The sequence below is a fragment of the Streptomyces sp. NPDC005898 genome, from assembly GCF_040629635.1.
Lineage (GTDB): Bacteria > Actinomycetota > Actinomycetes > Streptomycetales > Streptomycetaceae > Streptomyces.
In genome coordinates this window covers 1-112,891 of the sequence record NZ_JBEXWC010000003.1, presented here as the reverse complement: position 1 = coordinate 112,891, position 112,891 = coordinate 1, and the positions used below count along the sequence as shown (strand labels likewise).

The 112,891-nt window shown below is 72.4% G+C and carries 107 protein-coding genes, 2 pseudogenes and 2 riboswitches (1 of these 111 cut by a window edge); of the genes and pseudogenes, 57 read left to right on the top strand and 52 right to left on the bottom strand.

The features are described from left to right. The 3 genes from ABZ385_RS05735 to ABZ385_RS05725 all read right to left on the bottom strand — a co-directional run. A protein-coding gene (locus tag ABZ385_RS05735; protein WP_358588735.1) for a hypothetical protein crosses the window boundary here: on the bottom strand, positions 1–259 show its 5' portion. It extends 200 nt beyond the left edge of the window; only the first 259 of its 459 coding nucleotides appear in the window; the start codon lies at positions 257–259; its stop codon lies off the left edge, out of view. Positions 260–382: 123 nt separating this feature from the next. Further along, the gene (locus ABZ385_RS05730; protein WP_358588738.1) at positions 383–880 is read right to left on the bottom strand and encodes a hypothetical protein; all 498 of its coding nucleotides are present in this window, start codon (positions 878–880) and stop codon (positions 383–385) included. Between the two features lie 14 nt (positions 881–894). Next, a complete protein-coding gene (locus tag ABZ385_RS05725; RefSeq protein ID WP_358588740.1) occupies positions 895–1,326 on the bottom strand; it encodes a hypothetical protein in 432 nt (143 codons plus the stop codon). Between the two features lie 136 nt (positions 1,327–1,462). On the opposite strand from ABZ385_RS05725, the gene ABZ385_RS05720 reads away from it, so the two are divergent. The 5 genes from ABZ385_RS05720 (at position 1,463) to ABZ385_RS05700 (ending at position 7,065) form a co-directional block, all read left to right on the top strand. Beyond that, positions 1,463–2,767 (top strand): AAA family ATPase, encoded by a 1,305-nt coding sequence (locus tag ABZ385_RS05720; protein WP_358909861.1) that lies wholly within the window; start codon positions 1,463–1,465, stop codon positions 2,765–2,767. After that, positions 2,764–3,885 (top strand): hypothetical protein, encoded by a 1,122-nt coding sequence (locus ABZ385_RS05715; protein WP_358590630.1) that lies wholly within the window; start codon positions 2,764–2,766, stop codon positions 3,883–3,885. The genes ABZ385_RS05720 and ABZ385_RS05715 overlap by 4 nt, the downstream gene beginning before the upstream one ends. Positions 3,886–3,908: 23 nt before the next feature. Then, the gene (locus tag ABZ385_RS05710) at positions 3,909–5,192 is read left to right on the top strand and encodes an ROK family protein (protein ID WP_358909859.1); all 1,284 of its coding nucleotides are present in this window, start codon (positions 3,909–3,911) and stop codon (positions 5,190–5,192) included. A gap of 100 nt (positions 5,193–5,292) precedes the next feature. Continuing rightward, on the top strand, positions 5,293–6,168 hold the full coding sequence (locus ABZ385_RS05705) for an alpha/beta hydrolase (RefSeq protein WP_358909857.1): 876 nt from the start codon (positions 5,293–5,295) through the stop codon (positions 6,166–6,168). Positions 6,169–6,309: 141 nt separating this feature from the next. Then, on the top strand, positions 6,310–7,065 hold the full coding sequence (locus ABZ385_RS05700) for a calcium-binding protein (protein WP_358589710.1): 756 nt from the start codon (positions 6,310–6,312) through the stop codon (positions 7,063–7,065). 9 nt (positions 7,066–7,074) lie between these two features. Here ABZ385_RS05700 and ABZ385_RS05695 read toward each other — a convergent pair whose 3' ends face one another. The 3 genes from ABZ385_RS05695 to ABZ385_RS05685 form a co-directional block, all read right to left on the bottom strand. Beyond that, on the bottom strand, positions 7,075–8,901 hold the full coding sequence (locus ABZ385_RS05695; protein ID WP_358909855.1) for an RICIN domain-containing protein: 1,827 nt from the start codon (positions 8,899–8,901) through the stop codon (positions 7,075–7,077). A gap of 43 nt (positions 8,902–8,944) precedes the next feature. Continuing rightward, a complete protein-coding gene (locus tag ABZ385_RS05690) occupies positions 8,945–10,765 on the bottom strand; it encodes an RICIN domain-containing protein (protein WP_358909853.1) in 1,821 nt (606 codons plus the stop codon). A 90-nt stretch (positions 10,766–10,855) separates the two neighbouring features. Next, positions 10,856–11,686, bottom strand: a complete 831-nt coding sequence (locus ABZ385_RS05685) for an ANTAR domain-containing protein (protein WP_358909851.1) — start codon at positions 11,684–11,686, stop codon at positions 10,856–10,858. Positions 11,687–11,814: 128 nt separating this feature from the next. Here ABZ385_RS05685 and ABZ385_RS05680 point away from each other — a divergent pair, with 128 nt between their 5' ends. Next, entirely contained in the window at positions 11,815–12,165 is a 351-nt protein-coding gene (locus tag ABZ385_RS05680; RefSeq protein ID WP_358589719.1) for a helix-turn-helix domain-containing protein, read from the top strand. Positions 12,166–12,178: 13 nt separating this feature from the next. Here ABZ385_RS05680 and ABZ385_RS05675 read toward each other — a convergent pair whose 3' ends face one another. The 4 genes from ABZ385_RS05675 to ABZ385_RS05660 form a co-directional block, all read right to left on the bottom strand. Next, entirely contained in the window at positions 12,179–13,555 is a 1,377-nt protein-coding gene (locus ABZ385_RS05675) for an erythromycin esterase family protein (RefSeq protein ID WP_358909849.1), read from the bottom strand. A 138-nt stretch (positions 13,556–13,693) separates the two neighbouring features. Beyond that, positions 13,694–14,329: an RNA 2',3'-cyclic phosphodiesterase gene (thpR, locus tag ABZ385_RS05670; protein ID WP_358909848.1), complete on the bottom strand. Its 636-nt coding sequence runs from the start codon at positions 14,327–14,329 to the stop codon at positions 13,694–13,696. A 92-nt stretch (positions 14,330–14,421) separates the two neighbouring features. Continuing rightward, entirely contained in the window at positions 14,422–14,922 is a 501-nt protein-coding gene (locus tag ABZ385_RS05665; RefSeq protein ID WP_358909846.1) for a transglycosylase SLT domain-containing protein, read from the bottom strand. A 435-nt stretch (positions 14,923–15,357) separates the two neighbouring features. Continuing rightward, positions 15,358–16,338, bottom strand: a complete 981-nt coding sequence (locus ABZ385_RS05660; protein ID WP_358698379.1) for a TIGR03557 family F420-dependent LLM class oxidoreductase — start codon at positions 16,336–16,338, stop codon at positions 15,358–15,360. A 267-nt stretch (positions 16,339–16,605) separates the two neighbouring features. On the opposite strand from ABZ385_RS05660, the gene ABZ385_RS05655 reads away from it, so the two are divergent. Next, on the top strand, positions 16,606–17,304 hold the full coding sequence (locus tag ABZ385_RS05655; protein WP_358698377.1) for a TetR family transcriptional regulator: 699 nt from the start codon (positions 16,606–16,608) through the stop codon (positions 17,302–17,304). On the opposite strand, the gene ABZ385_RS05650 is transcribed toward ABZ385_RS05655, so the two are convergent. The 4 genes from ABZ385_RS05650 to ABZ385_RS05635 form a co-directional block, all read right to left on the bottom strand. Beyond that, positions 17,301–18,749, bottom strand: coding sequence for an APC family permease (locus ABZ385_RS05650; RefSeq protein ID WP_358584451.1), 1,449 nt, complete (start codon positions 18,747–18,749; stop codon positions 17,301–17,303). The two genes, ABZ385_RS05655 and ABZ385_RS05650, sit on opposite strands and share 4 nt — an antisense overlap. Further along, positions 18,746–20,314: a GMC oxidoreductase gene (locus ABZ385_RS05645; RefSeq protein ID WP_358584452.1), complete on the bottom strand. Its 1,569-nt coding sequence runs from the start codon at positions 20,312–20,314 to the stop codon at positions 18,746–18,748. Before ABZ385_RS05645 ends, ABZ385_RS05650 begins: the two co-directional genes overlap by 4 nt. Positions 20,315–20,344: 30 nt before the next feature. After that, positions 20,345–21,811 (bottom strand): aldehyde dehydrogenase family protein, encoded by a 1,467-nt coding sequence (locus ABZ385_RS05640; protein WP_358698373.1) that lies wholly within the window; start codon positions 21,809–21,811, stop codon positions 20,345–20,347. Positions 21,812–22,227: 416 nt separating this feature from the next. Next, complete coding sequence (locus ABZ385_RS05635) at positions 22,228–23,001, bottom strand: polysaccharide deacetylase family protein (protein WP_358909844.1); 774 nt, start codon at positions 22,999–23,001, stop codon at positions 22,228–22,230. 410 nt (positions 23,002–23,411) lie between these two features. On the opposite strand from ABZ385_RS05635, the gene ABZ385_RS05630 reads away from it, so the two are divergent. Next, positions 23,412–23,813, top strand: coding sequence for a hypothetical protein (locus ABZ385_RS05630; protein WP_358909842.1), 402 nt, complete (start codon positions 23,412–23,414; stop codon positions 23,811–23,813). Between the two features lie 431 nt (positions 23,814–24,244). On the opposite strand, the gene ABZ385_RS05625 is transcribed toward ABZ385_RS05630, so the two are convergent. Next, complete coding sequence (locus tag ABZ385_RS05625) at positions 24,245–24,997, bottom strand: LysM peptidoglycan-binding domain-containing protein (protein WP_358696958.1); 753 nt, start codon at positions 24,995–24,997, stop codon at positions 24,245–24,247. Between the two features lie 5 nt (positions 24,998–25,002). After that, positions 25,003–25,195, bottom strand: a riboswitch (cyclic di-AMP (ydaO/yuaA leader). 495 nt (positions 25,196–25,690) lie between these two features. Then, complete coding sequence (locus tag ABZ385_RS05620) at positions 25,691–26,086, bottom strand: RidA family protein (RefSeq protein WP_358910273.1); 396 nt, start codon at positions 26,084–26,086, stop codon at positions 25,691–25,693. A 135-nt stretch (positions 26,087–26,221) separates the two neighbouring features. Between ABZ385_RS05620 and ABZ385_RS05615 the strand changes: the two genes are divergently transcribed. The 4 genes from ABZ385_RS05615 to ABZ385_RS05600 all read left to right on the top strand — a co-directional run bounded on the left by ABZ385_RS05615 (position 26,222) and on the right by ABZ385_RS05600 (position 30,376). Further along, complete coding sequence (locus ABZ385_RS05615) at positions 26,222–27,211, top strand: WYL domain-containing protein (RefSeq protein ID WP_358909840.1); 990 nt, start codon at positions 26,222–26,224, stop codon at positions 27,209–27,211. Positions 27,212–27,516: 305 nt separating this feature from the next. After that, positions 27,517–27,978: a hypothetical protein gene (locus ABZ385_RS05610; protein WP_358584459.1), complete on the top strand. Its 462-nt coding sequence runs from the start codon at positions 27,517–27,519 to the stop codon at positions 27,976–27,978. A 221-nt stretch (positions 27,979–28,199) separates the two neighbouring features. Beyond that, complete coding sequence (locus ABZ385_RS05605; protein WP_358910271.1) at positions 28,200–29,261, top strand: hypothetical protein; 1,062 nt, start codon at positions 28,200–28,202, stop codon at positions 29,259–29,261. 2 nt (positions 29,262–29,263) lie between these two features. After that, entirely contained in the window at positions 29,264–30,376 is a 1,113-nt protein-coding gene (locus ABZ385_RS05600) for a hypothetical protein (protein ID WP_358696963.1), read from the top strand. Positions 30,377–30,424: 48 nt separating this feature from the next. Here the strand turns inward: ABZ385_RS05600 and ABZ385_RS05595 are convergent, their stop codons facing one another. After that, complete coding sequence (locus ABZ385_RS05595; protein WP_358910269.1) at positions 30,425–30,934, bottom strand: hypothetical protein; 510 nt, start codon at positions 30,932–30,934, stop codon at positions 30,425–30,427. Positions 30,935–31,202: 268 nt separating this feature from the next. Between ABZ385_RS05595 and ABZ385_RS05590 the strand changes: the two are divergent. Next, positions 31,203–31,409, top strand: a pseudogene (locus tag ABZ385_RS05590) (DUF6480 family protein); the annotation flags it as partial. A 202-nt stretch (positions 31,410–31,611) separates the two neighbouring features. Here the strand turns inward: ABZ385_RS05590 and ABZ385_RS05585 are convergent. From ABZ385_RS05585 to ABZ385_RS05575, 3 genes are all read right to left on the bottom strand, one after another. Continuing rightward, a complete protein-coding gene (locus tag ABZ385_RS05585) occupies positions 31,612–32,364 on the bottom strand; it encodes a ZIP family zinc transporter (protein ID WP_358584461.1) in 753 nt (250 codons plus the stop codon). A gap of 101 nt (positions 32,365–32,465) precedes the next feature. Further along, a complete protein-coding gene (locus tag ABZ385_RS05580) occupies positions 32,466–32,972 on the bottom strand; it encodes an EF-hand domain-containing protein (RefSeq protein ID WP_358584462.1) in 507 nt (168 codons plus the stop codon). A gap of 112 nt (positions 32,973–33,084) precedes the next feature. Then, entirely contained in the window at positions 33,085–34,380 is a 1,296-nt protein-coding gene (locus ABZ385_RS05575) for a PAS domain-containing protein (protein WP_358909838.1), read from the bottom strand. Positions 34,381–34,635: 255 nt separating this feature from the next. Here ABZ385_RS05575 and ABZ385_RS05570 point away from each other — a divergent pair, with 255 nt between their 5' ends. From ABZ385_RS05570 to ABZ385_RS05560, 3 genes are read left to right on the top strand one after another with little or no spacing between them, the layout of a single operon-like run. Next, positions 34,636–36,009 (top strand): ATP-grasp domain-containing protein, encoded by a 1,374-nt coding sequence (locus tag ABZ385_RS05570; protein WP_358909836.1) that lies wholly within the window; start codon positions 34,636–34,638, stop codon positions 36,007–36,009. Continuing rightward, positions 36,006–38,018, top strand: a complete 2,013-nt coding sequence (locus ABZ385_RS05565; RefSeq protein WP_358909834.1) for a PEP/pyruvate-binding domain-containing protein — start codon at positions 36,006–36,008, stop codon at positions 38,016–38,018. The genes ABZ385_RS05570 and ABZ385_RS05565 overlap by 4 nt, the downstream gene beginning before the upstream one ends. After that, on the top strand, positions 38,015–39,364 hold the full coding sequence (locus ABZ385_RS05560; protein WP_358584466.1) for an MFS transporter: 1,350 nt from the start codon (positions 38,015–38,017) through the stop codon (positions 39,362–39,364). The genes ABZ385_RS05565 and ABZ385_RS05560 overlap by 4 nt, the downstream gene beginning before the upstream one ends. Here the strand turns inward: ABZ385_RS05560 and ABZ385_RS05555 are convergent. Beyond that, positions 39,252–39,899 carry a hypothetical protein gene (locus ABZ385_RS05555; protein ID WP_358699116.1) on the bottom strand — a complete coding sequence of 216 codons (648 nt, stop codon included), beginning with the start codon at positions 39,897–39,899 and terminating at the stop codon, positions 39,252–39,254. The two genes, ABZ385_RS05560 and ABZ385_RS05555, sit on opposite strands and share 113 nt — an antisense overlap. 258 nt (positions 39,900–40,157) lie before the next feature. Between ABZ385_RS05555 and ABZ385_RS05550 the strand changes: the two genes are divergently transcribed. Beyond that, on the top strand, positions 40,158–41,324 hold the full coding sequence (locus ABZ385_RS05550) for an alkaline phosphatase PhoX (protein WP_358909832.1): 1,167 nt from the start codon (positions 40,158–40,160) through the stop codon (positions 41,322–41,324). Positions 41,325–41,383: 59 nt separating this feature from the next. Further along, positions 41,384–42,274: an NAD-dependent protein deacetylase gene (locus tag ABZ385_RS05545; protein ID WP_358909830.1), complete on the top strand. Its 891-nt coding sequence runs from the start codon at positions 41,384–41,386 to the stop codon at positions 42,272–42,274. Here the strand turns inward: ABZ385_RS05545 and gdhA are convergent. Then, positions 42,267–43,625 carry an NADP-specific glutamate dehydrogenase gene (gene gdhA / locus ABZ385_RS05540; RefSeq protein ID WP_358909828.1) on the bottom strand — a complete coding sequence of 453 codons (1,359 nt, stop codon included), beginning with the start codon at positions 43,623–43,625 and terminating at the stop codon, positions 42,267–42,269. The genes ABZ385_RS05545 and gdhA overlap by 8 nt on opposite strands. 358 nt (positions 43,626–43,983) lie before the next feature. After that, a complete protein-coding gene (locus ABZ385_RS05535) occupies positions 43,984–44,901 on the bottom strand; it encodes a 4-hydroxy-tetrahydrodipicolinate synthase (RefSeq protein ID WP_358584471.1) in 918 nt (305 codons plus the stop codon). 72 nt (positions 44,902–44,973) lie between these two features. Here ABZ385_RS05535 and ABZ385_RS05530 point away from each other — a divergent pair, with 72 nt between their 5' ends. Beyond that, on the top strand, positions 44,974–45,969 hold the full coding sequence (locus ABZ385_RS05530) for a LysR substrate-binding domain-containing protein (RefSeq protein WP_358909826.1): 996 nt from the start codon (positions 44,974–44,976) through the stop codon (positions 45,967–45,969). Positions 45,970–46,052: 83 nt separating this feature from the next. After that, on the top strand, positions 46,053–46,475 hold the full coding sequence (locus ABZ385_RS05525; RefSeq protein ID WP_358584473.1) for a DUF6003 family protein: 423 nt from the start codon (positions 46,053–46,055) through the stop codon (positions 46,473–46,475). A 130-nt stretch (positions 46,476–46,605) separates the two neighbouring features. Here the strand turns inward: ABZ385_RS05525 and ABZ385_RS05520 are convergent, their stop codons facing one another. Next, positions 46,606–47,658 (bottom strand): LacI family DNA-binding transcriptional regulator, encoded by a 1,053-nt coding sequence (locus ABZ385_RS05520; protein WP_358909824.1) that lies wholly within the window; start codon positions 47,656–47,658, stop codon positions 46,606–46,608. Positions 47,659–47,956: 298 nt separating this feature from the next. Here ABZ385_RS05520 and ABZ385_RS05515 point away from each other — a divergent pair, with 298 nt between their 5' ends. Continuing rightward, entirely contained in the window at positions 47,957–48,904 is a 948-nt protein-coding gene (locus ABZ385_RS05515) for a nucleoside hydrolase (RefSeq protein ID WP_358909822.1), read from the top strand. Continuing rightward, positions 48,901–50,352, top strand: a complete 1,452-nt coding sequence (locus ABZ385_RS05510) for an MFS transporter (protein WP_358589126.1) — start codon at positions 48,901–48,903, stop codon at positions 50,350–50,352. The genes ABZ385_RS05515 and ABZ385_RS05510 overlap by 4 nt, the downstream gene beginning before the upstream one ends. 97 nt (positions 50,353–50,449) lie before the next feature. Here the strand turns inward: ABZ385_RS05510 and ABZ385_RS05505 are convergent, their stop codons facing one another. The 3 genes from ABZ385_RS05505 to ABZ385_RS05495 form a co-directional block, all read right to left on the bottom strand. Next, on the bottom strand, positions 50,450–50,728 hold the full coding sequence (locus tag ABZ385_RS05505) for a hypothetical protein (protein ID WP_358589128.1): 279 nt from the start codon (positions 50,726–50,728) through the stop codon (positions 50,450–50,452). Between the two features lie 77 nt (positions 50,729–50,805). After that, complete coding sequence (locus tag ABZ385_RS05500; RefSeq protein ID WP_358589130.1) at positions 50,806–51,705, bottom strand: MBL fold metallo-hydrolase; 900 nt, start codon at positions 51,703–51,705, stop codon at positions 50,806–50,808. 212 nt (positions 51,706–51,917) lie between these two features. Then, a complete protein-coding gene (locus ABZ385_RS05495; RefSeq protein ID WP_358909820.1) occupies positions 51,918–52,826 on the bottom strand; it encodes a LysR family transcriptional regulator in 909 nt (302 codons plus the stop codon). Between the two features lie 111 nt (positions 52,827–52,937). Between ABZ385_RS05495 and ABZ385_RS05490 the strand changes: the two genes are divergently transcribed. From ABZ385_RS05490 to ABZ385_RS05480, 3 genes are read left to right on the top strand one after another with little or no spacing between them, the layout of a single operon-like run. After that, positions 52,938–53,978, top strand: coding sequence for a fumarylacetoacetate hydrolase family protein (locus tag ABZ385_RS05490; RefSeq protein ID WP_358910267.1), 1,041 nt, complete (start codon positions 52,938–52,940; stop codon positions 53,976–53,978). A gap of 44 nt (positions 53,979–54,022) precedes the next feature. Continuing rightward, positions 54,023–55,153, top strand: coding sequence for an FAD-dependent oxidoreductase (locus ABZ385_RS05485; RefSeq protein ID WP_358909819.1), 1,131 nt, complete (start codon positions 54,023–54,025; stop codon positions 55,151–55,153). Positions 55,154–55,188: 35 nt separating this feature from the next. Continuing rightward, entirely contained in the window at positions 55,189–56,127 is a 939-nt protein-coding gene (locus ABZ385_RS05480) for a VOC family protein (protein ID WP_358589137.1), read from the top strand. A gap of 27 nt (positions 56,128–56,154) precedes the next feature. Here ABZ385_RS05480 and thrS read toward each other — a convergent pair whose 3' ends face one another. Continuing rightward, positions 56,155–57,381: a threonine--tRNA ligase gene (gene thrS, locus ABZ385_RS05475; RefSeq protein ID WP_358910265.1), complete on the bottom strand. Its 1,227-nt coding sequence runs from the start codon at positions 57,379–57,381 to the stop codon at positions 56,155–56,157. Between the two features lie 371 nt (positions 57,382–57,752). Between thrS and ABZ385_RS05470 the strand changes: the two genes are divergently transcribed. Further along, a complete protein-coding gene (locus ABZ385_RS05470; protein ID WP_358589139.1) occupies positions 57,753–57,926 on the top strand; it encodes a hypothetical protein in 174 nt (57 codons plus the stop codon). 49 nt (positions 57,927–57,975) lie between these two features. Beyond that, a complete protein-coding gene (locus ABZ385_RS05465) occupies positions 57,976–58,242 on the top strand; it encodes a hypothetical protein (RefSeq protein WP_358589141.1) in 267 nt (88 codons plus the stop codon). Between the two features lie 125 nt (positions 58,243–58,367). Here the strand turns inward: ABZ385_RS05465 and ABZ385_RS05460 are convergent, their stop codons facing one another. Then, on the bottom strand, positions 58,368–61,166 hold the full coding sequence (locus ABZ385_RS05460; protein ID WP_358909817.1) for a BTAD domain-containing putative transcriptional regulator: 2,799 nt from the start codon (positions 61,164–61,166) through the stop codon (positions 58,368–58,370). Positions 61,167–61,563: 397 nt separating this feature from the next. Between ABZ385_RS05460 and ABZ385_RS05455 the strand changes: the two genes are divergently transcribed. The 6 genes from ABZ385_RS05455 to ABZ385_RS05430 all read left to right on the top strand — a co-directional run bounded on the left by ABZ385_RS05455 (position 61,564) and on the right by ABZ385_RS05430 (position 67,612). After that, positions 61,564–62,805, top strand: coding sequence for a cytochrome P450 (locus ABZ385_RS05455; protein WP_358584498.1), 1,242 nt, complete (start codon positions 61,564–61,566; stop codon positions 62,803–62,805). Between the two features lie 53 nt (positions 62,806–62,858). Next, positions 62,859–63,512: an HAD family hydrolase gene (locus ABZ385_RS05450; RefSeq protein ID WP_358584499.1), complete on the top strand. Its 654-nt coding sequence runs from the start codon at positions 62,859–62,861 to the stop codon at positions 63,510–63,512. 204 nt (positions 63,513–63,716) lie between these two features. Continuing rightward, on the top strand, positions 63,717–64,559 hold the full coding sequence (locus ABZ385_RS05445; RefSeq protein ID WP_358584500.1) for a SigB/SigF/SigG family RNA polymerase sigma factor: 843 nt from the start codon (positions 63,717–63,719) through the stop codon (positions 64,557–64,559). Positions 64,560–64,664: 105 nt separating this feature from the next. Further along, positions 64,665–66,167: an ornithine decarboxylase gene (locus ABZ385_RS05440; RefSeq protein WP_358909815.1), complete on the top strand. Its 1,503-nt coding sequence runs from the start codon at positions 64,665–64,667 to the stop codon at positions 66,165–66,167. Between the two features lie 61 nt (positions 66,168–66,228). Then, positions 66,229–66,483: a hypothetical protein gene (locus tag ABZ385_RS05435; RefSeq protein ID WP_358698161.1), complete on the top strand. Its 255-nt coding sequence runs from the start codon at positions 66,229–66,231 to the stop codon at positions 66,481–66,483. 106 nt (positions 66,484–66,589) lie between these two features. Beyond that, positions 66,590–67,612: a PHP domain-containing protein gene (locus tag ABZ385_RS05430; RefSeq protein ID WP_358909813.1), complete on the top strand. Its 1,023-nt coding sequence runs from the start codon at positions 66,590–66,592 to the stop codon at positions 67,610–67,612. 37 nt (positions 67,613–67,649) lie between these two features. Here the strand turns inward: ABZ385_RS05430 and ABZ385_RS05425 are convergent, their stop codons facing one another. The 4 genes from ABZ385_RS05425 to ABZ385_RS05410 form a co-directional block, all read right to left on the bottom strand. After that, positions 67,650–69,746 carry a xanthine dehydrogenase family protein molybdopterin-binding subunit gene (locus ABZ385_RS05425; protein ID WP_358909811.1) on the bottom strand — a complete coding sequence of 699 codons (2,097 nt, stop codon included), beginning with the start codon at positions 69,744–69,746 and terminating at the stop codon, positions 67,650–67,652. 42 nt (positions 69,747–69,788) lie between these two features. Then, on the bottom strand, positions 69,789–70,784 hold the full coding sequence (locus ABZ385_RS05420) for a xanthine dehydrogenase family protein subunit M (protein WP_358909809.1): 996 nt from the start codon (positions 70,782–70,784) through the stop codon (positions 69,789–69,791). Then, positions 70,781–71,314, bottom strand: a complete 534-nt coding sequence (locus tag ABZ385_RS05415; RefSeq protein WP_358584506.1) for a 2Fe-2S iron-sulfur cluster-binding protein — start codon at positions 71,312–71,314, stop codon at positions 70,781–70,783. The genes ABZ385_RS05420 and ABZ385_RS05415 overlap by 4 nt, the downstream gene beginning before the upstream one ends. Positions 71,315–71,508: 194 nt before the next feature. Then, positions 71,509–72,375, bottom strand: a complete 867-nt coding sequence (locus tag ABZ385_RS05410) for a LysR family transcriptional regulator (RefSeq protein WP_358909807.1) — start codon at positions 72,373–72,375, stop codon at positions 71,509–71,511. A gap of 117 nt (positions 72,376–72,492) precedes the next feature. On the opposite strand from ABZ385_RS05410, the gene ABZ385_RS05405 reads away from it, so the two are divergent. Next, positions 72,493–72,918, top strand: coding sequence for a pyridoxamine 5'-phosphate oxidase family protein (locus tag ABZ385_RS05405; RefSeq protein ID WP_358584508.1), 426 nt, complete (start codon positions 72,493–72,495; stop codon positions 72,916–72,918). A 109-nt stretch (positions 72,919–73,027) separates the two neighbouring features. Further along, a complete protein-coding gene (locus ABZ385_RS05400; protein ID WP_358584509.1) occupies positions 73,028–73,579 on the top strand; it encodes a TerB family tellurite resistance protein in 552 nt (183 codons plus the stop codon). Between the two features lie 91 nt (positions 73,580–73,670). On the opposite strand, the gene ABZ385_RS05395 is transcribed toward ABZ385_RS05400, so the two are convergent. Next, a complete protein-coding gene (locus ABZ385_RS05395) occupies positions 73,671–74,729 on the bottom strand; it encodes a vWA domain-containing protein (RefSeq protein ID WP_358909805.1) in 1,059 nt (352 codons plus the stop codon). A 354-nt stretch (positions 74,730–75,083) separates the two neighbouring features. On the opposite strand from ABZ385_RS05395, the gene ABZ385_RS05390 reads away from it, so the two are divergent. The 3 genes from ABZ385_RS05390 to ABZ385_RS05380 all read left to right on the top strand — a co-directional run bounded on the left by ABZ385_RS05390 (position 75,084) and on the right by ABZ385_RS05380 (position 78,740). Further along, positions 75,084–76,505: a family 2B encapsulin nanocompartment shell protein gene (locus ABZ385_RS05390; protein ID WP_358584511.1), complete on the top strand. Its 1,422-nt coding sequence runs from the start codon at positions 75,084–75,086 to the stop codon at positions 76,503–76,505. 81 nt (positions 76,506–76,586) lie between these two features. Further along, complete coding sequence (locus ABZ385_RS05385; RefSeq protein WP_358909803.1) at positions 76,587–77,843, top strand: family 2 encapsulin nanocompartment cargo protein terpene cyclase; 1,257 nt, start codon at positions 76,587–76,589, stop codon at positions 77,841–77,843. Positions 77,844–77,858: 15 nt separating this feature from the next. Beyond that, the gene (locus tag ABZ385_RS05380; protein WP_358909801.1) at positions 77,859–78,740 is read left to right on the top strand and encodes a geranyl diphosphate 2-C-methyltransferase; all 882 of its coding nucleotides are present in this window, start codon (positions 77,859–77,861) and stop codon (positions 78,738–78,740) included. Between the two features lie 78 nt (positions 78,741–78,818). On the opposite strand, the gene ABZ385_RS05375 is transcribed toward ABZ385_RS05380, so the two are convergent. From ABZ385_RS05375 to ABZ385_RS05335, 9 genes are all read right to left on the bottom strand, one after another. Continuing rightward, entirely contained in the window at positions 78,819–79,082 is a 264-nt protein-coding gene (locus ABZ385_RS05375) for a hypothetical protein (RefSeq protein WP_358584514.1), read from the bottom strand. A gap of 378 nt (positions 79,083–79,460) precedes the next feature. After that, the gene (locus ABZ385_RS05370) at positions 79,461–79,874 is read right to left on the bottom strand and encodes an ATP-binding protein (protein WP_358584515.1); all 414 of its coding nucleotides are present in this window, start codon (positions 79,872–79,874) and stop codon (positions 79,461–79,463) included. Positions 79,875–80,008: 134 nt separating this feature from the next. Next, positions 80,009–80,704, bottom strand: a complete 696-nt coding sequence (locus ABZ385_RS05365) for a ribonuclease H (RefSeq protein ID WP_358584516.1) — start codon at positions 80,702–80,704, stop codon at positions 80,009–80,011. A 43-nt stretch (positions 80,705–80,747) separates the two neighbouring features. Further along, positions 80,748–81,806 carry a serine hydrolase domain-containing protein gene (locus ABZ385_RS05360; RefSeq protein WP_358909799.1) on the bottom strand — a complete coding sequence of 353 codons (1,059 nt, stop codon included), beginning with the start codon at positions 81,804–81,806 and terminating at the stop codon, positions 80,748–80,750. A 41-nt stretch (positions 81,807–81,847) separates the two neighbouring features. Continuing rightward, positions 81,848–82,780: a hypothetical protein gene (locus tag ABZ385_RS05355; RefSeq protein WP_358909797.1), complete on the bottom strand. Its 933-nt coding sequence runs from the start codon at positions 82,778–82,780 to the stop codon at positions 81,848–81,850. Beyond that, positions 82,777–83,559 (bottom strand): hypothetical protein, encoded by a 783-nt coding sequence (locus ABZ385_RS05350; RefSeq protein WP_358584519.1) that lies wholly within the window; start codon positions 83,557–83,559, stop codon positions 82,777–82,779. The genes ABZ385_RS05355 and ABZ385_RS05350 overlap by 4 nt, the downstream gene beginning before the upstream one ends. After that, the gene (locus ABZ385_RS05345) at positions 83,556–83,738 is read right to left on the bottom strand and encodes a hypothetical protein (RefSeq protein WP_358584520.1); all 183 of its coding nucleotides are present in this window, start codon (positions 83,736–83,738) and stop codon (positions 83,556–83,558) included. Before ABZ385_RS05345 ends, ABZ385_RS05350 begins: the two co-directional genes overlap by 4 nt. A 568-nt stretch (positions 83,739–84,306) precedes the next feature. Then, complete coding sequence (locus ABZ385_RS05340; RefSeq protein ID WP_358584521.1) at positions 84,307–84,462, bottom strand: DUF6131 family protein; 156 nt, start codon at positions 84,460–84,462, stop codon at positions 84,307–84,309. A 135-nt stretch (positions 84,463–84,597) separates the two neighbouring features. Next, on the bottom strand, positions 84,598–84,726 hold the full coding sequence (locus ABZ385_RS05335) for an LPFR motif small protein (protein WP_358699524.1): 129 nt from the start codon (positions 84,724–84,726) through the stop codon (positions 84,598–84,600). A 285-nt stretch (positions 84,727–85,011) separates the two neighbouring features. Here ABZ385_RS05335 and ABZ385_RS05330 point away from each other — a divergent pair, with 285 nt between their 5' ends. Further along, positions 85,012–85,239, top strand: coding sequence for a DUF5133 domain-containing protein (locus ABZ385_RS05330; RefSeq protein WP_358584523.1), 228 nt, complete (start codon positions 85,012–85,014; stop codon positions 85,237–85,239). Between the two features lie 290 nt (positions 85,240–85,529). Next, the gene (locus ABZ385_RS05325; RefSeq protein ID WP_358584524.1) at positions 85,530–87,749 is read left to right on the top strand and encodes a catalase; all 2,220 of its coding nucleotides are present in this window, start codon (positions 85,530–85,532) and stop codon (positions 87,747–87,749) included. Between the two features lie 27 nt (positions 87,750–87,776). Here ABZ385_RS05325 and ABZ385_RS05320 read toward each other — a convergent pair whose 3' ends face one another. The 3 genes from ABZ385_RS05320 to ABZ385_RS05310 all read right to left on the bottom strand — a co-directional run bounded on the left by ABZ385_RS05320 (position 87,777) and on the right by ABZ385_RS05310 (position 89,829). Continuing rightward, the gene (locus tag ABZ385_RS05320; RefSeq protein ID WP_358909796.1) at positions 87,777–88,766 is read right to left on the bottom strand and encodes an SDR family oxidoreductase; all 990 of its coding nucleotides are present in this window, start codon (positions 88,764–88,766) and stop codon (positions 87,777–87,779) included. A gap of 94 nt (positions 88,767–88,860) precedes the next feature. Next, positions 88,861–89,589 (bottom strand): Sir2 family NAD-dependent protein deacetylase, encoded by a 729-nt coding sequence (locus ABZ385_RS05315; RefSeq protein WP_358584528.1) that lies wholly within the window; start codon positions 89,587–89,589, stop codon positions 88,861–88,863. A 105-nt stretch (positions 89,590–89,694) separates the two neighbouring features. After that, positions 89,695–89,829, bottom strand: coding sequence for a hypothetical protein (locus ABZ385_RS05310; protein WP_358584531.1), 135 nt, complete (start codon positions 89,827–89,829; stop codon positions 89,695–89,697). Between the two features lie 370 nt (positions 89,830–90,199). Here ABZ385_RS05310 and ABZ385_RS05305 point away from each other — a divergent pair, with 370 nt between their 5' ends. From ABZ385_RS05305 to ABZ385_RS05285, 5 genes are all read left to right on the top strand, one after another. Further along, positions 90,200–92,047 (top strand): ATP-binding protein, encoded by a 1,848-nt coding sequence (locus ABZ385_RS05305; protein WP_358909794.1) that lies wholly within the window; start codon positions 90,200–90,202, stop codon positions 92,045–92,047. Between the two features lie 122 nt (positions 92,048–92,169). Further along, the gene (locus ABZ385_RS05300; RefSeq protein ID WP_358589276.1) at positions 92,170–92,589 is read left to right on the top strand and encodes a roadblock/LC7 domain-containing protein; all 420 of its coding nucleotides are present in this window, start codon (positions 92,170–92,172) and stop codon (positions 92,587–92,589) included. Then, the gene (locus ABZ385_RS05295; protein WP_358589273.1) at positions 92,586–92,948 is read left to right on the top strand and encodes a DUF742 domain-containing protein; all 363 of its coding nucleotides are present in this window, start codon (positions 92,586–92,588) and stop codon (positions 92,946–92,948) included. Before ABZ385_RS05300 ends, ABZ385_RS05295 begins: the two co-directional genes overlap by 4 nt. Further along, positions 92,929–93,543, top strand: a complete 615-nt coding sequence (locus ABZ385_RS05290; protein WP_358909792.1) for an ATP/GTP-binding protein — start codon at positions 92,929–92,931, stop codon at positions 93,541–93,543. The genes ABZ385_RS05295 and ABZ385_RS05290 overlap by 20 nt, the downstream gene beginning before the upstream one ends. Then, the gene (locus ABZ385_RS05285; RefSeq protein ID WP_358909790.1) at positions 93,540–94,808 is read left to right on the top strand and encodes a cytochrome P450; all 1,269 of its coding nucleotides are present in this window, start codon (positions 93,540–93,542) and stop codon (positions 94,806–94,808) included. The genes ABZ385_RS05290 and ABZ385_RS05285 overlap by 4 nt, the downstream gene beginning before the upstream one ends. Positions 94,809–94,853: 45 nt before the next feature. Here ABZ385_RS05285 and ABZ385_RS05280 read toward each other — a convergent pair whose 3' ends face one another. Next, positions 94,854–96,080 carry a cytochrome P450 gene (locus ABZ385_RS05280; protein WP_358589266.1) on the bottom strand — a complete coding sequence of 409 codons (1,227 nt, stop codon included), beginning with the start codon at positions 96,078–96,080 and terminating at the stop codon, positions 94,854–94,856. 201 nt (positions 96,081–96,281) lie between these two features. On the opposite strand from ABZ385_RS05280, the gene ABZ385_RS05275 reads away from it, so the two are divergent. From ABZ385_RS05275 to ABZ385_RS05265, 3 genes are read left to right on the top strand one after another with little or no spacing between them, the layout of a single operon-like run. After that, entirely contained in the window at positions 96,282–97,085 is an 804-nt protein-coding gene (locus ABZ385_RS05275) for an alpha/beta hydrolase (RefSeq protein WP_358909788.1), read from the top strand. Next, positions 97,085–98,428, top strand: coding sequence for a SpoIIE family protein phosphatase (locus ABZ385_RS05270; protein ID WP_358697564.1), 1,344 nt, complete (start codon positions 97,085–97,087; stop codon positions 98,426–98,428). The genes ABZ385_RS05275 and ABZ385_RS05270 overlap by 1 nt, the downstream gene beginning before the upstream one ends. A gap of 1 nt (position 98,429) precedes the next feature. After that, positions 98,430–98,756 (top strand): STAS domain-containing protein, encoded by a 327-nt coding sequence (locus ABZ385_RS05265; RefSeq protein ID WP_358589259.1) that lies wholly within the window; start codon positions 98,430–98,432, stop codon positions 98,754–98,756. Between the two features lie 19 nt (positions 98,757–98,775). Here the strand turns inward: ABZ385_RS05265 and ABZ385_RS05260 are convergent, their stop codons facing one another. The 3 genes from ABZ385_RS05260 to ABZ385_RS05250 form a co-directional block, all read right to left on the bottom strand. After that, positions 98,776–99,936 carry an oxygenase MpaB family protein gene (locus ABZ385_RS05260; protein ID WP_358697565.1) on the bottom strand — a complete coding sequence of 387 codons (1,161 nt, stop codon included), beginning with the start codon at positions 99,934–99,936 and terminating at the stop codon, positions 98,776–98,778. A gap of 100 nt (positions 99,937–100,036) precedes the next feature. Next, complete coding sequence (locus tag ABZ385_RS05255) at positions 100,037–101,092, bottom strand: polyprenyl synthetase family protein (RefSeq protein WP_358909786.1); 1,056 nt, start codon at positions 101,090–101,092, stop codon at positions 100,037–100,039. Beyond that, positions 101,082–101,360: a polyprenyl synthetase gene (locus ABZ385_RS05250; protein WP_358589253.1), complete on the bottom strand. Its 279-nt coding sequence runs from the start codon at positions 101,358–101,360 to the stop codon at positions 101,082–101,084. The genes ABZ385_RS05255 and ABZ385_RS05250 overlap by 11 nt, the downstream gene beginning before the upstream one ends. Before the next feature lie 265 nt (positions 101,361–101,625). Continuing rightward, positions 101,626–101,810, top strand: a riboswitch (cobalamin riboswitch). Positions 101,811–101,839: 29 nt separating this feature from the next. Here ABZ385_RS05250 and ABZ385_RS05245 point away from each other — a divergent pair. The 6 genes from ABZ385_RS05245 (at position 101,840) to ABZ385_RS05220 (ending at position 106,005) form a co-directional block, all read left to right on the top strand. Continuing rightward, positions 101,840–102,604 (top strand): energy-coupling factor ABC transporter permease, encoded by a 765-nt coding sequence (locus tag ABZ385_RS05245; RefSeq protein ID WP_358909784.1) that lies wholly within the window; start codon positions 101,840–101,842, stop codon positions 102,602–102,604. Further along, a complete protein-coding gene (locus ABZ385_RS05240) occupies positions 102,604–102,978 on the top strand; it encodes an energy-coupling factor ABC transporter substrate-binding protein (RefSeq protein ID WP_358589250.1) in 375 nt (124 codons plus the stop codon). Before ABZ385_RS05245 ends, ABZ385_RS05240 begins: the two co-directional genes overlap by 1 nt. A 6-nt stretch (positions 102,979–102,984) precedes the next feature. After that, the gene (cbiQ, locus tag ABZ385_RS05235) at positions 102,985–103,734 is read left to right on the top strand and encodes a cobalt ECF transporter T component CbiQ (protein WP_358909782.1); all 750 of its coding nucleotides are present in this window, start codon (positions 102,985–102,987) and stop codon (positions 103,732–103,734) included. Further along, positions 103,731–104,555: an ATP-binding cassette domain-containing protein gene (locus ABZ385_RS05230; protein ID WP_358589654.1), complete on the top strand. Its 825-nt coding sequence runs from the start codon at positions 103,731–103,733 to the stop codon at positions 104,553–104,555. The genes cbiQ and ABZ385_RS05230 overlap by 4 nt, the downstream gene beginning before the upstream one ends. Before the next feature lie 128 nt (positions 104,556–104,683). Next, positions 104,684–105,232, top strand: a complete 549-nt coding sequence (locus ABZ385_RS05225; RefSeq protein ID WP_358909780.1) for an HPP family protein — start codon at positions 104,684–104,686, stop codon at positions 105,230–105,232. A gap of 83 nt (positions 105,233–105,315) precedes the next feature. Then, positions 105,316–106,005 (top strand): PepSY domain-containing protein, encoded by a 690-nt coding sequence (locus ABZ385_RS05220; RefSeq protein ID WP_358589658.1) that lies wholly within the window; start codon positions 105,316–105,318, stop codon positions 106,003–106,005. A gap of 84 nt (positions 106,006–106,089) precedes the next feature. Here the strand turns inward: ABZ385_RS05220 and ABZ385_RS05215 are convergent, their stop codons facing one another. Beyond that, entirely contained in the window at positions 106,090–107,988 is a 1,899-nt protein-coding gene (locus ABZ385_RS05215; RefSeq protein ID WP_358589660.1) for an NAD-binding lipoprotein, read from the bottom strand. Between the two features lie 300 nt (positions 107,989–108,288). Between ABZ385_RS05215 and ABZ385_RS05210 the strand changes: the two genes are divergently transcribed. Then, positions 108,289–110,283 carry an FAD-dependent oxidoreductase gene (locus tag ABZ385_RS05210; RefSeq protein WP_358909778.1) on the top strand — a complete coding sequence of 665 codons (1,995 nt, stop codon included), beginning with the start codon at positions 108,289–108,291 and terminating at the stop codon, positions 110,281–110,283. Positions 110,284–110,403: 120 nt separating this feature from the next. Here ABZ385_RS05210 and ABZ385_RS05205 read toward each other — a convergent pair whose 3' ends face one another. Beyond that, entirely contained in the window at positions 110,404–111,390 is a 987-nt protein-coding gene (locus tag ABZ385_RS05205) for an NAD-dependent epimerase/dehydratase family protein (RefSeq protein WP_358589664.1), read from the bottom strand. A 127-nt stretch (positions 111,391–111,517) separates the two neighbouring features. Here ABZ385_RS05205 and ABZ385_RS05200 point away from each other — a divergent pair, with 127 nt between their 5' ends. Continuing rightward, positions 111,518–112,414, top strand: a complete 897-nt coding sequence (locus ABZ385_RS05200) for an alpha/beta hydrolase (RefSeq protein ID WP_358909776.1) — start codon at positions 111,518–111,520, stop codon at positions 112,412–112,414. A gap of 253 nt (positions 112,415–112,667) precedes the next feature. Next, positions 112,668–112,891 (top strand): annotated as a pseudogene (locus ABZ385_RS05195) (RNA polymerase sigma factor SigF); the annotation flags it as partial.

Here is a 112,891-nt window from a genome sequence, read left to right as displayed (position 1 = left end):
GACCTGTGACCGGAGCGTCGAAGGCCGGGCGCCCGTACAGGTCCCCCGGGGCGTTGGCGCAGTACAGGTCGCCGGAGAAGGCGTTGCCGAGCGTGTCCTTGTGGGCCACTCCTGGCCGCAGCACGCAGGTGGCCTCGTCCGCGCTCGCGGCGGCGGGCGCCGCCGAGGCCGGGGTGGCGGCGGGCCAGGTGACGGCCGCCGCCAGGGCGAGGGCCGACGCCGCGATCCGCGCGGGCCGCAAGACGGTGGGGAACGCCATGAGTTCACTCCTCGGTTCGACAAGCGAGTCGGTTCGATGGACGAGTCGGTCCGATGGACGCACCGGCTCCGCGAGCGGGCCGGTGCGGTGGACGAGCGGGGGGCCGGGGGCGGAGGGCGCCGCTCAGCTGGGCAGGCAGGCCGGCAGGCCGGGGAACGGATCGGGCTCGGTCTCCACGCGGAACGCCGGCACGTACCCCCAGCCCTTCCACAGCGGCCAGTTGGTCACCTCGTCGCCCTGCGTGTAGTACCAGATGCGGTTGCCGCCCTGATGCAGGTCACCGCTCTGCCAGCACACGAACCAGCTCGGTGACGTCTTCAGCTTGGCGATGACCGTCCCGTACACCTCCGGGGTGGCGAAGACGTCCGCCACCGTGTTCTCGCAGTACAGGTCCTTCGTGTACGTGTGTCCCTTGGCGTCGGTGTGCCGCACACCGTCACGGAGGTAACAGACCGGCCCCGCCGCTGCGGCGCCGGTACCCGCCGCCGCGGTCGAGGCGCCGGCGCTCGCGGGCAGGCACATCGAGGCCGCCGCGGCGGCCAGCAGCGCCCCGGCGAACCGGCGCCCCGCGCCACGCCGCTCCCGTGGTGTCGGACGGCCGCCGCCCCTCTTCGCGTCCATACGTAGCAACTCCCTCAGCCCCATGAGCACTTGGGCAGACCCGGCACCGGGTCCTCGGTGGTCTCCAGCATCACGGCGGGCATGTAGCCCCAGCCCTGCGCGGTCGGCCGCGAGACCACCTCGTCGGCCTGCGTGTAGTACCAGATGTTGTTGCCCCCGGCGTGCGGGTCGCCGACCTTCCAGCACACGAACCAGCTGCGGGTGGTCACCATCCGGCCGACCACCGGGCTGCCCGTGAACGACTGGAGGCGCACATCGCCCGGCGTGTTGTCGCACAGGATGTCGGCGTCCCATTTCATGCCGGTCCAGTCCGTGTGCGGATGGCCCTCCCGCATGACGCACGGCGTGACCGAGGCCGCGGCCCCGGCCGGTGCGGGCGCCGTGCCCAGCAGACCCGTCGTGGCGATGGCGGTCGCGAGCAGCACACCACCGTTTCTTCGCCTCATGGGATCTCCTCGTCCTTCCGTGGATCCGTTTCCTGGCGGGATACTCGCGCAGCCCGCTGACACCGGCCTGACCTCCCCCGCCCAAGATCCGCCGCCCGGCGGGGGAGCGCGGAAGGCGTGTACATAAGGTGGCGGCATGTCCGAGGACTCCCCCCTGATACGAAGCCTGCGCACCGCTGTCGAAGCGGCACCCGCCGACGTGCCCCTGCGGCTGCATCTGGCGGAGATGCTGCTGGGCGCCGGGCAGCCGGACGCCGCGGTCGCGGAGGTCGCGGTCGCGCTGCAGCACGCCCCGGGCGACGCCCAGGCCCGTACGCTGATGGCCCGCGCGATGGGCGCGCCCGTCCCCGCGCCCGGAACGCAGCCCGCGCCCGCGTCCCCGCAGGACCAGCCGCCCGTGACCGTCCCGGCGTCCGCGTCCGCGCCCGAGGAGCCCAAGGGCCGCGCCGGTTTCGACTGGCGTGCCGCCGCGGACCAGGTCGGCGACGTGATCCCGCCCCGCTTCGTCGAGGCCCCCCTGACCGCCGACGGCAGCGGCGAGCCGGGGGACGCCTCCGCCTGGGACGTCGACACGCCCGGCACGATCCGCCTGGCGGACGTCGGCGGCATGCGGGAGGTCAAGGAACGCCTGGAGGCCGCGTTCCTCGCCCCGATGCGCAACCCCGAGCTGCGCAAGCTCTACGGCAAGAGCCTGCGCGGCGGACTCCTGCTGTACGGACCGCCCGGCTGCGGCAAGACCTTCATCGCCCGCGCGATCGCCGGTGAACTCGGGGCGGGATTCCTGTCCGTGTCGGTCAACGACGTCCTGGACATGTGGATCGGCAACTCCGAGCGCAACATGCACGAGATCTTCCGGACGGCCCGCCGCCAGGCGCCCTGCGTCGTCTTCCTCGACGAACTCGACGCGCTCGGCGCCAAGCGCAGCCGCACCCAGCACAGCGGCATGCGCAACACCGTCAACCAGCTCCTGACCGAGCTGGACGGCATCGACTCCGCCGCCAACGAAGGCGTCTTCGTGCTCGCCGCCACCAACGCGCCCTGGGACGTGGACATCGCCCTGCGCAGGCCCGGGCGCCTGGACCGCACGCTGCTCGTCCTGCCGCCCGACGCCCCGGCCCGCGAGAGCATCCTCCGCTACCACCTCGCCGAACGCCCCGTCGAGAACATCGACCTGGGCAAGCTCGTCAAGGTCACCGACGGCCTGTCCGGCGCCGACCTCGCCCACCTGTGCGAGGCGGCGGCCGAAAGCGCCCTGCTGGACTCGGCGCGCACCGGCACCGTCCGCATGATCGGCATGAAGGACCTGCTGGGCGCCGCGAAGCAGACGGTCCCGTCCGCCGAGCCGTGGTTCGCCTCGGCACGCAACGTCGCCATGTACGCCAACGAGGGCGGCACGTACGACGATCTGGTCACCTACCTGAAGAAGAAGCGGAAGCTGTGAACGCGCTGCACCCGGCCGTCGAGAAGGCTCAGGCCCTGATCGAACTCGACCGCTACGACCAGGCGAAGGCCCTGCTGGCCGGCCGCCTCGCCGAGGACCCCGGCGACGTGCGCGCCTGGGTCAAGATGGGCTACTGCCACCTCAACACGGAGCAGCCCAAGGAGGCGGCGGCCGCCGCCGACGAGGCCCTCGGGCTGGCCCCCGAGGACTACGGCGCGCTCAGGCTGCGCGCCCAGGCGATGGTGCGCGACAACGGCTGGCTCAAGGTCCAGCCCGTGCTGCGCGAGCTGATCCGCGTCGCGCCCGAGGACTCGTTCGCGTACGCCATGCTCGCCGACGCCGTGTGGCGCGAGGCGCTGGTCCGTTACGGCAAGGAGAGCGGCGCCCGACAGCTCACCGCCGACGTGATCGACCGCATCACCCGGGAAGCCGCCGACCTGGCGATGGAGGCACTCCGGCTGGGCCCCGAGGACCTCTACGCCCACGAGATCGCGCACCGCATCGCCAGCACGGCCGGGAACGGCACGGTCTCCGACATGCTCGACGAGGCCATCCTGCGCATCGACCCGCAGCACGCCGAGGCCCTCGCCCGGCAGACGAGGAAGGCGGCACGGGCCCCGGGCGTCGGGGCCACCGAGGCCGCCGACCTGTACGCGGACGCGCTCGCCGCCGAACCGAACTCCGCCGACATGCGGGAGCAACTGGACCACGCCACCTACCGCCTCCTGCGCGGCACCCGCTGGCTCGCCGTCCTCTGCGTGGCGCTGGCGGGCGCCATGGTCGACGTCTTCCCCGCCGAGGACCGGCCCGCCCCCGAGCTGCCCGTGCCCGTGGGCCAGCGCCTGTGGTTCCTGTGCATCATGGGCGCGATCTGGGCCTTCGGTGCCTGGCGCCGCTATCGCCGGCTGCGCGCGGGTGTGCGGCTCAACGTCCGCTCCCTGATCCGCCGGGGCCGCTGGGCGCGCGTCGTCCTCGCGCAGGCGGCCTGGGCGATGCTGTGCGCCGTGCTGATCGCCGAGCTCCCCTGGACCGACCGGTCCGTGCCGCAGCTCCTGTTCTGGGCGGGGCTCGTGCCCACGGCGGCGACCATCTGGTTCGACCGGAAGAAGGCCGCCTAGCAGCCGTTACCCTCGATCCCACCATGACGAACCACCGCACGCCGCTGGAACCCAAGGCGGACAAGGACACGGTGCGCCGGCACAACCTGAGCCTCGTGCTCCGTGCCGTGCACGACGAGGGCGAGACCACCCGGGCCGCCGTCGCGGGCCGCTCGGGGCTGACCCGCGCGGCCGTGTCCTCGTTGACGGAAGAGCTGCTGGCCGGCGGCTTCCTGACGGAGTCCGGCAAGGCGTTCAGCGGTCAGGCGGGGCGCCCCGGCACGGTCCTGAAGGTGGCGCGCACCGGATTCGCCGGGCTCGGCGTGGAGATCAACATCGACTACGTCACCGTCTGCGTCGTCGACCTCGCGGGCACCGACCGGGTGCGCCTGACCGAACACGTCGACAACCGCGACGTGCCGCCCACCGAGGTCATCGCACGCGCCGCGCGGATCGCCGCCCACGCCCTGGAGTCGGCGGCGGAGCAGGATCTGCACCCCGCGGCGGCCCATCTGGCCCTGCCCGGACTGGTCTCCGGCGGCGTGGTGCGCCACGCCCCGAACCTGCGGTGGAACCGCGTCGCCGCCGAGGGCATGTTCGCCCAGGCCCTGTCGAAGCTGCGGCTCATGCGACCGCCGCACCCCGCCGCCGACCCCGCCCCGCGCCCGCTGCCGGTGACCACGGGCAACGAGGCGGACGCCGCGGCGCTCGCCGAGCTGTGGTTCGGGCGGCTCGGCAAGGTCCGCAGCTTCCTCTACCTCACCGGCGAGATCGGGATCGGCGGCGCCCTGCTCGTCGACGGCGAACTGCTGGGCGGCGCCCACGGGTTCGCCGGCGAGATAGGACACTTCGTCGTGGACGAGGAGGGGCCCGAGTGCCGCTGCGGCGCGCGTGGCTGCCTGGAGCAGTACGCGGGACAGGCGGCGCTGTTGCGCGCGGCGGGCATCGCCGAGGACGCCGGGCAGCCGGGCGTCGCCGCGCTGGAGCGCAGGGCGCTGGAGGGCGACGATCAGGCACGCGCCGCCATCGCGGCCGCCGGGCGCACCCTGGGCCTCGTGCTGTCCGGCGCCGTGAACCTCGTGGACCCGGACGCGGTCGTCCTCGGCGGCACCTTCCGCGCCCTGATGCCCTGGCTGCGCGACCCGATCGAACGGTGTCTGGAGCGCCGCGTCGTCTCCGGCCTGTGGAGCGCGGGCAGCGGCAGACTGCGCGCCTCGTCGGTGGCCGGCGACGCGGCCCGCGGATCGGCGGCCCTGGTCGTCAGGGACGTACGGGCGGACCCGCAGGGGTACGCGGAGCGCGCAGCCACGATGCGCGGCCGCGGCTGACCCGACCGACCGGACACCGGCGCGGTGGTGTCGGCCCGTCACTGCGGGGAACCCCGGGACCGACCGGTGCAATACGCCGACGAATACGGAGGGGCGGACTTTGTTCGAGGACTTCGAGACCAGGCGGGTTCAGCTCGACGAGGCATCCATTTTCGTCCGGCACGGTGGCGAGGGGCCACCGGTGGTCCTGCTGCACGGCCACCCCCGTACCTCCGCGACCTGGCATCGCGTCGCCCCGCTCCTCGTCCGGCACGGCTTCAGCGTGGTCTGTCCCGACTTGCGGGGATACGGCCGCTCCACCGGTCCGGAGCCGACCGCGGACCATGCCGGGTACTCCAAGCGGGCCGTCGCCGGTGACGTCGTCGAGGTGATGCGCTCCCTCGGCCACGACAGGTTCGCGCTGGTCGGGCACGACCGCGGGGGCTGTGTCGCGCTGCGTCTCGCACTCGATCATCCCGACGCGGTCGAGCGGGTGGCGCTGCTCGACTGCCTGCCCCTGAGCGAGCACCTGTCCCGGATCACGGCCGAGTTCGCCACGCAGTGGTGGCACTGGTTCTTCTTCGCCCAGCCGGACATCCCCGAGCGGGTCATCAACGCCGACCCGGACGCCTGGTATCGCGGCGACCCGCAACGCATGGGGCGGGAGAACCACGAGGAGTGGCGCGCGGCCACGCGGAACCCCGCCGTGGTGCGGGCGATGCTGGAGGACTACCGCGCCGGCCTCACCATCGACCGCCGGCACGAGGAGGAGGACCGTGCCGCGGGGACCCGCATCCAGTGCCCGGCCCTGATCCTGTGGTCGCTCCGGGACGACCTGGAGGATCTGTACGGGGACCCGCTGAAGATCTGGCGCCGGTGGGCACCGGACGTACGGGGCCACGGCATCGACTCCGGTCACCACATGGCGGAAGACGCCCCGGAACCACTCGCGTCCTCCCTCGCGCGTTTCTTCCGGGCGCCTGGCCGGCCGGGCTGAGGACGCGGGGGTTGTACGCGACACGCGTGGTGATCAACACACTGATGAAGACGCGGTGAAGAACGTAGAGTCGTCGTGATCACAACTTCTGCCGGAGCGGATCGTCAACTCCGGCGTCACCATTATCCCGTGGGGGGATTCATGCGTCACCGCATCCGCATCGCCGTGCTCGGCTCGGCCCTGGCCGCGACCGGCATCATGGCGCCCAGCGCCTTCGCCGCCCCGTCCGCCGACGTGACCATCGACAAGGTCACCGTCAACGGCGGCAAGCCGATCGTGCTCGGCACCACCGCCGCGCAGTCCTTCACGGTCTCCGTGACGGCGTCCGACGACTCCGGCATCGAAGAGGCCGACATCACCCTGTACGGTCCGGCCTCCGCGATCGCCCTGCCCGCCTCGGCGCCCAAGTGCGTGGACTCGAGCGCGACGACCGCGACGTGCACGGCGAAGTTCACGCTCGACCCGGACACCGACTTCTACGACAACAGCCCGGCCGGTGCCTGGTACGTCGACACGATGGTGACGGCGAAGGACATCGACACCGTCCTTCTGGAGAAGGCCGGCACCTTCAAGGTGCAGCGCCTGTCCAAGCTGACGGCGGACGCCTCGCCGGAGCCCATCAAGAAGGGCAAGACGCTCACCGTCACCGGTGCGCTGACCCGCGCCAACTGGGAGACCCACAAGTACGCGGGCTACACCAACCAGCCCGCGCAGCTTGAGTTCAAGAAGAAGGGCGCCACGACCTACACGGCCGTGAAGTCCGTGAAGTCCGACACCAAGGGCAACCTGAAGACCACGGTCAAGGCCGCCACCGACGGCTACTTCCGCTGGAACTTCGCAGGGAACGCGACGACGCCCGGGGTCAAGGCCGCCGGCGACTACGTCGACGTGCGCTGACCCACTCCCTCAGGCGACACCGCGCCGCACGAAGACGTCGTACGTGCCGTTGGTGTCGCCCGGGACCAGGTCCGATGCGGCGGAGGAGAAGGCGACGACCGCCCCGTCGGCGCTGATGGCGGCCTCGGACGAATAGTGGTCGACGTCCTGCCCGTCGGTGTGGGCGGTGCTGACGCGCCGCGTCCCGCCGGACTGCCGGTCGTGGACGAACACATCGCTCACCCCGTTGGCGTCACGGGCGATGAGGTTGGCGGCCGAGGACGAGAACGCGACATGGCGCCCGTCGGCGCCGATCGACGCACCTCCCGAATGCCCGTCGCCCTGCGTGCCGTTGTCGGCCACGCTCACGCGCTGCGTGGTGCCCGACTGCCGGTCCCGCACGAACACGTCGATGCGCCCGTTGGTGTCGCCGGCCACAAGGTTGGTGGCGCTCGACGAGAAGGCGACGTGGCGCCCGTCGGCGCTGAGGGACGGGGTCATCGAGCCCCGGTCGCCCTGGCCCCCGCCGCCACTCACGCTCACGCGCTGCGTGGTGCCGCTCTGCAGGTCGCGTACGAAGACGTCGTCGGCGGCATTGGTGTCACCTGCAGTGAAGTTGGTCGCCGAGGAGGTGAAGGCGACCTGCCGCCCATCCGCGCTGATCGCCGCCGCCGTCGACCCCCCGTTGCCCTGGGCGCCCCCGCCCGAGACACTCACGCGCTGCGTGGTCCCGGTCTGCCGGTCGTGGACGAAGACGTCGTCGGCGCCGTTCGTGTCACCCGGCACGAGGTTGCTCGCGCCCGAGACGAAGGCGACGTACCGCCCGTCACCACTGACCGACGGTGAGAACGACCACCCGTTGCCCTGGACACCGCCGCTGCTGACGCTGACCCGCCGCGTGGTGCCGCCGGCGCGGTCGCGCACGAAGACGTCCCGGTGCCCGTTGGTGTCACCGGCCACCAGGCCCCGCGCGACGGACTCGAAGGCCACGTACCGTCCGTCCGCGCTGATCGACGGCTCGTCGGACCACTCGGCGGGCTGACTCTCGGCGCCGCCGTCGGTGAGGCTGACGCGTTCGGTGACGCCCGCCGTCCGGTCCCGTACGAACACGTCCGCCGCCGCGTTCTTGTCGCCGGGTACGAGGGTCGTCGCGTCGGAGGTGAAAGCGGCGTAGCGCCCGTCCCCGCTCAGGACCGGCGCGGCGTCCATGAGCTGCGCGGTCGTCTGGGCGCCGCCCGAGGCCACATTGACCCGTTCGGCCACGGTGGCGGGAGGCAGGACGGGCGGGTCGTCCAGCGGGCTCTCATTCCCCACCCGGGGCGCCCGCTGCATGAATCCGCTGCCCGACTGGCCGTAGCACTGTGCCAGTTGCAGTGCGGACCCCGCCTCATGGGTGCCGGAGGCGACGTCGAGGCAGAGGGCGGGAGCGGGCCCGGCCGCCTGGATCGCCACATGCTCGCTGCCGGTGTCCAGGAGCCGGAAGTCGGCGCCGGCCGGTGCGGTGCAGTTGCCCTGGCGGGTGTGGGTGCCGACGTGGGCGGAGGCGGGGTCGGGGACGGTCAGGCAGAGGTTGCTGTGGGCGTTGACGATGTTGAGCGTGCCGCCCCCGCTGGGGGATTCCCGTACGTACCATTCGGCGCCGGCCTGTCCGGTGCAGTCCGCCTGTACGACGGGGGCGTCCTGGGACGGGGAGGAGTCCTTGGTCTCCAGGCACTTGCCGCTGTGGACGGCGACGACGTTCACGGCGGACGCGGCATGCGCGGCGGGAACGCCCAGCGAGAGCGAGGCCACCGCCATGACGACCGCCGACGGGACGCTCAGCAGCCGCATCCGACGCGACCACACGAACTGACGCATGATCAAGCTCCTTGGAAAACGGGGGGCATGGGGACGTGTGGCACTAGGGAACGAGGCGACGGACGAACACGTCGGGGCGGCCGTTGCTGTCGTCGGCGACGAGGTTGGTGGCACCGGAGGCGAAGGCGACGGAGCGTCCGTCGGCGCTGACCGACGCCGAGGAGCACAGCGCGTCCGCCTCGATCCCGCTGCCCGAGGTGCTGACCCGGTGGGTGACACCGTTCTGCCGGTCCCGTACGAACACGTCGGCCACGCCGTTGGTGTCGCGCACGAGCAGATTGGTCGAGCCGGAGGTGAAGACGACGTACCGTCCGTCCCCGCTGAGCGCCGCGTCCGCCGCGTAGCCGTTGCCCTGGCCGCCACCGACCGAGAGGCTGACGCGTTCGGTCGTGCCGCTCTGCCGGTCGCGCAGGAAGACGTCCTGCTTGCCGTTGCTGTCGCCCCTGACCAGGTTCGTCGCATGGGAGGCGAAGGCGATGTGCCGGCCGTCCGCGCTGATCGACGGCGCGGCGGCGTGGCCGTTGCCCTCGCTCTCGTCGTCGGCGACGCTGACCCGCTCGGTGGCGCCGCTCTGCCGGGACCAGACGAAGACGTCGTGCTGATTGTTCGTGTCACCGGGGACGAGCGCGGCGGAGTTGGAGACATAGGCGATGTGCCCGCCGTCCGCGCTGATGGCCGGAGCGGTCGAGCTGTCGTAGCCGTCGTTGCCGCCGCCGGTCTCACTGACGCGCCGGGTGGTCCCGCTCGCCAGATCGCGGACGAAGACGTCCCATTCGTTGTTGACGTCCTCGGGCACCAGGGTGGCGGAGAAGGACGCGAAGGCCACATGGCGTCCGTCGGCGCTGAGGGAGGGTTCGGACGATCCGGAGTTGCCCTGGGTGCCGTCGGTGGCGACGCTGACCCGCCGGGTGGTGCCGGTCTGGAGGTCGCGTACGAAGACGTCACCTGAGCGGTTGGTGTCGCCGGGGACCAGGTTCGACGCGTCGGACGTGAAGGCCACATGGCGTCCGTCGGCGCTGAGGGAGGGTTCGGACGATCCGGAGTTGCCCTGGGTGCCGTCGCTCGCGACGCTGACCCGCCGCGTGGTGCCGGCCTGGAGATCGCGTACGAACACGTCGCCGTAGCCGTTGGTGTCGCCCGCCACCAGGTCCGCCGCGTTGGAGACGAAGGCCACGTGACGCCCGTCCGCGCTGACGGCCGAAGCGCCGTGGGAGTCGGAGACCGGCTTGGACTGGCCACCGCCGGAGGCGACGCTGACCCGCTCCGGGGGCGCGGTGGGAGTGCCGGGCGGCGGTGGATCGAGCGGCACTTCGTTGCCCACGCGAGGCAGCCGTTGCGCGAAGCCGGACCCGGACTGACCCTCGCAGGTGGCGAGTTGCACCGGCACGCCGATCGCGTGGGAGCCGGAGGCGACGTCGAGGCAGAGGGCGGGCGCCGGTGCGGCGGCCTGGATCCGGACGTACGCGGTGCCGGTGTCGACGAGCCGGAAGTCGGCCCCGGCCGTGACGGCGCAGTTGCCCTGGCGGGTCCGGGTGCCGGCGCGGGCGGAGGCGGGGTCGGGGACGGTCAGGCAGAGGTTGCTGTGGGCGTTGACGATGTTGAGGGTGTTGCCGCCGCTGGCGGATTCGCGGACGTACCATTCGGCGCCGGCCTGTCCGGTGCAGTCCGCCTGTACGACGGGGGCGTCCTGGGACGGGGAGGAGTCCTTGGTCTCCAGGCACTTGCCGCTGTGCACCGCCGTGATGTTCACCGCCGAGACAGCGGCCTGCGCGGTCGGGGCGCCCGCGCCGACGGAGGCCGCCACGGCACCCCCCACCGCGATCAGCGCCGCGCCCGTCCGCCACCGCCACCGCTGTAGGCGCATCGCCCTCGTCCCTCCCGCCGGGTCCTGGCAGCGTGGCCGCCGGCGCTGACGCGCCTCTGACGTGACGCCGTGCCAGCAGGTGCGCGGGGTTCAGGGCCCGCAGGCCGGTGGTGTGCCGAGCGGCTCGGACGCGGGGAGCGGAGTGCTCGTCGTCGTTCCGGTGCCGGGCGTCGGGCGGGCGGTGTCCGTCCTGGCGATCGCGACCGCCAGCTGCCTGCGCACGGCGTCGGGCAGCGCGTTGCCCGACGCCGTGCCCACCAGCTCCCCGGCCAGGCGGTGCAGCTTGGTGTTGGTGTTCTGCGACGCCGAGACCAGGACGTCCCAGGCGGCCTCGGGGCTGAGGTTGAAGGAGGACATCAGCATGCCGCGCGCCAGGTCGATGGTGGGCCTGGTCTGCATGGCCCGCTGCAACTGGGCGACCACGGCCCGCAGATCCTGTTCGCTCTCCGCGCCCTTACCGGCCTCCTCGCCCTTCTCGGGTCCGTGGTCGGCCGCCGCCGGGCTGTGCCCGCCTCCTTGCTCCACGGGCGCGAACAGATGGCGGGTGCCGGTCAGGTCGAGCAACCGGTCGACCCAGGGACTGCTGTGGCCGATCGTGAGGATCTTGCCCTGTTCGAGCGCCGACTGGCGCAGGCCGAGCAGCAGATTGAGCCCCGAGCAGTCGCAGAAGTCCACCCCGCTCAGGTCGAGGTCGATGACGCGCGCCGACCGGCTCACGGTCTGCCGCAGATCGGGCCGCAGCAGCCGACCCGCCTCCAGGTCCAGCTCTCCTCGCAGAACGACCCGCAGCCGCTCGCCCTCGACCGAGGAGTCGAAGCCGGCCGTCGGCGCCGCGGCCGTCCGGGACACCGGTGTTCGATCACCCCGCCCGTCGTGCCCACCCTCCTGCTCGAGGGATTCGGGGTGTACAGGCTCCGGCATGGCCTCTCCCTCTCGTTTCACCCAGCGCCGCTCCTAGGCTGCCCTCCGCAGCCCACACACGTCAATTAATACCTGAAACGCAGTACGTGTTTTTGAAAACACGTACGCATCATCGCTAGAGTTGACGCATGGATGGAGTGCCCGAGCCACACACCGGATGGACGTTTCTCACCAATCACGCGCGGGTGCTGGCCGCCATCGCGGATGATCACAACGCCCGTATCCGCGACATCGCCGCACACTGCCGCCTCACCGAGCGCGCGGTCCAGAAGATCATCGCCGATCTCGAAGCGGACGGTTATCTCTCCCACACGAGGGAGGGCCGCACCAACACCTACCGGATCGACCCCAGCAAGGTGCTGCGCCACCCGGCCGAATCGGGCCTGGCCGTGGCGTCGTTGCTGTCCCTGCTCGTCCACGACGAGGCCGACCGCACCTCATCCCCGGAAAACCCCGACCGGGACCACGCCACGGCCTGACGCGCTCCCCGGGTCAGAGCTTCTGGGCGGCGCGGACCCGGTGCAGGTGGACGAGAACGTCGTAGGCCCTGCCGAGGGCCAGGGTGGGGAGCGGGTCCGGCGTGTAGGTCGAGCCGGCGTCGTAGACGGGGCGGGCGGTGTCCAGCCAGGCGCCGGCCGGGGCCGGGACGTCGCGCAGATCGACGTAGAAGTCCCGGTGGCGCACCCGGTCGAGGGTGTACTCGTGCATGTCGGGGCTCGCGGGCGGCACGGTGGTCTCGCGCCAGTCCCCGCCAAGAGCGGCATCCTGGGTGAGGAACGAACCGCCGGCGAAGGTGAAGCCGATGATGACGTAGTTCCGGCCGAGGGCGTCGCGCAGGTAGGAGCCCTGCGTCTTGGGGTACATCACGGGGTCGGTCGAGAGAAGGCCGACGTGGCCGTTGTGCGCCGACAGCAGAATCTTGTGCCCGGTCTCGTGATGCCACCATGTGATGTTGTCGGCCATCGCGCGATCGCGCAGGTGCTCGGCCGCGGCCACCGAGGCCGGGTCGGTGACGTCCAGCGCGGTGAAGGCGAAGGTCTGCGCGATGTTCCTGGCGTGCTGCACGGCCCACGTGTGTCCGGTGCCGCCCGCCCCCTTGCCCGCGGTGACCATGTCGAGCGCCTGCTGGGCCCTGACGGCGTTCTGCCGTCGCAGCGCGAGCGGCCTGTTCAGGTACTCGAAGACGTCGTCCAGCGGGCGCAGTTGCGCGTACAGCGCGGTGAGCCGTGCCAGCGAGCCCGGGTCGGCCTCGCGCACGTGGGAGAGCACCCGCTCGAAGAGCGCGTCGCCGAGCCGGGGGGCGCCGATGTCGTCGCCCATGAAGTGGACCCTGCGCCTCGGGTGCCGGCGGTTGTGCTCCCGCATCCAGGCGATCAGGCTCACGAACTCCGCACGCTCCCAGGGGGATCCGGCCAGGGTCTCCTCGGCGATCCGCCGGGCGTCTCCCTCGCCGCCCTGGAGGTACTCGTCGATCCGCAGCCCCGCCGACCAGCTCATCTCCAGGGCGAACGTCGTGAAGCCCTCGTGCTCGACGAGGTGGCGGAACACCCGCTCCTTCATGGCGAAGAACTCGTGCGAGCCGTGGGTGGCCTCACCGAGGCCCACCACCTCGGCGTCACCGATCATCGCGCCGAGCGCCCGGAGATCGGCGGTGCGGGTGCCGGGCTCGGTGGAGCGCAGCGGGTGGGCGGCACGCTCGATGGCCCGTACGACGGCGGCCTGCCCCGTGCCACCGGTGCCGCCGGCTGTCGCGCCCGCGCCTGCTGCCGTGGCAGCGCCCGCCCTGGGCGCCGCCAGAGCCGTGGCCGCGCCCGCCGCCGTCACCGCCAGCAGCCCCCGCCGACCGAGCCGCTTCTCGTACACCGTCATCCTGATCGCTCCTCGCCCATCTCACCTCATGTGTCCCGAAGGACCGGTGAGTCGATCATGACGGGCGGTGCGGTGGCGGCGCGCTGAGGCGGACCTCCGTCCTGACCGGGGGATAACCCCCCGGCGGCGGCCGGGGTGTCACGCCGAGGGCCAGGAGAGGCGCGAGCGCGGGGCCGGTCGATTCCGGGCCCCGAAGCGCCAGGCGTCGACGTCGCGGTAGCGGATCGGCCCCGGACCGCGGCCGATGTTGCTGGCGACCAGATGCAGACGCTCGGCCGGCCACGGGCGGCCCGTGAACCCGGTCAGGCCCGCCGCGGTCTCCGCCGCGCACGAGGACGTGTCCCGCCGTGCCCGGGCCAGCGTCAGATGCGGGCGCAGCGGCCGGTCCGGAAAGGCCACACCGCACTCCTCGACCACGGCACGCACCTCGGCGGCGAGCTGCCGCAACGCGTCGAGCTCCCCGTCGATCCCGCACCACACCACGCGCTCGTCGAAGTGCCCGCCCCCGCGCAGCGCCAGTGTGAGGGGCGCCCGGGCGGCCGCGAGGTCCGCGAGCGGGGGACACAGCGCGGGAACGACCGCGCTCGGCACCTCGCCCAGGAACGCCAGGGTGATGTGCCAGTCCTCGATGCGGTTCCACCGCATGCGCGGATGGGCGTGGTAAGCGCGAGCCAGCTCGGCGGCCAGTTCCCGCTTGGCGTCGTCGGGCGGGGCGAGGGCGATGAAGACGCGAACGGTCGCGGGCGGGGGCGCGGGCTGGATCTGTTCGTTCACGGAAGCCTTCGTACCGCATCGGGTCGGGCGGATGGCCCGCGGCCCCCGGCCTTGGCCGACGCGGTCGGCCGACGCGGTCGACGGGGGAGGACTCAGTAGGCGGAGTCGACGTTGTCGATGGAGCCGTACTTGTCGGCGGCGTAGTTGGCCGCGGCGGTGATGTTGGCCACCGGGTCGGTCAGGTTGTTGGCGGTGCCCTCGACGTGGTAGGCCTCGAAGGTCGGCTGGATGACCTGGAGCAGCCCCTTGGACGGGGTGCCGTTCTGCGCGTTGACGTCCCAGCCGTTCTGCGCGTTCGGGTTGCCCGAGGACTCGCGCATGATGTTGCGGTGCAGCCCCTCGTAGGTGCCCGGGATGCCCTTGGCCTTCATGATGGCGAGCGCCTCACGGATCCAGCCGTCGAGGTTGTCGGCGTGGGCCGCCTTGGGCGCCGCGGCCCGGGAGACGGGGGCGCTCGTACCGGTGGGCTCCGCGGCGTGGGCGGGGGAGGGGGCAAGGGTCAGCGCCGCGGCGGCGGCGCTCGCAGTGGCGATGCCGGCGACGGAGAACGTGCGGAGCCGGGCGGTGCGGGGCTGCGTCTGGGTCGTGGCCATGCGGGGGTGACTCTCCATGCGGTGCGTGGGCGGGGTGGGGGAGGGCCCGGGCGGAGCGGTACGGATGCGCTCGGTGCGAGGCCGGGCTCCCCGGAACTTCCGCCAGAGTGAGCGGTGCCCGGCGGGGAAGGCAAGGGTGTGACGTACTACCGAAGGCCGCAGATACGCAGGTCAGAACGCCTCCGAAGGCTTACGGGCCCGCCCGGCGCGGCCCTCGCCGACCACTACCGTCTTTAGCATGTGACGTGGCCCCTATGGGTGGGCTCACAGTCCCCGCCCCCTGGCGACCCCGCGAAAGTGACCCGGCCCACGCCCCCGTGGACACCCCGGAGCCGCTCCCCGAGCGGGACACCGGAGCGTGGGCAGCAAGAGCGTGGCAGCACAAGAGCGCCCCGCCCGGATGGGCGGAGCGCTCTGCGTGGGGGCGGGGGCGGTTCAGCCCTGTGAGCCGTCCGGCTTCAGCTGCCGGAGGGGCCCGTCGAGCTCGCGCTGGTAGAAGTCGATGAAGCCGTCCGGGTCGGGGCCGGCGTTCTGCATGACCAGCCGGTCGAAGCCCGCGTCGACGAAGCCCTGCGCGGCCTCCAGGTACCGGGACGGCTCGTTGCCGCAGGCGAACTTCTCCAGGATGTCCTCCTCGCGCACGGTCGTGGTCGCCGCGTCGAAGTTCACCGGGTTGGGCAGCTCGCTCATCACCTTCCACCCGGTCAGCGCCCACCGCGAGGTCTCCAGGGCGGCCTTCGCCGCCGTGTGCTCGTCGGGCGCCCAGGCCATCGGCACCTCCGCGTAGCGCGGGCCGGTGCCACCGGCCTCACGGTAGTGCCGGACGATCTCCGGCTTGTCCTCCGTGGCGAACAGGCCGTCGCCCAGCTCCGCGGCGAGCCGCGACGACGGCTTGCCGCTGGCGGCGACCGCGATCAGGGGCAGCTCGTCGGGCAGGTCGAACACGCGAGCGTCCGCCAGCCGCAGGTGCTTGCCCTCGTAGGACCGGTACCCGCCGCTCCACAGCAGCCGGATGATCTCCAGGGCCTCCCTGAACATCTCGTGCCGGGTGCTGACCGAGTCCGGGAAGCCCTGGCCGACGACGTGCTCGTTCAGCCGCTCGCCCGAGCCGAGGCCGAGCACGAAGCGGCCCTCCGACAGCAGGGCCAACGTGGCGGCCGCCTGGGCGATGATCGCCGGGTGGTAGCGCATGGTCGGGCACGTCACGCCCGTCGCCAGCTCGATCCGGGACGTCTTGGCCGCGATGGTGCCGAGCACCGTCCAGGCGAAGGGGGAGTGGCCCTGGTTGTCGAGCCACGGATGGTAGTGGTCACTGATCTCGACGAAGTCGAAGCCCGCCTCCTCCGCGAGGACGGCCTGCCGCACCAGTTCCGCCGGACCGAACGCCTCGGCGGCCAGCTTGTAACCGATCTTCATGTGGTTCCTCGTCTCCTTGCGCCGGCGCCGTTCTCGTCCGCACAGGTACCCGCCGAAGACGGGACATAACGTGTCCCGGGGGCTCATCGGAGGCCACCCCCATTGTTTTCACCGGGCAGCCACCACCGCACCCCGAGACGGCCGTCGCCCTCTCCAGCGCACCCCGAGACGGCGGCCGTCGACTGCATCGCACCCCGGGGCCGGCGGCCGCCGGCAAAAGTCAACAGGCGTGAAGTTCGAGCCGGTGCCGTACCGTACGCTGACGCCATGCCCGCGACCTCCCGACGCCGCCCCGCCACCCGCAGGGGCCGCCCGGTCCTCACCCGCGAGAGCATCGCGGCCAGGGCTCTGGAGATGGTCGGCTCCAAGGGGTTCCCGTCCCTGACGATGCGCGCGCTGGCCAACGAACTGGGCGTCACCGTGCGGTCGTTGTACAACTACGTCGAGGACCGCCAGGAGGTCGTCCACCTCGTGGTCGACCTCATGCTCAGCTCCTGGGAGCCGCCCCCGCTCGACCCCGCGCACTGGGAGCGGTCCGTCGCCGACTACGCCCGGTCCCTGCGCGCGCTGTACCGGCGCTGGCCCCGCGCCCTGCTCGTCTCGCTCGACGAGGACACCCCGCCGGCCTCCGTGCACCCCAACCGGCTGCTCGACCTGGACCGGTTCCTGCGGTTCCTGCGGGACGTCGGCCTGGACCTGCCGGCGGCGCTCGCGGCGCACCGCCACCTCTGCCTGCTGGTCCTCTCCTTCGCCCTCCTCGTCGACCAGGAGCGCGACCGGTCCGGGTCCGACCGGAGCCCGCTCGTCCCCGCCGCCTGGCTGACGGCCCAGGGCGACCTAGACGTCACCACCCTCCGCCAGGCCGCCCTGCTGCCCCTGCCCAGCGCGGACGAGCAGTTCGACCAGCTCGTCTCCGCCGTCACGACCCTGATCCGTGCCCACCTCGGCGCCGACGAACAGCCCTAATCCGGGACGGCGTTCGCCGAGGGGGCGTCACTGCGGCCGTAGTGACGCGTGGTGAACATGTACACGAGCCCCACCCCCACCACGATGCCGCCGCCCAGCAGCACGATCCAGTTGTCGTACCAGGCCGCCTCGGGAGTGCGCGGCCAGGCGATGGTGATGATGGCGAAGATGCCGTAGGCGAGCGCCCCGATGTTCACCGCGAGGCCCCACCGGCCCAGCCGGTACTCGCCGCTCGGCCGCCAGCCCTTGAGGCGCGCGCGCAGGGCGGCCAGCACGACCATCTGGAAGGCGGTGTAGATGCCGAGGATCGCGAAAGAGACGATCTTGGTCAGGGCGTCCGTCGAGATCAGCGACCCGACCGCGATCAGTGCGGGAATCGCCGCGGCGACCAGCAGTGCGTACTCGGGCACCGCGCGGCTCGGCGAGAACTTCCGCAGGAGCCGGTGACCGATGATCATCTCGTCGCGCGCGTACGAGTAGATCAGCCGGCCCGCCGCGGCCTGGAGGCTGATCGTGCAGGAGAGGAAGGAGATCAGCACGACGGCCATCACCACCCGCGCGCCGGCCTCGCCGAGGGCGTCGAAGAGGATCCTGACGGCCGGGTCGGAGTCCTGCCCGGAGATCACCGCCCGGTAGTCCACGACGGCCAGCAGCAGCGTCAGACACGTGAAGGTCGCCGCGGCCCCGCCCACGTAGATGGTGCGGCGCATCGCCTTGGGGATCACCTTGCCCGGGTGCTTCACCTCCTCGGCCACGTCCCCGCAGGCCTCGAAACCGTAGTACTGGTAGAAGCCGATGATCGCCGCCCCGAGGAAGACGGGCAGATACGAACTGTCCCCGGCGGCGCCGTAGTCGTCGAAGAGGACACCGAGGCCGTGGAAGCGGTGGGTGACGAGCAGGATGATGCCGACGACGAGCGCACCGATCAGCTCCGCGCCGAACCCGATCAGCGCCGCCCACGAAAGGGCCTTCGTGCCGGCGTAGTTGATGAGCACGGCGATGAGGATCAGCCCGATCGTGCACAGCACGGTGGTGTGCACGGTGGCGTCGAAGCCGAGCAGGATGGCGATGTAGGGCCCGGCGCCGTACGCGACGCTGGTGATCGTCACGAGCAGCGCCCACATGTAGATCCAGCCGGTCATCCAGGCCCAGCGCTTGCCCCACAGCCGCCGCGCCCACGGGTAGACCCCGCCCGCGACCGGGTACTGCGCGACGACCTCGCCGAAGACCAGCGCGACGAGGAACTGGCCGCAGCCCGCCATGAGGAACGCCCAGATCATCGGCGGGCCGCCGTCGGCGAGGGCGGTGCCGAAGAGGGTGTAGGTGCTCACCACCGGGGAGAGGTAGGTGAAGCCGAGGGCGAAGTTCGCCCACGGGCCCATGTCCTTGCGGAACTCCGACTTCTCTTCCCCAGGGGCGGCGTCCGGCGCTCCGGCCGTGGTCACTGGAACACCCCTTCGGCGTGCGCGGGGCCGGGCCCCGGCCGGGCGCAGATGAGGTCCGCCGCGCGCTCGGCGGCGAGCAGCACCGTCACCATCGGATTGATGGTCGGCATGGTGGGGAAGATGGAGGCGTCCACGATGCGCAGCCCGTCGTGCCCGCGCAGCCGCAGCTGCGGATCGACGACCGCCATCGGATCGTCCTCGGCGCCCATCTTGCAGGTCCCCGCCGGGTGGTAGACGGTGTGGGCGGCGCGTCGCCCGTACTCGGACAGGTCCGCGTCCGACGTCACGTCCGGGCCCGGCGCCACCTCCCGCACCAGCCAGTCGCTGAGCGGCGCGGTGGCGGCGACCTCGCGGGCGATCCGCAGACCCTCGACGATCGTACGTTCGTCGTGCCCCTCCGGATCGGTGAAGTAGCGGAAGTCCAGGGCCGGTTTGACGGCGGGATCGGCGCTGCGCAGCCACATGCGGCCGATGGAACGCGCGCGCGGCACGTTCGGGGTCATGCAGACGCCGTGCTCGGGCACGGGGTAGCCGAGCCGCTCGGTGTTGACGGTGAACGGCACCTGGTAGAAGTGGAACATCAGGTCGGGACGCGGGCCGTCCGCCGTGTCGCGGCGCAGGAAGAGGCCGGCGTCGGAGTCCATGGCCGAGTTGGGCGGCAGCGGCCCCCGGGTCTCCCACACCATCACGGACTCGGGGTGGTCCAGGAGGTTCTCGCCCACCCCGGGCAGATCGGCGCGGACCTCGATGCCCAGGTCGCGCAGCTGGTCGGCGGGGCCGATCCCGGAGAGCAGCAGGAGCCTCGGCGTATCGATCGCCCCGGCGCACAGCAGCACCTCCGCCTCGGCCTCCAGCGTCGAGAGGGAACCGTCGGGGTTGCGCACCTGGACGCGGGTGAAACGGCCCTCGCTGTCGGGCAACAGCCGGTATGCCCAGGTCTCCAGACGCAGTGTCAGGTTCGGGCGGTCCATGATGGGGTGCAGATACGCCACCGAGGCGGAGGAGCGGGTGTTCGTCTTCGGGTCGTAGGCCAGGGAGAAGAAGCCGGCGCCGTCCGTGAAGGGGCGGGCGTTGAAGTCCTCGATGACCGGGACGCCGAGGCGGGTGGTCGCCGCCCTGACGAAGTCCTCGGCGATCGCGTTGCGGTCGGCGGCGGCGACGGGCACGATGTTGTTCCGCAGCCGTGTCCGGTAGGGCAGGATCGTCTCCGGCCCCCAGCCCTCGCAGCCGGCCGCCACCCACTCGTCGAGGTCCTGCGGGAACGGCAGGAAGCTGATCAGCGTGTTGTGCGAGGAGCAGCCGCCGAGCACCCGCGCCCGCGAGTGCAGGATGTGCGAGTTGCCGCGCGGCTGCTCCTCGGTGGTGTAGCCGTAGTCGAACTCGCCGCCGAGCAGGTTGATCCAGTTGCGCAGCCGCAGAATGCGCTCGTCGCCCACGTCGCTGGGGCCGCCCTCCACCACGCACACGCGGCTGGCCGGGTCCTCGCTCAGCCGCGCGGCCAGTACCGAGCCCGCCGTACCGCCGCCGATGACCACGTAGTCGTAGGTCGTCGTCTCGTCGTCCATGCCGTCGCCCTCTCTCTCGCCCTTGCCCGCTCAGCCCTTGAACCAGCCGGAGACGCCCGGCCTCAGGTTCTGGTAGATGTGCTTGGCCTCCTGGTACTCGCGCAGCCCCGTGGGCCCGAGCTCCCGGCCGAATCCGGAGCGGCCGAAGCCGCCCCACTCGGCCTGGGGGACGTAGGGGTGGAAGTCGTTGATCCAGACGGTGCCGTGCCGCAGCCGGGCGGCGACGCGCTGGGCGCGGCTCGCGTCGCTGGTCCACACGCCGCCGGCCAGGCCGTACCGCGTGTCGTTGGCGAGTTCCACGGCCTCCTCCTCGCTGTGGAAGCGCTCCACGGTGACCACCGGACCGAAGACCTCCTCCTGCACGATGCGCATGGAGCGGTCGCAGTCGGCGTAGATGGTGGGCAGCAGGAAGTAGCCGCGTGACAGCTCGGGATCGTCGGGGCGCCGGCCGCCGCAGACCAGCCGGGCGCCCTCCTCCCGGGCGATCTCCAGATAGCCCTCGACCTTGTCCCGGTGCTCGGCCGAGCTGAGCGGCCCGCTCTCGGTCGCCGGGTCGAGGCCGTTGCCGAGCCGGATGGCGCCCGCGCGGGCGGCGAGGCGCTCCACGAACCGGTCGTGCAGGGAGTCCTCCACCAGGAGGCGGGAGCCTGCCGAGCACACCTGGCCGGAGTGCAGGAACGATGCCTCCAGCGCGTGATCGACGGCGGCGTCGAAGTCGCAGTCGGCGAAGACCACGTTGGGGTTCTTGCCGCCGAGTTCCAGCGCGAGGTTCTTCACGCCGGGGGCGCACGCCTCCATGATCCGGCGCCCGGTGGCCAGGCCACCGGTGAAGGACACCATGTCCACCTCGGAGTGGGCGGACATGGCCGCGCCGACGGTGGCGCCCGAGCCGAGCACCAGGTTCGCCACCCCGGCCGGGGTGCCCGCCTCGGCGAGCAGCCGGAACATGTGGATCGTGGACAGCGAAGTCGTCTCGCTGGGCTTGAGCACGAAGGTGTTGCCCGCCGCCAGCGCGGGGGCGACCTTCCACGAGGCCTGGAGCAGCGGGTAGTTCCACGGCGCGATGAGCGCGCAGACCCCGATGGGGTGGTAGGTGACGCGGCTGAGCACGTCGGGCCCGACGTCCACGACCCGGCCACCGTCCTTGTCGGCGATCTCGGCGAAGTAGCGGAACGCGTTCGAGACGTCCTCGACGTCGATCCGGGCCTCGGCGAGCGTCTTCCCGGTGTCGAGGGACTCGACGTGGGCGATCTCCTCCTGGTCGCGCAGGAGGTACCGCGACACCTTCAGCAGGACGTCGGCCCGCTCCCGGGTGGGCGCCGACGGCCAGTCACCGCGGTCGAAGGCGCGCCGGGCGGCTCGTACGGCGAGGTCGACATCGGCCTCGTCCGCGTCGTCGACCTGCTGGACGACGGACGCGTCGTACGGGTTGATCACATCCCGCCGCCCGCCCCGGACGGCACTGGTCCACTCCCCGTCGATGAACAGCTCCGCCATCGTGGCCTCCCTCGCTCCCACACCTGTCCGGTACCGACGTGACCACCGGCACGGCATACCGGGCACCAACATCGTCCGCCGGGCTCTTTGTGGTCATGGGGGCGCACGGGCCGGGGGAAGAGTCGGGGGCAGATGTGACCTGGTTGGGCTAGGGAGGGGTGGGCCCCGGCGGCGCGGAGGCGGGGCGCGCGCTCGCCGGACCTGGCAGCGCGCTGCTTCCGGGATCCGGGCGTGGTGCCCGCCGAGGGGCCGGTCACCGACCTCGCGGGCGACCGGCGAAGCCAGGGGTCGGCGGGCAGTCACGTGTGCACGCCAAGGTGCCGGTGCGGTCGAGCAGCCGCGGGGCGTTCGGCGGTGCGGCAGGCGCGCGGAGGCTTCGCCGGGGACGGTCGGGCCGGGTGACGTGATGCGGGGGCTCAGCGCACCGGGAAGCCGAACACGTAACCCTGCTCCTTGAGGCGGGGGAGGAGCCGGCGCAGCGCCTCGACGGTCTGGGTGCGGTCGCCGCCCGCGTCGTGGAAGAGGAGCGTCGGCCCATTGGGCAGCTCCCGCTCCACGGTGGCGACGATGGCGTCCGTGCCGGGGCGCTCGAAGTCCTTGGTGTCGACGTTCCAGCCCAGCGGGCGCATGCCCCGGGAAGCGGCGAGCTTGCGACTGTACGGGGTGAACGCCCCGCCGGGCGCCCGGTAGTACATCGGCCGCACACCGCCGGACGCCTTTGTGATCATGCGTTCGGCGTCGAGTATCTGCTGCGACTGATAGCGCTGGGAGTTCTTGTCCATGGCGGTGTCGTGCGACACCGAGTGGTCGCAGAGCCGGTGCCCGTCCGCGACCACTTTCTTCACGAGGTCGGGGTGGGCCCGCGCCTGCGTCCCCACCATGCAGAACGTGGCCTTCACCCCGTACTCCCGCAGCAGGTCGAGCACTTGAGGGGTCCATACGGGGTCGGGGCCGTCGTCGATCGTGATGTTGACGCCGCGCTTCCCCTTCTCCGAGGCGTGCGCGATGGTCGCCGAGACCGGCTTGACGTCACCGCCGGGCTCGGCCGATGCGCCCGCGCGCGGCGGCGCGTCGCTCACGTCGCCGGCCTGCGCGGTCCACACCGAGGCGCCGGTGGCGAGCACCGTCACACCGAGCGCCGCCCCGATCAACTTGCCGTACCAGCCCCGTCCCCCGCTGTGCCGTGCCATGCCCGCCCCTCTCACGTCATCCTCGCCGGTCCCCGGTCCGGTGGCCTTACCGCCACATGCCAGGACGGGGCCGGGCGACCGAGGGATGCGCCTGTTACGGATCACGGACAATTTCGTGAGAGTTCGCGGACAACCCGCCGCGAGCGGAGGCACGGGTGGCGGGTGCCGTCGACTTCCGCCGCCTGTGCCGACGCGGCGTCAAACCCCGTGGCAGAGGCCCGCCTTGACCGTCGTACGCGTCGAACGCACGGGTTTTTTTGAGCGAGACGGACATCGGGCGGTTCGGCCTTCGACCGCCCCCGAAGGACTGGGCACTTCGCGCCGGGATGTCGGCGATGTCCACCCGCCGGGGCCCGCCACCTCGTCAAGGGTGAGAATGAACCCCACATTTCCCCTCGACCAGGAGATTCATGTACAAGCGCCTGCCTGTCCTCGCCCTCTGCCTCGCCGCGGCCGTCCTTGGCACATCGGCGTGCGACGACGACGGCGACGACCGCCCCCGGGCCTCGGCGTCCGCGGCCTCGACCACCGGGTCCGCGCCCTCGGCCGGCGCGTCCACGCCCGCGCCCAGCGCCGCCGAGCCGCGCAAGCTGACGGGCGTGATGTCCAAGCTCTACCTCAAGACGATCCGGGACCACTACCCGGACCTGGCGGACATCGATGACGCGACGCTTCTCGCACACGGCAACGCCTTCTGCGCCGCGCGGGGGAAGGCACTCGGTGACCAGGCGAAGAAGACGATGAGGGAAATCGACACCACTCCGAAGCAGACTGCCCAGATCATGGGAACCGCGCACGGCCTGTGCCGGTAGCGCCAGTGGTGACGGCCTGTCAGCCGTGCACCCGCTCCGAGCTGGACGGCCTCTACCGCGCGCCCGGCGTGCGGCTGCCCGAGGACGTCGAGTAATCGCTGTTACGGCACAACGGGTCGGGACTCACCGACGTCATCCCGTCCATGTACGCGCTCTACAGCGTCCCCGCCCCCGTGGATCGCCGTCATGGGTGACGGTGAGGAGTGGCGGGCCGTCGATATGGACACCGACTTCCCAGGGACATTGGTCTGGGCGGATGTGAGGGGTTGAGGGGTGATTCGCCCCAGTTCGAGCCGTTCCTTGGAGTGGCCGGGTGATCCGGTTCGCACTCGGCGGGCCGGGCGCAAACGGCCGGACCGGTCCGGGCCCCAGTGGAACGAGCCGCCCGGCGGGTGATCCGCCGGGCGGGCGGTCTGCGTGGGGGATGAGGGCTAGTACGGGCCGTTCACGTTGTCGATCGAGCCGTATCGGGCGGCCGCGTAGTTGCAGGCGGCGGTGATGTTGGCGACGGGGTCGAAGCTGTCCAGCGACGTGCCGGGCACGTGGTACGCGGTGAACGTGGGGCCGATGACCTGCAGGAGTCCCTTGGAAGGCGTGCCGGCGACCGCGTTGACGTCCCAGTTGTTGATGGCCAGCGGGTTGCCGGAGGACTCACGCATGACGTTGCGGTGGATGCCCTCGTAGGAACCGGGGATGCCGTGCCGGGCCATGATGTCCAGCGACTCCCTGATCCAGCCGTCGAGGTTGTCGGGGTAGGTCTTCTGCGCGGGAGCGACGGCGGGCACGGCCTCACGCGCCGAGCGGTCCGCCCGCTGGGCGGACGCCGGGGAGGCGGCCGGCTTCTTCGCGGGCTCGGCCGCGCCCTTCGCGCCGAGAGTGAGCTTGAGACCCGGGTGTATCAGCTTCGGGTCGGCGCCGAGTACGCCGCGGTTGTCCTCGTAGAGCTTCTTCCAGCCGCCGCTCAGGGAGTGCTCCTGGGCGATCTTGGAGAGGGAGTCGCCCGCGACGACGACGTAGGTCCTGGAGTCGGCGGCCGGCTTGGCGGGGGCGCCGGCCTCGGCCGCGCCGGCGCTGGTGGCACCGAGCACGGGGAGGACGAGCACGGCTCCGCCCGTTCCCGCGGCGGCGATGCCCCGGTTGAGCGAGCTGGACTTGGGGCGGCGGTGCTTTCCCTTTGCGGGCATGACGAAACGTTCCTCTCCGTCGCCTGCGAGGTGAGCTGTCGGGTTGGGACGGGAGCTGTCCTGGCGCGTGGGGAGCGCGCCTTCACCCCGAGCCGATCCGGAATCCGGATCGGCGGCTTACCTGGGTCCCCCGCTCCTGCCGTGGATGAGTGAGTGGAAGGGTTTCCGGACAGCGGCAGGATTCGGCGTTCCGTCCGGATTGACGGTGACATTAAGCGAGAGCGCCGGGCCACAACAAGGCCGGAATTCACACTGGCGAATCCAAAGAGACTTCCCTGGGAATTTGATCTCCCCGACTCTTTGATCGTTAAAGTCAACTCGCTTTGCGGGGAACGGGAGTTTGTGCGGGGGGCTACGCGATCATCCTCTGTCGGCGTGACACATTTCACTGAATCGGCAGGGGGGAACCGGCGTTTAACGTCGCAAAGAGTGTCTTGAATAGTACATCTGCGACCAAAGTGGCGACTGGCTAATTGCTGCGCAAAGATGGACATATTGAACCCCTTGAGGGCGGCACCGCCCCGGTGCGGCGCAGGGGGTTCATGACGCCTACTGCCGTGAAAGGTCTGTCTTCTTTATGGCGAAGCAGTCCAGCCTCTCCACCGGTCACCGATTGCCCGCGGGAATGAAAACTGCTCGTGCCGGATGGGCCGACACGAGCAGGAGAAGCGGTGAATTGGTGGTGAGGTCACGTCATGAAACGGCAGTTCCTTCGAGTTCGACCATCTGACCCGGGATCGCCAGCCGTGTCACCCCGAGCATCGTGGTGGCCGGTGCCACTCCCGCAATGCCCAACCGCGAGGCCAGCAGCCTGTAATGAGGGAACAGCAGATCGACGTCGGTGGTGTAGACGTTGAGCCGGACAAGGTTCGCGAGGGACATGCCGGCCTCGCCGAGCACGGCCTCCAGATTGTCGAGGCTCAGCGTCAACTGTCCGGCCATGTCACCCTCGTACTGAGGCTTGCCGTCACCGTCCATCGCGGTCTGCCCGGAGCAGTAAAGGGTCCGGGTGTGCCCGCTGACGAGTTCCCCCTGGTTGAATCCCATCTCCACCGACCACGTCACGGGATTGACCGCTGTTCGTTCCACTGCCACATCAGCTCCGTTCGACTGCACGGGAAATACGGACATCCGTCGGCGCCCGCGCTGGTGCCGACGTCGGTGTTCCGGAGCCTGTCAACGAATCACGACACCCTCGGTCATGTATTCGATAGGGTCTGCCGCATGCGCGCCGATCGACTGGTCTCGCTGGTGCTGATGTTGCGTCAGCGCGGTCGGCTGACCGCGGACACGCTCGCCCGTGAGCTGGAGGTGTCCACCCGTACCGTGCTGCGCGACATCGAGGCGCTGTCCGCGGCCGGGGTCCCGGTCTTCGCGGAACGCGGCAGGCACGGCGGGTTCGCGTTGTTGCCCGGTTTCCGGACGGAACTCATGGGGCTGAACCACGACGAGGCCGTGGCCCTCCTGGCCGCCGGACCGGGGCGCGCGGAGCGGGTGTTCGGCCTCGGCCCGGCGCGTGCCGCCGCTCTGCGCAAAGTCGTCGACGCGCTGCCCGAAAGCCATAGGGCCCCCGCGAGCGACGCGGCCCGGCGCTTCCTCGTGGAACCGGAGACGGACCTGCTCCCAAGCCGGTCGGACGCCGAGAAGGTGCCGGAGGCGGTGATGGCCGAGATCCGGCGCGCGGTGCTAGCCGGGCACAAGCTGCGCATCCACTACGCGGCCACGGACCAGCCGCCGCGGTGGCGCACGGTGGACCCGATCGGACTGGTCACCGTGCGGGACCGGGGTTACCTGCTCGCCACGCGATCCGGCGCGGACCGCACCTACCGGCTGTCCCGGGTCTCGGTCGCCGAGGAACTCCCCGAACCGGCACAGCGGCCGAACCAGGTCGACCTGGAACGGATCTGGCGGGAACGCTGCGCGCGGTTCCTGTCCGACGGCCACCTCACCGTGCCGCTACGGGTGAATCCGCGCCGGCGCGAGGAGTTGCTGAACACCGCCGTGGCGGTGCGCGCCGCGGACCCCGGCCTCCATCCCGACCCTGAGGGGTGGCTGCGGCTGGAGGCGACGTACCAGGACCTGCGCCATGCCGAGTGGGCGCTGTGGCAGCTCGGCTCGGACGCGGAAGCCTTGGCCCCCGCGGCCTTGCGCACCTCCCTGCGCGACCGCGCCGCCGCGATGGCCGCGCGTTACGCCGAGTCCCCGGAGTCCTAGCTCGGGCGCCGGCCGCAGCGGAACCAGCCGGAAGACCACGCGTCCGCCGCCGTGGCGGCCTGTTGAGCGGCTCGTCCCGCCGGGAAACGTGAGTGGAGTACTCCTCCGCGAAGCCCCGCAGTGTCACCCCGGCCTCGGCCAGTGAGCGGCGCTGCGCGTCGAAGGACTGCCGGACGGTCGAGGCGCGGGCGCGTCCAGCCAACAAAAGGCCGAAGCCGTGCCGAGGCAAGCTGCTCTTGTTCGCCCCCAGGCCCCAGCCGCCGTCCCACAGGATTGGTCACATGCCCCCGGGGTAGCCGCATCTCATGCTTGGCAACCCTCATCGGCTGCCGGGGTCTCTCGCCCGCGCAATCCAGCGGCGCAAAACGCCCCGGCACGCCCGATCCCAGCGCCGACGCGGCAGGATCCACCGCCGCCTGCTCGCCTACCGCGATGTGCAGATCCTCCACTCCCTCGCGCCCGACGCCCGGGCCGACAGCCTCCTTCTCGTCCACATCCGCCGGGTCGTGGGCCATCTCACCTACGAGGTCTGCGAACAGTGCGCGAGCGGCGTCATCTCGGAGATCCACGTCGCCGCGCCCCTGCTCGACAGCGGTCTGGAGACCCGCGCCATCTCGCACCTGCGCGCCTGCTACCCCGACGTGACGTGGCGCAGCTGCCCGGCGCGGCGCACGACCCGCACGTTGGTGCACCGCATGCACCTGCCGGAGAGCAGGACCGAACGCGCGTGCTCCCACACTGAGGCCCTCGACCCGACCGGAAGCTGAGACCGGCGCGCAGTCACCTCCGCAGTCCCACCGGCAGCTCCACCCAGCGACGCGGAAAGCCGGCACCGAGCGACGTGGCAGCGACCAGACGCTCGACGTGGACCCCCGTGCCGAGGAACTTGGGATTGTTCGGGTGGCGGCTGTGGGACGTCTGTTCAGCGATGGGTGCACGCCCTAGGCTGAGCGGCCTTCGCCTCCTGGGAGGTCTCGTGAACGGGTTCGTGAACGGTCTCCGTGCGGCCCTCGTCTGCTGTGTGATCGCGTGCGTCGCGGCGGTGTCGGCTCCTGGGGCCACGGCCGCGACGCCCGGCTGGACGGTGCTTCCCGTGCCGCCCGCGGCGGCCTCACCGGTGACCGTGTCCGACTTCGCCGCCCGTGGGCCGGGCGAAGGATGGGTGACCGGATACGAGCACACCGCCGACGGGCTGCGCCCGATGCTGTACCGGTGGGACGGCAAGGCGTGGAGCCGGGACACGACCTTCCCCGGCGCCGGGGACCCGGGCTGGCTCGGCAAGGCGCGGTTCGTCGGCGACGAGCTGTGGATCCTGCACGACAACCGTGCGGGAGAAGGCGAGATCCTGCGCCGGTCGGCGGGGGAGTGGAACGTTCTCGCCCTGCCGCAGACCCTGCGGGTCTACCAGGACTTCACCGCCGTACCGGGCGCCGCGTGGGTCGTCGGAGAGGACGACACGGGACTGAAGGTGCTGCACTACGACGGCTCCCGCTGGACCACGCAGACCACCCCGGACGGCGTGCACTACGTGATGGGGATCACCGCGCGTACCGCCGACGACGCCTGGGCCTGGGCGGACACCGACACCGGCCCCGCCATCCTGCGCTGGGACGGAACGGCGTGGCGGGACGCGAAGGTGGCGCTGCCGGCGAACGGCAACGTGCACACCATTCTGCTCGAACCGTCGGGCCGGGCCACGATCGGCGGCAGCCAGTACACCGAGAACGGGGGGCGCACCTACCTGATGACCTGGAACGGGCACTCCTGGCGCACCACCTACCCGCCGCTGGGCGACACGTACACCGAGGCCATGGTGCGCGGACCGGACGGCGCGCTGTGGCTGCCGATGCGCAGCGACCGCGCGTTCCAGTCGAAGTACGCGCGGGTGAACGGCGCGCGCACCACCTTCTCCTACGGCCCCGAGCGCACGAACGCCATCGACGTCAAACCCCTCGCGCTGGCGCCCGCCGGGGCCACGCTGCTGTCCTTCGGGACCGTCGAGGTCTACGGCTCGAAACCGAACCTCATGAGCGAGCGGCTGGGAGGCTGACCATGGCACGCAGACTTCTCGTCGCGGTCCTCGCCGTCGCCATGACCGCCCTCGCCGCCCTGAGCCCGGCCGTGGCGCAGACCGACCCGGCCTGGCGGCACGTACCCGTCCCGGCGGAGGTGCGCCCGCAGGCAGGGCTCAACGAGGCGGTGGCGTTCGGGCCGGACCGGGCATGGGCGGTGGGTGCCGACGCCGTCGGACGCGAGGCGCCGGGCTTCCCGCTGGTCCTGCGCTGGGACGGGACCGCGTGGCAGCGGCACAGCCTCCCGGGAGTCCGCTGGCAGGGGGAGCTGCTGTCCGTCGCCGGGACATCCCCGTCCTCGGTCTGGGCGGTCGGCCGTGACGCTGCGGGCGGCACCCGCCTGCTGCGCTTCGACGGCACGGCCTGGTCCGAGAGCCGGCCGCCGCGCGGTGTCGTACTGACCAAGGCCGTCGCGGGCGGCGGGGAACTGTGGCTGATCGGGTCGCGGGACGGCGCGCAGGTCCTGCTGCGCCGGACCGGAGGCGGCTGGACGGACATGCCCGCACCGCCGGGAACCGTGTACGGCCTGCACGTCAAGGCCGCCGACGACGTCTGGGCGGCGGGCGACACCAACGCGGGCGCGGTCGTCTCGCACTGGGACGGGCGGGCGTGGGAACAGACGGTCGTGAGCGGGTTCCCCAGGTCGGCCGTGGGCAGTGTGCTGGCGGTCTCGCCGACGGAGGTGTGGGCGGGAGGCACGGCCGGGTTCGTCGGCGGCCCGGTGGGCAAGCCGATTCCGCCCCTGCTCGCCCGCTGGGACGGGGAGAAGTGGTCCCGGGTGACGATGCCCACGGACTTCGGTTCCATCAGCTCGCTGACGCCGGGGCCGTCCGGGGAGCTGGCCTGGGCCGGGGTGTCCCGTTCGCAGAAGTTCGCCCCGCCGGGCACCTACCCGCCGTTGATTCCGGGGCCGGACTTCCTCGCCTGGGACGGGGAGTCGTTCACCGGGCACAGCGAACCGGAGGTGGCCGGCGAGGGCGGCTCCACACGGTTGTCGCTGGCGCCGGTGCCGGGCACTACGACGGTGTGGTCGGTGGGCCGAGCCGAAGGGCCCGAGGGCACGTTCGCCCCGCGGATCCTGCGGTTCGACTGAGACCGAGGGAACTCGTTCGCACCGGCGGTCGGTGGCGTGGGGCCGGGCTCACGGCCGGAGGGCGATCGTGCTGACCTTCCCGCTGCCCCAGACCGTGGTGTTCAGCAGCACGCGCCCGTCGAGTGAGACCGCCGTGAACTCGGGGACGAACCGGTCCGTCAGGAGTCCCGCCAGCGCGCTGCGGAGCATCGGCACTTCGCTCCGTACGAAGTCCCACTCGTCCAGGAGGCGTACGCGGGCCCAGCCCCGGTGCTCTCCGGTGAGGTCCTCCTCCTCCGGGGCGGAGAAGTCGACTGCCAGGAAGAACTCGCGTTCCTCGCCGAACAGTCCGTACTCCACCGCCATCCGGTACCAGCCGGCGTTGACCTTCTCCGCCATCCGGGGCTCGTCCACGTCCGCGACCTCGTCCGGGCGGGAGTCGAACCGCCCGTGCTCGGGCCTGGCGCTCGCGGGACTGTGGCCGGGCGGCAGCGGCGGCAGGCGGACGTCCCCGACGATCCGCTCGACGAGAAGGAGCCCGGCGGGTTCGAGCCCGGCGGCTGTCTCGGTGTGGGTCATCGGCACATGGCCACGATAAGCGCAGCTCAAATGCGGAGATCGGCTGGCCCGTCCGGGGTGTACCTCCGCCGTCCGTGTACGCCGTCCGGGTGGTGCTGCCCAGCGGGGCACAGGGCCGGGGAACGTGGATCACATGAACGCTTCCCCACCGCCGGACCCCGACCCCCGCCGGGACCCCGGCCCGCAGCCGGGCTCCGATTTCCGCCAGGGCCCAGCGCCGCAGTCGGGCTCCGACCCTCGCCAAGGCCCAGCACCGCAGCCACGCTCCGACCCGCAGTCGCGCAACACCGCGCCGCCCGAGCCCAGGGGCGGCCCGCCGGGCGAGACGCCGCCCTCGGAGGGTGGCATGTCGGGGGCCGGACCCGCCCAGGACCCGACGAAGGGCTGGGGCAAGGGCCCGCTGGCCCTGATCCTCGGCCTCGCGGTGCTCATCGCGGCGTTCTTCCTCGTCTACGCGCTCGTCCTGCTGCTCTGAGAGCAGCGGGCCGCGCCCGCCGGCAGCGACGTTTCCGTGGTGCATGCGCTGCGCCGGGAGGGTGAGGGGAACGCGGGTCAGGGCCCCGCCGACGGAGCCCGCACCATCCTGTCCCGGCCGCCGGCTTGTGGAACGGAACCTCGCCCGTCACCGCCCCTGACGGCCGCCCGCTCGGCTGCGCGGGCCCCGCTGCGACGGGGCCTCAGGCGTGGGAGAGGGCGAACGACACCAGGAACCCGCACACCGTGATCAGCCCTATGGCCAGATGCGCGTTCTCGAAGGCCTCCGGGATCATCGTGTCGGCGATCATGGCGAGGATCGCGCCGGCCGCCACCGCGGTCACCGCCGCCACGACCGCCGTGGACATGCCGCCCACCACCGCGTACCCGAGCACCGCCGCCACCGTGCTGGCCAGCGCGATCGCGCCCCACACGCCGAACACGTACGCCTTGCCGCGCCCCGCCCGCCGCATCCCGGCCGAACTGGACAGTCCCTCGGGCACATTGCTGATGAACACCGCGGCCACCGTGGCCACACTGACCGCGCCCCCCTTGAGGAGGCTCACCCCGATGACTGCCGACTCCGGCACGCCGTCCAGCAGGGCCCCCAGTGCGAGCGCCAGCCCTGAACCGCCCTGTTCGGACTCCGACGGCTGCCCGCCCGCACCGCTGCGCTTGCGGTGGCGGGCGCCGCGTCCGGCCAGCCAGGCGTTGCCCGCCGTATAGGCGAGCGCCCCGCCGACCGTGCCGATCGCCGCCGGGACCAGCCCCGCCTCGTCGTAGGCCTCCGCCACCAGCTCGAAGGACACCGCCGACAGCAGGACTCCCGCGCCGAACGCCATCACGGACGCCACCAGCCACTGGGGCACCCGGATTCCGTATCCGACCACCGCCCCGAGCAGCAGGGCGGAACCGGCCACCAGGCCCCATACACCGGCCATGAAGATCTCAGGCATGCGATCTTGTCTACCCGTCCCGGCCCAGATGTCACCAACACGCTGCCGTGAGGTTCGGGTCCGCGCCGGAGAGGGGCCGACTGAGCAGGCGGGCCGCCCGCTCAGCGGGCCGAGACCAGCGCTTCGTACATGGGGGAGGCGCCGTCACTGACGAACGCGCGGATCGCGCCCAGATATTCGTCCCGGTCGATGCGCCCGTCCCCGTCGGTGTCCAGGGCGTCGAACGCCTCCCCGGCGTTGTCCGCCCTGTTGCCGAGCACCTCGCGCAGCCGGGCGAACTCCGCCCGGCTGAGCCTGCCGTCGGCGTCGGTGTCGGCGAGGTCGAAGAGGGAGCCCAACGCCTCGCGGCAGACCTCGTCGAAGGTCTCGGCGCCCGCCCATGTCGCGTACTCCTCGAAGGTGACCCTCCCGTCGCCGTCCGCGTCCATCGCGGAGTACACGTCCTCGTGCGTGGACCGGGCCACGGCCACGAGGGGGTCGTTCAGGTCACGGCCCAGGCTGAGCGCCGCCCGCTCGGGGCGGGCGAGGTACTCCTCGCGGGAGATCACGCCGTCGCCGTCCACGTCAAGCATGCGGAAGACATCATTCCGTGCGGTCATCACGTCCATGCGGTTCCCTTCGGTGCGCTCCCGCTGTCACGGGTGCCGCGAGACATACCCAGACGAAACCACGCGATAACCACTCGATGGGATGGACCGCTCCGCCCTCGCCGGGCGGTGTTCAGACCGCGCTGAGCGGATGGGCCGCCGTGGCGGAACGCGGCGGCCAGGTGTGGGGAGCCAGGATGCCGAGGACGTAGGCGCGGGCCACCAGGGCCGGCCGGGTCGCCGCGCCCAACAGCAGCCGCAGCCGGCTGAGGTGGTAGTCGACCGTCTGCCGGGACAGCTTCAGCGAGGTGGCGATGTCGCCGTTGCTGCTGCCCTCCGCCAGGAGGGAGAGGATGCGCACCTGCGCGGCGGTCAGCGACGGATGGGCCTCATGGGCGAGGCTCTGATGCGTCACGACGGCCCAGACGTGCCGCGCCCGGGTGGCGGTGTGCCCGGTCGTCGTCAGATGCAGCCGCGCGCGGCGCCGCAGCCCGTGGGCGTCCACGAGCACCGCGGACGTCTCCAGGCGTCTGGTGCGGCGGGCTATCAGACCGTTCCAGCGGCCGTGCAGCCGTTCGAGGTCGGGCTCCGGGGCCAGCAGGGTGTGCGCCCGGCGGCCGACCAGGTCGTGCGGACTGAGCTGGAAGAGTTCCGCGGCCGCCGCGCTCGCCTCGACCACGCGCCCATTGGCCGACAGCAGGGCGCAGGGCAGGCCGCTGTGGTCGCGCAGGGCCTGGAGGTTCTCCTCGGCCTCCTGCCACTGCACCATGGTGCGCAGATGGTCCGTGACGTCCACGTAGATCCCCGCGACGCAGGTCTGCCCGTTCTCCCGCACGGGGAAGCGGTGGCCCACCGCCCGGCCCGCGCCGCCGTCCTGGCGCCGGTAGCCGAGGGTGTGCCGCACCGGCGTGCCCCGGCGCAGGATCTCCTGGTCCAGGGCGCGGAACCGGCCGGCGTCGGCGGGCGCGTCGAGATCCTCGATGTACTTGCCGACGATCTCCTGCGGCACCGTGCCGTACAGGTGCGCGTAGGCGTGGTTGGCCCACAGGTAGCGTCCGTCGCTGTCCCGTATGAAGGCGGCGGCCGGGGCGAGGTCCACCAGGTCCGCGAACGCCGCGTACCGGCGCGGGACCTCGACGGGTGCGCCGACCTCCACCGCGAGACCGCGCGTACAGCCGGGGACCGGGCTCCCGCCCGAGGGCCGGCTCACGTCGAACGTACGGCCGTCGAACCGGACCTGCCCGCGGTCCTGCGCCGGCAAGTGCCCCGGGGCCGGGAGTTCCTCGCGCACCCGCTCCAGGAAGCGCCGCGCCGCCCGCTTGTCGGGGAAGGCGCCGCCCCCCTTCTCCAGCACCCGCCACGCCTCGTCGACCTCCCACCAGAACACGGGAAGGCGTTCGAGCAGGGCCTTGAGAGCGGAATCGTCCACAGCGGTCTCCGTCCGTATACGACTGGCTGACGCACAGTCACACCGCGTTGGTTATCCCGCCCTCGCCCCGCACATGCCCCGTTCTCGGTCGAAGTCCCCGGGCCGCTGATCCGCAGGCGGAACGGGCGACTCAGGCAAATGCCTGAGTTCCCGGCCGCCGTGGAGGCGTCACGGGCGAGTCCGGCCTGTTCCCCTTGAGTCAACACCCCGCATACGGCGATCAGTTGAAACAAAGACGATAGGAGACGAATTTCAGTGAGCAAGGTGCTGTTAGTGCATGCCAAGGGTGGTCCGCCGCTCGGTCACGTCCTGTCCCGGACGGCCGCGAAGGCGGAAGTGCACCTGCTGGCCCTCAGCGCTCTTCCTCCCGCCGTGGCAGGCTCCGCCCGCAGACTGTGCGCCTCGGTGGTCACGCCCTTCGACACGCACCGCCACGACCTGGTGTCCCTCATCACCTCGCGGGCCGAGGCCGTGGGCGCGGACGCCGTCCTGACCTTCTCCGAGTACGCGGTCGTCGCCGTCGCGAAGGCGTGCGAGGCGCTCGGCCTCGCCGGCGCGGGCAGCGCCGCCGCGCTCGCCCGCGACAAGCGGCTGATGCGCCGCACCTGGCTGCGGCACGGACTGCCGCAGCCCCAGTTCCGCCCCGTCGCCACCGAGGCGGACCTGCTAGCGGCGGCACACGCCCTGCCGGGCCCGCTGCTCCTCAAGGCGGCCTGGAGTGCCGGGTCCACCGCCCACCAGATCATCCGCTCCCCGCACGAGGCGCCGGCGGCCTGGGCCCGCTCCCGTGACGTGATGGCCGAATCGGCCCAACTGGGCTACGCGGAACTGCACGTGGCCGAGGCCGACGCGCACTACGTGGTCGAGCAGATCGTCACCGGCACGGCGGAGGAGTGGTTCGACGAGCCCGGCTGGGGCGACTACGTCAGCGTCGAGGGCGTCGTGACCGACGGCACCTTCCGCCCGGTCTGCATCAGCGGCCGCATGCCCACCGTCGAACCGTTCACCGAGCGCGCCAGCATCACCCCCGCCCTGCTGGCCGACGACGCGCAGGAGCGGATCGTGGACCTGGCCCGGCGCGCGGTCGACGCCCTCGGCCTGCGGGACTGCGGGACCCACACGGAGATCAAGCTCGGCGCCGACGGCCGCATGTGGCTGATCGAGACGGCCGCCCGGTTCGGTGGCGCGATGACCGTGCCGCAGATCGAGGAGGTCTTCGGACTCGACCTCGTCGGCATGCTCGTCGACCACCTCCTCGGCCGCCCGGTCGAATGGCCCGAACAGGCACTCACCCCGGAGCGGGCGCGGGGCGCGGCGGGCTCGCTCGTCGTCCTCGCGGTCGACGGCGGCGGCCGGGCCTGGCAGGACCGCAAGGTCTGGGACTTCGCGGCCGTCTCGGCGCACGCACCCCTCAGCCCGGGGAGCAACCTCTCCGTCGTGGCCGAGAGTTCCCTGCCCGACGGCAGCGTCGTCCCGGTGTACGACCCGGCCGCCGGCGCCAACACCATGGCCGCCCTGTGCCTGCTCTCCGCCACCGACGCGCGGACCGTCCTCCGCGACTTCGAGACCCTGGTGGACGCCCTGCCCCGGATGCTGCCCGTCGCCCGGCCCGAGGAGGTCACGGTATGACCGCCCCACCGCTCACCGGCGCCGCCGAGCCGGCCACGGACCGCACGGTCGTCGGCGAGAACCTCTCCCTGCCGCTGTTCCGCACCCTCTCCGGGGTCCTCGCCGGACACCCGTACCTCAAGGTCGTCGTCGACCGCGAGGAGAACACCTGGCACCTGCTCGACACCGCCGCGCACCCCTTCCACGTCAACTACATCGCCACCCGCGTCCTGGGCATGGACCTGGAGACGCTCGACGCGGAACTGGACGCGTTCAACGCCTCCGTCTACATGGACCCCGCGCGCCGCTTCCTGCTGGGTGTGCTCTCCCTGCACACCGATCAGGACACCGAGGGGCGCGAGCGCACCTTCCTCGTCCTGGAGACGACCGAGGCCGACACCATGCACGGCGAACTCCTGGAATTCTTCTACGAGTTCGTGCGCGAGCGGGTCGACGGCAGGCTGCCGCTGCTCCTCAAACCCGCCAACCACGGGCAGGAGGAGGCACTGGCGGCGATCAGCGAACTGCGCGTACCGCGCATCCTCAGCCACGAGCTGTTCGGTTCCCGCACCCGCACCCCGCTCAACCCCGGCGAGGCCACCGGACGCCTGCGGTACTTCCGCGACCACGAGGAGTACGCGTCCGCCGAGGCCGGGCTCGGCTGGGCGGACATCGTGGCCATGCCCTGCCTGCCGGACGACGTGCCCAGGGTGGCCGGATTCCTCAACACCGCGCCCATCACCCCGCTGTCCCACACCAACGTCCTCGCGTCCGGCTGGGGCATCCCCAACGCGATCGTGCGCGACCTGGAAGAGCTCGTCGAGAAGGACGGCCTGAACGGCGCGTGGGTCCGCTACCGCGTCCGCGAGGACGAGATAACCCTGGAGCGCCTCGCCGACGAACCCGACCTGCGGGCCCCGGCCTGGCACCAGCAGCGCATCCGCCTCGAACCGCCGCTGCTGCGGGACACCCCCGTCCTGGCCCTGCACCGGCTGCGCGCCGCGGACAGCGACCGCTACGGCACCAAGGCGGCCAACCTCGGCGAACTGCACCACGTGCTCGACAGCCGCACGGCCGACCTGACCGCCTTCTACGGGCGGCCCCGCCCCCCGCGCGAGGACCTCTACAAACACCTCGCGGCCCGGCTCGGCCTGAGCGGTCGGCCCTCCGCCGGTGAACTGCGCTCCAAAGCAGCCGAGTTCGTGGCCGGCGCGGTGAGCGCCCCCGAAGGCGTCGCGCTGCCCTTCGCGCTCCAGCAGCGCTTCCTCGCCTCGTCCCCCGTCCTCCAGCAGGGCATCGGCAAGCTCAAGATGGCCCTCGAACTCGACGCCACCGAGGTCCTGGACTCGCTCTGTCTGCAACTCCAGCAGCTGATCCGGAACACGCCCCTGCCCGAGTCCGTCACCCGGCAGATCATCCAGGCCTTCCCCACCGCCGCAGGGCCGAGCGGCCGCCTGGTCGTGCGCTCCTCGTCCAACGCCGAGGACCTGCCCGGCTTCTCCGCGGCGGGCGTCTACGACTCCGTCACCACCGTCCACGGCACCGGCCAACTCCTGGACGCCGTACGCCAGGTGTGGGCCTCCCTGGTCTCGCCCCGCAGCGTGCGCCTGCGCCACCAGGTCGGCATCTCCCTGGACGACACGTACATGGGCGTCATCGTCCAGGAGTACGTCCCCGCCTGTCTCGGCGGCGTCCTGGTGACCTGCGACCCGACCCGCCGCGAGGACTTCCGCAACGTCTACCTCAACTGCTCTCCCGGCTCGCCGGAACAGGTGGTCGACGGCTCGGTCCTGCCGCAGCAGTACCTGTACAACACCGTGGAGGGCGGCGGCCGCACCGTCGCCCTGGGCTCCTGGGGCGACACGCTCGATGCCGCCACCCGGGCCCGGCTCGCCGACCTGTCCCTGACCGGACGGCTGCTGCAGTCCCACTTCAGCGCGCCCGACGTGGACAGGCCGCTGGACATCGAGTGGCTGATGACCGACCAGGGCGACTTCCGGCTGGTCCAGATCCGCCCGTACGCGCTGTGAGGCCGCGCGCGGGGCGGCGGGCCACGGGCCCCGGCCCGACGGCCACCGCCCGCCGGATCATCCGGCTCAATTACGGCTTCCAGCTCCTGTTCAACCTGCTGTGGTGGATGCCGGTGTTCTACGCCTACCAGAAGGCGGCCGGACTCTCCGACGGACAGATCTTCGGCATCCAGAGCATCTACTACGTGGCCTTCTGCCTGTTCGAGATCCCGACCGGGCTGATCGCCGACCGCATCGGCACCCGCAACTGCCTGCGGGCCGGCGCGGTGGTCATGACGGCGGCGAACCTCGCACCGGTGTTCAGCGCCTCCTACACCGGGTTCCTCGTCCACTTCCTGGCCATCGCCGCGGGCCGCTCCCTCACCTCGGGCGCGGCCAGCGCCTACCTGTACGACGGGCTGCGCGCCGAGAAGTGCGACGAGCACTACCTGCGGGCCGAGGGCACCGCCCGGGCGCTTGGGCTGGTGGCGAAAGTCGTGTGCTGGCCGCTGGTCGGTCCGCTGATGGCCGTGGCCCACCCGGCGCCCTACGTGCTCAGCGCCGCCAGCGCCGCGGGGTCCCTCGCCTGCGCCGTCGCGCTGCCCCGCCTCGCGGCCGGAAGCGGCGGCACGGGACAGAGCGCCCCGGGGCGCGGGGGCGGCGCGTTCCTGCGGGACGCGGGTGCCGCGCTGCGCTGCGTCGCGTCCTCGCGGTGGCTGGCCCTCGTGATGGTGCAGGGCGTGGCGATCTTCACGCTCTCCCGGATCTGCCAGGTCAACCTCTTCCAGCCGATCCTGCTCGACCACGGCATCGCGGAGGCCTCGCACGGCGGGGTGATGGCGGCGATGACGGTGGCGGAGGCGGTGGCCTCGGCCCGCCCGCAGTGGCTGAGCCGCCGCCTGCCACCGGTCGCCTGGGTCTCCCTCCTCAGCCTCGCGCTCGCGGGCACCCTGGCGGCCATGACGCTCGGCGGTCCCTGGGCCGTCGTCGCGCTGCTGTGCCTGTTCGCCGCCGCGACCGGCTTCGCCTACCCCATCCAGCGCAAACTGGTGAACGACGCGGTGCCCGCGCACGCCCCGCGCGCCACGCTGCTCTCGGTGGAGAGCATCGTGGACCGCGCGGTGTGCGCCCTGGCCGCGATCGCCGCGGGCGCCTATCTCGCCGCGGGCCGCCTGGACGACCTGCTGTGGCACAGCGCGCTCGCCACGGCGGTGCTGCTCGGGGTCTTCCAACTGCTCCTGCGCAGCGGGCTGGTCAAGAAGGAGAGCGCCGGCCCAGCGCCTCGACCAGCCCCACCGGGAGAAACGCGGGCTGATGCGGCCGGCCGACCTGATACGGCACAAAGCCCAGCGAGGAAGCCACGGTGACCTCCTCGGCCGCCTCCGCCTCGTAGACGACCCGGCAGGGACCCGCACCGGCCTTCGCCCGCTGCCACAGGGCGGGGGCCGGCTTGCGTTCCGCCTCGGTGCGCGGAGTGAGGACGCGATCGCCGAAGTCCTGCCAGGGGAACGGCGTGGACCCCCGCCAGGCGGCGTCGACCTCCTGGCGCAGCCTGGCGGCGCGCTCGGCGTCGGTCGCCCCCCAGGAGGGCGGCACATTGGTGATCAGGCCGATCTTGACGTGACGTATCCGCAGGGCGTGCAGGTAGGAGGCCGCGCCGGACCGAAAGCCGATGCCGCCGTCCTCGGCGGTGTGCACGAGGGTCTCGCCCAGGTCGAAGTACACGATGGGGCAGGCCCGTTCACGAGATGCGGCCGTCGCTCTCGTGCCGGGGCCGGCGTCGTCGGGCACCGCCGTGCTCGCCGTGGCGCAGAGCACGGTCGACACCAGGGCCGCGCTCAACGCGAGACTTGCCCGGACAGTGCCCTTGGAGACAGTGCCCTTGGAGACGGATCCACTCATCAGTCGTCGCCCTTTCCACGCGGATACCGGTCCACCGCGCTTTACCCGTGAACACCTCATGTCACTCGGGCCACAAGGATTCCCGCACCGTTCATTTGGTGCCGGACCGGCGGCCCGCGCACCGCACGCGCGCACCGGTTCGTCGGAGAAAGTTGGCTCACTCGTCCCTGCCCGCCTCCGTTCCGGGCCCCTACGGTCCCTGTGACCAGTCGGCGACGCAAGCCAACTCATCGTTCGCTTCTCGGTGTAGGAGTATCTGTGGACCGTCGCAATTTCCTGCGTGGTGCGGTGTTCGGCACCTCTGCCGCCGTCTTCGGAGGCACCCTCATGCACGGCGCCGCCTACGCGGCCCCCGCCCAGAACGGCACCGGCCCCTACGGCGGTCTGCTCGCCGCCGACGCCAACGGCATCATGCTGCCGTCCGGCTTCACCAGCCGCGTCATAGCCCGCTCCGGCCGGACGGTTGCCGGCACCTCGTACACCTGGCACGGCGCCCCGGACGGGGGTGCCTGTTTCGCCGACGGCACGGGCTGGATCTACGTCTCCAACTCCGAACTCGCCACCGGGGGCGGGGCGAGCGCCGTCAGGTTCGACTCCGCCGGTTCCGTCACGGGCGCCTACCGGGTGCTGTCCGGCACCCGCAACAACTGCGCGGGCGGGGCCACCCCGTGGAACACCTGGCTCTCGTGCGAGGAGGTCAGCCGCGGCTACGTCTACGAGACCGACCCGTGGGGCGCGAAGGCCGCCGTCCGCCGCGCCGCGATGGGCCAGTTCAAGCATGAGGCGGCCGCCGCCGACCCGGTGCGCAAGGTGATCTACCTGACCGAGGACGAGCCCGACGGCTGCTTCTACCGGTTCGTCCCGGCCACCTGGGGCGACCTGTCCTCCGGCACCCTCCAGGTGCTCGTGGCAGGCACCGGCACCAGCGGCTCCTTCACCTGGACGAACGTGCCCGACCCGGACGGCTCTCCCACCTACACCCGCGACCAGGTCTCCGGCGCCAAGAACTTCAACGGCGGCGAGGGCTGCCACTACGCCGCCGACACGGTCTGGTTCACCACCAAGGGCGACAACCGCGTCTGGCGTCTCGACCTGCGCGAGAACACCTTCGAGCTGGCCTACGACGACAGCCTCGTCACCAACGGCACCGCGCCCCTGACCGGTGTCGACAACATCACCGGCAGCTCCTCGGGAGACCTGTTCGTCGCCGAGGACGGCGGCACCATGGACATCTGCGTCATCACCCCCGCCGATGTCGTGGCCCCGTTCCTGCGCGTCACCGGCCAGTCCGGCTCCGAGATCACCGGCCCGGCCTTCTCGCCCGACGGCAGGCGGCTGTACTTCTCCAGCCAGCGCGGCACGTCCGGCAGCTCGTCCGGCGGCATCACCTACGAGGTCACCGGCCCCTTCCGCACCACTGCCTGAGAGCCCGGCCCGGCGCGGGCGGGCCGCCCGTCCGCGCCGCTGTTCCGTACCCTGGCGACATGCGTACGCGCCCCACCTTGAACTGGACCCCCGCCGAGGACCTGCCGCCGGGCACCACGGATCCGGGGCCGGTCGCCGAGATGCTGGGCGCCGGCGGTGTGCTGGTGCTCAGCGGGGCGGGCCTCTCCACCGAGTCGGGCATCCCGGACTACCGGGGCGAGGGCGGAAGCCTGAGCCGGCACACCCCGATGACCTACCAGGACTTCACCGCCAGTGAGCAGGCCCGGCGGCGGTACTGGGCACGCAGCCACCTCGGTCTGCGCACCTTCGGCCGGGCCAGGCCAAACGCCGGGCACCGGGCCGTCGCCGCGTTCGAGCGACACGGGCTGCTCGCGGGGGTGATCACACAGAACGTCGACGGTCTGCACCGGGCCGCGGGCAGCGAGGGGGCGGTGGAGCTGCACGGCAGTCTCGGCCGGGTCGTCTGCCTGTCCTGCGGGGCCCGCAGCTCGCGCGGGGAGCTGGCGCGGCGGCTGGAGGAGGCCAATCCGGGCTTCGCGCCGGTCGCCGCCGCCCTCAACCCGGACGGTGACGCCGACCTCACCGACGAACAGGTCGAGGGCTTCCGGGTGCTGCCCTGCACCCTCTGCGGCGGCATCCTCAAACCGGACGTGGTGTTCTTCGGCGAGACGGTCCCGCCCGAGCGGGTCGAGCGCTGCCGCGCGCTGGTCCGCGACGCGGTATCGCTCCTGGTCCTCGGCTCCTCGCTGACGGTGATGTCCGGGCTGCGGTTCGTCCGCCAGGCGGCCGAGGCCGGCAAACCGGTGCTGATCGTCAACCGGGACGCCACCCGGGGCGACCGGCACGCCGTGACACGGGTCGCGCTGCCGCTGGGGCCGACCCTCACCTCGGTGGCCGCCCGGCTGGGCGTCTCCGTCGACGTCAGATGACGCCCTGGGCGGACATCGCCTCCGCCACCCGTTCGAAACCGGCGATGTTCGCACCCGTCACGTAGTCCCCGGGAGCGCCGTAGCGTTCGGCGGTCTCGTGGCACGTGCGGTGGATGTCGTTCATGATCCGCGTCAGTTCCTCCTCGACGCGCTGCGCAGGCCACGACGTACGGGCGTGGTTCTGCGCCATCTCCAGGGCGCTGACGGCGACACCGCCCGCGTTGGCCGCCTTGCCGGGCCCGAAGGAGACGCCAGCCTGCTGGAGAAGGCGTACGGCCTCGGGGGTCGTCGGCATGTTGGCGCCCTCCGAGACCGCCTTCACGCCGCCCCGGATCAGCGCGGCGGCGTCGTCGGCGTCCAGCTCGTTCTGCGTGGCCGACGGCAGCGCGATGTCGGCCGGAACCTCCCAGACCCGCCGGCCCGGCACGAAGCGGGCCGAGGCGCCGCGGCGCTCGGCGTAGACCTCCACCCGGGCGCGTTCGACCTCCTTGACCTGCTTGAGGAGGTCCAAATCGATGCCCTTCTCGTCGACCACATAGCCGGAGGAGTCCGAACAGGTCACGGCGTTGGCGCCCAGCGCGGTCAGCTTCTCGATGGTGTGCAGGGCGACGTTCCCGGAGCCGGAGACGACCGCCGTCCGCCCTTCGAGGCTCTCGCCGCGCTCGCGCAGCATCGCCGCCGTGAACAGGACGTTTCCGTACCCGGTCGCCTCCGGGCGGATCAGGGAGCCACCCCAGTTCCGGCCCTTGCCGGTCAGGACGCCCGCCTCCCAGCGGTTGGTGATGCGCCGGTACTGGCCGAACAGGTAGCCGATCTCCCGGCCGCCGACGCCGATGTCCCCCGCGGGCACGTCCGTGTGCTCGCCGATGTGCCGGTACAGCTCCGTCATGAACGACTGGCAGAAGCGCATGACCTCCGAGTCGCTGCGGCCCCGCGGGTCGAAGTCGCTGCCGCCCTTGCCGCCACCGATGCCGAGGCCCGTCAGCGCGTTCTTGAAGATCTGCTCGAAGCCGAGGAACTTGATGACGCCGAGGTTCACCGACGGGTGGAAGCGCAGGCCGCCCTTGTACGGGCCGAGCGCGCTGTTGAACTCCACCCGGAACCCGCGATTGACGTGCACGCGGCCGCGGTCGTCCTGCCACGGCACCCGGAAGATGATCTGCCGCTCCGGTTCGCACAGCCGCTCGATCAGCCCGGCCTCGGCGTATTCGGGGCGCGCCGCGACGACGGGCTCCAACGTCTCCAGTACCTCGCGGGCCGCCTGATGGAACTCCGGCTGGGCCGGATTGCGGCGTTCGATGTCGGTGAGCAGCTGCGAGAGCACGGTCTTCGTCTCGGGTCGCGTGGTCAAGGGAGCCCTTTCTGGCACGGCCGACACCGGCGATCCGATGCGGGGCGCCGGCTCACTTCCGGTGCGGCACGGTCGGGGCGCTCGGCGCCATTGCCGTGCGCGGGACACGAGCCGCAAGTATGACGCGCGGGGGAACAGGCTGACCAGCCCCGTCCGGCGAACGCCCAGGGTGCGAGACCCGGCCGCCCGTATGGCTGGGGCGGGGCGGCTGCCGCATGGCCTCAGGGGAGTCGTCGCTCAGGTCTGGCTCTCACCGATCCTGTTCCGCTCGCGGCCCGACCTGACGACGAGAACCACGTACGTGATGAGCGCGGCGGTGAACAGGATGGCGGCCAAGTCAGGGCGGTCGGCTCATGGGTCAGCTCCTTGACCGCAGCTTCCCGTCGAGCGCCTCCGCCATGCGTGCCGCCCGACGCACCGAATCCGCCGAGGCGGGCAGGAGGGGCAGTCGGACGGACGGGCTCGGGATGCGGTTCTGGGTGTGCAGTAGGCCCTTGATCACCGTGGGGTTCGGTTCGGTGAACAAGGCTGCGGACAGGCGGGCCAGTTCGGCTCCGAGGTCGCGGGCGGGGGTGGCGGCGCCGCGGCGCCACAGGGCGATCAGTTCGGCGAAGTCGGCGGTGCGCACGTTGGCCGACGCGACGACTCCACCGTGGGCGCCCGCCGCGACGAGCGGCGAGAGGACGATGTCGTCACCGCCGAGCACGGCGAAACCGGGTGGGGGAGAGTCGAGCAGTTCCATCGTGGTGGCGTCGATCATGCCGGTCGCGTGCTTGATGCCGACGACCCCCGGCAGGCGGCCGAGCGCCGCGATCGTGCCGGCGCCGAGCGGCTGCCCGGTGCGGTAAGGAATGTCGTACACCACCAGCGGGAGGCCGCCGTGCTCGGCCAGCGCCGTGAAGTGCGCCAGCGTCCCCGCTTCCCCGGGCCGGATGTACGGCGGCGCGGGGACCAGCGCCGCGGCGATGTCCCCCCTGGCGGCCAGGGCGCGCAGCGAGGTGATGGCGGCGGCGGTGTCGTTGGTGCCGACCCCGACGATGAGCGGTGCGCCGTGCGCCCGGCAGGCGGCCGAGCAGACGCGCACCACCGTCTCTCTCTCCTGCGCGGACAACGTGGCGGTCTCGGCGGTCGTGCCGAGGGCGACGAGACCGGCGGCTCCGTCCGACAGGGCCTCGTCGGCGAGTCGGGCCAGCGCGTCGGGGGCCAGGCGCAGATCGTCGGTGAACGGGGTCACCAGGGGGACGTACAGGCCGTCGAAGAACGGTTCGGGCTTCATGGCTCCCACCCTGGCCCACACCCACCCGGTAGATCCATTTCTGGTTTCTGCCCTCACACCTAAGCTGAACTTATGCTCGATGTCCGTCGTCTTCATCTGCTCCGCGAACTGCACCGGCGGGGCACCATCGCCGCCGTGGCCGAGGCGCTGACCTTCACCGCGTCCGCCGTCTCCCAACAACTCGGGGTGCTGGAGAGGGAGGCGGGCGTGCCGCTGCTGGAACGCAGCGGCAGGCGGGTGGTCCTCACGCCCGCCGGCCGGTCCCTCGTCGCGCACGCCGACGCGGTGCTGAACCGCCTCGAACAGGCGGCCGCCGAGCTGGCCGGCGCGCGGGACGGCGTCGGCGGACCCCTGCGTATCGGGACCTTTCCCTCCGGCGGTCACACCATCGTCCCCGCCGCGCTGGCCGAACTGGCCTGTCGGCACCCCGCGTTGGAGCCGATGGTGCGGGAGATCGACTCCGCGCGCGTCTCCGACGGGCTGCGGGCCGGCGAGCTCGACGTGGCCCTCGTCCACGACTACGACTTCGTACCCGCGTCCCCGGACACGACGGTGGAGGAGGTCCCCCTGCTCGAAGAGCCGATGTACCTGGTCACCCGGGCCGCGACCGCCACCACTCGTGAGAGTGACGCGACCGCGACCGCGACCGCGACCGCCCCCGCGCCCGCCGGCCCCGGCGGCACGCTGGCCGCGCTGGCGACGCTGCTCGGACCGTGCGCCGAAGTCCCCTGGATCACCGCCCGGGACGGTACGACCGGTCACGCCATGGCCGTACGCGCGTGTCAGGCCGCCGGGTTCCAGCCGAGGATCCGGCACCAGGTCAACAACTTCCGCACTGTGATCGCGCTGGTCGCCGCCGGGCAGGGAGCCGGCTTCGTGCCGGAGATGGCCGCCGTGCCGAGCCCGGCGGGCGTGGTGCTCACGGAGCTGCCCTTGTTCCGCCGCTCGAAGGTCGCGTTCCGCGCGGGCGGTGGCGCGCATCCGGCGATCGCCGCTTTCGTGGCGGCGGCGACGGCGGCGGTCGATGGCATGCTGGGGGCAGGAGGTCGGTCCGCGGGCTCTGCGTGAACGGCCGACCGCCGGGCACGTGTTGCCTGGGCGCCGACTTCGGTGCCAGGTACATGTTCGAAACGAGAAGGCGATGTCCCACGATGGCCGATGACGCATACCTGTTCCTCCTTCCCGACCGGCACCCTCGACTGGGCGCGGCCCTCGCCGCCGTCGGACCCTTGGAGTGCTCGGAAACCCCGGCCGTGCACGGCTGGTTGCAGGCCCACGAGGTCTCCGCGTCGTCGGAAGCGGTGCGGATCCTGCCCGCCGAGGCACAGGCGCTCATCCCCGAGGAGGCCGAGCGGCTGCCGGTGCCGCTGAGCGAGGAGGAGACGCTGAAGGTCCAGCAGGAGTGCGCGCCGCCGGCCGTGACGGAGCTGGAGGGCGAACTGCTCGAGTTCCGGGAGACGACCCAGGACTGGGAGGCGCTCGTGCACCGCGCCCTGACCGCGGGAATCCCCGCGCAGCGCATCGCCCAGCTGACCGGCCTCGACCCGCAGGAGATCGGCCGCCTGACCGTCTGACCGGCCTCGCCCACAGAAGATCGGCGGCCCGGGCAACCGGCCGCCGATCGCGCCCCGGTGCGCACGCCGCACCGAGTAAGGCGCCTCGGGAAGTCGGACGCGGCGCACTCGGGTCCGAGCGGGCGGCCCGCTACGGGGCGGGTACCGTCCCGGCCCCCGCGGCCGGCGCCGGCACGCTCGCGCGCCGCGGCACGCTCGACTCCCGTACGACCAGCCGCGGCGCGAGCCGCACCGCCTGCTGCGGGCCCGCGCGCTCGCCCGACAGGCGCAGGCCCAGGAGCCGCGCCGCCTCGGCGGCCAGTTCCGCCACCGGCTGGCGGACCGTCGTGACGCCCGGCGCGGACAGCCCCGCCATCGGGATGTCGTCGAAGCCCGTCACGGCGACCTCGCCCGGCACGTCGACGCCCAGCTGCTGGAGCCGTTGGAGCGCCCCGATCGCGATCAGGTCGTTGGCGCACACCAGGGCGTCCGGGCGGGCCGGCCACACCTCGTCGACGGCGGCCCGGCCCCACTCCACGGAGAAGTCGCCGAGGGCCACCCGCTCCGGAGCGCCGGGGTCGAGCGCCAGCGCCCGGGCCGCGTAGGCCCCGCGCCGCTCGGCGGCGGTGGACGCCGTCCCGGCCGCCCCGAGGAAGCAGACGCGCCTGCGTCCGGTGGCCGCCAGATGATCGAGGACGAGGGCCATGCCGGCGGCGTTGTCGACGGCGACGGAGTCGGCGACGCCGGGCCCGCAGCCGCGGTCCATCAGCACGAGCGGCACCCGCGCCGCCGCCGCGGCCACCGCCTCCCGGCTGCGCTCCTCGTGCGCCGGGATCACCAGCAGGGCGTCGACCTGCCGGCCGAGCAGGTCCGCCACGTACTCCGCCTCGGCCACCGGGTCGTCGTCGCAGTCGGCGAGCAGCACGGCGCGCCCGTCGGCGTGCAGGGCGTGCGTCAACTCCCGTACGAGCGTCGGGTAGAAGGGGTTCGTGATCTGCGGCAGGACCAGGCCGACCGTGCCCGTGGAGCGCCCGCGCAGCGCCCGGGCCGCGTGATTGGGGCGGTAGCCGAGCGCCTCGGCGGCCTCCCGCACCCGGCGGGCCGTCTCGGCGCCGACGGGCCGCGTCCCGGCCAGGACCCGGGAGACCGTGGCGACGGAGCAGCCGCAGGCCCGGGCCACATCTCGCAGCGTTGCGTCGGCCACGCCGCGCCCCCTTCGACAAGCCGACAGGTCCCGGCAAACGTTATCAGCGGACGTTCGTCACAACCAGGGTCCGATCAGGGTCCGACCAGGCCGCACAGCGGGACGGATTGCGCCTTCATGCACCCTTTTCATGCCGTACGGGGTCGTGTCCGTTCCGGGCGAGTTTGCCTGGGTGTGGTTTCGGCCATTGACATAATTCGCCACTGTGCACAGAGTCTTCGGAGAACGTTTTCCCGAGCCGTTTCCGCCCCACGCCCGTCGGGGCGGCAGCGGCTCAGCCGAACAAAGAGGTTCCGCGATGCCCCGAAAGATCATCCTGGACTGCGATCCGGGACATGACGACGCGATCGCCATGCTCCTGGCGCACGGCAACCCGGATGTGGAGCTGGTCGCCGTCACCACCGTGGTGGGCAACCAGACCCTGGAGAAGGTCACCCGCAACGCCCTGTCGGTGGCCCGCATCGCGAACATCACCGGCGTGCCCTTCGCGGCCGGCTGCTCCCGCCCCCTGGTGCGCACCATCGAGACGGCACCGGAGATCCACGGCGAGAGCGGCATCGACGGCCCCGTCATGCCCGAGCCGACGCTGACCCTGGACGAGCGCCACGCCGTCGACCTGATCATCGACACCGTCATGGCGCACGAGCCCGGCGAGATCACCCTCGTGCCCACCGCCGGCCTCACCAACATCGCCATGGCCGCCCGCAAGGAGCCCCGCATCGTCGAGCGCGTCCGCGAGGTCGTCCTGATGGGCGGCGGCTACCACACGGGCAACTGGAGCCCCGTCGCCGAGTTCAACATCAAGATCGACCCCGAGGCCGCGCACATCGTCTTCAACGAGCGCTGGCCGCTCACCATGGTCGGCCTCGACCTGACCCACCAGGCACTCGCCACCCCCGAGGTCGTCGAGCGCATCGCGAAGGTCGGCACGCGGCCCGCCGTCTTCGTCAACGAGCTGCTCGACTTCTTCGGCGCCATGTACCTGCAGTCCCAGGGCTTCGCCGCCCCGCCGGTGCACGACCCGTGCGCGGTCGCGTACGTCATCGACCCCGACGTCATGACCGTCCGCAAGGCCCCCGTCGACATCGAGCTGACCGGCACCCTCACCCTCGGCATGACCGTGACGGACTTCCGGGCGCCGGCGCCCGCGGACTGCCACACGCAGGTCGCCGTGGACCTGGACCACCGGCGCTTCTGGGACCTGGTCGTGGACGCCCTCGAGCGGATCGGTGACGTCCCCGCATGAACGCCTCCTTCACCGAACCGGCCGCCGCGCCCGGCGGCGCCCGCGGCTCCCGACCGGTGCGCATCGGCGTCCTGGTCACCGCCCTCCTCGCGGCGTGCTTCGCCTTCCAGCTCAACGCGAGCATGCTCAGCCCCGCCCTGAAGAACATCGAGGACTCCCTCGGGGCGACCTCCGCGGAGATCGGCCTGACCCAGACCGCCTTCTTCACCTCCGCCGCGCTCTTCTCGCTGTTCCTGCCGCGCCTCGGCGACCTCGTCGGACGCCGCAAGGTGCTCGGCGGGATGCTCGCGCTCATGGTCGTCGGCTGCCTCGTCGCCGCGCTCGCCGAGAGCGTGCCCATGCTCTTCGTGGGCCGCGTCATCCAGGGCGTCTCCGGGCCCACCGTGCCGCTCTGCCTGATCATGCTGCGCAACGAGGTCCACGAGCCGAAGAAGTACGGCACGCTGCTCGGCGTCATCACCGCCGTCAACGGCGGCATCGCGGGCGTCGACTCCCTCGCGGGCGGCTACCTCGCCGACCATCACGGCTTCCAGTCGGTGTTCTGGGCGATGGCGGGCGTGGCCGCCATCGCCGCGCTCATGGTCGCCACCCTCACCCCGGAGTCCAGGGCCACCGCCACCGCCGACACCCGGATGGACTGGCCCGGCGTCACGTTCCTGGTCGTCTCGGTGGGCGCCGCCCTCATCGCCCTGAACGAAGCGGGCAAGCTGGCCGCCGCGAACTGGCCGCTGGTCGCCGGCCTCTTCGTCGTCACCGCCGTCGCCTTCGTCCTCTTCTGGCGCACCGAGGACCGCAGCAGCCACCCCCTGGTCGCCACCCGCCACCTGCGCCGGCGCTCCACCTGGGCCCTGCTGCTCACCACCGTCCTCACCATGACCGGCGTCTTCGCCGTGATGAACGGCATGATCCCCGCCTTCGCCCAGGACGCGCAGGCCGGCTTCGGGATGAGCGCCGAGCAGTCGGCCTGGTGGACCCTGACCCCGTACGCCCTCGCCGGTCTCGCCATGGGCCCCATCGCCGGGCGCCTGGCCGCCACGTACGGGTACGGGCGCGTCCTGCGCCTCGGCCTCATCGGCTCGATCGTCACCGTGGCCCTGATGCTGTTCACCCTGCACGCCGACTCGCGGCTGCTGCTCCTGGCCGCGTCGATCCTCATCGGCGTCACCTACGCGGGCGTGGGCAACATCGTCCTCAACGGCCTCGGCATCGTGCTCTCGCCGAAGGAGAACCCGGGCTTCCTGCCCGGTCTGAACGCGGGCGCCTTCAACCTCGGCGCCGGGCTCAGCTTCGCCGTCCTGTACGCCGTGCAGACCGCCGCCGAACCGGCCGACAAGACCTCGCCGGCCGGATACACGGCAGGCATGATCGCCGGTGTCGCGCTCATCGCGGCGGCCTTCGCGACGTCCTTCCTCATCCCCAAGCCGGTGGAGGCCGAGGCCACGGAGTGAGCGCACCGCCAGGGCCCGTGCCACGGTCCGGCCGTGGCACGGGCCCTCGGTGTGTGATGCGGCCGCCGGCCCCTCGGCCGGGGACGGCCCGGCGGGCTCAGCCGCCCCGGACGTCCGCGACCCGCGCCGAAAGGCCGTAGTCCAGCTCGGCCCCGTCGACGAGCAGCGCCTCGACGGACCGGGTCGCGGGGTCGATGTCGGCCTCCATGCCGTCCCCCGCGTACCGGGGATAGCCGGAGGCACCCGTCTCGCCGGTGGCGACCACGACGGCGGAACGCAGCGCTCCGCGCGTGTCGCCGGTGCTCCTTCCGTCCTCGGTGAACTCGGGGACGAGCAGGATCTCGTAGCTCTGTGGGCTCTGTCGTTCAGTCGTCATGCGAGCGACGGTAGACAGGAGCGGCACCCGGCGCACGTACGCGCCGCCGAGGGCGGGTCGCGCGTCGTCGTGGCGGGTCACCAGCGCAGGGCGGTGAAGTCCACGGGCCGGGGGCGCAGGGTCGCCGTCCGGGCGGTCAGCGCCCGCATCCGCCGTGCCGCTTCGGTGACGGTCAGCTGCCTGCGGTCGCCGTGCCCGGGCAGCAGCCATTCGAAGCGGAGCCGTTCGGCCGTGCGGGCCAGCGAGGCCGCCAGCTCCTCGATGGAGTACCAGGTGACGCTCTCGGCCACCTCGATGTCCCCCGTCGTGCGCGACCAGTAGAAACTGTCCCCGCTGAAGCAGTACCGCTCATCGGCGACGTACAGCACGCTGCCCCGGGTGTGGCCCGGCAGCGGATGGGCGAGGACGCCGTCGCCGATCTCGACGCTCCGCGTTCCGCGCAGCACGTGGTCCGCGTCCGGCGCCGCGTCCAGATCACCCTCGTGGATCCACAGCGCGGCCCCTAAGCGGTCGGCGTACCGCCGGCCGTGCGCGGCGTGGTCCCGGTGGGTGAGCAGGACGTCCGTGACGGGCCCGATCCTCTCGTACCGGGCCGCCAGCGCCTCGCTCCAGCGCGGGGTGTCCACCATCATCAGGTTCCCTGAAGGGCGGCGCAGCAGGTAGGCGTTGGCGCCCGCGGTGCGCTGGGAGTTGTGCCCGCAGAACAGGACGGTGTCGTCGACGGGCAGGGGGTAGGGGTCCCGCTCCTCTTCCAGCCGCCCGGAGGCGGGCCGGATCGAACGGGTGTGGCAGGCGAACGCGGCGGCGTACAGCAGGCGTTCCTCCGCCGCGTCGCGCGGCTGGCGGAGGATCTCGGAGCGGCCGTCGACCTCCCGGATGAGATCGGGGGCGAGCTGCCTGGCGACGTCGCAGTTCGTGCAGCGGTCGTCCACGGACCAGCCGGAGGTCAAGGGCCGGTCGGCCAAGGCGTCGTTCACGGCGTGACTCACTTCCTGTGGGGTGGGGGAGTGGACCAGGTCCTGTCCCACCAGGGGTATCCCGGCGCCGACCCGAAGAGGAAGGGGGTCGGACCCTTGTTTCCCCGGGGCCGGGCGTCTCTCAAAGAACCACCGGTGTGAGGTGGGCATGACAAGGCAAACGTTTGCCGCGAGGGGTCGCTCGGACCGCCGAGGGGCGCGGTGCGGTGGGGTCAGATGTCGTGCAGCCCCCGCCCCACGCGCACCGCCGTGGCGCGCAGCCATCTGTGCGCCGCGTCGTGCGTGTGGACGGGATGCCACCACAGGGCTTCCTGCACGGGTACGGCGTCATAAGGGGGCCGCATGACGCGCACCGGCGCGACCCCGGCGAGCAACCGGGCCAGCCGCTCCTGGACGAGCGCGATGCGCCGGGTGCCCGCGACCATCAGGGGCAGCACCTGGAAGCTGTCGACGGACACCTCCACGCGGGGCTCGACACCGAGCATGCCCAACTGCCATACGGCCGGGGTGTCGTAGGCGCGCTGGTAGGTCACCCAGGGCAGCCGGGCCAGGTCGTCCCGGGTCAGCTCGGCCGCGACCTCGTCGTTGTCGTCGGCGACGAGGAAGACCCAGCGGTCCTCGTACAGGTCGGCGTAGGGCAGGTCGCTGACGATCCCGTGCGGCATGAAGAGCCCGTCATGGGCACTGAGCGCGGTCCCGGTCTCCTCCACCGGGGCAGCCGGCATGCGCGTGAACCGCAGGCGGACGCCGGGAGCCTCGCGGTGGATCACCCGGGCGAGTTCGGCGCCGAGGACGGCGACGGCGTAGTCGGAGGCCATGAGCGTGAACTCCCGGCTCTCCGTGGCCGGTTCGAAGGTCGCCTGGGTGCTGAACAACCGCTCGAGGAGGTCGTACGCCGTCCCGGTGCGGTCGAGGAGGACCTGCCCGAGGGCCGTGAGCTCGTACTGTCCGCCGGTGCGGGTCAGCAGGTCGTCGCCGAAGTGGCGGCGCAGCCGGGCCAGCGCGGCGCTCATGGCGGGCTGGCTGAGGCCGACGCGCCGGCCGGCGCGGGTGACGTTGCGCTCTTCGAGGAGGGCACGCAACGCCACGACGAGGTTGAGGTCGAGGCGGGCGAGATTCACCGGGTCCCTCCGCGATATGACGGCTCTGACCTGTGACTATAAAGGCAGCGGATGTACGGCATCCATGCAATCGATTTCCCTGATGTGGTGTCGGGGCGTCAGATTGGTGGCATGGCCATCAGGAGGACATGTTCCGTGCAACCCGCGCTCCCTTCCGAGCCCTTCGCCGGTCCCTTCGCCCTCGGCACCCTGTCCGGCCCCGACGGCCCCGCCTTCCCGGCGCTCATCACCCCCGACCGGCGCGCGCTGGACCTCCGGCCGACCCTGGGCGACGCCACGGCGACGACCCGCACCGTCCTGGAACGGTGGGACGAACTGCTGCCCGCTCTGCGCGCGTTGGCGACGGACGCGGGCGCGGAGCGGCGGCCGCTGGCGGACTTCAGGGTGCACGCCCCCGTCGAGCCGCGCCAGGTCTTCCAGTGCGGCGCGAACTACCGCAAGCACGTGATCGACCTGCATGTCGCCCACCGCGACCCCGCCGACGGCCGCTCGGCCGAGGAAGCGCGGGCCGAGGCCGCGAAGCTCATGGACCGGCGGGCGGCGGAGGACCTGCCGTACGTCTTCATCGGTCTGCCGAGTGCCGTCACCGGCCCCTACGACGACGTGACGCTGCCCGCCTGGGCCGAGAAGCCGGACTGGGAACTGGAGTTGGCGGCGGTCATCGGACGCACCGCCCACCAGGTGCCCGCGCGCGCGGCCCTGGAGTACGTCGCCGGCTACACGATCGCCAACGACCTCACCGACCGCGCCGGTGTCTTCAGGCGGGACATGCCGCAGATCGGAACGGACTGGCTGCGGTCGAAGAACGCGCCCGGCTTCACCCCGCTCGGCCCCTGGATCGTCCCCGCCGAAGCGATCACCGACCCCGGCGACCTGCGTCTGACGCTGAAGCTGAACGGCCGGACGATGCAGGACGAGACCACCAAGGACATGATCTTCGACGTGGCCCGCCTGGTCGCGTACGCCTCGCACACCGCACGGCTCCTGCCCGGCGACCTCGTCATGACGGGCTCCCCGGCCGGCAACGGCATGCACTGGGGCCGGCTCCTGCGCGACGGCGACGTCATGGACGCCTCCATCACCGGACTCGGCGCACAGCGCACCCGCTGCGTGGCGCCGGACGCCCGCCGCGCGGCGCGGGCGACACCGTGAACCCGACCGCCGCCCCGCGGCCCGTACACCAGAGGAAATCCCCCATGAGCACACCCCGCAAGGTCCTCGTGATCGGCGGCGGCACGGCCGGCAACGCCATGACGATCCTCCTGCGCCGCGCCGGTGTGACCGTCGACCTGATCGAGGCGAAGGACGACTGGAACGCCACCGCCGGCTCCGGGATCACCTTGCAGGGCAACGCCCTGCGGGTCCTGCGCGAACTCGGCGTGTGGGAGCGGGTGCGGGCATCAGGCTGCGGCTTCGACGCGGTCGGGATCAACGCCCCCGACGGCACGGTCCTGCACGTCGCCCACGACATCCGGAGCGGCGGCGACGACCTGCCCGCCTCCCTCGGCATGCGGCGCCCACGCCTCCAGCAGATCCTCGTCGAAGCCGTCCGGGCCAGCGGTGCCGACGTGCGGCTGGGCACCACGGCCGACGCGCTGGACCAGGACGCCGACGGGGTGACCGTCCGCTTCAGCGACGGCACGGAAGGCCGCTACGATCTGGTGATCGCCGCCGACGGCCTGCGCTCCGCCACCCGCGCGGCCATCGGCATCACCACCGTGCCCGCCCCGACCGGCCTGGCCGTCTGGCGCGTCGCCGCCCCACGCCCCGCCGGAGTGGCACACGCCGAACTCGCTTATGGCGGGCCCGCGTTGATCGCGGGCTACTGCCCCACCGGCGACTCCACTCTCTACGCGTTCGTGGTCGAGGCCCAGCGCGACCGCGGCGCCATCCCGGCTCAGTCGTACGCGGACGAGATGAGCCGGACGACCAAGGGGTACGGCGGTCACTGGCCCGAGATCACCGCGCACATCACCGACCCGGCCCGGGTCAACTACACCTGGTGCGAGCAGCTGCTGGTCGAGGGCTCCTGGCACCGGGGCAGGGTGGTCCTCGCCGGGGACGCCGCCCACTGCTGTCCGCCGACCATCGCCCAGGGTGCCGCCATGTCCCTGGAGGACACCCTCGTCCTCGCCGAACTGCTCACCACCACCGCCACGTGGGACGACGCGCTGTTCCATGCCTACTACCAGCGCCGCATCCCGCGGGTGCGGGCCGTCGTGGAGGCGTCCGTGCAGATCGGCCGGTGGCAGCTCGACGGGGTGCGCGACGCCGACCTGCCCGGCCTGATGGCCCGCGTCACGGCCCTGCTCACGCAATCGCCCTGAGCCAGCCCTTCGCCGCTCCCGCCCGAGGAGGAACCATGAGCGCACGCCTGCTCACCCACCTGCGCCACGTCGACCTGGCCGTACCCGACCACGACAGGCAACTCGACTTCTACGCCGGCGTCTGGGGACTGACCAAGGTCGCCGAGGACTCAGGCATCTCCTTCCTCGCCGCCGAGGGCTCGCCCGAGCAGTACGTCGTACGGCTGCGCGAGGCCGACGAGAAGCGGCTCGACCTCGTGTCCTACGGGGCCGCGAGCCCCGCGGACGTGGACACGCTCGCCGAGCGGCTCCTCGCGGGCGGCGTGCGGTTGATCACCCGCCCGGGGAGGATCGACACCCCCGGTGGCGGCTACGGCTTCCGGTTCTTCGACGTCGACGGCCGCACCATCGAGGTGTCGGCCGACGTCGCGGTGCGCCGGCACCGCAGGATCGAGGAGAGGGAGGCGATCCCGGTCAAACTCTCCCACGTGGTGCTGAACTCCGCCGATCTGAACAGGACCCGCCGGTGGTACGAGCGCCACCTCGGCTTCGTCCTGTCCGACACGCTCGGCTCGCCGCACACGGGCGAGATCCTGCACTTCATGCGGATCAGCGACCAGCACCACTCCATGGCCATCGCGCGGGGGCCGCACACGGCGCTGCACCACGTGTCGTTCGAGATGCGGGGCATCGACGAGTTCATGCGGGGCTCGGGCCGGGTGATGCGGGCCGGTCACCGCAAGATCTGGGGGCCGGGCCGGCACCTGGCGGGCGACAACACCTTCACCTACTTCCTGGACCCGCACGGCAACACCGTGGAGTACACCACCGAGCTGGAGTGCCTGGACGAGGACACTTGGCACCCGCACGTCCACGACTTCTCCCGGCCCGAGGTCACCGACCAGTGGGGCACCGCCGGCGCGATGAACGAGCTGGTGGCCAAGGAGTCGTTCAACGACCCCGACCGAGGGGTGTTCGTCGCGCCGCCGGTCTGAGCCGCCGCGAGGCCGATCACCGGCAGCTCAGGACTCCCCTCCCTCCGCCTCCCACAGCTCGGCCCGGCGCGCCGAGACCAGCGCCTCGACGCGGGCCACGACCTCGTCGGCCGGCAGCGCGTCGAGCCGGCGCCCGTCGCGCAGCCGCAGCGCGACCCGGCCCGCGGCGGCCTCCTTCGGCCCGATGACCGCCTGATAGGGCACGAGCCGGGCCGCCCGCACCCGGGCGCCGAGACTCCTCTCCCCGGACACCTCGGCCCGCAACCCCGCCCGCGCGCACCGCCGTGAGAACGCCTCGGCGTCGGGCAGCTGGGCCTCGGAGACCGGGAGGACCACCAGCTGGGTGGGGGAGAGCCAGGCGGGGAAGGCACCGCCGTGCACCTCGATGAGGTGGGCGACGGCTCTCTCCACACTGCCGATGACACTGCGGTGGACCATCACCGGACGGTGCTTCGCGCCGTCCGCGCCGATGTAGTGCAAGTCGAACCGCTCGGGCTGGTGGAAGTCGATCTGGACGGTGGAGAGGGTGGACTCCCGGCCCGCCGCGTCGGCGACCTGCACGTCGATCTTCGGCCCGTAGAAGGCGGCCTCCCCCTCCACGGCCTCGTAGGGGACACCGGAGTTGTCGAGGACCTCGCGCAACAGGGCGGTGGACCGCCGCCACTTCTGTGCGTCGGCGACGTACTTGCCGCCGGGCCCCGGCAACGAGAGCCGCAGGCGCGCCGGGCGGATGCCGAGGGCCGCGTACGCGCCGCGGATCATGTCCAGGGCGGCCCGCGCCTCGTCGGCGGCCTGCTCCAGGGTGCAGAAGATGTGGGCGTCGTTGAGATGGATGGCCCGCACCCGGCCCAGTCCGCCGAGGACGCCGGAGAGCTCCGCCCGGTACATGCCGCCGAGTTCGGCCATGCGCAGCGGCAGCTCGCGGTAACTGTGGGAGCGGGAGCGGTAGATCACCGCGTGGTGCGGGCACAGGCTCGGGCGCAGCACGACCTGCTCCCCGCCGACGTCCATCGGGGGGAACATGTCCTCGCTGTAGTGCGCCCAGTGCCCGGAGATCTCGTACAGCTCCCGCTTCCCGAGCACCGGCGAGTACACATGGCGGTAGCCGGCCCGCCGTTCGGTGTCGCGGATGTACTCCTCCAGGGCGTGCCGGACGGCGGCGCCCTCGGGCAGCCAGTAGGGGAGGCCGGCGCCGATCAGGGGATCGGTGCCGAACAGGCCGAGTTCGCGGCCGAGTCTGCGGTGGTCGTGCATCGTGGTCTCCTCGACGGGATCGCGCACATAAGGACGCGGGTTCGGGCGAGTGACCGCGAGAGAGAGCCCCGGGGCACTCGCCCCGGGGCTCTTGACTCTGGAACATCGGTCAGCGCGCCGGGACACTCTCCGGCGTCGTCGTCTGATGCATGGCGCGCTTCATGCGGAGGACCGTAGCAAGGGGGCCCGTCCCGGGAAATCGATTAATCCGCCGGTCCGTGCGGCCCACCGCTGCCTGTGAAAGTGGTCACAAGGCCCGGGCCGATGATCGGGGCCGGGTGCCGTTCGCCCACGGAGTTCGCGTAGGGTCGCGGATCGGCCACCCCACGGCCGATGCCCATCACATGTCCCCGAACAAGGAGCCGCAGGTCATGACGGCCAATGATGTCACTCAGGCGCCGATATACCACACCCTCGTCCAGGAGCACGGCGACGTCCTCGCCACGGCCCGCAAGGCCGCGGAGGAGACGCAGCAGACGGCCCAGGACGTACTCGACTTCAGCACGCCGTCCAGAGTGAGCGCGCCCGCCGATCCCGCCTCCTGACGGCGGCCCCGACTCGCGTGGCCCCTGTCCGATCGGCCAGGATGGCGCGATGGACTACGAGTTCTGGAAAGAGATCCACGAACGGGGCGGCATCCCGGCGGTCAAGAGCGCCCTCGCGGAGCTCCCCGAGGATCTGCCCCCGCAGGACGCGGACGCCGCGGCCGAGCTGGCCCTCAGGGTCATCGAGGAGGACATCGCCCGCATCAACGACCGGGCGGACCGCGCCGAGGCGACGGCCCGGGCCCTGGCCGAACAGACCGCCGAGGTGAACCGCCGGCTCGGCGGCCACGGGGCCGGCGACGCCGCCGGCCGCTGAGCGGGGCGCCGCACCCGGCCCGGGTCATCGGGGTCGGTGAGGCTCCCGGCGGCGGGCCGACCGGCGGTCACCGAGGCCGTCGTACCTGAGGTCTTCCCGGGCCGTCGGCCAAGCGGCGCCGCCCCTCACGTACGAGCCATGAGCCGCACCATCGCCGTGTCGTACCGCGCCTGGAGCCCCGCGTCCGCCGAGACCCGCAGCAGCGCCCCGAGGGCCCGCACCGCGCCGTCGTCGTAGCCGCACGCCTCCGCCTCGGCCGCCGCGTTCTCCAGGCGCCGGATGCCCTCGGTCTCGTCGCCCATGCCCAGCAGCGCCTCTCCGACGGCCGTCAGCAGCAGCACCCGGGTCGCCGCCGAGGTCTCCGCGGGGGAGTCGAGGTCGAGCGCCGCGAGGGCCGTCTCGTGTGCCGCCTGCCACTCCCGGGCCTCCAGCCGGTGCCGGGCGAGGTGGCCGAGGGCGAGGCGTTCGGTGTGCCGGTCGCCGACGCTGTGCGCCAGCTCCGCCGCGAGCGCGCACCCCTCGGCCGCCTCGTCGGGGTCGCCGAGCGCCGCCTGGGCCAGCGACAGGTTGATCAGCGCGGTCGCCTCGGCACGCGTGTCCCGCGCCCGCGCGGCGAGCGCGGGCGCGGCCTCCAGGTGGACGAGCGCCTCCGCGACCCGGCCCTCCTCGGTGAGCACCCAGCCGAGCAGGGCCAGGACACGTGACTCGGCCCGGGCGTCCCCGTCGGCCCGTGCCGCCTCAAGTGCCATACGCAGCAGGGGAGCCCACCCGTCCCGCACCCGCCACACGATCTGCGGCCACATCCCGAGGACGAGCCGCCACGTCCTGCCGTGCAGCCCCGCCGCGTCCGCGGCGGCGGCCGCCAGCGTCACGTCGTCGCGTTCGGCCGCGTACCAGGCCATCGCCTGCTCCCGGTCCGTGAACTCCCGCACGGCCCGCGGCGGACGGAAGTCGTCGGGCAGGGTGAAACACGACTCGTCGCCCGGCTCGGCGGCGTCCGCGGCGGCCAGGGCCGTGGCCACGGTCAGGTCGAGCACCCGCCGCAGGGCGTCGCTGTCCGCGTCCAGACCGCGCGCGTACAGCCGTACGAGGTCGTGCAGGGTCCAGCGGTCCGGACCGGCGCGCACCACGAGGTGGGCGGCGGTGAGCTTGTCCAGCGCGGCCTCGGCGGTCGCCGGGTCGGTGTCCGCGAGCGCCGCCGCCGCGTAGCGGTCGACGTGCGTCCCCGGGTGGCGGCCGAGGTGGGCGAACTGCCGGGCGGCGCTCGCCGGCAGCCGCCCCACGGTGAGCCGCAGGGCGGCGCGGACACCGGTGTCCTCCACGTCCAGGAGGCTCAGCCGGCGCGACTCGTCGGACAGTTCGGCGCACATCACGCTCAGCGGAGCCTCCGGCTGGTCCGCCAGCCTGGCGGCGGCCACCCGCAGCGCCAGCGGCAGCCCGCCGCACAGTTCCGCGAGGCGGCGCGCGGCCACTTCCTCCGCGCGGACGCGCTCGGTGCCGAGGACCGCCGCGAGCAGGGCGGTGCTGTCCTCCGGTTCGAGTACGTCCACCGGTACGGGGCGCGCGGCGTCGGAGGCGATCAGGCCGCGCAGGCGGTAGCGGCTCGTCACCACGGTGACGCAGCGCGCGCCGCCCGGCAGCAACTCCCTGACCTGCTCGGACGCCCGCGCGTTGTCGAGGACGACCAGCAGCTGACGCTCGCCGGCCAGGGAACGGAAGAGCGCGGACGCGGCGCCCTGCGACTCCGGGATCCGGCGCGGCGCGACCCCGAGGGCCAGCAGGAACTCCCGCAGCACCTCCAAGAGCGCGGGCTCCCCGGTGTCGCTGAACCCCCGCAGGTCGGCGTAGAGGAGGCCGCCGGGGAACTGCCCCCGGTTGCGGTGCGCCCAGTGCGTCACGAGCGCCGTCTTGCCCACGCCCGCCGGCCCGGTGACCAGACAGACCGGCGCCTCACCGGCGGCGGCCCGGGACAGCGCGGTGAGTTCGGCGGCCCGCCCGTGGAAACCGCGGGGCATGCGGGGCAGCAGATCGATCGTGCCGGACGGCAGCGAGGGGGCGGGCACGTGCGCCGCGACCGGCGCGGCCAGGGGAGCGGCGGCGAGCGAGGGGGCGGGCGCGGGCGCGGCGCCAGACACCGGGCGCCGCCCCGACGAGTTGTGCGAACGGCCGTCCTCGGCGTCCTCACCGGTCCCCTGGAGCGCGGCCGCGTACGCGTCGGCCAGCTCCCGGCCCGGATCGACGCCCAGCTCGTCGGCGAGCACGCGGCGGGTCCGGTGGAACCAGTCGAGCGCCTCCGTCCGGCGCCCCGCCCGCTGGAGCGCCCGCATCAGCGCGGCGGACAGCGACTCGCGCAGCGGGTGGACACTCGCCTCCGCCCGCAGCACGGCGGCGGCCCGGGCGTGCTCGCCCATCCGGGCGTACGCCTCGGCCAGCGACTCCACGGACGCCAGCCGGAGCTCCTCCAGCGCCTGGGCGGCGGCCTGCAGCGGCTGGCTCGGGTACGCGCCGGTCAGCGCGGGACCCTGCCACAGCGACAGCGCCTCCTGATACATCGCCACGGCGTCGGCGGGCGCCCGCTGACCGCGGGCCAGCGTCACCAACTCCTCGAAGCGGTGGGCGTCCAGCAGCGACTCCGGCATCCGCAGCACGTACGCCGTGCCCTGGGTGACCAGCTCGACGCCGAACATCTCGGCCTCCGCCTCGGCGAGCAGGACCCTCAGCCGCGACACGTGCCCCTGGATGACGCCGCGAGCGCGCGCGGGCGGCTCCTGGTCCCACAGCGCCGCCGCCAACTGGTCCACCGGGACGGGGTGGTTGGGTCTGAGCAACAGCGCGGCGAGCAGGCTGCGGCGCTTGGCGGGCCCCAGTGGCACCACGCCGACCTCGGTGGCCACGGACACCGCTCCGAGCAGCCGGAACTCCACTGATGCAACTCCTCTGCGGGACAAAGATCCAGATTACCGGAGTCGCACACCTGTCCCGCTGTCGGAGGGGCCCCTGGGCAGGGCGCCCTCCGACGGGGCCCAGGCCACCCGCGCTCCCCGTCGGCCTCACCCCCGGTACCGCCGACTGAAGCCGATTCGCCCTGATTCCGGTCTCTTCGCTCTGGTTCACGTGCGCTTCCTGGGGCACCCGATGACCGTGATCCGCCGATCATCGAAAGCCTGATCGACGGAGCGCCGCAGACCGAGCCGGACGCCGGCCGGGGAAATGCACGCGGGTCCTGCTTCGGTCAGGATGCGGGGAGGGCCACCACCCCGTACTCGACGGCCGCCGCCCCCGCACTCCACGGCCCGCGTCCCCGCCCCACAGGAGGACCTCATGCTGGACCAGACGCTGCCGCTGCTCACCAAGGGCTACGCGTGGCTCCCCGACCTGAGCCGCCGCGAGGGCCCGGGACCCGTACGCACCCGCCTGCTCGGCAAGCCCGTCGTCGCGCTGCGCGGCCCGGCGGCCGTCCCCTTCTTCTACGACGAGAACCACGTCCGCCGCCGAACGGCCCTGCCCGAACCGGTCCTGAGCACGCTCTTCGGCAAGGGCGCGGTGCACACCCTCGACGGCGACGAGCACCGCACCCGCAAGGCCCTGTTCATGTCGGTGCTCAAGGACCCCGCGGGCGTCGCCGCGCTGGCCGAGCGCGTCGCCGACGAGTGGGAACGCTCCAGCAAGGAGTGGATCGGCCGCAGCCAGGTGACGCTGTTCGACGAAGTGAGCGTGCTCATCACCCGGGCCGTCTGCGCCTGGGCCGGCGTCCCCCTGACGGAGCACCCGGACGACGAAGCACGGCGGACCGCCCACGACCTGGTGACCATGGTCGACGGATTCGCCACCGCCGGCCCCCGCCACTGGCAGGCCCGGCGCGCCCGGCAGCGCCAGGAGCAGCGGCTCGCCCACCTGATCGAGGACATCCGCGCAGCCGACCTCACCCCGTCGGACCGCGGTGGGGCGGCCCCCTCCGTGGTGGAGGCCGTGGCCGCGCACCGCGAGGCGGACGGACAGTTCCTCGACCCCCGCACCGCAGCCGTCGAACTCCTCAACGTCCTGAGGCCCACGGTCGCCGTCACCTGGTTCACGGTCTTCGGCGCGCACGCGCTGCACCGCCACCCCGCGCTGCGGGAGCGCCTCGCCACGGAAGGCGAGGACTACGCCCGCGCCTTCGCCCACGAGGTGCGGCGCTTCTACCCCTTCGCGCCCTTCGTCGCGGGCCTCGCCCCCGCCGACCTGGACTGGCACGGAGAACCGATCGCCGAGGGCACCATGGTCCTGCTCGACCTCTACGGGCAGAACCACGACCCGCAGCTGTGGGAAGCGCCCTACACGTTCGACCCCGAGCGCTTCACCGGCCGCGAACCCGGCCGCGACGAACTGGTCCCGCAGGGCGGCGGCGAAGCCGGCGAGGGACACCGCTGCCCGGGCGAGGACGTCACCCTGGCCGTGCTGACCGCACTCCTCCCGCGCCTCGCCCGGCTCGACCACCACGTCCCCGAGCAGGACCTGCGCATCCCCCTGAACAGGATGCCCACCAGGCCGCGCAGCGGCTTCGTCATCACCGACGTGCGCTGAGCCCCCATCAGGACCGGCAACCGACACACACAGAGAGGGAACGGTGGAAAGCCATGGCGCGTGCCGCGCTGTTCGACGTCGACGGAACGCTCGCCGACACCAACCACCTGCATGTGACGACCTGGTGGGAAGCGTTCCGCCAAGCGGGCCACGACGTCGCCATGCACGACATCCACCACGCCATCGGCCTCGGATCCGGCGACCTCATCGCCCATCTGCTGGGCGAGGACCGCGACCGCGACCGCGACGAGGAGATCAGCGCCGCACACAGCACCCTGTACGGCACGTACTTCGACCGGCTGCCCGCGCTCGACGGCGCCCGTGACCTCCTGCACGCCTGCCACGACCGGGGCCGGCGCATCGTCCTCGCGACCTCGGCGGGCGGGGCGGAACTGGGCGCGCTGCGCCGGGCCATCGACGCCGACGACGTCATCGCGGGCATCGCGAGCGCGGACGACGTCTCCTCGGGGAAGCCCGCTCCCGACCCCGTCCACCACGCCCTGGACCTCGTTGGGTGCGCCCCGCGGGACGCCCTGTTCGTGGGCGACACCGTCTGGGACATGCGGGCGGCGGCCCGCGCGGGCGTACGGAGCATCGCGCTGCTCTCGGGCGGCATCCCCCGCGCCGACCTGGAGGCGGCCGGCGCCTCCGCCGTCTACGCGGACCCCGCCGACCTGCTGAGCCACCTGGACGACGAGGTCGGCTGAGCCGGCCGGCGGCCGCCCCTTCCCTGCGCGCACATGCGCGCGGGGAAGGCTGTTTGGCCCTGAATCCGAAGGGCAGGCGGATAACGTGCTTCGGACCGGAGGCGCGTTCGCGGGAGCGGTGTGTTCACTCCCGGGATGCCTGTCACCGGGGCGCCCCGTTTCTCGCGGTCACTGTTGGCGGCACCGCTGAGGAGCGACATACTGATGCTTACCGACCTCACCGCATACTCCGCCCGGCGTCGCACGACGACCCGGCACCCCCACAACGACGCCCCGGACACCGCGGCGGACTTCGTCCGGCTCGCCTCCCTCGAGGACGGCCCCGAGCGCGAACTCCTCTGCGAGGAGATCGTCGAGGCATGGCTGCCCATGGCACACCGGATCGCCGGCCGGTTCCGGAACAAGGGCGAGAGCATCGAGGACCTGCAGCAGGTCGCGGCGATGGGCCTGGTCAAGGCCGTCAACCGGTACGAGCCCGGGCGCGGCGCCTTCGAGAGCTACGCCGTGCCCACCATCACCGGCGAACTGCGCCGCCACTTCCGCGACCGCATGTGGGACGTGCGCGTCCCCCGGCGCGTGCAGGAACTGCGGAACAAGGTGCGCGTCGCACGCCGCGAACTGCTCGACATGCCCGGCAGCGGCACCGGCCGCGAGCCCGGCATCCCCGACATCGCCCGGCACGCCGGACTCACCGAGGACGAGGTCCGCGACGGCATGGAGGCCATGGAGGGCTACAGCGCCCTGTCGCTGGACGCCGAGATCTCCTCCGCCGACCCCGACGGCTTCAGCCTCGCCGACACCCTGGGCGCCCCCGACCCCGCGTACGACTGCATCACCGACCGCGAGGCGGCCAAGGCGGGCCTGCGCCAACTGCCCGAGCGCGAGCGCACCATCTTGTACCTGCGCTTCTTCGAGGACATGACGCAGAGCCGCATCGCGGAGGAGCTGGGCATCTCGCAGATGCACGTCTCCCGCCTGATCAGCCGCAGCTGCGCCCGCGTCCGCGCCGAGGCCGGCTACGGCGCCGAGCACGCCCAGGCCGCGTGAGCGCCCCGCGCCGCCGCGCCCGCACCGGCCAAGAGCCCAACGGCCCGCGCAGCCGGTTGCCGGGCGCCCGGGTTGGACGGCGCGAGAGCGGGGAACGCGTGACCCATGTCGCCTGATCACACACGTGCCCCCGTCCTGGAGGCCCTCGCCGAGTACCGCGACAAGGGCAGGCTGGGCTTCACCCCGCCCGGCCACAAGCAGGCCCGCGGCGCCGACCCGGCCGTGCGCGAGGTGCTGGGCGACGCGGTCTTCCACGGCGACGTGCTGGCCTCGGGCGGACTCGACGACCGGCGCACCCGTGGCCGCGTCCTCGAACGCGCCGAACGCCTGATGGCGGACGCCGTGCACGCCGAACACACCTTCTTCTCCACCTGCGGCAGCTCGCTCTCGGTCAAGGCGGCCATGCTGGCCATCGCGAGCCCCCACACGAAGCTGCTCGTCGGCCGCGACGCCCACAAGTCCGTCATCTCCGGGCTGATCCTCTCCGGCATCGAGCCGGTGTGGGTCGAGCCCCGGTGGGACGAGAAGCGCCACCTCGCCCACGCGCCGGGGGCCGAGGACTTCGAGGCGGCGTTCGCCGCCCACCCCGACGCGCGAGGAGCCCTGGTCACCAGCCCCACGCCGTACGGCGCCTGCGCCGACCTGCGCCGCATCGCGGACGTCTGCCACCGCCGCTCGCGGCCGCTCGTCGTGGACGAGGCGTGGGGCGCCCACCTGCCCTTCCACCCGGACCTGCCGTCCCGGGCGATGGACGCGGGCGCCGACATCTGCGTCACGAGCATCCACAAGATGGGCAGCGGCCTGGAACAGGGCTCCGTCTTCCACCTCCAGGGCGACCTGATCGACCCGGAGATCCTGGGGAACTGCGCCGACCTCCTCGGCACCACCAGCCCCTCCACCCTCATCTACGCCGGACTCGACGGCTGGCGGCGCCAGATGGCCCTGCACGGCCACGACCTCATGGGGAGGGCGCTGGACCTCGCGGCCGAGGTGCGGGCGGCGATCGAGGAGATCGACGGACTGCACGTCAACGACCGCGACGACTTCTGCGGACCCGGCCTCGCGGCGGACTTCGACCCGCTGCCGGTGATCATCGAGGTCGACGGGCTGAGCACCAGCGGCTACCGCGCCGCGGACTGGCTGCGCCGCCACCACGCCCTCGACGCGCACCTCAGCGACCACCGCAGGATCAGCGCCCAGATCACCCACGCCGACGACCACGAGACGACCGGCGCACTGCTGACGGCCCTGCGCGAACTGGCCCACGCCGCGCCGAAACTGCGCCCCGCGCCGCCGGTGGAGGTGCCCCGGGGCGCCGAACTGCGCATGGAACAGGCCATGCACCCCCGCGACGCCTTCTTCGGCCCCGTCGAGGACGTGCCGGTGGGCGAGGCGGCGGGCCGGATCGCCGCCGAGATGATGACCCCCTACCCGCCCGGCATCCCCACCGCGCTCCCCGGCGAGCGGCTCACCGAGCCGGTGCTGCGCTATCTGCGCAGCGGTGTGGCGGCCGGGATGAACCTCCCCGACGCCAAGGACGGCGAACTGAACACCGTGCGCGTGGTCGCCGAACGAGCGGCCCCCACCACCCGTGAAGACCACCCGTAAAGATCACCCGTAAAGACCACTCGTAAAGTCGAGAAAGCACCGAAGGAACGGAGCACAACCCATGGTCGAGCGCAATCCCGCGTCCCCGGGAGAGGACGGCCCGCCCATCCCCAGGGACCTCCCGGACCAGCAGGCCTCGGACGACAGCAACGACCCCTGGGAGCTGGACATCGAAGTCGCCGCCCCGGGAGACGAGGAGAAGGGCGCCGACGACGACGTCCCCGACACGGACGAGGCCGGAACGGGCCGGCGCGACACGTCCGACGACGACGTGTCCCTCTCCGAGGATCCGCCGCCGGAGGAGCCCACCGCCTGAGAGCACCCCCGGAACGGGCCCGCTCGCCGTGCCCCGCGGCCCGTGATGGGCGACGCTGGAGGAACACGTACACCCGCCGGCACGAGAGCGGCGGCCGGAGGTGCCGATGGACCCCGTGGAGGCGCTGGAGCGGATCGCCTTCCTGCTGGAGCGCGGTCGCGCCCCGACCTACCGCGTGCGTGCGTTTCGCACCGCGGCCTCGGTGGTCGGGGCGCTGGCCGACGGCGAGGCCGCCCGGCGCGCCGCCGACGGCTCCCTGGAGTCCCTGAAGGGGGTCGGGCCCAAGACCGCGGGCGTGGTCCGCGAAGCCCTCGCCGGCGAGGAGCCGGGCTATCTGCGGCGCCTCGAAGAAGAGGCGCGGGACCCGCTCACCGAAGGCGGCGCCGAACTGCGCGCCCTGCTGCGCGGCGACTGCCACCTGCACTCCGACTGGTCGGACGGCGGCAGCCCCATCGAGGAGATGGGCCGCGCGGCCCGGGCCCTCGGCCACGAGTGGGCCGTACTCACCGACCACTCGCCGCGTCTGACCATCGCCCGCGGCCTGTCACCGGGGCGCCTGCGCGAACAACTGGACGTCGTGGCCGACCTCAACACCCGCTGGGCACCCTTCCGGCTGCTCACCGGCATCGAGTGCGACATCCTCGACGACGGCTCCCTCGACCAGGAGCCCGAACTCCTCGACCGCCTGGACCTGGTGGTCGTCTCGGTGCACTCCAAACTCCGCATGGACGCCGCCGCGATGACCCGCCGCATGGTCGCCGCCGTCAGCAACCCCCGCGCCGACGTGCTCGGGCACTGCACCGGGCGGCTCGTCACCGGTCGCGGCAGGCCGGAGTCCCGCTTCGACGCCGACGCGGTGTTCGCCGCGTGCGCGGCGGCGGGCACGGCCGTGGAGATCAACAGCCGCCCGGAGCGGCTCGATCCGCCGCGCCGGCTGCTGCGCCGCGCCGTCGACGCGGGCGTCCTGTTCTCCGTGGACACCGACGCGCACGCCCCGGGCCAGCTGGACTGGCAGATCATCGGATGCGCGCGGGCCGAGGAGTGCGGGGTGCCGGCCGAACGGGTGGTGACGACGTGGACGGCGGACGAACTGCTGGCCTGGACCCGGGAGAGCCGGGCCAGGTCCTGACCCGGCGGGCGCGCCGAGCCGCCGTCGGACGCCCGCCTCAGCCGAGGCCCTCCAGCACCCGGTCCGGCGTGAGGGGCAGCTCCCGCAGCCGTACGCCCGTCGCGTGGTGCACGGCGTTGCCGATGGCCGCGGCCGTCCCGACGATGCCGATCTCCCCGATCCCCTTGCTGCCCATGGGGTTCAGATGGGGGTCGTCCTCGTCCACCCAGTGCGCCTCGATCGCGGGCACGTCCGCGTGCGCCGGCACGTGGTACGAGGCGAGGTCGCACTCCGCGAAGTCGCCGAACGCCGCGTCCATCGTGCTGCTCTCCGTCAACGCCATCCCCAGCCCCATCGTCATCGCGCCGACGAACTGCGAACGCGCCGTCCGGGCGTTGAGGATGCGCCCCGCCGCGTAGACGCCCAGCAGCCGGCGCACCCGCACCTCGCCGGTCACCGTGTCCACGCCGACCTCGGCGAAGTGCGCGCCGAAGGCGTGCCGCGCGTAGTCGCTGTCCGCGTCCGCGGTGCCCGCCGTGTCGGCGGTGGCGCCCACCCCCTCCGGCGGCAGCTCCTGCCCCCGCTGCCCGGACAGGCGGGCGGCCAGCCGCGTACACGCCTCATGGACGGCCCAGCCCCACGAGGCCGTCCCCGAGGAGCCGCCCGCCAGCGGCGCCGAGGGCAGGTCGCTGCTGCCGATGTCCGTCCGCACCCGGTCCACCGGCACACCGAGGGCGTCGGCGGCGACCTGCGCGAGCACGGTACGGGCACCCGTACCGATGTCGGTGGCGTTGACGCGCACCACGAAGCTGCCGTCCGGATGGGCGTGCGCGCTCGCCCGGCTCGGCGAGGCGAGCGCCGGATACGTCGCGGAGGCGACCCCGCTGCCCACCAGCCACGGTCCCTCGGTGCGGGAGCGGGGCCGCGGATCGCGCTCGGCCCAGCCGAAGCGCCGGGCGCCCTCGCGCAGGCACTCGGCGAGGTGACGGCTGCTGAACGGCTTGCCGCTGTCGGGCTCGGTCCGGGTGTCGTTGCGCAGCCGCAGCTCGATCGGATCCATGCCGAGGCGTACGGCGAGTTCGTCCATCGCCGACTCCAGCGCGTACATGCCGGGCGCCTCACCGGGAGCCCGCATCCACGACGGGCTCGGCACGTCGAGCGGCAGGACCCGATGCGTGGTGCGGGCGTGCGGCGAGGCGTACATGACGCGCGTGGCGGCGGCCGCCGTCTCCACGAACTCCTTGATGCGGGAGCTGTGCGAGGTCACCTCGTGGATCACGGACGTCAGCCTGCCGTCCACCTCCGCGCCCAGGCGCACCCGCTGGACGGTCGGCGAGCGGTGCCCCACCACCGTCGCCAGCTGCCGGCGCGGCAGGGAGAGCTTCACCGGCCTGCCCGTCACCCGCGCGGCCATGGCGGCGAGCACCACATGGGGGCGGGGCGTGCCCTTGGAACCGAAACCGCCGCCGACGTGCTCGGAGACGACCGTGATCCGCTCCGCGGGCAGCGCGAACATGCCCGCCAGGGTGTCGCGCACCGTGGTGGCGCCCTGGCTGGAGTCGTGGACGGTCAGCCGCCCGTCGTCCCACCGCGCGGTCGCCGCGTGCGGCTCCATGGGGTGGTTGTGCAGCGGCGGTACGCGGTAGACGGCGTCGACGCGCACCCGGGCGGCGTCGAACGCGCCGTCGGCGTCCCCGCGCACATGCTCCCCCGAGGTGCCGTCGGTGTCCTCGGGGACATAGGCCTCGGGGTGCCGCGCGCTCAGGGCGACCTCGTGCGGTCCCTCGGCGTAGCCGACCCGGACGGCGGCGGCGCCCTCGCGGGCCGCCTCCAGCGTCTCGGCGACGACGAGCGCGACGTACCAGCCGCGGTGCGGCACACGCTCGTTCTGCAGCACCGCGAGCGTCGCGTCGTCCGGCTCGACCAGGCGGGGCGCGTTCAGATGGCTCAGCACGTCGATGACCTCGGGCAGCGCGAGGGCGGCCGTGTCGTCGACGACGGTGACCTTGCCGCGCGCCACCGTGGCCGGGACCGGCCAGGCGTAGGCGCAGCCGTCGGGCGTGTGCTCGGCGGCGTACCGGGCGGTCCCGGTCACCTTGGCGGGGCCTTCCCTGCGCTCGGTGGGCGCCCCGAGAGCGCTGCTGGTGTCCGGCATGGCGTGTTCTCCCTGGAGGGCGGGGGATGAGCGGGGCCGAGGTCAGGAAACGAGGGACGCGCCGGCCAGGCGCCGCAGGACGTCGCACGCGAGGTTGCGGGCCAGGGGCACCTTGAAGGCGTTGTCCCGCAGCGGCTCGGCGTCGGCCAGCTCGGCGTCGACGGCCCGCCGGAACGCTTCCTCGGCCGGCGGCCCGCCCACCAGCTCCCGCTCGGCGCGCCGCGCACGCCAGGGCCGGTGCGCGAGGCCACCGAACGCGATCCGCACCTCGCGTACGACGGAGTCCTCGACGTCCAGGACGACGGCCACGGAGGCGAGCGCGAAGGCGTACGAGGCGCGGTCACGGGCCTTGCGGTAGGCGGCGGGCAGCCCCGCGGTCGCGGGCGGGATCAGCACACCGGTGATCAGCTCACCGTGCCTCAGCTCCGTCTCCACGTCGGGACGCACGCCGGGCAGCCGGTGGAACTCGGCGGCGGGCACGGCCCGTCGGCCGCCCGCGCCGTACAGCTCCACCTCGGCGTCCAGCGCGGCCAGCGCCACCGCCATGTCGGAGGGGTGCGTGGCGATGCACTGCGAGGAGTGGCCGAGGACCGCGTGGTCGCGGTGGACGCCGTTCCGCGCCGCGCAGCCACTGCCCGGCTCCCGCTTGTTGCACGGCTTGCCGAGATCCTGGAAGTAGGGGCAGCGGGTGCGCTGGAGCAGGTTGCCGCCGGTCGTGGCCATGTTGCGCAGCTGGCCGGACGCGCCCGCGAGCAGCGCCTGGGACAGCACCGGGTAGCGGGCGCGCACCAGGGGATGGGCGGCCAGGTCGCTGTTGCGCACCGTCGCCCCGACGCGCAGGGAGCCGTCGGGCAGTTCCTCGACCGCGTCCAGGGGCAGCGCGCTGACGTCGACCAGCGTCCGAGGCCGCTCCACGCCCAGCTTCATCAGGTCGACGAGATTGGTGCCGCCGCCCAGATAGCGGGATTCGGGGCGGCCCGCGTGGGCCGCGGTCGCCTCTTCGACGCTGTGGGCGCGTACGTACCTGAAGGACTTCACCGGGCCACGTCCTCCACTGCCTCGACGATGTGCGGATAGGCGCCGCACCGGCACAGGTTGCCGCTCAGCCGCTCCCGGATCTCGTCCCGGGTCAGCTGGACGGGCGAACCGGGCTCCAGGGCGGGGTCCGTGACGTGCGAGGGGTGACCGGCGTCGGCCTCCGCGATGGCGCCGACGGCCGAGCAGAGCTGCCCCGGCGTGCAGTACCCGCACTGGAAGGCGTCGCGCTCCACGAAGGCCCGTTGCAGGGGGTGCGTCCCCTCGCCGTCGGGGGAGCGCAGGCCCTCGACGGTCGTGATGTCACGCCCCTCGTGGGCGATGGCGAGCAGCAGGCAGCTGTTCGCGCGGCGCCCGTCGACGAGGACGGTGCAGGCACCGCACTGGCCGTGGTCGCAGCCCTTCTTGGCGCCGGTCAGGTCCAGCCGCTCGCGCAGGACGTCCAGCAGCGTCGAGCGGTGGTCGACGGTGAGGCGGCGGGACTCGCCGTTGACCGTCAGGCGCACTTCCGACCGGAACACTTCGGTTCCCATGAGGCTCTGCTCCCTCGTCGCACATGGTCCATGCGGTGACCGCTTGTCCAGCCTGAGTCAGAACACACGTCCCGGCACGCCGGGACTCCCCGGGAAGGGGTGCCGCACGGCCGCGTCGGCCCGCGCACGCTCCTGGCCGCGGTCCGCTCATCGGGCCGCGCCCACTACGCCGTCGGAGGGAGTACGGATCGCGTTCACGCGCCGTCCGTCGCGATGATCTCGCGTACGACGGCCAACAGGTCCCCGATCGCCGGATGCTGCCCCGGCCCATCGCGCCAGGCCAGCACGAGCGGGACGGGCGGTGCGTCGACGAGGGGGCGGTGGACCAACGAGGGGTGCGCGTGCTGGCTCGGGGTCGCCGACGTGGAGACCCCGATGGCGCGCCCGGCGGCGATGGCCATGAGCCACTCGTCGGTGTTGCCGACCTCGACGGTCGCCACCGGCCGGGCCGAGGGCGGCCACAGCTCCGGCGTCGTGGTGCCGGAGACGCTGTTCAGGGCGATCGGGTGGGCGGCGAGGTCCGCCAGGGTGACCCGGGGGAGGGCGGCCAGCGCACTGTCCGCCGGCATGACCGCCACCCGCTCCTCGCTCAGCAGCAGCTCCGTACGCAGTCCGGGCGCGGTGATCGGCCCCCGCAGCAGGGCCGCGTCGACCTCGCCCCGCGTGAGGCCCGCCGTGCGGTCGTCGACGCGCAGCAGCTCCAGCGGGACGCCGGGCCGGGTCTCGTCCCAGCGGCGCAGCAAGGCGACGGTGTGGTCGCCGAGCGCCGCCCAGGTGTGCCCGAGCTTGAGGGGCCACGTGCTCGATCCGCGGGGGTCGAGGGCGGTCTCGACGGCGGAGAGCGCCACGGCGGCCTTGTCACGGAACGTGCGGCCCCGCGCGGTCAGTTCCAGATGGTGCGTGGAGCGGTCCACGAGGCGGGCCCCGAGGTGGTCCTCCAGCTGGCGCAGGGTCCGGGAGAGCGCGGGCTGGCTCAGATGGAGGCGGGCGGCGGCCCGGGTGACGTTCCCCTCCTCGGCGATGGCGAGGAACGCGCGCAGGTGGCGCAGCTCGATGGTCATGCCTCGGGAGCATAACCGCGGGCCCTCGACACGACGGGGCACGCGGAATACGTGTCCCGGGCGGTGGAGTTGAGGACCATGTCGAGAGCCCCTGGCCGTACCGCCGAAGGAGACCCCATGCCCCTCAGCGTCGAAGAGCGTGAACAGTTCCTGGCCGAACCCCACATCGGAGCGCTGGCGGTGGCCGCGCGGGACGGGCGCGCCCCGCTCACCCTCCCGATCTGGTACCAGTACACCCCCGGCGGCGAGCTGTGGGTGATGACCGGACGCCACTCCAAGAAGGGCCGGCTGATCGAGGCCGCGGGACGCTTCTCGCTGATGGTCGACCGCCTGGAGCCGACCGTCCGCTACGTCTCCGTGGAGGGCCCCGTGGTCCGCAGCGAGGACGCCACCCTCGAGAAACTGCGCGAGATCAGCGCCCGCTACCTCGCCGCGGACAAGGTGGAGGAGTACGTCGAGTTCGCGTCCCGTGACCACGGCGAACAGGCCGTCTACTACCTGCGGCCCGAACACTGGTACTCCTCCGACCTGGGCTCGGTCTGACCCGCCCGGACCCACCGCCCGAGGTGGAACTTCGAGGTACCCGAGGTCGTTGCCAAGGGGACGCGCGGAACACGCGCGGCCAGGCGAACGCGTAACCGAGGTGGCACGGATGGCGATGTGGGACCGGCTCAAGGACCAGGCCAAGGGTCTGCAGCAGCAGGCGCAGGGGGCGCGGGGCTCCAGCGGCCACGGACGGCCCGGGTCGGGGTCCGGCGGGGGATCGAAGGCTCAGCTCGTCGGCGTGCTCAAGTCCCAGCTGGCCTCCCTCAAGACGGAGCTGAAGAGCGGTGCCTACCGCGACGCCAGCATGGCCATGTGCGCCCTGGTCGCCGCGGCCGACGGGTCCGTCGACCCGGCCGAGCGCCAGCACGTGGAGTCGCTGATCCTGCAGAACGACGTCCTGCGGAACTTCCCGCCGGAGCAGCTGCGTCAGCGCTTCAACAAGCACGTGGACCAGCTGACCTTCGACTTCCAGCAGGGCAGGACGGCGGCCATGCAGGAGATCGCCAAGGCGGCGAAGAAGCCGATGGAGGCCAAGGCCGTCGTCCAGACCGGCTTCGTCGTCGCCGGCGCCGACGGGTACATCGCCCCGGCCGAGGAGCAGGTCCTGCGCGAGGCGTGCGCGGCCCTCGGGGTCTCCCCGCAGGAGTTCGGTCTCTGACCGCCCGTCGCGCACCACGGACCGGGGCCCGCACCGCGAGGTGTGGGCCCCGGTCCGCGTCATGGCGGGAGCACCCTTCAGCGGCGGCGCCTCACAGCATGATGAGCAGACGCGTGTGCGGCTTGAGTTTCCTGTTCACCGAACGGCTCTGCACATAGACCTCCAGCTTGGGATTGTTGCCCGCCTTCACCGAGACGGTCCCCTGGATACCCGACCCGAACAGAAGGCTGCGCGCGGCGTCACCGGTATAGGCGCGGTCGGTTTCCTTTTCCACCACGATGACTTCCTTGTTCGGCTGGACCTGTGCCCGCGCGCCCAACTGGTAGTAACAAGAGCCGCGTTCATAGGTCACCCCCGGATGTGAATCGACGAAGGGGCGGATCTCGACCTCCTTGTCGACCTTCAGCAGCCGGTACATGTTCGCCGGAATGGGTTCGAGAGTCGCCCGCACGTCGTCGATGGATATGTCCTGGCCGACGGCGAACAGATTCTTCGTGCCCCGCACACCCTGTTCACGCGCCCGGAGGAAACTGGTGGCGGCGGCGCGCACGGTGCCGATCGCCTCCTCGACGCCCTCCTGGGAATCCGCGTCCCAGATCGCGATGTTGCCGGCCGGGAAGCCGTAGTTCTGCGCGGTCCGCTTGGCCAGGGAGTTCGGCACGAGGATCGCGGAGGTCCAGTGCTCGGGCAGGCCGCCCATCTTCGCCGCGATCCTGTCGAGCCAGGGGCCGAGGATGGCCATGTCGCCGTCGTGCCGCCGGTCGCCGCCCGAGGCGTTCTCCTCGCCGTCCGTCACCACGATCTGCAGGAAGCTGTGCTCCCCGTACTCCTCCCAGATGTGGCCCAGGTCGTCCAGGGATTTCAGGGAGGCCTCGATCAGAGCAGTCGCCCCGTTGTTGACCCGATACAGGCCCCGCATGGACGGCAAATGCTTCACGTCCATGTCCCACACCAGATTCTCCACCCGGTGGTCGAAGGAGTAGAGGCTGATACGCGTCTCGTGGCCGAGGCTGTCCGATTCGGCCTTCAATCCCACGACGAACTCGTCCACGACCCGCACGAGTTGATCCTGATGCGGACGCATGGAACCCGAACAGTCCACTACCAGTGCGACGTGATTCACCTTGTGCTGAATCCTGTTGGCAGACATGCTGACGCTCCCCCTTCGCCGAGGCTTGCCGAGTGATTTCACTCTATGGGGAGGCACTGACAACGGCCCTTGGCCGCCGCCCCGCCCCGATGTGCAGCGCCCGCCGCCCGCCGCTCCTCCGGCGGCGGACGGTGCGAACGGCGTCTCGAACATGATCACCACATCGGGGTAACCGGCCCCGCGCGGGCTGTGCGAGGCCGTGCGCGGGCCGAGACTGCTCCATGACCTGGACCGGGACCGCTCCATGACCTGGACGGCACCCCAGCAGCCTCCTCTTTCGCCCTCTTTCCTCCTCCTTGGCCGCTCGGCACCGACGTGCGCCGTCCGCTACCCCCCGAAGGTGAGCTCGCCCCGATGACCGTCGACACCAGTCCCGAAGCCCGGCCGAACGCCCAGGCGGAGCCCCCGCGGCAGGCCCTCAGCACCGAGGCGGCCCGCAAGCTCGCCAGTACGACCAAGTCCGCCCCGCAGATGCAGGAGATCACCTCCCGCTGGCTGCTGCGGACGCTCCCCTGGGTGGAGACCAAGGGCGGCACGTACCGGGTCAACCGCAGGCTCAAGTACACCGTCGGCGACGGGCGGGTCGATTTCGTCCAGGACGGTGCCCGCGTCCACGTCATCCCGCGCGAACTCGGCGAACTCGCCCTGCTGCGCGGCTTCGAGGACGAAGAGGTCCTCGCCGCCCTGGCCGGCCGCTGCGTGCAGCGCGACTTCTCCCCGGGCGAGGTCCTCGTCCACCGCGGCACCGCCGCCGGGGAGATCCATCTGATCGCGCACGGCCGCGTCGGGCAGACCTCCGAGGGGCCCTACGGCGACGACATCACCGTCGCGATCCTCGCCGACGGCGACCGCTTCGGCGAGAACGCGCTCCTGGACGCCGACGCCACCTGGGACTACACCGCCACCGCCGAGACCTCCGGCACCCTGCTCACCCTCTCCCGCGCCGACTTCGCCGCGATCCAGGCGTCCTCGCCGGAGCTCCAGGCCCACATCGAGGCCTTCAGCGCCCTGCCGAACCAGCGCCAGAACCGCCACGGCGAGGCCGAGATCGCCATGTCGGCCGGTCATGTCGGCGAGGCCGTGCTGCCCGGCGCCTTCGTGGACTACGAGGTCAACCCGCGCGAGTACGAGCTCTCCGTCGCCCAGACCGTCCTGCGGGTGCACACCAGGGTCGCGGACCTCTACAACGGGCCGATGAACCAGACGGAGGAGCAACTCCGGCTCACCATCGAGGCGTTGCGCGAACGCCAGGAGCACGAGCTCATCAACAACCGGGAGTTCGGCCTGCTCCACAACGCCGACTTCAAGCAGCGGATCCAGCCCCACTCCGGGCCGCCCACCCCGGACGACATGGACGAGCTGCTCTGCCGCCGCCGCGGCACGAAGCTCTTCCTCGCCCATCCGCGCACGATCGCCGCGATCGGCCGCGAGTTCAACGCCTGCGGTCTGTACCCGGACCACGTCGACCTCGGCGGCCAGCAGGTCCCGGCCTGGCGCGGGGTCCCGATCCTGCCCTGCAACAAGATCCCGATCAGCAAGGAGCAGACCAGCTCCATCATCGCCATGCGTACCGGCGAGGAGAACCAGGGCGTCATCGGCCTGCGCCAGACCGGTCTGCCCGAGGAGTACGAGCCCGGCCTCTCCGTCCGCTTCATGGGCATCAGCGAGCAGGCGATCATGTCGTACCTGGTCACCACGTACTACTCCGCCGCCGTCCTCGTACCCGACGCGCTCGGCGTGCTGGAGAACGTCCAGATCGCCCGCAGGCGCGACTAGTACGGCCGCCCGACGCCCGGGCCCGTCCGGCACGCCCGCCCCCGGATCCGGGACGGGCCCCCACCGCACAAGGAGCTACGGATGCCCGATCCCGATCTCTCCCCTCCGCAGTCGAGCCTCCCCGCCCAGACGCCCGCACCGTCGGCGCCGTTCGCCCTGCCGACGGGCGGCCGGCCGCTGGTGTCCGTGCCGGCCGGGCCCGACCCGGCGGCCGTCGCCGCCCCGGTGGACCCCGTGGTCGAGCGGATCCTGCGCGGTCCCAGCGGCCTCGGGACGGCAGGCCTCTCGCTGGCCCCGCGCGACGCGGGCCCGGACGCGCTCGCGCGGCACACGGCCGAGGCCACCGGCGAGCAGACCGAGGGCCGGCCGATTCCCGGCCTCTACTTCCATGCCGTCCCCGAACCCGACCCGGTACGCGTCGCCGAGGTCAGCCGCCGCGTCAAGGACTGGGCCGTGGACGAGGTCCAGCTGTTCCCCGACGACTGGGAGGGCGAGTTCGACGGCTTCTCCGTGGGGCGCTACATGGTGGCCTGCCACCCAGACGCCCCGACGGTGGACCACCTGATGCTCGCCACGCGGCTGATGATCGCGGAGAACGCCGTCGACGACTGCTACTGCGAGGACCACGGTGGCTCGCCGATCGGCCTCGGCGGCCGTCTCCTCCTCGCGCACACCGCCCTCGACCCCCTGCACACCACTGCGGAATACGCTCCCGGGTGGGTGGAATCGCTCGGCGCCGACGCGCCCCGACGGGCGTACCGCAGCGCCATGGAGTACTTCGTCCGGTCCTCCGCCCCCTCCCAGACGGACCGCTACCGGCATGACATGGCCCGCCTGCACATGGGCTATCTGGCCGAGGCCGCCTGGGCCCAGACGGACCACACGCCCGAGGTGTGGGAGTACCTGGCGATGCGCCAGTTCAACAACTTCCGCCCCTGCCCGACCATCACCGACACCGTCGGCGGCTACGAACTCCCCGCCGACCTGCACGCGCGGCCCGACATGCAGCGCGTCATCGCGCTCGGCGGGAACGCGACCACCATCGTCAACGACCTGTACTCGTACACGAAGGAGCTCGCCGCCCCCGGACGGCACCTCAACCTGCCGGTCGTGCTCGCCGAACGCGAGAAGCTCTCCGAACGCGACGCGTACCTGAAGGCCGTCGAGGTCCACAACGACCTGATGCGCGGCTTCGAGGCCGCCGCCGCCGAGCTGGCCGCCGCCTGCCCCGTCCCCGCGGTGCTCCGCTTCCTCAGGGGCGTGGCCGCCTGGGTCGACGGCAACCACTACTGGCACCAGACCAACACCTACCGCTACAGCCTGCCCGATTTCTGGTGAGAAATGGACTCTTCAGTGACTACCGAGCTGACCTCCGCCGACGCCTCCTCCACGTTCATCCCGGGCCCGGCGACGCCCTACCAGGGGGACATCGCCCGCTACTGGAACAACGAGGCCAGGCCCGTGAATCTGCGCCTCGGTGACGTCGACGGGCTCTACCACCACCACTACGGCATCGGCGCGGTCGACCACGCCGCCCTCGGGGACCCCGAGGACAGCGCGTATCAGCAGAAACTGGTGGCCGAGCTGCACCGGCTGGAGTCGGCGCAGGCCGAGGTCCTTCTGGACCACCTCGGTCCGATCACCCCCGCCGACACCCTCCTGGACGCCGGCTGCGGCCGCGGCGGTACGAGCGTCATGGCCCACCAGCGCTACGGCTGCACGGTCGAGGGCGTCACCCTCTCCTCCACGCAGGCCGACTTCGGCAACAGGCGCGCGAAGGAACTCGGCATCGGGAGCCATGTCCGCGCCCGCGTCTGCAACATGCTCGACACCCCCTTCGACAAGGGCAGCATCACCGCGTCCTGGAACAACGAATCGACCATGTACGTCGACCTGGACGACCTCTTCGCCGAGCACTCCCGGGTCCTCAAGGTCGGCGGGCGCTATGTGACGATCACCGGCTGCTGGAACCCCCGCTACGGTCAGCCGTCGAAGTGGGTCTCGCAGATCAACGCCCACTTCGAGTGCAACATCCACTCCCGTCGCGAGTACCTGCGCGCGATGGCCGACAACCGCCTGGTGCCGCAGGCCGTCATCGACCTGACCCGCGACACCCTGCCCTACTGGGAGCTGCGGGCCACGTCCTCCCTGGTCACCGGCATCGAGGAAGCGTTCATCGAGTCGTACAGGGACGGCTCGTTCCAGTACGTCCTGATCGCCGCCGACCGCGTGTGACCCTTCGCCCTTCATGGCACCCGGGTGCCATGAAGGGCGCTCGTGGCCCGCTCCGCTGCGGCCCCTCGCCGGGAGGCCCTACTTTCCGCCGGCCGCCAGCATGCCGCGGTGGGCGATGTCCAGGCCCGTCTTGGCGGTGCTCAGACCGGTCTTCGTGCCCTTCATGACCTCCTGCGTGGTGCCGGAGGGGTCGGCCAGCGTGTCGGCGACGACCTTGCCCACGTTGTTGTTCTTCACGGGCGCATCGTGGACGGCGGACGAGGAGGCGTCGGCCTGCCCCGCCATGGCGAGGGCGGCGGCGGCAAGGGTCAGTACGGTGATGGTTCGCTTCTGGTTGCTCATGCCTTCTCAAACGGCCGGGCGAGGGCGAGGATGCGTCCACGTCGGCGATACGCCGCACGATTCCACCATCGGAGGGAACGGCGAGCCCGCCGGAGCCCGCGCCGCCTGCGAGAAGCGCACGGGAAAGTCCTCGACGTCAGGTGTGAGCGCCCGCGCGGCGGGCAGGCGACCCGTGCAGGGGTGACAACCTGACGGCGCCGTCGCACGGTCAGTGTCAGTGGACGGCGCCTCCTGCAAGCTGAGCGGCCGCGCCTTCGTGGGACAGGGCAGCGGCCGCTCATGCATGCCACCCCCCCGGTCGCCCGGGGAAGGCGGCGACGGAGAGTCCCGAGCACGTCCGCACGTCGCGGGGCCCCCGGTGGGTCGGCCCCGCCGGCGTTACCTCGCCAGCTCGGCGCAGATGGTCTTGCCGGTCGGGCCGAGGGTGACATCCACGGTCCGGGCGAGATTGCGCACCATGGGCCAGCCGAATCCGCCGGTTCCGCCCGCGAGGTCGGGGGTCCGCTCCTGGGGCGGTCGGGGGTCCGCGTCGGACACGGTGATCGTTATGGTGTCGGGCCGCTCCTGGAGCCGCAGCGAACACAGGGCTCCCCGGGCGTGGCGCACGACGTTCGTGATGAGCTCGGAGACCACGAGTTCGATGCTCGCGGCGGTCTGCTCACCCACGGCAGGAGCCAGTCCGGCGAGGAACCCGCGCGTGTGGTCCCGTGCGTCGGTGACCGCTTGGGGCTCCTTGTCGAAGGTGGCCGTCCCAGGCGGCCCGTCATCGAGCCGCATCTGCTGCGTCCGCATGAGCCTCCTTCCTCCGGTTACTCCTGTGTGATGGCTGTCCGAGGGGAACACCTGCCCGCAAAGCGGCAGGTTTAATGCGTCCCTGACGCCTCGGATGCGGCGGTTGCCGAACCGTTGCAATGGCGTCGAGGGTGTCAGTCGCCGGCATCCCGGCACTCCACGTGGCCCCAGCCGTGCGGATTCTTCGCGATCTTCTCGCCGGCGGCGTACGGCTTCTGGCAGTGGCAGCGGCCGGGGAACTTCGCCTTGATGACCGGGCCGCCCGTGCCCGTCTTCTTCGTGCGCGCGGTGGTCTTCTTGGGGGCGCCGCCCGCGGGGGAGGCGGTCATGCGCTCGGCGCGCGGTTCGGGGATCTCCGGCGCGCCGTGGGCGGTGCCCGCGGGCTGCTGGCTGGTGGCGGCGTCGCTGGCCGCCACGTCCGCGATCGCGTTCAGGTGGTCACCGTCCACGCGGTGGGCGGCCACGTGCCGGAACGTCACGTCACGGCCCTGCAGCAGGGCGTCGATGCGTACGACGAGTTCCTTGTTCGCGACCGGCTTCTTCGCCGCGGTCAGCCAGCCGTTGCGTTTCCAGGAGGCGATCCACTTGGTGACCGCGTTCATCGCGTACTGACTGTCCATCCGCACTTCGAGCGGCACGGCCGGGTCGGTGGCCTCGAGCAGTTCCGCCAGCGCGGTCAGCTCCGCCACGTTGTTGGTGGAGTGACCGAGCGGCCCCGCCTCCCAGCGACGCGGGGTGCCGTCGGCGTCGGCGACCACCCAGGCCCAGGCCGCGGGCCCGGGATTCTTCTTCGCCGCGCCGTCACAGGCGGCAATGATCAAGTCAGACATCCTCCGATGATTTCATCCCGCAGTCCGCCCCCGGAACGCCGGATCACTCTTCGGGCCGGGCGAGCGTCCACAAACCCGTGTAGGCCCGCTGGATGAAGCCGCCGGTCAGGGCCGGGTTCGTATTGGCCAGCGCGGCGAGGCAGACGCGACGCTGCGGGCAGAAACCGACGAAGGCGGTGAAGCCCCTGGTGCCTCCGGAGTGGTGGTAGAGGTCCCGGTCGGCCCGGGGCCGGACGTTCCACACCAGGGCGATACGTCTTCCGGTGCGCGGCAGGGCGACGCGGGGCACCGTGACGTCGGCGAGCGCGGCCCGCAGCGTGCGGGGGACGCCCGGGGGCACGGTGCCGGGGTCGAGGAGGCCGTCGAGGAGGGTGAGCAGGTCGCGGGCGCTGGAGCGGCAGGCCCCGGCACCCGGCATGGCGCCCATCTGCCAGGCGGGGCGCGCCCTGCCGTGCCAGTACCCGGTGGCCTGCGGCTGATCGGTCAGGCAGCTGGTACGGGTCAGGCCGAGCGGATCCAGCACCCGGGCGGCGAGCAGCGGGGCATAGGCGCCGCCGGGCCCGTGGGCGGCGCGGGCCAGCAGGTCGCCGAGCAGGCCGACGCCGAAGTTGGAGTACCGCACACGGGTGCCGGGTGCGGCGTGCGGCCGCGTGCGGGCGAGGGCGTGACGCAGCGTTTCGGGGGAGTAGCCGGCGTACGGATTGCTGAACCAGGCGGGCACGGCGGCGCGCAGGAAGCCGGGGGGAAGCCGCGGCAGCCCCGAGGTGTGGGTCGCCAGGTGCAGCAGGGTGATGGGGGAGCCCCGCAGGTGGGGCGCCGCGCCACGGGGCAGGAAGCGGGAGATGGGGTCGTCGTGGGCGACCTCGCCGCGCGCGACCATCTCGGCCAGGAGCAGGGCGGTGAACGTCTTGGTGAGCGAACCGATCTCGAACCGGGTGTCGGGGCCGGCCGGCGCTCCACCGCGCAGCGCGCTGTCGCCGGTGGCGAGGAGCGCGCGTTCCTCGCCGCGCCGGACGGCCAGCACCACGGCGCTCGCGCCCGGGGCGGCGTCGCGCAGTTCGGCGAGCAGGTCGGCGGCCCAGGGGGGAGTGGCGGCGGCCACGGGGCGCTCGCCATTCCCGGCGGACGGGGGCGCGGCCGGGCTCACCGCGGCCCCGCCGTCCCTCCCAGGGTGCGGGAGACCGCGAGGCTGCCGGCGACCGCGGCCACCACGGCGGTGTGCTGGTGGTCGGCGAACCGCCGGTCCGGGTCATCGGCGACCGGCCCCCCGTCGCGGGGCACGAGGCCGTCGGCATGCTGGACCCGCGCGAGTCGCTCCCAGTCGGCGGGCTCGCAGTAGGGCTCCCTGAGGCAGCACCCGACGATCATCAGCTCGGCCATCAGGTCCCACTGCTCGATCTCGGCCCAGATGTCGATCCACACGGGCAGCCAGGTGCCGACGTACGCGGCGAGGTCGTCGGGCAGCCCGGCCGGCGCGCCGCCCCAGTCGGTGAGGTGGAAGACGGTGTGGGTGACGCAGTAGCCGGTCATCCAGTCGATCAGCCAGGGCTCGGGCGTGCCGCCCAGCCAGGTGGCCCGGGTCAGCGCCGGCCAGTCGTACGAGCCGCCCCGCGGGTCGAGGCCGATGACGCGAGCCGCGTTCGCGACGGCGAGTCTGCGGTTGGGCATCAGCTCGGCGGCCCGGACCGAGCGCAGGGAGGTGGTGTGGGCGAGCAGCCGGTCGAGGGCCTCGTGGCGCAGGCCGCAGCGGGCGAACGGGGCGTACGCCTCCAGGGGGTCGGTCAGCAGCGAGAACCGCAGCAGCCGCTCGTACAGCATGTCACCGTCGCCGAACTGGCTCCAGCTGAAGCTCAGCAGCTCTCGTGCCATGGCCAGTTCGGCGCTTCCGGCGGCCGACTCGCGCAGCACGAGGGAGGCGGCGAGCGCGGTCTCGCCGAGGGGTTTGTAGACGCTGTCGGGGTCACCGAGGTCGGCGGTGGTGTCGGTGGGCAGCGCGCCGCGCTCGCGGTGGGTGTACAGCCAGGTCAGGGCCTGGGTGCTCACCTGGTGCGCGGTCTGGGTCACGGACGCCGTCACGGATCCTCCAGTGCGAGCAGTCGCCCCGAGATCGCCACGTCGAGGGCGAGGCGCGGTCCGCCGCCGAGCAGGCGCAGGTGCGCGACCAGGGGAGCGGGGTCGAGGGGCAGGGGCACGCCCTCCGCGCCCAGCAGGGCGAGCCAGCGCGCGATGCGGGCGGCGGTGGGGAAGTCCCGGCGCAGCACGGAGCGGGTGGCGCCGCGCGCGAGGGCGAGTGGGGCGGCACGGGCGGCGTCGTGCACGGGGCCGCCGAGCCCCGGCAGGGCGAGGGGGGAGAGCTGGCCCATCCGGACGGACCAGTGCTGCCAGCCGGTGGCGGAGCCTGTGCGGTCGAGTTCAGGGGCTCCCGAGGGCCGCGGGGCGAGGGGACCGGCGCCCGGGCCCGTACCGGCACCGACGGGTTCGGGCGCGCCGGGTGGGTCGGTGAAGCGGGTCAGGAGCGTGGCGGTGGCCCAGTCCCGCCAGGCGACGAGCCAGGGTTCCGGAGCCCCTTGCGGGGGAGCGGGAGGCGGGGTCACCGCTGCCGGGAAGACGGCGAACGACTGGGTGACGGCTGCCGCGTCCTGCGGGTGGAACACCGCGTTGCCCAGGACGTAGGGGGCGAAGAGGTCGGCGCCGAGCACGCGGAGCCCGGCGAGGGCTGCCTTGGGGTCGTCGGCGCGTTCGACGTGCTGGGCGACCATGGCCGTGCCCTCAATGCCCCGGAGGGCATCAAGGACACGAAGAGCCAGGTCAGCCGCGGACGTCGCATACGCGGTCTGCGACTGATCGGGGCTCACTTGCCCTTCGGCTCCTTCGGCTCCGCGGGGGAGAGAAGCGCCAGCAGCAGGAGGACACCTGCGGCCTGCGGCGTGTAGATCGGCGCGTCGCTCACCATCGCCTCGGGCTCAACCATGGTCGTGCCGAGCGCCGGGGCATCCGTCGGAGTGACGAGAAGCGGTGTTTGCTGAGCAAGCATGTTGCCTCCTCAATTGATTACTTCGTCACCATGTCCGGTGACGCCCACCCTCGGCCCAGTTTAGGGCAATACGTCAGTAATGTCTGTTTAGTTCGCAACAACTGGTCGCCGGAGAAGCGCTTCAGTCCCGTTCCCGTCCCTGTACGTGAGCCGATACGCGCCGCCGCCTGCCCGCAAGTGGCCGGGAGCGGAGGGCAGTTGAGGGGAGCGGTATGCGGGGCGACCTTCACGTGCACCCCTGTGCACCGCTGTCGAGTCAACGCCTGTCCCGTGTAGGGGAGTTGAAGGCACAGGAAAAACGCGAACGACGGGCGCATGAGATGTGACGGGGGGTCAGGGACGCTACGGCGCGTGGGGGTTTGGCGTGGGCCTCTCAGGTGGTCGCCTCGCCCTGTTCGCAGGAGTGGTCGCCTCGCCATGTCCGCAGTGGCTGCGCCAGAACATGACAGAGCCGGCGATCCGTTCGGGGAACGGTTCGCCGGCTGGGGGAGCGGCGTGGGGACGACCTCGCCGCGGGCCGGTGGTTCAGAGCCACCGACCCGCGGTCACAGAAGGTACCGGGTTGCCACTACCAGTAGTGTCGCCGACCGCCGACGGCGTGGCCGACGGAGCCGAGCACCCACAGGGCGGCACCGATGACGACCAGGATGAGACCGATGGTCCACAGAATGGATATACCGGTCACCAGACCGATAACGAGCAGGATGACGCCGAGTGCGATCATTGGATCCTCCGACCCTCTGAATTATTTCCAAGTATGCGCCTGATGAGTCCTCCGCGACAGTCGCGGACCGATCCCATCGCGCAAGCGTGGCGACGGTGCGGAAGTCGGCGCTGTGACCTGGATGCGGCCCTGCCGTCAGTGGCGACCGTGAGCGGTGTTGGAAGCGCCGCCGAAGAGCCGCGCGACGGCACGGAACGGGAGCGTGACCACCGTGGCGATGGCTCCGCCGATGGCACGGAAGATGTCTGCGATGGCCTTCAGCATGTCAGGGCCTCCATGGTCTGTTCACCGGCGACTGGCTAATCGCTGAGCGCCGTATTGCTGTTCCTGCCGGTTGCCCTGCGAGCGACATCGAAAACACCCGCGTCGCTCGCGGTGCCCGCCATTGCCCCCTATGGCCCCACCCCGGAGCAGGGCGGTAAAGGACATCTCACGAGCCCGCCCGAAATTGTATGAATACCGCCCGCCCCCAGGGGCACAAGGGGACAGCCGAACGGCGCTTCCCGCACCAGAACCGCGATTCCTCGCATCGGACGGAAGGACCACCCCGTGCTCAGGCCCCACCCCTCCTTCGTGCACGCCCTGCTCGAGAACCACGCGACGCTGAGAGAGCTCCAGGCGAAGGAGGACTCCGCCGAAGTCCGCCGACAGCTCGACGACGTCACCTACACCCTCTGCGTCTCCACCGGCACGCGCACGCTCGACGCGGCCATCGCGGCGGCCAGGGCCCAGCTCGCCGGAGTGGCCTCCCAGGACGACTCCAGCCTGGCCGCCTGAGCCGGTCCGGGCCGGGCGCGCTCCGCCCGCCCCAGGTATTCCGTTTCGCCCCGTGGACCTCGGGAACCCGGGGCGGCAGGCGCAGCAGGCGGCACCCGACCGTGCCGCCGTCCATCGCCCCTCTCGTCCCGCGGCCTCTTCCCCACAACGGGCGACCCGTCGGACACGGCGCCTGTGCCCCTGGGCGGCTTTCGCCGCAGGGGCACGGCTGGACGGGCGAACGTCCTGTTTGGGCGGGCCCCGCCGAGGCCATGGCTGTGACACCCCCCTCCCTCACTTCTGGAGCGACCATGAGCGACGAGCACCGCAACGACATCCCCGGAGCCCCGGCCCCCCAGCCCCCGACGGTCGCCGAGCCCACCGAGCCGCACGAACCCCTGCCGCCCAAGCCCGACCAGGAGAGCCCGGAAGCGGTCTCCCCGACGGGCAAGCCCACCGGCGCCCCCGCCTCCGCGCGCGCCCAGAGCGGCGCCTACCTGACCACGGCGCAGGGCGCCCGCCTGTACGAGACGGACCACTCGCTCAAGGCCGGCGCCCGCGGGCCGGTCCTGCTCCAGGACCACCACCTGCGCGAGAAGATCACGCACTTCGACCACGAGCGCATCCCGGAGCGCGTGGTCCACGCCCGCGGAGCGGCGGCCCACGGCATCTTCAAGGGGTACGGGACGGCGGCGAACGTCACCAAGGCGGCGTTCCTCGCCAAGGACGCCGAGACACCCGTCTTTGTGCGGTTCTCCACGGTCCTCGGCTCCCGCGGCTCCTCGGACACGGTCCGCGACACCCGGGGATTCGCCACCAAGTTCTACACCGAGGAAGGCACCTTCGACCTCGTCGGCAACAACATCCCGGTCTTCTTCATCCAGGACGCCATCAAGTTCCCCGACATCATCCACGCGGGCAAGCCGCACCCCGACCGGGAGATCCCGCAGGCCCAGAGCGCGCACGACACGTTCTGGGACTTCGTGACCCTCCACACGGAAGCGGCCCACCACACGCTGTGGAACATGTCGGACCGCGGCATCCCGCGCTCCTACCGCATGATGGAGGGCTTCGGGGTCCACACCTTCCGGCTCGTGAACAGCGAGGGCGCCACCACCCTCGTCAAGTTCCACTGGAAGCCGAAGCTCGGCGTGCACTCCCTGACCTGGGAAGAAGCCCAGATCACCAATGGCATGGACCCCGACTTCCACCGCCGCGACCTCGCCGACGCCATCGAGGCGGGCGCCTTCCCGCAGTGGGAACTGGGCATCCAGGTCTTCCCCGACAACCCCGAGCAGAGCTTCCAGGGCATCGACCTGCTCGACCCCACCAACATCGTTCCCGAGGAGCTCGCGCCCGTACAGCCGATCGGGCTGCTCACCCTGAACGCGAACCCGACCAACTACTTCGCCGAGACCGAGCAGGTCGCCTTCCACCCCGGCCATCTCGTCCCGGGCATCGACATCACCGACGACCCGCTGCTCACCGGCCGCCTCTTCTCGTACCTGGACACGCAGATCAGCCGGCTCGGCGGCCCCAACTTCGGCCAGCTGCCCATCAACCGCACCCACGCGCCGGTCAACGACATGCTGCGCGACGGCATGCACCAGACCGCCGTCCACGCCGGCACCGCCCCCTATCGGCCCAACTCCCTCGACGGCGGCTGCCCCTTCCTCGCGGGCGCGGACAACGGCGCCTTCGTCGAGGTGCCCGTCGAGGTACCGGCCGCGCAGAAGGTCCGGCAGGCCCCGGCCTCCTTCGCCGACCACTTCAGCCAGCCCCGGCTCTTCTGGCGCTCCATGACGCCCGTCGAGCAGGAGCACATCATCGCCGCGTACACCTTCGAGCTGAGCAAGTGCTACGAGCAGGCCATCAAGGAACGGGCGCTCCAGGTCCTCGCCAACATCGACACCGAGCTGTGCCGGCAGGTCGCCACCGGCCTCGGCCTGCCCGCGCCGCAGCCGACCGAGAACCTGGCCGACCCCGAGCCCAGCCCCGCCCTCTCCCAGATCGGCAAGACCTGGCCCGTGGAGGGCCGGATCATCGGCATCGTCACGGACGGGGAGAGTGACCTCGACGGGCTGCGCTCGGTGCGCCGCGCCGTGCTCGACGCGGGCATGGTGCCGCTCATCGTCGCCCCCACCGGCGGCCAACTGGACGCGGGCAAGGAGCCGATCGCCGTCCAGCGGACGTTCGCCAACGCCCGGTCCGTCGAGTTCGACGCGCTCCTGATCGCCGGGGCCCCGGCGCCCGGGGCCGACGCGTACGGAGCCAGGGACGCCAAGGCCGGTGAACCTTCGGGCACCGGGACCGCCGTGGACCCGCGCATCCTGCTGATGGCGGCCGAGGCCTTCCGCCACGGCAAGGCGATCGGCGGCTGGGCCGGGGCGGACGCGGCGCTCCGAGCGGCCGGCATCACCGACACGGCACCGGGCGTCGTCCTCGCCGGCGGCGGTGTGGAGGCGCTGGAGCAAGTGGCCGGGCTGCTGGGCCAGCACCGCGTCTGGGACCGCTTCCCGGCGGCCGTCTGACCCACCGCGCGTGGCGGACCCGGGCGGCTACCTCCGTCCGGGTCCGCCGCACGCGCGTCGGCCCATCGCGAGAACGACCCCGGCGGCCAGGGTCACGGTACCCAGCCGCCGTACCGCCGTACGCCTGCGTCCGTGCCACCCGCCGCCCACCGAGCCGGGGCGGGGGAGCGGACGCAGCACATTGCCGGACGTGGGTGCGGCGCTCTCCTCGCGCGAGAGGTGGGAGCGGTCCATCTGGTGTGCCAGGAGCCGCTCCACGAGCGCGGGCGCCACTTTCGCCTGGATCCCGAGCAGTCGGCCGGCCGGACCGACATACACCTCACGGCGCGGGCGGCGGGCCAGCCGGAACACCGTCCGCGCCGCGCGTTCGGCCGTGTACACGGGCGCCATGGGAAGCACTTTGCGGCCCGAATAGTTGGCGGCGCTCTCGAAGAACGGCGTGTCCATGGTCGCGGGCAGCACCGTGCACACGTGGACGCCGCGCTGCCCCGCCAGCCGCATCTCCTGGCGCAGACTGCCGCCCAGCGCCCGCACCGCCGCCTTCGAGACGACGTAGGGGATGTTGTACGGCACGACGCCGGCCCCGACGACCGAGGAGACGTTGACCAGGGTGCCGCCGCCCTGCCCGCACATCACGCCGAGCGCGGCGCGGGCGCCGTGCACACAGCCCAGGACGTCGACGTCGAGGACCCGCCGGAAGACCTCCGGGGGAATCTCCTGGAGCGAGCCGAAGGCGGCCACCGCCGCGTTGTTGACCCACACGTCGATCCGGCCGTACGCGGCGACGGCCCGCCGGGCGAGCCGGTCGACCGCCTCCGGATCCGTCACGTCCGTGGGAACGACGAGGGCCCGCGCGCCCCGGTGCTTCCGGCACCCGGCGGCGACCTCCGCCAACTCGGCGGCCCGCCGCGCGGCGAGCACCACCGACCAGCCCCGCGAGGCGAACCGCAGGGCACAGGCCCTCCCGACACCGCTCGACGCCCCGGTGATGACCACGACCTTGCCCTGTTCCGCCACGAGACCGGTTCCTTCCCTGCCGCGTTCCACGCAGGGCAGTGGACCGCGCCAAGCCCCTCGGCGCATCCGCACGGCGGCAACCGGCCCAGTGCGCCTACGTCACTTCCTCGGACCGCAGCAGTTGCGGAAGGGCCGTGCCGATCGGCTCGCGCACGAGGCGATCGGCGCGGTCGTCATACGGTGTCGGCTCGGCGTTGACGATGATCAGCCGTGCGCCGTGGTCGACGGCGAGCCCGGCCAGTCCGGCGGCCGGGTGGACCTGGAGGCTGGTGCCGACCGCGATGAACACCTGGCAGGCCTTGGTGATCGCCACCGCCTCGCCGAGGACCACCGGATCCAGGTGCTCGCCGAACATCACCGTCGCCGACTTCAGGATGCCCCCGCAGATCTGGCACGGCGGATCGGCCTCACCCGCCTCCACCCGGGCCAGCGCCTCCTCCATCGGAGCGCGCGCACGGCAGCCGGTGCACACCACCGACCGCGCCGAACCGTGCAGTTCGAGCACCTTGCGCTCGGGGAGGCCCGCGAGCTGGTGCAGTCCGTCCACGTTCTGGGTGATCACCCGTACGGGCACGCCGGAGCGTTCCAGGGCGGCCACCGCGTGGTGCGCCGCGTTGGGCCGGGCCCCGAGCGTATGGGTCTCGCGGCGCATCCGCCACGACCGGCGCCGGATCTCGGGATCACCCATGTAGAAGTCGTACGTGACGAGCTTCTCGGCCTCGGGGTCGCGCCGCCACAGGCCGCCCGGCCCGCGGTAGTCGGGAATGCCGGAGTCCGTGGAGATGCCCGCCCCGGTCAGCAGGGCGACAAGCGGCTTGCTCATGCGGCCGAGCGTAGGACGCGCGGTCCGGATCAGGCGAACGGATACGCGTCCGTCCCCGCTTGCCGCCCCGACCGGTGTCTCACCCGCCGAGGCCCGCCGGGCACGTCACCGCCGGCGCAGCTTGCCCAGGAGGCTCTGCGCCTGGGCACGGCGCCGCGGGTCGGCGGAGGCGCGACGAACCTGCTCCACGGTGCGCCGGCCCTGCGGACTCCGGACGAAATCCTTGATCTTCGTCATCATTCCCGGCATGACTCCTCCTAGAGCGGGGGTGAACGGTTGCCTGCACCGCTGCGTGTACCCGCTGCGGCCCGGAGTGTGCGTGCCAAGAGGCAGTCAAATACCGCCCGCGCCCCAGCGGAGTCCCCTGCGTCCGGAAAGAGTCGAACTCCTCTATCACCGACGCGTGTTCGAATGGGCGAGATCACGACGAACTTCCCTGCGGGGCAAGGAGTTCCACCTCGCTGACGTTCGCGCCCAAACGAGTGGCTAGCATGGCGCGATGTGAGGTCCGGAAGATCGACGTCCTCTTGGCGTCCCCTTCCGGGCCTGCGACCGATGCGCATCGATCGGCTCGCTGTCCGCCTGCACTCAAGGACCGAGGGACCGCTGAATGTCAGTGCCTGCTCCTCCCAGCCCGCGCCGCATAGCGAAGGCAGGGCGCCCCGCGTGGGCGGTGCCCGTCGGCGTGCTGGCGGTGACCGGCGGCGCCGGCGCCCTCGCGGTCGCCGCGGCACCGGCCGCCGCCCGTGGCTGGACGGCGGCCTCGACGGCGGTCGGCTGGCTGTGCCTTGCCGTCTGTCTGCTCGTCGGCTCCGCCGCCGGGCGGCGCGCCCACCGCTCGGCCGCCGCCGAACGCGCCGAGGCCGACGCCCTGAAGGCCCAGCTCGGCCGTCAGGGCGCCGAGTCCGCGCACCTGGCGAACGTCACCCTCCCCATGCTCGTCAAGCAGCTGCGCGATGGTGCGCCGGCGGGGGAGGTCCTGGCGAACACCGCGCCCCCCTCGGACCCCCAACTGCGCCAGATCGTGCACACGTTCGCCTCCGCCATGGAGGAATCGGTGCACTACGCCAAGGCCGTTGAGGCCCAGCGCGACCACGCGCAGGGACAACTGGCCCAGGCCACCGGCGAGTTCGACATGCTCACCAAGGTGACCATGCCCGCCGCGATCGAGCAGCTGCGCGAGGGAGCCTCCGCCGACACCGTCCTGGCCACCCTCCAGTGGCCGCAGAACCCCCTGCTGCGCCTGCCCGCGGAATCGTTCATCCGCGAACTCGCGCACAGCGAGCGCCGCGCCGCCGCCGCCCAGGCAGCCTCGGCCAAGGCGCTGAGCCGCGTCCAGGCCAAGTCCGTGAGCATGCTCGCCGACCTGCGGGACATGCAGGAGCGCCATGGCGTCGAGGTCTTCGGCGACCTGCTGAAGCTGGACCACAGCACATCCCAGCTCGGCCTGATGACCGACCGCCTGGCCCTGCTCATGGGCGGCCGCTCCAGCCGTGCGTGGAACAAGCCGATCGTCATGGAGAGCATTCTGCGGGGCGCCGTCGGCCGGATCTCCGCCTACCAGCGGGTACGGCTGCACTGCTCGACCACCGTCGCCGTCGCCGGATTCGCCGCCGAGAGCGTCATGCACCTGCTCGCCGAACTCATGGACAACGCGGCGAACTTCTCCCCGCCCATCGACGAGGTCCACGTCTACGTCGAGGAACGCAGCGCCGGGATCGTCGTCACCATCGAGGACAGCGGCCTGCGCATGGCCGACGCGGCCATGCGCCGCGCGGAGGAGTCCGTCTCCGGGAAGATCACGGACCTTGCCTCGCTCCAGGGCACCCGCCTCGGCCTCGCCGTCGTCGGACGCCTCGCCGCCAAGTACGGCATGAGCGTCAACTTCCGCCCCTCCTCGCGAGGCGGCACCGGCGTCGTCGTCCTCCTGCCGCCGCAGCTCCTCGCCCAGCAGCGCGACCCCGCCCCGCAGCAGCCGGCCGTACGCCGCGACACCGCGCCGCCGACCCCGCCGCTCCCCACCGCGCCCGCTGCGACGGCAGAGGCGTACCCCACCCTCCCCGAGGCTGCCGCGGCCGCCGCGCTCCCCGCCGCCGGCGCGCTGCCCCCCGCGGCGCTGCCCCCGGCCGCGGACGCCACCGCCCGGCCGGCGCGGACCGCTCCCGCGACCGCTTCCGCCGCCACGCCAAACGGCCTGCCCGTGCGCGCCCCCGGCCGCACCATGGCCGAGGCGGACCGCGAACGCCGTCAGCGCAAGGCGGCCTCCGACGCCGCGTCCGCTCCGGGGACCGGGGACCTCCCCGGTGAGACGGGGCAGCCCGCGCGGGACGCCGGTGCCCGCTTCGGCGCCTTCCACCGCGCGCGCCGCGCCGGGGGCGCCCCGGCCTTCCCGACGGCCCCCGAGCCCCCGGACGCGCCCGGCCACCCCGCCGCACCCGGTCGGCCACCGGCCGAGTAGGACGAAACCCCCGCACGGCGCCCGGGTCCGGCGCCCCCTTCCCCCTTCCCCCGCTCAAGATCGTGAGATTGGAGGCACGGGCCGGTGACTGGGCATGCCCGAAGCACCTCGCCCCACCCACCATGCAGACCACTGACAACAGCCTGACCTGGCTCCTGCAGAGCCTTCTCCAGCGCACCCCGGGCACGCGGCACGCCCTGGTGCTCTCCCGGGACGGCCTGAAGCTGTGCTGGAGCGAGCATCTGACGCTGGACCAGGCCGACCAGCTGTCGGCGATCTGTTCCGGCATCCAGGCCCTCGCCCAGGGCGCGTCCGCCGAGTTCGGCGACGGAACCGGCGGCGTCCGGCACTCCATGACCGAGTTCCACGGCGGGCTGCTCTTCATCGTCGAAGCGGGGCTGGGCGCCCACCTGGCGGTCATCGCGGACGAAAACGCCGACCCGGGCGTGGTGGGCCACCAGATGACCGAGCTGGTGGAGCAGATCGGGGAGCACCTGCGTGCCGAACCGCGCGCCGAGGGTGAAGGCAGCGGCTCCTCGTGACGCCGCGCAGGCCCGTGGACATCGGTGACCCGGACCGGCTCTACACGGTCACCGGCGGCCGCAGCCGGGCCGACGACGACTCGTTCGACCTGGTCACGCTGGTGGTGAGCGAGTGCGAGCCGGCCGCGGGCATGCAGTCGGAGCACGCCCGCATCCTCGACCTGTGCCGGCACCCCTCGGCCGTGGTGGAGATCGCCGCGGAGCTCAAGCTGCCGATCACCGTGGTGCGGATTCTGCTGGGCGACATGCTCGCCATGGGCCGGATCACGGCCCGTCATCCCCGCGCGGCCCACTCGGTCGCCTCGATCCCCGAATCCGCCCTTCTCAAGGAGGTGCTCCATGGGCTCCGCAACCTCTGAGCTGCCTTCCCGTACTCCGCTGTCCGACACCGCCGAGACCGGGCTGAAGATAGTCGTCGTGGGCGGATTCGGCGTCGGCAAGACCACCCTGGTCCGTTCGGTCAGCGAGATCCGGCCGCTGAACACCGAAGAGGTGATGACGCAGGCCGGTGTCGGCGTCGACGAGACGACCGAGGTGGCCGCCAAGACCACCACGACGGTGGCCTTCGACTTCGGCCGGATCAGCCTCAACGAGCGCGTGGTGCTCTATCTGTTCGGAGCCCCGGGCCAGGAGCGCTTCTGGTTTCTGTGGGACCGCCTCTTCTCCGGCACGCTGGGCGCCGTCGTCCTCGTCGACACCCGGCGCATGGACGACTCCTGGTACGCGATCGACCGCCTCGAACACCACAAGACGCCGTTCGTGGTGGCGGTCAACCGGTTCGACGACGACACCTCCAGGCACTCGCTGGAGGAGATACGCCAGGCCCTCGCGCTGCCCGGGCACGTCCCCCTGATCGACTGCGACGCGAGGGTCAGATCGTCGGGCAAGGACGTCCTGATCACCCTCGTGGACCACCTCTACAAACTGGCCATGGCCCAGGAGATGACACCGTGACCGAGCCGACCGGATCCCCTTACGAGCCGAGCGCCCCACCGCCGGGGTGTCCCGCGCACGCGGGCGGCGTTCGCCTGGGCGGTCTGGAGTACCAGCAGACGCCCGCGCAGCTCTACCGCAGCCTGCGCCGCGAGCACGGCGCGGTCGCGCCGGTGCTGCTCGACGGGGACGTGCCCGCGTGGCTGGTACTGGGCTACTCCGAGGTCAGCTATGTGACCGGCCACGACGAGCTGTTCGCCCGGGACTCGCGCCGCTGGAACCAGTGGGACCGCATCCCCGCCGACTGGCCCCTGATGCCGTTCGTCGGCTACCAGCCCTCCGTGCTCTTCACCGAGGGCGAGGAGCACCGCAGGCGGGCCGGCGTGATCACCGAGGCCCTCGAAGGAGTCGACCAGTTCGAACTCGCCCGGGACAGCGGCCGGATCGCCGACCGCCTGATCGCCTCGTTCGCCGGCAGCGGCCAGGCGGAGCTGATGAGCGCGTACGCCCACGCCCTGCCCATGCGGGCCGCCGTGCAGATGTGCGGCATGCCGCACACCGGCACCGACACCCAGCAGCTCGTCGAGGACCTGCGGATCTCCCTCGACGCGGGGGAGGGTGACGACCCCGTGGCGGCGTACACCCGCGTCGGCGAGCGCATCCAGCTCCTGGTCAAGGAGAAGCGGGAGCGGCCCGGCGCGGACGTCACCTCGCGGATGCTGCTGCATCCGGCGAACCTGACCGACGAGGAGATCGTCCAGGACCTGATCTCCATCATCGCGGCGGCCCAGCAGCCCACGGCGAACTGGATCTGCAACACGCTGCGCCTGATGCTGACCGACGAGCGGTTCGCCCTGAACGTCTCCGGCGGGCGGCTGAGCGTGGGCGAGGCCCTCAACGAGGTGCTGTGGCTCGACACGCCGACGCAGAACTTCATCGGCCGCTGGGCGGTACGCGACACCCAGCTCGGCGGGCGGCAGATCCGGGCCGGCGACTGCCTGGTCCTCGGCCTCGCGGCGGCCAACACCGACCCGCAGATCTGGCCCGAATCGCACGTCGGCCCGGAGAACTCCGCCCACCTCTCCTTCAGCCACGGCGAGCACCGCTGCCCCTACCCGGCACCCCTGCTGGCCGACGTGATCGCCCGCACCGCCGTCGAGACGCTCCTGGAGCGGCTGCCCGACCTCGTGCTCGCGGTGGAGCCCGAGGAGCTGACCTGGCGCCCGTCCATCTGGATGCGCGGCCTGATGTCGCTGCCGGTGCAGTTCACGCCGGTCACTCACTGAGCCCGCGCGGGGCGCCGCCCACCCGGGCGGCGCCCCGCGTCGCGGTCAGGCAGCTACGGGCGTGAACCGGACGGGCAGGGACTGCGGGCCCCGCGTGAACACTCCCTGCTCCACCGGGTCGAAGCCCTCGGCGAGCCGTACGTCGGGCATCGCGTCCAGGAGCTGGTCGACGCCGATCTCCACCTCGGCCTTGGCCAGCAGCGCGCCCACGCAGAAGTGCCGCCCGAGCGCGAACGCGAGATGGTCCGCCGCGGCGGAGAACGCGGTCGTGGCGGTCAGGTCGTCCCGGAAGATGTCGAAGCGGTCCGGGTCGCGGTAGCGCCGCTCGTCACGGTTGGCGGAGCCGATCAGGCAGGTCACGGTGGCCCCGGCGGGCACGGTGCCACCGGTCAGCTCCACGTCGGTCGCCGACTGCCGCATGATCATGTGCACGGGCGGCGTGTACCGCAGGGTCTCGGCGAAGGCCCTGGCGATCAGCGTGCGGTCCCGCCGGACGGCCTCCAGCTGCTCGGGGTGCGTCAGGAGGTTGGCGAAGATGCTGGCGATCGCCTTGTCGGTGGTCTCGCCGCCGGCGGCGAGCAGCAGGCTGCAGAAGGCCTTGATGTCCTCGTCGCTCATGCGCACCCCGTCGACCTCGGCGGCGCACAGCGAGGACAGCAGATCGTCGCCGAGGTGCTCGCGGCGCTCCCGGATGATCGGGATCATGTACTCGGCGAACTCCACCCGGGTCCGTTCGCCCGCCGCCGCGACCTCCGGATCACCCGCGAGATTGCCGAGGAAGGCGATGACGGTGGTGTACCAGCCGTGGAAGCGGGCGTGGTCGGCCTTGTCGAGGCCCAGCATGTCGGCGATCACGTTCACGGGGAAGCGGGTGGCGTAGGCCGCCACGAGGTCCACGTCACCCGTGTGGCGGAAGGTGTCGATCAGTTCGCGGGAGTTGCGCTCGATGACGGGCAGGAACTTCTCCCGCAGGTCGCCGCCGCGGAAGGCGGGCGCGACCAGCGCGCGCCGCACGGCGTGCTCACGGCCGCTGAGCTGCAGGATCGTCTTGCCGTGGACGGGCTCGATCTGCCAGTCGTAGTTGTCGGTGGTGAACTGCGAGCCCTTGTCCTTGAACACGCGCTCGACGTCCTCGTACCGCGAGACGATCCAGCTCTGTGTCGCCTCGTGCCAGAAGAGCGGCGCGCGCTCCCGCATCGCCCGGTAGGCCGGGTAGGGGTCCTTGGCGAACTCGGGCGAGAGGATGTCGGGGACCTGCAGCGCGGCGGACATAGGGCTCCTTGGTGGGTACAGGCAACGCGCACAGGCTATTGATCACTTGCGGAGCCAGCCAGACCGCCCTGGCCTCCTGTTGAGCACTGCACTAAGGTTGGCCGAAAATGATCCCCTGCCCATGGGGCATATGACCTGCCTCCTTCCGTTTGGGGAGGCCCGGCCGACAAGGGCGATCAGTGACCTGTGAGGATGGCCGACATGGACATTCGCCATAGGAACAACGTGACAGTCACGGGCCCCGCCGACGGGCCGGTGGTGGTCCTGGCGCACGGTTTCGGCTGCGACCAGAACATGTGGCGGCTGGTGGTGCCCGCGCTCGCGGAGCGACACCGGGTCGTCCTCTTCGACTACGTCGGCTCCGGCGGCTCGGACCTGTCGGCCTGGAGCCAGGAGCGGTACTCCTCCCTGCACGGCTACGCCCAGGACGTCGTGGAGGTCTGCGCGGAGCTGGACCTGGAGGGGGCGGTCTTCGTGGGTCACTCGGTGAGCGCCATGGTGGGGGTGATGGCCGCACACGCGGCGCCGGAGCGGATCGGGGCGCTGGTGATGGTGGCCCCCTCGCCCTGCTACATCGACGACGACAGCTACCGCGGCGGCTTCACCGCCGACGACATCGACGAACTACTGGCCTCGCTGGAGTCGAACTACCTCGGCTGGTCCTCCGCGATGGCCCCGATGATCATGGGCAATCCGGAGCGCCCGGAGCTGGGGGAGGAGCTGACCAACAGCTTCTGCGCCACCGACCCCGCCATCGCCCGCGTCTTCGCCCGGACCACCTTCCTGTCCGACAGCCGCGAGGACCTGAAGAGCGTGACCGTGCCGACCCTCGTGCTGGAGTGCGCCGAGGACGTGATCGCGCCCCGCGAGGTCGGCGCGTATGTACGCGACGCGATCCCCGCCTCCCGCCTGGTCACCCTGGCCGCCACCGGGCACTGCCCGCAGCTCAGCGCGCCGGAGGCCACCGCCGAAGCGATCCTCGGTTTCCTGGAGGAACGGCGGTGATGTGCCGTCCGAGCGGAGAGCCTCCGGGAGCCGGGGGTGCGGCCGGCACGAACGCCGCGTTCACGGCGCTCCTGGAGGACAGCGCCGAGGACCTCTACGAATCGGCACCGTGCGGCTACCTGTCGACGCTGATGGACGGCACCATCGCCAAGATCAACTCGACGCTGCTCGACTGGCTCGGCATGGAGCGCGACGCCGTGGTCGGCGAAATGCGCTTCGCCGACCTCCTGACCGTCGGCGGGAAGCTCTATCACGAGACACACTTCGCCCCGCTGCTGCGCATGCAGGGTGAGCTGGGCGGCATAGCGCTGGAGATGAAGGCCACCGACGGGCGCCGGCTGCCGGTCCTGGTCTCCTCCCTGGTCAAGTACGGCAGCCACGGCGAGCCGCTGCTGATCCGTACCACCGTCTTCGACGCCTCCGACCGGCGCGCCTACGAGCAGGAACTCCTGCGCCGGCGCCAGGAGGCCGAACAGGCTCGGGCCGAGGCCGAGGAAGCGCACGCCGAGGCCGAGCGGTCGCGCGCGGAGGCCGAGCAGGCGCGCCGGCAGGCCGAGGCCGACCGCGAACGGCTGGCCGACGCGCTCGCCGCCCTCCAGCAGACCCTCGTCCCCGACACGCTGCCCGACGTCCCCGGGCTCGAGACGGCGGTCTACTACCACACCGCCTCCCCGGACCTCCTGGGCGGCGACTTCTACGACCTGTTCCCGCTGGGCGGGGGACGGTGGGCGTTCTTCCTCGGCGACGTGTGCGGCAAGGGCCCTCAGGCGGCCTCGCTCACCTCGCTGACCCGCTACACCCTGCGCGCCGCCGCCCTGCACGACCCCGAGCCCGCCGTGGCGCTCGCCACCTTGAACGCCGTCCTGCACGACCGCTACACCGCCGGGGGCGACCCCCGCTACTGCACCGCCATCTTCGGCGTCATCGAACCGGACGGGGAGCGCGCCACCATCCGGCTCGCCTCCGGCGGCCACCCGCCGGCGCTGGTCGTCAGAGCAGCAGGCAACACCGACTACGTCCCCACTCCGGGGGGCCTGCTCGTGGGCGCCCTGCCGGACGCGCCCTTCACCACGGCGGAGGCCACGCTCGGTCCCGGCGACACGATCCTGCTCTACACCGACGGGCTCACCGAGGCCCGCGCCGGACGCAGCCGCGAGAGCATGTTCGGCGACGACGCCCTGCGCGCCTTCTTCGACGACGCCCTCTCCACCTCGGCCGACGCGGTGATCACCTCCCTGAGCAAGCTGCTGGAGGGCTTCGGCCAGGGTCTGGACGACGACACCGCCCTGCTCGCGCTCGGCGTCCCCGCCCGCCCGAGTGCCCGTCCGACACCGAAGCAGTGAGATGAGCCCACTGAACATCACTCGCCAGGACGCCGAATCCGGTCCTGTGCTGCACGTGAGCGGCGCGCTCGACTACGAGCAGTCCGCGGACCTGCGCGAGCAGCTCCACACCCTGGTCCTGAGCAGTGGCCAGAGCCTGGTCATCGACCTGTCCGGCCTGGACTTCTGCGACTCCAGCGGCATCACCGCCCTGCTCGCCGCCCGGCAGCGGGCCCACGCGGCGGGCGCCGAACTGACGCTGCTCGACGTCCCGGCCAACACCCTGCGCATCCTCGCCGTGGCCGGACTGGACCAGGTCTTCGCCATCCGCTCCGGCACCACCGGCTGAGCCGCGTCCCCGGGCCCGATCAGGAGACCGTGGACGGCGGCGGGGTCCACCGGCCGGCACGGGGCACGGTGGCGGAGACGCCGTACTCCTTCCTGAGATCCTCCGGAATGGCGTAGTGCATGACACGCCCGCGGGTGAGCGAGGACAGCTCCAGGGCCGCGGTGAGGCTGCCGAGGCGATCCAGCGCCCAGGCGCCCAGCGGCGAGCGGTCCTCGATCGTCTCCAGCACCCCGAGCAGGTGGGGCACGGCCTTCACCACGGTGTCCCACGCGGTGCTCGGCACGCCCAGCCAGTCGGCGCAGGTGTCCCCGACGAGATGGCGGATGAGGGCGGAGACGATCGGGTCGAAGAGGGTGCCGGGCACGACCTCCTCGTACAGGTCGATGAGCTGCCGGGTCAGATGGACGCCTTCCGCGGAGGGCCCCATGTGACGGATCATGTACAGGTCGAGGAATTGGCGGGCCTCGTCGAGCGTCTTCGGGACCGCGTCCTGGTCGATGCCGAGCATCGCCCCGACCACACGCCACGCGTAGTAGTACGCCTCGGCGCCCTCTGTCGACATATGGATGTTCAGCCGGTGCAGGCTGTCCAGCACGAGCAGCGAGAAGAACATCTGCCCGCCGATCATGTCCTCCTGGCAGATCGGCGTCCCGAACGCCTCGGTGTCCCAGCGGTTCTCCCGCTTGAGGTGATGCCGGATGGAGGCGTGCAGCAGACGGACCTTCTGCGCGGCCGGGATGAAGCGGCTGCCCGCCTCGAAGGCGTCGGGCCGCATCAGGTAGACGGTGAACTGGCCCGTCTCCGCCATCCGCCTGGAGGGGTACGCCAGTCCGTGGGTCGTCGACAGCAGCTTCGCCACGACCGGCACGACGTAGCAGGCGGGCATGGAGGCGAAGGACAGGGCCGTGGAGATGTGCACGTTGTTGTCGATGAAGAACAACCGGGCCTTCTCCATCTCGCCCCAGTCCACCCACGACGGGGGATGGCTGGTGGCCGCCAGATACTCCCTGGCGACGTGCGGCAGCCCGTCCGGCAGGGGAGCCCCGGCGGTGGAGACGTACCGCATCAACGTGTTGAACTTGCCGACCTCCCCGCGCTCGAAGAGCGTGGCGACGGTGGCGTCGGCCAGTTCGTCCCCGGGGTCGCGCAAGGCGTTCATCGACGCCTCCGTGTACAGCATGACAGGGCTCCTCGTCTTCCAAGGTGACGGCCACGGCCTCGGGGGAGGGGCCGAGGACCGGGTGGCCACCGCGGCCGGTGGGTGCCGTCTCGCGCGTGGTTCAGGACAGGCGGGCCGCCGCCGCGTGCGCCAGGTCGGTCAAGGCCTTGGCGGCGGGTGTCGGCAGGTCCGCCTCGTGCAGGGCGTCCAGGGCCTCCTCGACCCGGACGGAGATCATGTCCTCGACGCGGTCGGGCGCCCCGAGCGCGCACATCACCTCGCGTACGGTGTCCAGATCCGCCGCGTCCGAATCGGGCCGGCCCAGCAGGGCGCGCAGCTGCTCCCGTTGACCGGGTCCGGCCAAGCGCCAGGTCTCGGCCAGCAGGGCCGTCGGCCGGTGCCCGCGCACGTCGTCGGCGTTGGCCTTGCCGGTGTGCTCGGGGTCGCCGAACAGGCCGAGCAGGTCGTCGCGCAACTGGAACGCCTCGCCCAACGGCAGGCCGTACGCGGTATAGCCCGCACGCAGCCGGCCGGCCGCACCCGCCAGCGCCCCGCCGATCAACAGGGGCTGCTCGACGGTGTACTTGGCGGTCTTGTACCGGATCACCTTCAGCGAGGCCGTGGTGTCGGGGTCGGCTCCGGTGCGCAGGATCTCCAGGCACTCGCCCGCGATCAGCTCCCGGGCCAGCGCCGACCACAGGGGGCGGGCCCTGGCCAGATAGGCGGCGGGCAGACCGCTGGCGGCGAACAGCTGCCCGGCCAGCCCCATCAGCAGATCGCCCACCAGCATCGCCAGCGACCTGCCGTCGGCCGACGCGCGGGGACGGTCGGGCACACAGTCCCGCAGGGCCACCTGGGCGGTGGGGCGGCCGTGCCGCAACGGGCTGTCGTCGATGAGGTCGTCGTGCACGACCGCGGCGGCGTGCACCAGCTCCATCGAGGCCGCAGCCCGCACCAGCGCGTCACTGTCGGGCTGGCCCACCCCGCGCCAGCCCCAGTAGCAGAAGGCCGCCCGCAGCCGCTTGCCGTCCGCGACGGCCGCCTCCAGCTGCTCGGCCACCGGATGGAGAAGCGGATCGACGTCCGCGAAGCGTTCGGCCTCCTGGCCGACGAACGCACGCAGCACCGCGTCGACACGGTCCTTGAACCGTGCGGGTTCCCACAGGTCAGAGGCCATCGGCGGCCCGCCGGGCCAGCGCGCGCCGGGCCAGGATCTCCAGGTGGGCCGGAGGCACCGCCGCGTACCGGTCCCGCACCAGGCGCCCGCGCGCCAGCAGATCGTGCTCGGCGTCCGCCGCCAGGTCCGCCGCGTCCGAGCGGTGCAGCAGCCCTCGTACCGTCCCCACCGCCGTGCCCAGCGTGCTGACCCCGAGGTCGGCCAGCCCCGCCGCCAGCAGCACCGCCCGTTCACCGAGGCCGACGATGCGGCTCGCTTCCCGCGTCATGACATGTCCCCCTGAAGCACATTCCGCCGGGGCACATCCGCCCGGCGGCCGTCTCGTGTCGCCGCTCACAGGATGACCACACGCCGGGCGCGGCCCGGCCGGAACTCACGATCGAGTGAACGCCGCGCTTCGTGTTGCCGACCCGCCGCACGGGCGTTGCTGGAGCGAACCGGGAGCCCTCGTGGGGCCGTTCCCGCAGGGTGCCGGGTACGTCTGACCACGATCGGAATCGCCCGGGCAAGTTGTCAGGCCCCTCCGTCGCGCACTAATGTCACCACGCCTTGGTGAACGGGAAATCCGGTGTGATGCCGGTGCGGCCCTCGCCACTGTGATCGGGAAGTCCGGCTCCAGCCCTCGCGGCAGCCACTGGGCACACACGTGCCCGGGAAGGCGGAGTCCGGTCGGTACGACCCGTCAGCCAGGAGACCGGCCAAGGCACGTTGTCCATCCACGAGGTGCTGGAGAGGGTCTGCTGAGCCATGCACATAGCCGAGGGTTTCCTCCCGCCGGCGCACGCGATCGCCTGGGGCGTAGCGTCCGCGCCGTTCGTCGTCCACGGAGTCCGTCGTCTGACCCGTGAGGTCAAGGAACACCCCGAGAGCACCCTGCTCCTGGGAGCCGCCGGGGCCTTCACCTTTGTTCTCTCCGCCCTGAAGATCCCGTCCGTGACGGGCAGTTGCTCGCATCCGACGGGCACCGGACTGGGCGCGATCCTGTTCCGGCCGCCGATCATGGCGGTGCTCGGCACCATCACGCTGCTGTTCCAGGCCCTGCTGCTCGCCCACGGCGGGCTCACCACCCTGGGCGCCAACGTGTTCTCCATGGCGATCGTCGGGCCGTGGGCCGGATACGCCGTCTACCGGCTGCTCAGGCGGTTCGACGTACCGCTGATGGCCGCCGTGTTCTGCGGGGCCTTCGTCGCCGACCTGTCCACGTACTGCGTCACCAGCGTCCAGCTGGCCCTGGCGTTCCCGGACCCCGGCAGCGGCTTCCTCGGCGCGCTGGGCAAGTTCGGCGGGATCTTCGCCGTCACGCAGATCCCCCTCGCCGTCAGCGAAGGCCTGCTCACCGTCCTGGTCATGCGGCTGCTCGTGCAGTCCAGCCGGGGCGAACTCGCGCGGCTCGGCGTGCTGCCGCAGGGCAAGCGGCCCACCATGCCGCACGAGACCTCCGCGATGGGGGAGACCCCCGCGAAGCAGCAGACGCAGGAGACGCAGGAGACGCACAGGGAGGCCAGCGCCTGATGAGCCGGAACACGAAGATCAACATCCTGCTGCTCGTGGTCGTGGCGGCGCTCGCGGTGCTGCCCCTGGCGCTCGGGCTCGGCGACCACAAAAAGGAACCGTTCACCGGTGCCGACGCCCAGGCAGAGACGGCGATCACCGAGATCGAGCCGGACTACAAACCGTGGTTCTCGCCCCTGTACGAGCCGCCCTCCGGCGAGATCGAATCCGCGCTCTTCGCCCTCCAGGCGGCCCTCGGCGCCGGTGTCCTCGCGTACTACTTCGGTCTGCGCAAGGGCCGCAGGCAGGGCGCCGAACGCCGGCAGGCGCAGGAGGCGCGCGCCGGGCAGCCCCCGGGGGACGAGGCCGCCGAGCCCGGGCCCGGGCAGCTCTGACCGGCAGTGCTGCCCATCGACGTGGCGGCGCACAGCAGTCGCTGGCGCCGCCGCCACCCCGTGGACAAGGCCGTGCTCGGGCTCGGCCTCACCCTCCTCGCGATCTCCCTGCCGCCCTGGCCGGGCGCCGCCCTGGTCGCGGCCACCGCGCTCGTCCTGCTGCTCGGCCCGGCGGGTGTGCCGCCGCGCAAACTGTGGCGCGCCTACCGCGTGCCGCTCGGCTTCTGCGTCACCGGAGCGCTGACCCTGCTCGTCCAGCTCGGCGGCCCGGACGGCTTCGTCACCCTCGCGGAGTCGGGTCCCGCGCGGGCGGGGGGCCTGCTCCTGCGCACCTCGGCGGCCTCGCTCGGCGTGCTCCTGTTCGCCTTCACCACCCCCATGTCGGATCTGCTGCCCCGCCTGGTCAAGGCGGGCATCCCGGCGCCCGTCGTGGACGTCGCCCTGGTGACCTACCGGATGAGCTTCCTGCTCCTGGATGCCATGACCCGCATCCGCCAGGCGCAGGCGGCACGCCTCGGCCACACCACACGGGCCGCCACCTGGCGCTCCCTCGCGGGTCTGGGCGCCACGTCTTTCGTGCGGGCCTTCGACCGGGCGAGCCGGCTGCACGGCGGACTCGCCGGACGCGGCTACGACGGCACCTTGCGGGTGCTGGTGCCCGAGGCCCGCGTCTCGCGGCGGTTCGTGGGAGCGGGCGTGGCACTCCTGGCGGCCCTGACCGCCCTCACCTTCGTCATGGAAAGGCTTCTTGGATGAGCGAGCCCCTGCTGGTGCTGCGCGGCGCCTCCTACGCGTACGAGGACGGGCCGGCCGTCCTCAGCGACCTGGACTTCGACGTCACCGAGGGCAGGGCACTCGTGCTGCTCGGGCGCAACGGCAGCGGCAAGACGACCCTCATGCGGCTGCTGAGCGGCGGCCTGCGACCGGACACCGGTCACCTGACGGCCGACGGCACCCCGGTCACGTACGACCGCAAGGGCCTGACGCGGTTGCGGACCACCGTTCAGCTGGTCGTCCAGGACCCGGACGACCAGCTGTTCGCCGCCTCGGTCGAACAGGACGTGTCCTTCGGGCCGCTGAACCTCGGCCTGCCCGACACCGAGGTCCGCGCACGCGTCGCCGAGGCGCTCGCGGCCCTGGACATCAGCGCCCTGGCCGACCGCCCCACCCATCTCCTCTCCTACGGCCAGCGCAAACGGACCGCGATCGCGGGCGCCGTGGCGATGCGCCCCCGCCTGCTGATCCTCGACGAACCGACGGCGGGCCTGGACCCCGACGGCCAGGAGCGCCTGCTCGCCACCCTCCAGGGCCTGCGGGACACCGGGACCACCGTGGTCATGGCCACCCACGACGTGGACCTGGCCCTGCGCTGGGCGGACGACGCGGCACTGCTGACGCCCTCGGGGGTACGCACCGGCCCGGTGGCGGAGATGCTGGCCCGCCGGGACCTGCTGGCCCAGGCCGGGCTGCGCCTGCCGTGGGGCATCGCCGTCGCGGAGCTGCTGCGGGCGCACGGGCTCCCGGCCGGAGCGGGGGAGGGCCCGCGCACTCCAGAGGAGCTCGCGGCCCTGACCTGAGAGCGGCCGACGGCACCCCTGACCTGCGGCGACGAAAGGGCGCCGGATAGAATTGCCGGCGAGTGCCCTTGTCCTCACCTGCCGCGCGGGGCTCCCCTGACGGCCGAGCCCCGAAAAAGATCACTTCCTTGAGCATCGATGAAGCCATAGAGGCGCCGCTTTCGCCTGCCCGGCCCCGCGTCCTCGACCGCCTCGCGGGCCGCGCCCCGGCCCCGCCGCCGCCGCGCACCGCCGCCCACAGCGCCGGCGCCGTCACCGCCGTCCTGCTGGCCCTGGTCGCCGTGGGCTCGCTCCTCCACGAGCCCGTGCTGATACCCCCGCTCGCGGCGTCGGCCGCGATCATCCACGGTGCGCCCGGACTGCCGCTGGCCCAGCCGCGCAGCGTGGTCGTCGGCCACCTGCTGTGCGCCGGTGTCGGATACGGGGTGCTCGGCCTGGCGGGCGGTTCGCCGTGGGCGGCGGCGGTAGCGGCCGGGATCGGCCTGGCCGTGATGACGGTGGCCCGCACCCCGCACTCGCCCGCGTGTGCGACCGCCGTGGTGATCGTCCTGCACGCGCCGGCGCCCTGGACCTTCGTACCGCTGCTCCTGGGGTCGGCCGTCCTGCTCGTCGCGACCGGCTGGGCCGCCTCACGGGTACGCCCCGGCAGCCCCCGCTACCCCGCCTATTGGTGGTAGACCCGGTCCCTCTGCCGGTGCACATCCCTCGCCTGGCGCCCCTTTTGCGAGCATCTGCGCTCTATGTCGCTTAACGTGCCTCCATGATCACCACAGACAGAGACTCCCGTCAGAGGCATCGGCGTCTGCCGGTCGTGCGCGGCGCCGGACTGGTGTGCGCGGCGGCCGCGGCGGCGGCCCTGCTCACCGGGTGCGGCGACGACGACGGAAACGACACGAAGAGCGACGCGGCCACCGCGCGGGCAGCCGCCGTCACCTCCTCCGTCTCGGGGAGCGGCTCCCCCCTGACCGAGGACCAGGACGAGCGCAAGGCGCTCGTCCCGAAGGTGAAGACGGGCCACGAGGAGGCCCTGCGCACCGCGGTGGGCGCGGTGGACGGCTCCAAGCCGGTCTCCGTCGAACTCAAGGGGCCGGCGGAGACTCCCCGGTGGGAGGCCGAGGTGGCGACCGGCGACGGCGCCAAGCACCTGCTCGACATCGACGCGGTCACCGGCAAGGCCGGCAAGGCCCGGGCCGACGCGGACCAGGACGCCGACGACAAGCGGGAACTGGCCGACCTGCTGAAAAAGGCCACCGTCACCGCGGAGCAGGCCGCCCGGACCGCCACCGACAAGACCAAGGGCACCGTCAGTTCCGTGGAACTCGACGACACGGACGGCGGCGCGCCGAAGTGGTCCGTCGACGTCGTGACGACCGAGGACTGGAACAAGACGACGTTCGACATCGACGCGACCAACCGCAAGATCCTGCGGGAACACGTCGACAAGGACTGACCCCACGGACGCGGACCGCACGCGGGACGGCACACGCCGGACCGCGTGCGCCGGACCGCGTGCCGCGCGCCGTGGGGCCGGCCGTCAGTCCCTGCCGATGACGACCACTTCGTCCTCGTCCGTCCAGCGGCGCCGCTCGTGCTTGGACGGGTTGATCCGCACCCCGTAGCCGAGGCTCATCGACGGGTCGCCGTGCGTCCGGTAGCCGATGGCGCACTCCTGGCGCCGGCGGGCCGCCGCCACGACCGTGGCGAAGGACGTCTCGCTCCCCGGCAGCACATAGTCGGTGGCGGGCCGCAGGCGGACGCCGGTGCCGTCGGCCGAGAACAGCTCCTCGAACACCGCTGCCAGGTGCCGGTTCTGGGAGATCTGTGCCATGAGCAGACCGATGAGCTTGCCACTGATGATCACGTCGGCGCCGGGGCCGATGGGGGCCAGCGCCCGGTTGCGGTCGTCGACCAGCTCGGTGACGACCGGCAGTTCGCGCCCGGTCGTCTCCTCCAGTTGACGCAGCAGCAGGAGGGTCACGAGCGTGCGGTTGTCGGGGTCGTCCGGCGACGGGCCGGGAGCGGGATCCCGACCGAGCACGATCACGCTGTCGTAGGAGCAGACGTCCAGGCGGCGCAGCGTCTCGGGGCGGGTGACATCCCCGTCGTGCAGGGTCAGGCTCAGCTCGTTGCCGCTGTCCGCGTCGGCCTCGTTCACCTGCCGCACGGTCGCCTCACCGTGGTCGGTCACCACGTCGACGGCCGATCCGGGACGGGAGCGGCGTCGCAGCTGGTCGACCATGAGCGGCGCCCGGCGGTTCCAGCCCAGGAGGAGGACCCGCTCCGCCCGCGCGGGAGTCGGGGGGCCGGACGCCATGACCGCCTCCTCGACCAGCTCGGCGCAGTCGTCGAGCCAGACCGTGTCGTCGTCACGGGAGACGACGATGAGCAGGTCGTCCGGAGCGATGAGCGTCTCCGGCGCCGGGTTGAGCAGGGGCATCTCCCCGCGCATCACCCCGACGACGCTCGACGTGGTGTAGGACAGCAGCGCGTCGCCGAACGGGCGGCCGACCAGGCTCGCCTCGCTGACCAGGTAGAACTCGTCGCCCGCGAAGTCGAGGAGTTCCTGGTGGACGAGGGAGAGCCCGGGGTGGCGCGCGGCCTGGACGATCAGCCGGGCGGTGACGGTGTCGCTCTCCAGGATGACGCCGCCCGGCCCGGCGGCGAGTTGGGCGGCCAGCCGATGGCGGTCGTCCCGGACGGCGGCGACGACGGCCGGCCGGTCGGCCACCTCGGACAGGGCCGCCCTGAGCGCCAGCAGCGTCTTGACCACCTCGGCGTCGGCGGCGGGCTCGTCGTGCGGCATGACCAGCACCACACCGGCCTTGGCCGGGTTGGTCAGGGGCAGCACGGCCGGGTCGGTGGTGGGCCCGCTGCGGCAGATCAGCCGCGTCCGGCCGAGGGGGCCCACCTTCGTGTTCAGGGCCTCCTCCATGACGGTCTTGTCCCGGTCGGCCAGCACGACCACCGCCGCCCGCCGCTGGTTGGCGTTGGCGGCCACCAGTTCGCTCACCACCGTGAACACCTGCTCCGACCACCCGAGGACCACCGCGTGCCCTTCTTCGAGCACGGTGGAACGGCCCCGGCGCAGCGCGGTGAGCCGCTCCGTCAGCGCCGTGGTGATCAGACCGACGAGGGCCGAGACGTACAGCAGGGTGACCAGCGCCAGCAGCACCGACATCGCCACCCGCAGCGGGGGGCCCGTCGCACCGCCGAGCCGCAGCGTCCTGCCGGTGTGGCGCCACACCTGCGCGAGCCGGCCCGCCAGGGACGCCGACACGTCGGGGTCTGTCCAGGCCAGCACCGCACTGGCCGGGAGGACGATGACCAGGCACAGCAGCGCCATCCAGGCGACGAGCACGGCGGCGCCGCGGGCCAGCGTGCTGTCGAACCAGTACCGGGCCCTGCCACCGAACAGAGTGCGCCGCTGCGCCACCCTTCCCCCTCCACTTCGTCGCCCGCTCGCAGGACCGCGTCGGCGCCGCCCACCTCAGGCACCGCGCGGGCCGCCGGCGAGCACGGATGTGGACACTCATATCGCAGTGTCGGGGGATCGATCGCCGCGGCAGACGGAGATCACCCGGCGTTCATCCCTTCGGGTTTCCCGGGCCTCAGGAGTCCGCGCACCGCGGCGGGCCCCGTTGTGACGTCAGGGTTCGCCGCCGCTTAGTTCCTTCGGGGCAATGCCCGGTCCGGAAGAGGACGCCCGGCCATCGCCACCTGTACAAAGACGGCCATGACTGAAGATCACGCGGTGCTGCGTTCAGACGGCGGGCTCTCCCGCAGGGGCTTCGCGGCGGTGGCCGGCACGGCCACGGTGGCCACGGCCCTGACCGGCCCCGCCGCCGCGGCCGTGCCCGCGCCGGCCGCCCCGGGCGACAGACGTAACGCCGACTTCGACCGGTGCCTGGCCGTGGCCCGCGCACTGCTCGTACTGGACTCCGACGACCGTCCCCTCGTCCCGCGCTACCAGGAGGTCCTGAAGAAGGGGCTGCCGTCCCAGCGACGGACACGGCCCAAGAACGTCCTGGTCGTCGGCGCAGGCCCGGCCGGACTCGTGGCCGCCTGGCTGCTGAAGAGGGCCGGCCACCGCGTGACGGTGCTGGAGGCCAACGGCAACCGGGCGGGCGGACGCGTCAAGACCTTCCGCCGCGGTGGCCACGAGAACGCCGAGCAGCCCTTCGCCGATCCCCGCCAGTACGCCGAGGCGGGCGCGATGCGCCTCCCGGGCAGCCACCCCCTGGTCATGGATCTAATCGACCAACTCGACCTGAAGAAGCGGCGCTTCCACTACGTGGACGTCGACAGCGAGGGGCGTCCCGCCCACCGCACCTGGATCCACGTCAACGGCATCCGCGTGCGGCGCGCCGACTACGCCCGCGCGCCCCGACGCGTGAACCGCTCGTTCGGCGTTCCCCGCGCCCACTGGGACACCCCGGCCGCCGTGATCCTGCGCTCCGCGCTGGACCCGGTGCGCGACGAGTTCAGCACCCTCGACCGCGACGGCAACCGCGTCGACAAGCCGCTTGCCGAGCGGCTGCGGGGCTGGGCCCGGGTGGTGCAGCGGTTCGGCGACTGGTCGATGTTCCGCTTCCTCACCGAACACGCCGGTCTCGACGAACGGACCATCGACCTGATCGGCACGCTGGAGAACGTCACCTCCCGCCTTCCGCTGTCCTTCATCCACAGCTTCATCGGCTCCTCCCTCATCAGCCCCAGCACGCCGTTCTACGAGTTGGAGGGCGGCACCGCCGTGCTGCCGGACGCCCTGCTGGAACACGTCGGCGAGGACGTGCGCTTCGACCGCCGGGTGACCCGCATCCAGTACCACCACCCCGACCGCCCCGCACCGGACGCCGAGCACGTCCGCGGCAAGGGCCCGCACGTGTGGGTGGACACCGTCTCGGAGGGGCGCGGCCGCCCGGTCGTCCGCGAGCAGTTCACCGCGGACGTCGCCGTGGTCACGGTGCCGTTCTCCGGACTGCGCCACGTGCAGGTGACCCCGCCCCTGTCGTACGGCAAACGCCGGGCGATCACCGAACTGCACTACGACAGCGCGACCAAGGTGCTGCTGGAGTTCAGCCGCCGCTGGTGGGAGTTCGACGAGGCCGACTGGAAGCGGGAGCTGCGCCGGATCGACCCCGGTCTGTACGACGCCTACCGCACCGGCCGGGCGACGGCCGACGGGGGTCTGCTCGGGGCCCACCCCTCCGTGCCCGACGGACACATCACGGCGGGCCAGCGCACCCACTACGCCGCCAACCGCGCGCTCGGCCGCGAACAGCCGGAGGCGGTCGACGTCACGGGCGGCGGCTCGGTGTCGGACAACGCCAACCGGTTCATGTTCCACCCCTCCCACCCGGTCCCGGGCAGCGCGGGAGGCGTGGTCCTGGCCTCCTACAGCTGGGCGGACGACGCGCGGCGCTGGGACTCGCTGGACGACGACGCGCGCTACCCCTACGCGCTGTGCGGCCTCCAGCAGGTCTACGGCCAGCGCATCGAGGTCTTCTACACCGGTGCGGGCCGCACCCAGAGCTGGCTGCGCGACCCCTACGCCTATGGGGAGGCGTCCGTGCTCCTGCCCGGCCAGCACACCGAGCTGCTGCCCGCCATCCCGGTGGCCGAGGGGCCGTTGCACTTCGCCGGCGACCACACGTCCGTCAAACCGGCGTGGATCGAGGGCGCCCTGGAGTCCGCCGTGCGCACGGCCTTGGAGATCCACACCGGGTGAGCCGCGCGGTCCGTCGGCCGTGAGAGCGTTCCCGTCGGCGGCGCGGGCAGGCCCAGACGGCCTCGGGCGGCCCGCGTCGCCGACGGTCCTCCCCCCCCGGACGGTGGGGGAGGGGGCGTATCAGCCCAGCGCCCGCAGGAGTTGGCGCTCGCGCTCGCCGCTGAGGCCCGCCCGGCGAGGCCGGTCAAGTCCCTGCTCCCGCTCCCAACGCAGGGTGTCCGTCAGCATCTGTGCCCGGGAGCGGTGCCGCAGGCCCGCCGCGCTCGCCGCGGCGCCCTCGCGAGCGCCGAAGCCGGTCCAGTCCGGGTCGGCCAGCCAGAGCGCCAGCGACTCCGGGCCCATGGCCTGGACCACGTCCTGTCCGACCAGCCAGGCGTCGTCGGCCTCCCGCACCGGGCCGGTGTGCCCGCCGATCCGGCGCGACAGCGCGATCCACTCCCCGAGCGGCACGACCGGGCCGACCGCGTCGTACGTCCCGGTCGTCCCCTTCTCCGCGCAGTGCAGCAGCCATGCCGCGAGGTCGCGCGCGTCGACCACCTGCGTCGGGACGTCGGCGGAAGCCGGCACCAGAAGCGGCGCCAGCGGCTCACGGGCCGCGCGGGCGACCCAGTAACCGGAGCGCCCGCTGTGGTCGCCGGGGCCGCCGATCATTCCCGCCCGCGCCACGAGGAGGCGGTCCCCCGCCACGGCCGCCGCGGCCTCCTCGCAGGCCACCTTGGCCGGACCGAACTCCTCGTGGCCGACCTCGTCGCGGGTGGCCGCCGGGAGCAGCTCGGCCGACTCGTCCGCGTGCGGCCGCGCATGGGAGGCGTACGCGCTGACCGACGACACATACGTCCAGTGGCGCGCCCGCTCGCCGAGCCGCACCAGTGCCCCGCGGACGAAGCCCGGCTGCCACGACACCTCGACCACGGCGTCCCAGTCCTGGCCCGCCACCTCGTCGTACGCCGCCGGGTCGCGCCGGTCCGCGGCGACCAGCACCACGCCCTCGGCCACACCGCCGCTCTCCCCACGGGCCAGACAGGTGACCCGATGCCCGCGTTCCAGTGCCTGCCGCGAGATCTCGCGGCCCACCCACGCCGTTCCGCCCAACACCAAGATCTTCATCAGCGCACTCAAACACGTAACGCGCGCCGCGGTGTCCCCGCTTCGCTGAGGGCAGAGGTGCGCTCGCCGCACGGAGCCGCGCCCGCCGCGCCGATGAGTTTTCGGAACGGGGCCGGTCTACAGAGGCATGAAGACCTGCACACTTGAGACAGCCGCCGCGGACCTCGTCCATGACATTCGCGGGCCGCTGCCGACCACGGACGGACGCCCGCCGCTGTTCATGATCGGGCAGCCCATGGACGCCTCCGGCTTCGCCGCCCTCGCGGCACGTTTCCCCGAGCGGACCGTCGTCACCTACGACCCGCGCGGGCTCGGGCGCAGCATCCGCAAGGACGGCCGCGTCGACCACACGCCGCAGACCCAGGCCGACGACGTGCACGCCCTCATCGAGGCACTCGGGGCCGGGCCGGTGGAGATGTTCGCCAGCAGCGGCGGAGCGGTCACCGCGCTCGCGCTCGTGGCGAAGTACCCCGAGGACGTGACCACCCTGGTCGCGCACGAGCCGCCGCTCATCACCCTCACCCCGGACGGCCCGGCGGCCGTGCGGGCGCGGGCCGATGTCCGGGAGGCGTACGAGCAGCGGGGGTGGGGAGCGGGGATGGCCGCGTTCGTCGCCATGACCTCGTGGGAGGGCGAGTTCACCGACGCGTACTTCGCGCGGCCGCCGGCCGATCCCGCCGCTTTCGGGATGCCCGCCGAGGACGACGGGTCGCGTGACGACCCGCTGCTGTCCGACCGCTCATGGGCGGTCAGCGACTACCGGCCGGACGTCGAGGCGCTCGCCGCCGCGCCGACCCGCGTCGTGATCGCCGTGGGCGAGGAGTCCGAGCGCGTACAGACCGGACGCACGTCGGTCGCGACGGCCGAGCTGCTCGGACAGCGGGCGACCGTCTTCCCGAGCCACCACGGCGGTTTCTGCGACGGGGAGTTCGGCTATCCCGGGAAACCGGACGAGTTCGCGCGGCGACTGCGGGAGGTACTGGACACAGCGGGTCCGCAGGACGGTGGTTGTCCCGGGCGTTGACTCCGGGCAGTGGCCGGTGGCCCCCGGCGTCCCGGCCGTGACGGGAGGGCCCTACAGTGAGTCGACGCCGGCGGGCCGCCCGTCAGGCGCGGCGCGGCCTGCTGGGCAGCAAGGCGTGACCTGCTGGGCGGGAAACTGACCGTGTTTCGGAAATTCGCTCGTCCTGTCTGTGTGAAGCGCCGATCGCGGGGCAGATGATGCCCGCAAGCACCCCCAGGAAACCAGTGGAAGAGAGGACCCGGACATGGCCACCATGGCGGTCACGGAGCAGGCTCACGCACACGCAGTGGAGAAGGTCGCCGAGCGTGCGTACGCGGATCCGTCCTCGGTGGCGCCGAAGGACGCGCGGGCGATCTCCCGGCGCTTCTTCGACCGGCTGGGTGAGCTGGAGGAGGGCACGCACGAGTACCAGTACGTGCGCAACTGCCTGATCGAGATGAACCTCTCCCTGGTGCAGTACGCGGCCTCGCGTTTCAA

Coding starts and splice junctions, on each gene's coding strand:
- ABZ385_RS05205 (WP_358589664.1), bottom strand. CDS start 111,390: ATGAAGATCTTGGTGTTGGGCGGAACGGCGTGGGTGGGCCGCGAGATC.
- ABZ385_RS05480 (WP_358589137.1), top strand. CDS start 55,189: ATGAGCGCACGCCTGCTCACCCACCTGCGCCACGTCGACCTGGCCGTA.
- ABZ385_RS05365 (WP_358584516.1), bottom strand. CDS start 80,704: ATGTCTGACTTGATCATTGCCGCCTGTGACGGCGCGGCGAAGAAGAAT.
- ABZ385_RS05400 (WP_358584509.1), top strand. CDS start 73,028: ATGGCGATGTGGGACCGGCTCAAGGACCAGGCCAAGGGTCTGCAGCAG.
- ABZ385_RS05200 (WP_358909776.1), top strand. CDS start 111,518: ATGAAGACCTGCACACTTGAGACAGCCGCCGCGGACCTCGTCCATGAC.
- ABZ385_RS05370 (WP_358584515.1), bottom strand. CDS start 79,874: ATGCGGACGCAGCAGATGCGGCTCGATGACGGGCCGCCTGGGACGGCC.
- ABZ385_RS05305 (WP_358909794.1), top strand. CDS start 90,200: ATGTCAGTGCCTGCTCCTCCCAGCCCGCGCCGCATAGCGAAGGCAGGG.
- ABZ385_RS05580 (WP_358584462.1), bottom strand. CDS start 32,972: ATGGACGTGATGACCGCACGGAATGATGTCTTCCGCATGCTTGACGTG.
- ABZ385_RS05515 (WP_358909822.1), top strand. CDS start 47,957: ATGCCCCGAAAGATCATCCTGGACTGCGATCCGGGACATGACGACGCG.
- ABZ385_RS05505 (WP_358589128.1), bottom strand. CDS start 50,728: ATGACGACTGAACGACAGAGCCCACAGAGCTACGAGATCCTGCTCGTC.
- ABZ385_RS05290 (WP_358909792.1), top strand. CDS start 92,929: ATGGGCTCCGCAACCTCTGAGCTGCCTTCCCGTACTCCGCTGTCCGAC.
- ABZ385_RS05245 (WP_358909784.1), top strand. CDS start 101,840: ATGCACATAGCCGAGGGTTTCCTCCCGCCGGCGCACGCGATCGCCTGG.
- ABZ385_RS05600 (WP_358696963.1), top strand. CDS start 29,264: ATGGCACGCAGACTTCTCGTCGCGGTCCTCGCCGTCGCCATGACCGCC.
- ABZ385_RS05415 (WP_358584506.1), bottom strand. CDS start 71,314: ATGGGAACCGAAGTGTTCCGGTCGGAAGTGCGCCTGACGGTCAACGGC.
- ABZ385_RS05450 (WP_358584499.1), top strand. CDS start 62,859: ATGGCGCGTGCCGCGCTGTTCGACGTCGACGGAACGCTCGCCGACACC.
- ABZ385_RS05445 (WP_358584500.1), top strand. CDS start 63,717: ATGCTTACCGACCTCACCGCATACTCCGCCCGGCGTCGCACGACGACC.
- ABZ385_RS05275 (WP_358909788.1), top strand. CDS start 96,282: ATGGACATTCGCCATAGGAACAACGTGACAGTCACGGGCCCCGCCGAC.
- ABZ385_RS05730 (WP_358588738.1), bottom strand. CDS start 880: ATGGACGCGAAGAGGGGCGGCGGCCGTCCGACACCACGGGAGCGGCGT.
- ABZ385_RS05240 (WP_358589250.1), top strand. CDS start 102,604: ATGAGCCGGAACACGAAGATCAACATCCTGCTGCTCGTGGTCGTGGCG.
- ABZ385_RS05510 (WP_358589126.1), top strand. CDS start 48,901: ATGAACGCCTCCTTCACCGAACCGGCCGCCGCGCCCGGCGGCGCCCGC.
- ABZ385_RS05710 (WP_358909859.1), top strand. CDS start 3,909: ATGACGAACCACCGCACGCCGCTGGAACCCAAGGCGGACAAGGACACG.
- ABZ385_RS05630 (WP_358909842.1), top strand. CDS start 23,412: ATGTACAAGCGCCTGCCTGTCCTCGCCCTCTGCCTCGCCGCGGCCGTC.
- thrS (WP_358910265.1), bottom strand. CDS start 57,381: ATGCACGACCACCGCAGACTCGGCCGCGAACTCGGCCTGTTCGGCACC.
- ABZ385_RS05325 (WP_358584524.1), top strand. CDS start 85,530: ATGAGCGACGAGCACCGCAACGACATCCCCGGAGCCCCGGCCCCCCAG.
- ABZ385_RS05300 (WP_358589276.1), top strand. CDS start 92,170: ATGCAGACCACTGACAACAGCCTGACCTGGCTCCTGCAGAGCCTTCTC.
- ABZ385_RS05655 (WP_358698377.1), top strand. CDS start 16,606: ATGCCCGCGACCTCCCGACGCCGCCCCGCCACCCGCAGGGGCCGCCCG.
- ABZ385_RS05610 (WP_358584459.1), top strand. CDS start 27,517: ATGCTTGGCAACCCTCATCGGCTGCCGGGGTCTCTCGCCCGCGCAATC.
- ABZ385_RS05675 (WP_358909849.1), bottom strand. CDS start 13,555: ATGACGGTGTACGAGAAGCGGCTCGGTCGGCGGGGGCTGCTGGCGGTG.
- ABZ385_RS05685 (WP_358909851.1), bottom strand. CDS start 11,686: ATGCCGGAGCCTGTACACCCCGAATCCCTCGAGCAGGAGGGTGGGCAC.
- ABZ385_RS05260 (WP_358697565.1), bottom strand. CDS start 99,936: ATGCTGTACACGGAGGCGTCGATGAACGCCTTGCGCGACCCCGGGGAC.
- ABZ385_RS05645 (WP_358584452.1), bottom strand. CDS start 20,314: ATGGACGACGAGACGACGACCTACGACTACGTGGTCATCGGCGGCGGT.
- ABZ385_RS05725 (WP_358588740.1), bottom strand. CDS start 1,326: ATGAGGCGAAGAAACGGTGGTGTGCTGCTCGCGACCGCCATCGCCACG.
- ABZ385_RS05690 (WP_358909853.1), bottom strand. CDS start 10,765: ATGCGCCTACAGCGGTGGCGGTGGCGGACGGGCGCGGCGCTGATCGCG.
- ABZ385_RS05250 (WP_358589253.1), bottom strand. CDS start 101,360: ATGACGCGGGAAGCGAGCCGCATCGTCGGCCTCGGTGAACGGGCGGTG.
- ABZ385_RS05340 (WP_358584521.1), bottom strand. CDS start 84,462: ATGATCGCACTCGGCGTCATCCTGCTCGTTATCGGTCTGGTGACCGGT.
- ABZ385_RS05530 (WP_358909826.1), top strand. CDS start 44,974: ATGCTCGATGTCCGTCGTCTTCATCTGCTCCGCGAACTGCACCGGCGG.
- ABZ385_RS05490 (WP_358910267.1), top strand. CDS start 52,938: ATGGCCATCAGGAGGACATGTTCCGTGCAACCCGCGCTCCCTTCCGAG.
- ABZ385_RS05435 (WP_358698161.1), top strand. CDS start 66,229: ATGGTCGAGCGCAATCCCGCGTCCCCGGGAGAGGACGGCCCGCCCATC.
- ABZ385_RS05595 (WP_358910269.1), bottom strand. CDS start 30,934: ATGACCCACACCGAGACAGCCGCCGGGCTCGAACCCGCCGGGCTCCTT.
- ABZ385_RS05700 (WP_358589710.1), top strand. CDS start 6,310: ATGCGTCACCGCATCCGCATCGCCGTGCTCGGCTCGGCCCTGGCCGCG.
- ABZ385_RS05640 (WP_358698373.1), bottom strand. CDS start 21,811: ATGGCGGAGCTGTTCATCGACGGGGAGTGGACCAGTGCCGTCCGGGGC.
- ABZ385_RS05280 (WP_358589266.1), bottom strand. CDS start 96,080: ATGTCCGCCGCGCTGCAGGTCCCCGACATCCTCTCGCCCGAGTTCGCC.
- ABZ385_RS05565 (WP_358909834.1), top strand. CDS start 36,006: ATGACCGCCCCACCGCTCACCGGCGCCGCCGAGCCGGCCACGGACCGC.
- ABZ385_RS05390 (WP_358584511.1), top strand. CDS start 75,084: ATGACCGTCGACACCAGTCCCGAAGCCCGGCCGAACGCCCAGGCGGAG.
- ABZ385_RS05635 (WP_358909844.1), bottom strand. CDS start 23,001: ATGGCACGGCACAGCGGGGGACGGGGCTGGTACGGCAAGTTGATCGGG.
- ABZ385_RS05615 (WP_358909840.1), top strand. CDS start 26,222: ATGCGCGCCGATCGACTGGTCTCGCTGGTGCTGATGTTGCGTCAGCGC.
- ABZ385_RS05385 (WP_358909803.1), top strand. CDS start 76,587: ATGCCCGATCCCGATCTCTCCCCTCCGCAGTCGAGCCTCCCCGCCCAG.
- ABZ385_RS05465 (WP_358589141.1), top strand. CDS start 57,976: ATGGACTACGAGTTCTGGAAAGAGATCCACGAACGGGGCGGCATCCCG.
- ABZ385_RS05720 (WP_358909861.1), top strand. CDS start 1,463: ATGTCCGAGGACTCCCCCCTGATACGAAGCCTGCGCACCGCTGTCGAA.
- ABZ385_RS05525 (WP_358584473.1), top strand. CDS start 46,053: ATGGCCGATGACGCATACCTGTTCCTCCTTCCCGACCGGCACCCTCGA.
- ABZ385_RS05230 (WP_358589654.1), top strand. CDS start 103,731: ATGAGCGAGCCCCTGCTGGTGCTGCGCGGCGCCTCCTACGCGTACGAG.
- ABZ385_RS05220 (WP_358589658.1), top strand. CDS start 105,316: ATGATCACCACAGACAGAGACTCCCGTCAGAGGCATCGGCGTCTGCCG.
- ABZ385_RS05265 (WP_358589259.1), top strand. CDS start 98,430: ATGAGCCCACTGAACATCACTCGCCAGGACGCCGAATCCGGTCCTGTG.
- ABZ385_RS05315 (WP_358584528.1), bottom strand. CDS start 89,589: ATGAGCAAGCCGCTTGTCGCCCTGCTGACCGGGGCGGGCATCTCCACG.
- ABZ385_RS05665 (WP_358909846.1), bottom strand. CDS start 14,922: ATGGCCACGACCCAGACGCAGCCCCGCACCGCCCGGCTCCGCACGTTC.
- ABZ385_RS05535 (WP_358584471.1), bottom strand. CDS start 44,901: ATGAAGCCCGAACCGTTCTTCGACGGCCTGTACGTCCCCCTGGTGACC.
- ABZ385_RS05545 (WP_358909830.1), top strand. CDS start 41,384: ATGCGTACGCGCCCCACCTTGAACTGGACCCCCGCCGAGGACCTGCCG.
- ABZ385_RS05430 (WP_358909813.1), top strand. CDS start 66,590: ATGGACCCCGTGGAGGCGCTGGAGCGGATCGCCTTCCTGCTGGAGCGC.
- ABZ385_RS05270 (WP_358697564.1), top strand. CDS start 97,085: ATGTGCCGTCCGAGCGGAGAGCCTCCGGGAGCCGGGGGTGCGGCCGGC.
- ABZ385_RS05585 (WP_358584461.1), bottom strand. CDS start 32,364: ATGCCTGAGATCTTCATGGCCGGTGTATGGGGCCTGGTGGCCGGTTCC.
- ABZ385_RS05680 (WP_358589719.1), top strand. CDS start 11,815: ATGGATGGAGTGCCCGAGCCACACACCGGATGGACGTTTCTCACCAAT.
- ABZ385_RS05695 (WP_358909855.1), bottom strand. CDS start 8,901: ATGCGTCAGTTCGTGTGGTCGCGTCGGATGCGGCTGCTGAGCGTCCCG.
- ABZ385_RS05470 (WP_358589139.1), top strand. CDS start 57,753: ATGACGGCCAATGATGTCACTCAGGCGCCGATATACCACACCCTCGTC.
- ABZ385_RS05210 (WP_358909778.1), top strand. CDS start 108,289: ATGACTGAAGATCACGCGGTGCTGCGTTCAGACGGCGGGCTCTCCCGC.
- ABZ385_RS05335 (WP_358699524.1), bottom strand. CDS start 84,726: ATGCTGAAGGCCATCGCAGACATCTTCCGTGCCATCGGCGGAGCCATC.
- ABZ385_RS05455 (WP_358584498.1), top strand. CDS start 61,564: ATGCTGGACCAGACGCTGCCGCTGCTCACCAAGGGCTACGCGTGGCTC.
- ABZ385_RS05410 (WP_358909807.1), bottom strand. CDS start 72,375: ATGACCATCGAGCTGCGCCACCTGCGCGCGTTCCTCGCCATCGCCGAG.
- ABZ385_RS05405 (WP_358584508.1), top strand. CDS start 72,493: ATGCCCCTCAGCGTCGAAGAGCGTGAACAGTTCCTGGCCGAACCCCAC.
- ABZ385_RS05660 (WP_358698379.1), bottom strand. CDS start 16,338: ATGAAGATCGGTTACAAGCTGGCCGCCGAGGCGTTCGGTCCGGCGGAA.
- ABZ385_RS05625 (WP_358696958.1), bottom strand. CDS start 24,997: ATGCCCGCAAAGGGAAAGCACCGCCGCCCCAAGTCCAGCTCGCTCAAC.
- ABZ385_RS05555 (WP_358699116.1), bottom strand. CDS start 39,899: ATGAGTGGATCCGTCTCCAAGGGCACTGTCTCCAAGGGCACTGTCCGG.
- ABZ385_RS05310 (WP_358584531.1), bottom strand. CDS start 89,829: ATGATGACGAAGATCAAGGATTTCGTCCGGAGTCCGCAGGGCCGGCGC.
- ABZ385_RS05425 (WP_358909811.1), bottom strand. CDS start 69,746: ATGCCGGACACCAGCAGCGCTCTCGGGGCGCCCACCGAGCGCAGGGAA.
- ABZ385_RS05395 (WP_358909805.1), bottom strand. CDS start 74,729: ATGTCTGCCAACAGGATTCAGCACAAGGTGAATCACGTCGCACTGGTA.
- ABZ385_RS05255 (WP_358909786.1), bottom strand. CDS start 101,092: ATGGCCTCTGACCTGTGGGAACCCGCACGGTTCAAGGACCGTGTCGAC.
- ABZ385_RS05375 (WP_358584514.1), bottom strand. CDS start 79,082: ATGAGCAACCAGAAGCGAACCATCACCGTACTGACCCTTGCCGCCGCC.
- ABZ385_RS05440 (WP_358909815.1), top strand. CDS start 64,665: ATGTCGCCTGATCACACACGTGCCCCCGTCCTGGAGGCCCTCGCCGAG.
- ABZ385_RS05485 (WP_358909819.1), top strand. CDS start 54,023: ATGAGCACACCCCGCAAGGTCCTCGTGATCGGCGGCGGCACGGCCGGC.
- ABZ385_RS05345 (WP_358584520.1), bottom strand. CDS start 83,738: ATGCTTGCTCAGCAAACACCGCTTCTCGTCACTCCGACGGATGCCCCG.